Here is a 114,207-nt window from a genome sequence, read left to right on the forward strand (position 1 = left end):
GGGGCTTGCCCTGGGGCGACAAGCATAAGACGAGTCACCCGGAAAGGCGTTCTTTGCCTTTTTGGGTGACTTGGCTTATGACCTCGAGCCCCAAGCCCCTGGAGCTGGACAATGAAAAGAGGAAGGGCTTTGCCCAGAGGCGACAAACATAAGGCAAAGTGCCGAAAAGGGAAATATACTGATTATTCATAATAATGATGTCAATCTTGTGTAGAATCGGGGTCGATATGATAGAATAAATGAAAGTGAAGCACATCTAAATGGTTGGAGGGATTTAGTTGAAGGAAGATCAGAAAGTGTATGATATCACGATCATAGGCGGCGGTCCGACTGGATTGTTCACGGCGTTCTATGGTGGTATGAGAAAAGCATCGGTCAAGATCATCGAAAGCTTACCACAACTCGGGGGCCAGCTGGCTACTCTCTATCCTGAAAAATACATATATGATGTTGCCGGTTTTCCTAAGGTGAAAGCCCAGGATCTGGTCAATAATCTTAAGGAACAAATGGCGAAATTCGAAACGACGATCTGTCTGGAGCAGGCAGTCGAAGGTGTAGAGAAACAGGCTGATGGCATGTTTAAGCTGACAACGGATAAAGAAGTCCACTTCTCTAAGACCATCATTATCACGGCAGGAAACGGTGCCTTCCAGCCCCGACGTCTAGAACTCGAGCATGCTTCGAAGTTCGAAGGGAAAAACCTTCATTACTTTGTTGATAACCTGGAGCATTTCAGGGGCAAGAAAGTGGTCATATGCGGCGGCGGGGACTCTGCAGTGGATTGGGCATTGATGCTCGAGCCGATTGCTGAGAAAGTCTATCTCGTGCACAGACGCGATAAATTCAGGGCACACGAGCATAGTGTGGAGAATCTACACAATTCCACGGTTGAGCTGAAAACACCCTTTGTCCCTTCTGAATTGGTGGTCGATGAGGATAAGATTAATCAGCTCGTATTGGAAGAGACAAAAGGCGACGAGAAGGAAATCATCGACCTTGATGAATTAATCGTCAACTTCGGCTTTGTATCGTCCCTCGGTCCTATCAAAGATTGGGGGCTTGAGATCGAGAAGAATTCCATCGTGGTCAATTCAAGGATGGAAACGAATATTCCGGGTATTTATGCTGCAGGTGATATCAGTACGTATGATGGGAAAGTCAAGCTCATAGCGAGTGGATTTGGTGAAGCCCCGACAGCGGTCAATAATGCGAAAGCGTATATGGATCCAAAGGCAAGAGTGCAGCCAATGCACAGTACGTCCATGTTTACTGATTAAACGACAGGCTCTTATTCAGGAGGCTCAGGAAATTGATTCCTGAGCCCCTTTTTCAATTTAAGGAGGAGACATTCCATGTACATTCCAAAAGAGTTCCTCATTCATGATAAAGAAACCCTTTATTCCATCGTAGAAGAAAATGGTTTCGCCATCGTCTTTTCTGAGAACTGCGGTAAGCCTTTTGCCACCCATTTACCTCTCTATTTAGACAGAGAATCGCAATGTCTTTATGGTCATTTTGCCAAAGCCAATCCACAGTGGCGTGAGAGTGAAGGAAAGGAGATGCTTGTTGTCTTCCATGGTCCTCATGCGTATATCTCCCCATCATGGTATGAATCCGATCAAACCGTACCCACCTGGAATTATGTCGCGGTACATGTGTACGGGAAGCTTGAGGTGTTGGATGATGAAGCTGATACCATCCATTCCCTCTCGACTCTAGTGAGGAAATATGAACCCTCCAATAGCCCATATTCATTGGATCGTGTCGATGAAAAGCTCCAGAGCGGGTTAAGAAAAGGAATTGTCGGATTTAAAATTCCTATCCAATCCATCGAAGGGAAAGCCAAACTTAGTCAGAATCACCCTTTGGAAAGGCAACAACGGGTCATTAAGAACTTGGAACAAATCCAGGATGAAAACAGCCAGAAGGTTGCCTCTCTTATGAAGAAGAACATCCAATTGAAATAATGATGTCCTACATTTCATCCATGCCCACGGTTTTGTTTATTTTCACACCGAATGGGTAGACCAATAATAGGACAAAAAACTCAGGATAAAGGATGATGGATGAAATGAATGTATTAGTTATTGGTGCAAATGGCCACACCGGCCGTCATATAGTGAAAGAACTTGCAGGCAGCAGTCAGCATTTCGTAAGGGCCATGATTCGAAAAACAGAACAGGCAAAGGAAATGGAAGACTTGGGCGCAAGACCGATCATCGCTGATCTTGAGCAGGACTTTTCCTATGCCCTTGAAAATGTGAATGCCGTTATCTTCGCTGCCGGAAGCGGAGGATCGACTGGTGATGATAAGACTCTGGCAATCGACCAGGAAGGTGCCAAAAAAGCTGTGGACTATGCGAAAAAAATGGGGATCGAGCGTTTCGTGATGCTCAGTTCCATGGGAGCCGATCATCCGTCAAGCGGTCCGGACGAATTACAGTTCTACTTAAAAGCAAAAGGAGCAGCGGATGCCCATTTGAAAGAAAGTGGCTTGAACTACACGATCGTCCGACCGGGGGCCCTTTCCTTCGATGATGCAACAGGTAAGATTGAAGCGGCCCTGAACATCACGGACAAAAGCCGCAACATTCCCCGCGCAGATGTTGCGAAAGTGATCGTAGATTCATTGACCACCGAAGAAACGAACCACAAAGTATTCGAAATCTTAAGTGGAGACACACCTATCGCAGATGCGCTGAAAAATATCCATTAACCTAAAAAAAGGGACGGACCTCATAAACCGAGGTCCGTCCCTTTTCCATGTTTAGCAATTTTCAGGTGTTCCCTTATTCGTCGCTGTCACGAACGATGAACCACACCCGCATGACGCGATGGCGTTTGGATTGTCGATTGTGAATCCACCGCCCATCATGGACTGCTTGTAATCTATTTTCGTACCGTTCAGGATGGCAGCATCATTTTTTGCCACGACCAGCTTGATTCCGTGCTGTTCTGTCGTGGCATCTCCATCTTGAAGATCATGTTCAAATCCCATACCATAAGAAAGGCCGCTGCAGCCTCCCCCTTTTACCGCTACACGTAACATGGCATCTGTTTCGTCATGTTCCTTCATCATGTCTTTAATCTGAAGGGCAGCGGCTTCTGTTAGAATGACAACTTCACTCATTCACTACACCCCCAACCTTTTCATTTCTTATTACTTAGTATACTCCTTTCTATTTTACTACTCAACCAAAGGAGCTTTGGTGAATATCTGGAAGAATAATTTTATGAATTTTCTAACTAAACACAACTTTTTACTCATCTATATTAAAAAAACACTAGTCCACTTCCATATTACCACGTTATAATAAGGTATATAGTCCCTATTCCGAGGTGGTATTCATGACGGTGGTGACGCCCTTTTATGATAAAAAGACACAATGTCTTTCGTGTAAACATTCCTACAGTACGACTAAGATACGTTCCCGTTTTGTAAAGCTTACAGGTTACGACAGTGACTTTTGTCCCCTGTATCAATCAGATGAAATAAATCCTATGCTCTATAACGTATCGGTTTGCCCAAGATGCGGATTTTCATATACAGATGACTTCACTGCTTACATACCTCCCGTACTCAAGACTGAACTGGAAGAGAAGATCAGTCTGCACTGGAAACCCCAGGATTATGGGAAGCTCAGGTCATATGAAGATGCGATCAACACTTATAAACTGGCTGCTTACTGCGCTTTGATCAAAAAGGAGAAAAAGTTGACCATTGCAGGGTTATATCTTCGGACTGCCTGGCTCTACCGGAAGACGGATGATCAAGAACAGGAAAGGCGTTTTATTAACCTTGCTACGCATGAGTACATAGATGCCTATATGACAGATGGTACCTCAGGTTTTCTGATGTCCGAAACAAAGCTTTTATACATCATTGCCGAATTACTGAGGAGACAGAATAAAATCGAGGAATCCGTTATTTATCTTTCTAAAGTCATCGGGAAGCAACATCTGTCGACTGAACCGAAGATCATTGATATGGCAAGGGAACGCTGGTACGAGATCCGGGAAGTATATAAAGAATCTAAATCCATGTAAAAAAGAACACTGGTGGACGCTCCACTAGTGTTCTTTCGTATATTCCAGGGCAGTAGGATTCACAAATATTTTCATCCGAAGTGATCTTGATCAAGATTCTCATCCATCCTCTTTCCCCTCCAAAAGACAAAAAAAATAAGCCGGTCAGGCCGGCTTTTCCTTAGAACATCGGGTTGTCTTCAAGGAATTGATAAATCTCATCCACAAGTCCTTCAGGCGTGTCGCCTGTTACGACCTCCCCATTGACGAGAGCATAAAACGATTGGGCGCATTTTCCGCAGTAACCCAGGCATCCGTACTCAATGACATCAAGGTTCGGGTCTCTTTCTAATATCTCAAGCGCTTTTTGCGCACCGCTAGCAAGATTGCTTATACAAAATTCTATAATAGGTTTCAATTCCATCACCTCACTACTCTTTGTTATGCTACCTTTTTTTATCACCTTCGTCAATGAATTGCATTCCATGTAATGGTATAACAGATTGTGAACATTTTCGCTTATTTCTGTTGTGAAAAGACCTTTATTTCGATATACTTTTAATGTTAATAGGTTTATTTATGTAGAATTCACTCGAATTATGCTTCATATTGAAAATGCTTACTTTGTCAGGACTCGTTTTGGCCTGAATGTCCTTTAAATCCTGTCCCTTACCATTATGGGATATAAATCATATACAAACACACTATTTCAACAATAATGTAGAGTGCAAAAGGGGAAATTTCTATGAAACAATTAGTGCTGCTTGGCGGAGGATATGGCAACATGCGCGTCCTTCTTCGCTTATTACCCAACCAACTACCAGAAGACGTATCGATTACCCTGATTGATCGAAATCCTTATCACTGCCTGAAAACAGAATACTATGCCTTAGCTGCCGGAACGATTTCAGATCAACATGTACGTGTATCATTCCCGGAACATAGCCGTTTATCATATGTTTATGGAGATATCACAGGCGTTGATATGGAAAATAAACTCGTCCAAATGAAAGATCAGGATCCCGTTCCTTATGATGACCTTGTCATTGGACTTGGTTGTGAAGATAAGTATCACAATGTTCCCGGTGCAGATGAACATACATTCTCGATTCAAACGATTGAGAGGTCTCGTAAGACGTATCAAACGCTGTGTAATCTTCCTGCAGGTTCCATTGTTGGTATCGTGGGAGCTGGATTAAGCGGAATTGAACTTGCCAGTGAGCTTCGGGAAAGCCGTTCTGATCTGAAGATTAAATTATTCGACCGTGGACCGCGTATCCTCAATGCATTCCCGGAACGTTTAAGCTCTTACGTTCATGGATGGTTTGATGAAAACGGCGTCGAAATCGTAAACAATTCCAATATTACGAAAGTGGAGCCGAACACGCTACATAACCACGAAGAGCAGATTTTCTGTGATGCCATTGTTTGGACTGCAGGAATCCAGCCTAGCAAGGTCGTTCGTGATATGGAAGTCGAGAAAGATGCAAGCGGTCGCGTCACCCTGACAAAGTATCATAATCTGCCCCAGGATGAACATGTATATGTAGTCGGTGACTGCGCAAGTCTTCCTCAAGCTCCAAGTGCCCAGCTTGCTGAAGGACAGGCAGAACAAATCGTGACCATTTTATTGAAACGCTGGAATAACGAAGAGCTCCCTGCAGAATTGCCGAAGATCAAGCTAAAGGGGATTCTGGGATCACTCGGAAAGAAACATGGTTTCGGACTTGTCAACGAGCGCTCTATAACAGGACGGGTCGCACGATTATTGAAATCCGGTGTGTTGTGGATGTATAAATATCATAATGGATGATAATAAAACCCCTACTGTTCAACAGTAGGGGTTTTGTACTGTTCATATCTTAAAAGACCCTTTTCATTCGAAAAACAGCCTTATGTAGATACTCATGCATCCAGTTCCACGTATAAGCCCCTCAGTCCCCTAAGCAGGAACATATCCCTCCAATTGGATTCATCATGATTCCCCACCATTTTCATGGTCGGAAAGGCACTCAGTAGTTTCTCAAAGGCTATTTTTCCCTCAAGTCTCGCAAGGGGCGCTCCCAGACAGAAATGAATTCCATATCCAAAGGCCATATGAGGATTGGGTTTCCGAGTCACATCGAATGTACCTGCATCTTCAAATTTTCTTTCGTCTCGGTTGGCAGATGAAATCGAGGCCAGTACCATGTCTCCTCTCTTGATGCGTTTCCCCTTAAAATCCATATCTTCTGCAGACCAACGTGCAGTAGAGAAATCAACCGGACTATAGAAGCGAAGTGATTCTTCAATGGCTGTCTCAATGAATGAGTGATTCATCCTCAGCTTCTCTAATTGATCTGGATGTTCGAAGAGAGCATACATTCCATTCCCTATCAGGTTGACCGTTGTTTCATGTCCGGCAATGATGAGAAGAATAATCATTGAATACAGTTCATCTTCGGTTAGCTGTTCCCCCTCTTCCTCATGCAACACCAGATTGGAAATCAAATCATCCTTAGGGTTTTCTTTCTTTTCTTTAAGCAGGAGCGTCAAATATTCAATGAATTCCCTCACGTCCCCCTGAAAATCAGTATCCATATTGTCCGAAGCTGACACGATGGTGTTGGACCAGCGCCTGAACTTTTCTCGATCTTCTGTCGGGACACCAAGAAGTTCCGAAATGACGATAATCGGGAGCGGAAAGGCAAAGTCATCAATCAGATCTATAACGCCTTCTTTCACCTTCATCTCATCGATGAGTTGATCGGCGATAGCCTCAATCCTGGGTGAAAGCTCTTGAATTTTTTTAGGATTGAAATAAGGTTGCACAAGCTTTCTCAGTCTTGTATGGTCTGGTGGATCGACGTCGAGCATCATGTGCTGAAACACCCTTGCTTCTAGGGGTAAATCATGATTCCCCTCAGAATTCGGAAACACCTTTGATTGATTTTTGATAAAAGAATAAGTTTTTAATAGCTCTAACACATCTTCATACCCTGATACGATCCACGTCGTATGCTCCCCATCTTCCCATGCTGCAAACACCGGATCTGTTTTTCTTAAGTGGGAATAGAATGGGTATGCTCCCCTTTTAAAGTTGGACTGAAATACTGATTCAAACGAATTCATCATGCCCCTCCTCTAATTAACTGACTAGTCAATCTTCTTCATCAGTATATGATAAGGACGATCAGGCTTCAATTCACAGCCTTAAATCGGCACAAAAAAAACCAATTTCATAAATGAAATTGGTTTTACAGCTTAAACCGCTTTATATCCAAACTTCTCAAGTTCAGAGTAAATCGTCTTCAAACGTGGATTTCCTTCGCCGACAATATTTCCTTCCAATAATACAATCGGATAGAACATATCTTCTTCAATCACCCTCGTGGCGAACTGCTTGACAGATTCTTCTTCGGGCGGATTGTGAATGTCCACATATTTAATCACGAATGGCTGATTCGGATATTTCCTGCTCACTGCAGCCTCTAGCCATTCATACGTTTCTTTCGATGATGGTAAGTTTACACAGCTTGGACAGAGTAGTTCCGCCCCGTAAACGTAAAGTTCAACCGGCTTACGCTCCATATGATTCTCCCCTTTGTTTTCCCTCTTTTGTTTATTTTACAAAAAAAACATTATGGTTGGAACCAAAATAGTCAATTTTCTCTTTGGAAACCCTCTGGGAAACATTTCTTGAAAAAGATATGCCCAATCGTTTGCAGGTTGATAGATTTTTTGCGAATATGTCATTATAATAGATAGTAAGGAAAGGAGTAGATAATAATGGCTGAAAACGAAATGATTGCACCCGTTCAGGAAGTATTAGATAAATTACGTCCGTTCCTACTTCGCGATGGTGGAGACTGTGAACTTGTGGACGTTGAAGATGGAATTGTTAAACTACGCTTACTTGGTGCTTGTGGAAGCTGCCCAAGTTCAACAATCACGTTAAAAGCAGGAATCGAACGCGCATTAGTGGAAGAAGTTCCTGGAATCGTTGAAGTAGAGCAAGTATTCTAATTCGGTTTTGACTTAAAAGCCTGAATCCTTCATTGGATCCAGGCTTTTTTTCTTTGGCTGTTTTCCTAAACATCGTTACTTCGGATGTAGCGAGTAGTGGTTGATTTCCACTCCAGGTGCTCGCTTTCCGCGGGGCTGGCGGTAAGCCTCCTCGGGCTAATGCCCTGTGGGGTCTCAAGATCCAGCTATGGCGGCTAGCCCCTCGAGGTCATAAGTCAAATCAACCAAAAAGGCAAAGAGCGCCTTTCCGGTTGACTCGCCTTATGCTTGTCGGGCCTGACCAAGCCGCCTTCGCTTTTCGTCCTGTCCAGCGTTTCCCGCAGGAGTCGAGCACCTTCCGCTCCAATCAACTATCAAGGTATAAATGTTTCAGTAATACTACTAGGAATGTCATAATAACTTACACCAACTCTTTTTATTGTAGTTGCAGTAACCAATTATAGTTAATAGTACCATTACTCTTACTTACCTGATATTCATGAACCATTTTGTTCTGTCAAAACTTGCTACTTTAGAGGTGAAAGGAACTGCGGAGACTCCTACGGAAAACGGGCGCGCCGAGACCCCGGAAGCGTTTTTTTGCTGAGGAGGCTCGGCCGAACGTCCGTGGAAAGCGGAGCAGTTCCCTTCACCCTCTTCCACACACTAAATGACAGAGCTTTTGCAAATCATTGTCTGTGCAAGAATAACAACAATCTTTGCGAACAGAGCATTTTCTTTTTAATTCACAGCTGTTTTCGGCAGGTCTCCTTTTAGAACGGCTTGGATGTTTTCTACACATAGAGTCATCATGTTATACCGTGTATCCTCTGAAGAGCTTCCGATGTGGGGAAGAGCGACAACTTGATCGAATGCGAGAAGAGGATGATCTTCACTGATCGGTTCCGTTTCAAATACATCCAATCCAGCTCCTGCAATGTCTCCCCTTTTTAACGCTTTTATAAGCTCTTCTTCATTTACGATGGGCCCGCGTGCCGCATTGATGAGTATGGCCGTTTTCTTCATTTTTTTGAACTGGTTTTCCTGGAACATCCCCTCCGTCTCAGGATTCAGAGGCGCAAGGATGACAACGAAATCCGATTGAGAAAGGAGTTCGTCCAATAAGGCATATTGTACCCCGATGCTAGTCTCCGCTTCGTGTTTCCGTGAACGATTATAGTACAGGACATTCATATTGAACCCTTTCGCCCTTTTTGCCACAGCTTCACCGATACTCCCCATACCGACAATACCCATTGTTTTGTGATGAATATCTGCACCAGCCAGGAGAAGGGGTGACCAGCTTTTCCACTTTCCTTCTTTTATGTATCGGTCAGCTTCAACGATCCGTCTTGCAACAGCCAGCAAGAGGGCAAAAGTCAAATCAGCCGTTGTCTCCGTCAGAACATCCGGTGTATTCGTAATAGTGACCCCTTTTTCATTTGCCGCCTTAAGGTCTATGTTGTCATAACCAACAGCAAGATTGGATACGATCCTCAGTGAGTCAGCATTTTGTAAGAGTTCCCGGTCAATTTTGTCAGACAGCATCGTCAATAGGGCAGAAGCTTTTTCCGCTTTCTCCAGGAGGATGTCCCTAGGGACAGGTGCATCTTCCCTGTTCCACATCTCCACCTCGAACTCATCCATTAATGGCTCAATGACGGATTCAGGCAGTTTTCGTGTAATGTAGATGAATGGCTTCATATGTATTCCCCACCTTCACTTCTTTTTTTCAGTTTAGCATAAAAGTGAAGGCTTCACCCGTTACTGGGCTGGGGAGTTACAACCAGGCAATCAGAGGAATACCCCACTTTTTCACAGGGACCTCTGACATATGGTAAAAATCAGAAAGAAATGATTCGTATTGATGAGAGTTCTTCAGATAACGCTCCAATTTCTCTTCGACTGTCTTTTTCTTCTGTTCTGATTGTGAAATATAATACTCCTCAACGCACTCAAAATAATGCAAGGGGAATAAAAGCCGTGAATACAGCAATCTCCATGAAAATGGAGAGAGTGGTGTAATCGATTCATATTCCTTCATAAATTCTTGAAGCTCTGGATGAAACGTCTGGCTCCTCATGAAATAGCGTTCCCTGACCCACTCTGCTATGTCCCGGGTGCAGTGATCGAATACCCATTGAAATGGAAAATGAATGCACACTTCCGATCCCCATGTGGACTTCAGAAACCGTTCATGGCAAATGGTCCCTGCATCCTCCGCCTGAGGATCTTCATCCAGTTCTGTATCCACCAGATATTGTATAGCGTTTTCTGACAATGCACTGTAGTAAGGATAGCTTTCCACAAACAAGCGCTCAAACTCATCAGCCGGCTGATCCTGGATAACCTGATAATACGCTTTCTCCAACTGTGCCAGCCTTTTCTCCCACAGACTTTTCCACTGCCCCATGCGATTGATCTTTTCCACCTTTTCTTCATAGGTCCGTCCCCTGTAATGAAATTTACTAAGCTTTCTGCCAACCTTCTGATCTGGGGGAGAGTGAATGGTTTCATTCCTGAGGACGACATAATCCTTATCCTTCTCCACTACGAGAAATCTTCCTTCGTTACTCTGAACAAAGGTCGATACATAGCGATCTCCTGCACTTTTTAGATGCTCTGCCAATTTATAAAGTTCCACCAGGGTTTCCTGTTCCATATTCGAGACGCCTACAATACTATATACTAATCCCCCAACCATATATCGATCCATCATTCCATCGTAGAATGCCCGCTCAGGATGCAACCCAAAATGGTTAATTAAAATCTCTTGAGACATACTGACCTCTCCTATCTATAATGACCGTTCTTTTTCGCCATTCGTATATAACCTGTACTCTATATAGCTTGAGAACGATTCATGCAAAATGAATATCCAAAACCAGAGATGGGCAAGAATGAAATTAGAAGCTATTATTATGTCTATTTTCCAAAAGGGAATCATATGAGTAAAACAAGGCTTCGTCTAATCGAAATAGGGGTTTTACAATCTTTCAAAGAAAAAGGTGAATAGGATGAAGGATAAAGAATCAATGGATTTATTAGAGAGTACAGCACGTAAATGGCTGCATGAAAGAGGCGTGGAGATAGAAGATATCGCTCAATTAGTCATGTACCTTCAACAAAAGTATCATCCTGATCTTGAATTAAAGGAATGTGTTTACAACGTTGAACGTGTGTTAACAAAGCGCGAAGTACAGAATGCGATTCTGACAGGCATTCAACTTGATATATTAGCTGAGAAAAAGATGCTGATGGAGCCATTGCAGGCCATTGTAGAAGTGGATGAAGGATTATACGGAGTGGATGAAATACTCGCCTTTTCCATCGTGAATGTGTATGGTTCGATTGGTTTTACAAACTACGGATATATTGATAAGCAAAAACCGGGGATCCTGGAGAAATTGAATGATAAGTCTTCGGGTATGTGCCATACCTTCCTGGATGATATTGTCGGTGCCATCGCCGCAGCAGCTTCAAGCCGTTTGGCACACCGGGCAAAAAGCACAGAGTGAAAGTATAAAATGTTTTAAATCAGACGACAAAGTCGTCTGATTTTTAGTGATGGAAGAAGTACATAAGGATAAATTATACGGTTGAACCCGATCGATTACATATTCATCAAAAATAGATCCTTTTAACTAACTTAATGATTGCACATTGTTGAATTGTTTTATATAATTACAATTATAGTTGTAATTATATTCAATATAGTTGTATCGAGGAATATTCTTAAAGCATAGAAACATCAATAATGGCCGTCACTTTCACGACACTGCATTCCCCATATTACATATGTCCAGAAATAATCGAGGTGAATTCTTATCCAGTGCCTAAGTGATCAAGCCCTTATCGATGCCTATAAGAAAGCAAAACAGTTAAAACTCAGTAATGAATTCATCACTCTGATCGAACAAGAAATGAAAAAGAGAAAATTAGTTCATTAGATAATCGTTTGGTTGTAGATCTCTTCGTGTTCTTCACAAGTTGGCATGATGTCTTCCCACTGGACGTCCAGAGCACATACAATGGCATTCAGCTTGTTCAGGGACGGGTTCGCTTCACCCTTTTCAATCAACGAAATATAATTAACCGTCAATCCACATTTGTGACTTAATTCCTGTATGGTGATTTCTTTCGCTCTTCTATGGTGTCTTATTTTCTTTCCGACAAGTCCTGTAACTGTAACTGTAATACTCATTACCTCACTACCCTTTTAAGTATTCTTTAGAAATGATGTGGAATGTTTCCGAAAATCAAGATAAGAAACAGTGACTTTCATTCTTAAAGTTGTTTACATTCGTAAAGAATAGTTAGAAATTGAAAAGGTATCAATGCTAATAGTCCCCTACTACCTTTGTTGTTTACCCTAGTTGGATACCTTTACACTTCATTTCGGAATATTTTTAAAAAAAATCAAAAAATCTTTGCTTTCTCTTTTCACTTTCTGCTTTTAGTCCTTCTGAGTACTCAAATATGTGTAATGGAAAAAATTAAAGTTAGTTAGAGGAAAAACACATAATACAATAGGAGTATAATTCTCGTTCCTGCTATTATACTTTCAACAATATCTATTGAGGCGTACATATTGTTAGCAAATAAGACCGTTACGATGGTCCCTGAAGTATAAATAGTATCCAGATTACTTCTTTTCACACTAGTTCTATTTTACTTATACGAGTGTGGGTTGTCTATTATGAATATGCGACTATTTTTTTACATTTGTACTATTTGAGTATTCAGCAGGACTAATAGGGATATGGAGGCTGACTGTCAGCCTCCATTTTTTGTTATTATATATCCCACTCGTCCAAAGTTTCAATCGTATAAGTAGGCTGAATATGCTTCTTACTCAATGTCTCTTTCGTAGTGACCCCTGTATGAACAAGCAGTGTATCGAGCCCGGCATTGATCCCGGCGAGAATATCTGTATCATAGTTATCCCCCACCATCAGTGTTTCTTCCTTCGGGACTCCTAACACAGACAGCGCCTGTTCCATAATGATGGACTCCGGCTTTCCGATGAAGATCGGGTCGGTCTGGGTCGAGACGGTCACGACAGAGGTCAAAGAACCATTCCCTGGAAGCAGCCCCCGCTCAGTCGGAATCGCGATGTCCCCATTTGTTGAAATGAACGTCGCTCCATTTCTCACTCCTAAGCAAGCAAGGGATAATTTCTCATAATTAATGTCACGGTCAATTCCGACCACTACGAAATCAGGTTTTTCTTCCTGAAGCGTAATGCCGTTCTCTTCCAGTGCTGAACGAATCCCTTCTTCACCGATGACATAGGCAGTCCCGTTCGGCTTTTCCTTCGCCATATATTGGGCAGTCGCCATGGATGTGGTGAATACCTGTTCCTTTTTTGCCGGAATATCGAAGGACCTCAATTTTTCAGCCACCTGCTCAGGTCTTCTAGAAGAATTATTTGTGACGAACAGATAAGGTAAGCCTTTTTCCTGCAATCGTTTCACGAAGTCCCCCGCTTCTTCGATTTTCTCTTTTCCTTTATACATCGTTCCATCCAGATCGATTAAGTACCCTTTATATTCTTTCATTTGTAGTACCTCCATAACGTTGATTTTAGTATGTCCAAGATTTTGTATAACCCTATAAAAAATAAAGCGCTTTCTGAATAGAAAGCGCGATCAATTACTTTAATTTTTAAACGCCGATACGGGACCCAGTTCATTTTCGAGGTAGTTTCGTACCTGGACTGGAAATTGGGTCAGTGTTGAGAACACTTCTCTTATGATTGTATGTAACGCTTCATGATCAACCGAAGTATATTCCTGTACCAACGGTTTACGCTGACCAACGAGGCGTTTAAGGTCTTCACTCATGTTATCAGTGATCACCTTTTCGTCGAGGAGAATGTCTATGATATCCTCGTAGCTGCCCGGATCCCTCATGATAAATCCATCAATCATGCTATTTCCTACATCCAGGATGGACTCAATGATTACGTGGGCAACACGCTCCAACGCCAATTTTTCTAATGTAGCATTCCACTGTTCTTGACGACTGACAATGTTTAGTTGCTCATTCATATAGATCAGTATTTCTTCAATCTTTTCCCTGTCTACAAAATACATGGTGCACACCTCTTCCTAAAACGAAATCCTCACACTCTGTATTTTAACATAATTTCAGCATCATACAGATACATCCTGCAATTCCTGCCTTAGTTTGATATGATGAAATGAGCAGAAAATGAGGAGGACATCGTAATGAATGAACGCTTTTATTTATATGATGATATGGAAACCACTAAAACCCGATTCGTGAGTTTCATGGGGGAAAGTCAACGATATGACCTGGCCATTACTCAAACCGAACGTTATTACGGGAAAGCATTAGTACTGGACCTTCAGGGTAACCGATTTGCCATTATGGGCAGGGATGATCTCGATGAACCCGGATATATAGAAAGTGTATTTAAATTAACGGATGAAGAAGCCGCAGAATTAAGGGACTTTTTAGGGGAAATCATCCTTTAAATGAAGGTGCCGCAAGAATGAACTCCACCTCCATCTCACATACTAGAGGTATGAAAGGTGGGAGATTTGATGAGTAAAGACCGTAAACAGAACGACAAAGAAGAACAAGTATACAGCGACTTCTCAAACGTAGAAACTTATCGTAATTTCATCGTCCCCGAAACGCTTCCTGAAGGTCCTTACGGGGCTCCAAGAGGAAAGCATACCCCTGTTGAAAATAAGAGTACACCATGGGAAGAGGGACAGAGGTATTATAGTGCCTTCAACTACGAGAATAAATCCCTGCATCAGGATATCCCCCGTCAGGAACCCGGTTCACATCCTGTTCATGCAGACCCTGATGTGAATGAAGAACCGCCTTATACTGAAAATAAGTAAAATAAAAAGGAACAAACGGTTGTCGTTTGTTCCTTTCCCCATTATTTGTTTACCTTTTTCACGAGAAAATAAGCACAGCCAAAATTACAGTATTCATACAAGTAATCCTTATGGGTACTTACCTTTGTATCGAATGATGCCTTTTGATTGTGATCTTCAAAGAACCCTTTTAGACGAAGCTGCCCATATCCCCAATCACCAAGGATATAATCGTATTTGCTTAAAATATCGCTATATCTTTCTTTAAAAGCCTCTTCGTTGAATCCGTCTCTAAACTCCTCGACGATTTCGTAGCATGTGTTTTGTACGCAAATCACCTCTGTCCACCCACTTTCGTTTCCTTATCTTAAATTATAACGGATTGTCCATTAATTACTATGAAAAATTACCATTCCAGATGGTCACCCTATCAAATAGGGGGTGTTTAAGTTGAATAAATTAATCTTAGGTACAACGGTACTGAGCATCACGCTCATCGGAACTGCCTGCAGCGGCATCGACAAGGCCAATGAAGAGATGTTCCATGATAATGGAAATACAATTAACGTAACTGACCGGGAAGACCTGTATAACGAAAACGGCTGGACCAAAAAAGGCCCTCACCGCGGGGAAGACTTCGGTTATGTCCGTCAACAGAAGAGTCCAACTGGTGGCCAAAATATCTCCACGAAGGATATGTACAGCATCAATCGTGAGCAGGTAGCAGACTCCATCAGCAAAATGAGTGTTGCCCTTCCAGATGTGAAGGATTGCTCCACTCTGGTGACAGATGAAGAAGTGCTTGTCTCTTATGTAACCGACAAAAAAGATAAAGACGGCCGCTTTGAAGTTGCCGATCAGGTAAAGAAAACAGCCATGTCAGTCATCCCACGCTGGTATCATGTCTATGTGACGGATGATAAAGCTTTGATGCGCAATGTTGAAAACCTTGCAAAAATGGATAGTGACAGCAAAAACGCGAATACAGCCATTGACGACACCATTAACCTGATGCTGAAAGATTCTCCACAAGGAAGAAATGTAGATTCAGGTGAAAATGCCAACGGTGAAATGACATCTGATCAATACGAAATGCGTGATGACGACACCCATAAAATCAATATGGACCGCCAAAAACGCAACGATTATACAGATACAAACAAAATGATGGACTAAAGAAAAGCGCAGGCGGCTCGTTTAGAGGCGACAAGCATAAGGCGAATCAACTGGAAAGGCGTACTTTGCCTTTTTGGTTGATTTGACTTATGACCTCGAGGGGCTAGCCGCCGGAGCTGGACAATCCCCATCTGCTACAAAAAGGACTGACTGTTAGAGAGCTTCTCCTTCAAGTCAGTCCTTTAATATGTTTTAGATTAAGCGTTTTGAACCTCTTGTTCACCCTTGGCTTGTCTTGCTTTAGCTGCTGCGTTCACCTGCTCATCGGCATGATAAGAAGAACGAACGAGCGGGCCAGCTTCACAGTGGCTGAAGCCTTTTTCCATAGCGGCTTCACGAAGTTCGGCAAATTCATCTGGATGGTAATATTTTTGAACTTTCAAATGCTTCTTGGACGGTTGAAGATATTGACCCAACGTCACGATATCCACGTGATTGGCACGTAAATCATCCATGGTCTCCAGAATTTCTTCCTTCGTTTCCCCAAGACCCACCATGATGCTTGATTTCGTTGGGATGTCAGGATTCAATTCTTTCGCTCGACGCAGGAATTCCAATGTGCGGTCGTAAGTCGCGCGTGCACGAACTCTTGGAGTCAGGCGACGGACGGTTTCGACATTGTAGTTCATGATATCAGGCTTAGCATCCATCAATGTCTTGATATTATCGAATACCCCACCCATATCAGAAGGCAATACTTCGATGGATGTGAACGGGCTCTTACGGCGGATGGCACGTACCGTTTCAGCGAAAACTTTTGATCCACCGTCTTTTAAGTCATCACGTGCAACTGCTGTAATGACGACGTGTTTCAAGTTCATTAATTGTACGGAGTCCGCAACGCGTTCCGGTTCTTTCAGGTCCAGTTCAGTCGGCAGGCCTGTTTTCACTGCACAGAAACGGCAGGCACGTGTACAAATATCCCCGAGGATCATGAATGTAGCCGTTCGTCTCGTTCCCCAGCACTCGTGAATATTCGGACAACGCGCCTCTTCACATACTGTATGAAGATTGTTTTCACGCATCATTTTTTTCAAGCCCATATAATTATCGTTCGTATTCAGCTTAATTTTAAGCCAATCCGGTTTACGAATGTGTTCATCTTTCTTGCTCATACCCCTCATCTCCAATCCTAAATAATTCTGACTTAGGCAAAGAGTGAAACGCTATATCGTTCATCCTATGTAAAAAAAGCCATCATCAATATACTTCTTTTGTCACTTTATCATACTAAAAAAGTGAAAACAAGCATGTGATACCCTATTACCATTTATTGATGATTATGATTCCCGGTGAACGATACAAACTAGAAATAAGCCCCTAAAAATGGAGGGATTATTTTGTACAAACGACTGGTTTTGGTCATTGCCCTTTTCTCTTTCGTGGTAAGTCCATGTCAGGGCTTTGCATCAGAAAAGCTCACTGATGAACAGATATACAACAAAAGGATGGAATTATTTCAAAAGAGCGAGACTTTGACACAGATCCCCTGGTACTACTTAGCTGCCATAGATCAATACGAACGCAGTCTTCGCTTTGCACGTAAGGATAGGGAAAAGCCTTCTTCATTTATCTCGATTTATATGGAGCCTGAAAAGTGGATTGGCCCTTTAAATCCACGTGCAGAAGATGATAACCCTGAAACGATCGCCCTATTTAATGGAATTGGCCGAGATGGAGATCATGACGGGAAAGCAAGTATGAAAAGTGATGAAGATATCCTTGCGGCTTTAACGGATTTTATATTGAAGTATGGGATCGATCGTGATAATTTCAAACTGGCCCTCTGGGATTATTACAAACGGGATAAAACCGTCAGCATCATTATGGGCAATGCAAAAATATATAAGCAGTACGGCACGATTCATCTCAATAAAAAAGCCTTTCCTCTTCCCCTCCGGTTTAACTATAGTTACCGAAATACATGGGGAGATGCCAGGGGATGGGGTGGCAGACGGATCCATGAAGGGACGGATCTATTTGCTGATTACGGTGTACCTGTAAGGGCAACATCTTACGGAATTATCGAGATGAAAGGCTGGAACCGGTATGGAGGATGGCGGATCGGGATACGCGACATCAATAATACGTATCACTACTTTGCTCATTTAAGCGGTTTTGCCAAAGACCTTCATGTAGGACAGGTCGTTGAACCCGGAATGGTGATTGGCGGTGTGGGAAGCTCGGGTTATGGACCTCCAGGTACTTCTGGGAAATTCCCCCCTCACTTACATTACGGAATGTATAAGGATAATGGCTTGACGGAATGGTCCTTTGATCCTTATCCTCATCTCAGAATGTGGGAGCGTCAGGATAGAATCAATAACAAGAAGCATTAAAAAAGCAGACAATGGAAATCCATCGTCTGCTTCTTCCTTTATACCTGCTTTTTCGATTTGGAAACAGCGTTCATGATACTAGCTGCTAATCCACCCCAAATGATGACCATTCCTACAACCATCATTGCAATTGCGCTACCAGTCATGTTAGCTTACCTCCTTATAGCTTTCAGCATCTGTTTTGGCATTCCAGCGTTTAAATCCGAAGGCAACACCGACCAGGATGGCAAAGGCTGCTACAAACCAACCACTGTAAAGTACGAAGGCATCAGTATAGCCACCGTAGTTACCAGTTTCAGTTTCAAATTCTTTCAGTAAATTCATTTTGAATAAACCAAACATCATCCAACCAAGAACGATTGGTGTGATAACACCTAAACATACTTTCCACCAAGTACCAAGCTGGATATCCGAAATCCCATTTGCATGGGATTGGAATGCTCCCAATTTGCGAAGGAACCAGGCAATCACGACTACTTCCACTAATCCTACAAACGCAACTCCGAATTGGTTGATGAAGTAATCTGCTACATCAAGGAACAATAATCCGCCCTGTGTGGCAAATAGAATCGAGATGATGGCTGAAAGTCCGCCACCGAATAGTACAGCTTTGTTACGGGAAATTCCGAACTTCTCAGAAACAGCTGCTACATATGTTTCTGAAATGGAAATTAACGATGACAAACCGGCCAGGACAAGTGAAGCAAAGAATAAGAAGCCAAATACTTCGTTGAATGCCGGGAATTCGTTAATGATCTGCGGGAAGACAACAAACGCGAGTCCCACTCCACCACTTACAACATCCTGTACAGCAACACCTTGAGATTGCGCCATGAAACCTAAAGCGGCAAATACACCGATACCGGCCAATAATTCAAACCCTGAGTTACTGAAACCAGTGATAAACGCATTGTTCGTAATATCCGATTTCTTCGGAAGATAACTTGAGTACGTAATCATGATGGCGAAGGCAATGGATAAACTGAAGAAAATCTGTCCATATGCTGCCACCCATACACCAGGATCAGCAATCTTGCTGAAGTCTGGCTTGAAGAATGCATCAAGACCTTCCATCGCTCCTGGTAACGTTAAAGCGCGAACAACAATAATTAAGAATAAAATAACAAGTGCTGGAATAAAGATCTTATTCGCTACTTCGATTCCTTTCTTTACACCTTTGAAAAGAATACCCAGTGTAACGGCCCATACGATTACAAGCGGGATGAAGACCCCAGGAACCACACTTCCTGTCTGACCTGCGTCAACTGATAGTTTTAAATAATCACTGAACAGGAATGACTCTGTATCCTTTCCCCAACCTAAGTTGAAAGAAAATACACTGTACGACATCGCCCAGGCGATAATGACGGCATAATAGGTGGAAATGACGAAGGCAATTAATACTTGCCACCAGCCAAGCCATTCTGTTTTCTTATTTAGACGGAAGTAAGATAACGGTGCCGAACCACGGTACTTATGACCGATTGTAAATTCAAGTACTAATAATGGAATACCTGCTGTAAGAAGAGCGAATAAATATGGAATAAAGAATGCTCCCCCACCATTTTCATACGCTACTGCAGGAAAACGCCAAATGTTTCCCAATCCGATTGCTGACCCGACAGCAGCTAGAATAAATCCTGCTCTTGTACCAAACTGCGCACGATTCTCCATGCTGTTCCCCCCTAGTTCTTTCCAACTACCCTTTGATAGGTATTTGAAATTTTTATATTTTCAGATTATTTATAATCTAAAGTCAGTATAGCTAGTTCCTGGACAATTGTCAAAGCTTTATTTTAGTGATTTCATAAGAATTTCACAAAATCACGGCAGTACTATTTCACTATAAGAATTTTGTCGGATTTTGGTGAATGGGTGGCGATAGAATCAGGAGGTAAGAGGTGGGATCCAAATAAAAACCAGAAGCCAAATTAGCTTCTGGTTCATCCTACATTATTCTGCAGATGCAGGTTTCGCTTTTTCACCGAACAGGAAGGCGATTGCCAAGATCAAAATGATGACAACCACGAGTCCCAGGATTGCGCTTCCGGTGAATCCAAGTACAATATATCCGATGGCGGCTACAACTGCACCAATAGCCGCATATGGAAGCTGTGTGATCACGTGATCGATATGATTACTTCCCGCTCCAGTTGAAGATAGGATCGTTGTATCGGAGATCGGTGAGCAGTGATCACCTAGAACTGATCCGGCCAGCACCGCTGCCATGGCAGGAAGTAAGATACTTACGTCTGTCGCGGCAGCAATTTCTCCGGCGATCGGAAGTAGAATACCAAATGATCCCCAAGATGTGCCCGTTGAGAAAGCCATGATCCCGGCAACAAGGAATAAAATGACCGGCAGTGCCTGCATCGGCAAGCTTGATTGTTCAACCAGGCCGGCAAGGTACGTACCCGTCTGGAGTTGGTCGATGAGTGTAACGATCGTCCATGCAAAGATCAAAATGTAAACAGCCGGCAGCATCGATTTGATCCCTTCCACTACAGCCGTTCCGACAGCACCTGCTTCAATTCCTTTTAAGCTGACTTGACGAAGGAAGAAGATCAGGGCAATCACAAGCCCGAATAATCCACCGTATAATAACGATTTAGTTACATCTGTATTTTCAAAGATCGGCAATAAATCGAAAGAACCCACTGCCTGGTAACCCGTCCAAAGCATCATGGAAACCGTACCAACAACAAGGGCTACGATCGGCCATACTAAATCGCCTACAGAGCCTTTTGAACTGACAGGAAGATCATTTTTCAATTCACCTGGGATCTCTTTACCAGGGTCATATAGATCACCCGTTTCAAGGGCACGAACTTCATGTTCTTTCATTTTGCCAAAATCAAGTCCCTTATAAGCAACCATGACGACAAGTAGGACCGCCGCCCATACATAAAGGTTCATCGGAATCATTTGAATGAATGCTGAAAACGCCGTATATTCCGTAATACTATGTGCTGTAAGGATCGAACCGATGATTCCGATGATATAAGCTCCCCAGCTTGAAATCGGGGATACAACACAAATCGGAGCGGAAGTAGAATCAATGATATACGCTAATTTCGCACGTGAGATTCTGTGTCGGTCCGTAATGGGTCTCGAAACCTGTCCAACTGCAAGGGCATTGAAATAGTCATCAATAAAAATGATAATACCTAATACCGCAGCCAAAAGCTGTGCACCTTGCCTCGTCTTTACACGTTTCATCGCCCATTCCCCGAATGCGCGGCTCCCGCCTGAAATATTTACAAAAGCGGTGATGACACCAAGAATGAGTAAGAAGAAAATGATATAGACATTCCAAGTGTTCAGACCGCCATCTGCGACAAAGATTCCTTTAAAGGCGTCCCAGATAAAGTTGAATGTTTTAGTTATTGAGAAATCCGCCAACAAAAAGGCAGACGCGACAATTCCTACTCCAAGTGAAAGTAGAACCCGTCTCGTGAGTATAACCATAAGGATGGCTAAAAGGGGTGGTAATAAAGAGTAAATCGTGTTTTCCATAGTGTCCTCCTCCTATTTGATAGGGGGGAACCATCGTAGCATGACAGAGGATAATAAAAAAAGGCAACGATAGAGAAACTATCATTACCTTTGTTAGTAACGTAAGTGCTCCATCACGATCTGTAGCTCCCCATTATAGAGATTTCCCTATAATGACAGTGTTATCCTTATTCAAGACAACCCCAGCAAATATACCTTCGACAAGCATATTTACTTCGGCAAAAATTCCCTTTCATCTGTTTTCTTCGTTGTCATCCTCAAACAGATTACTTTTGAATCCTGCGCCTCTACCCCATCGGACTGATGATGTGGTGTGTTATAAAATTTTCTTTATCAATATAACAAACTATCATTCTTTTGACAACTTTTTTTTCATAGCTAATTTGTGGGAAATTCTATGGATGGTCCCGATCCTCCCCCACCATTATTATAAAATTGCGGCACATCCAGGTGTACAGTACCCATCGCGACGAGAATATCCTGCTTGATTGTTTCCGTTTTCGTTGCAAACGGAATGATGATCTGGACGTTCACTTCAAGCTCCACAAATACCTTCACAACGGCATTATTGATTCCAAACTGTTCCACTGTCGTTTTCACATCTGAACGGACATCACCGATGGAATGAAAACGGATTGGGATTTTTGGCCCCAGGTTCCCGAGTAGCACGTTGTTTGTCGCCTGCCCTAAAGGAACGGAATAGGTAATGCCCTTCGATGCCTTTGACTTCCCTTCATCAATTTCCACCTCGGTGAGAAATTCCAGATTTTCAATATTACCCGCCTCTGCCTCCTGCAGGTTCTGTTGGACCAGATTCGTAATTTCAGCCTGAACCCTGTTGATTGTCTGCGTATTGTATTTAAACGAAACGATATCGCCTTCCTGGTTCTTCACTTCTTCCGTTATATCCGAAATATCCAGTACATCGGCAATTTTCTTATTGATCGCTTTGTTAATCACCAGGGTACCAATCCTGCTCGTTTGTGTCTCAGCATAAGCAAGAAGCGTCGGCTTCAACCCTTTATTGATGATCCACAATCCGAATCCCGTGGATATCATAAAGAACAGAAACGTGATGATCATGACATGTCGAAAAGGCAGCGGACCTCCTCTTCGGGGTTTGTAGGTTTTAAACTTAGACAAAAAAATCCCCCCTTACAAGCTATTTGTATGCACTGTAAGAGGGGTTTAACGCAAAAATTTATTTAACTTTAAGAGATTGAGGCTCATAATCCGGGTCAAATCCTGTTATCACCTTGTCTAATGCCTTGCTTAAATCTACAGGATAAGGGGAATGCAACTCCTGTCCATCTTCTTCGATGATCCTGAGCACAGGTCGGTCCGTCACTCCTTTGTTTTGATCCGTGACAATTCCTTTCCGGCCATCATTCAATTCTACAATCATTCCATTTGGATAGATCGCCACCGAAGATCGGAAGGCTTCAATCACTTGTGGATCGAACAGGGACCCTGATCCGGCATACAAGACTTCCAGAGCCTGATGAGGAAGCATCGCTTTCCTATATACCCGATTGGAGGTCATCGCGTCAAACACATCCGCCACAGCGATGATTTTAGCGAATGGATGAATATCTTCACCCTTGATCCCGCGTGGATAACCTGATCCATCGAGCCTTTCGTGATGCTGATAGGCACAATGAGCAATGATCAACGACACAGAATGAAGCTGCCTCAGGATGTCAAAGCCGTGCTCAGAGTGCTTCTTGATTGCACTGAACTCGTCTTCCGTCAATTTCCCCGGCTTCAAGAGGATCTCTTCCGGTACCAGCATCTTACCGATATCATGAAGAATCGCCCCCACTCCGAGCTGCTCAAGCTGCTTCGGTGAAAGCTTGAGTTCGAGACCGATCGAAAGCGTATATAACGTTACATTGAATGAATGATGAAAAATATAGGAGTCGTACGTAAAAACATCCGTCAAAATCGTGAGGAGATCGTGATTCGCCTTTACTTCAGACAAGACGACATCAATGACCTGCTTTAGTTGTTTGGCACTATCTTCAATCATGAGTACACTTGGCGAGCCACCCGTTGCGCTCAATTGATTAAAGGCTCTCTCGATATTATTGACCGCCTGTTGTCTCACTTTACTCGAAACGGTCCCCTTCACATAGATTCCACTGGAGAGGGAGTCTTCAATGTAGACATACTGAATACTGAGCTCCTGCAGCCTGTAAATCATGCGTTCTGTGATGGGAACATTATCATGAATCAGCGCTTGACCTCTCATATTATATACCGTTGTAGCTAGAACCATGCCGGGTTTTAAAGCCCGAGTTGATATAAGCCTCATAGAATTCTCCTATGTAATTCTTTCATTTTTCGACAAAATTTCCTAGTATCTCCATTATAAAGGATAAAATTGATCTTGCAAGGTGTATTTCGTTAATTATTCGTGAAAGAATATAGATGGAAAGAGGGGTGCTGGGAGTAAATGAGTTTTCCTTTTTTTGTTAAATGACGCGATTATGGTTGATTTAGACGCAATAAAAAAAATAATGACGCAATGACGTTTGATTTTGACGCAATAAATCTTAAAATGACGCAATTCCTTATTTTAACGGCATGTAGAGTTAGTAAGGCTACGATTTACAAATCGCGGAACCAGTCCTTAAAGCCTATTTGCCCCATGAATCCTCTCTGCCTCCCAAAAACAAAGACCAGATACTCTATAAAGAGCCCTGGCCGTCATCATTATTTATATCATCTTTAACAGCGCATCCCTGCCTGCCATCCCTGTATGGATACCGAGGTTTGCTGCTTCATACGTAATGGACTCCAAAGGAGCATCGAGAAGCTGATCAATGGTCTTTACACCGACCGCTCTTCCCGCTATGATCCCCCTGTCCTTTAACTTCTCATTCAGCAGCGCGACATCAAGTGCCCCACACATGATATATCCTTTTTCACTCGTCACAACGAGGAGATTTGTTTTCGGAAGTTCAACAGAAATCGCAGTAAAGGTATGTCCCCCAATGGTGATTGGAGATACATGCATCATGTTCATCGCCCCCTTCACTCATATGTATGTCATGAGCGAGAAAACGGTGAGGCTGATTACTGTTTTAATTTCCACTCCAAGACATCCCGTAAAAACTCCGGCATAAAGTACTTCTTCTCAAGCCTTTGAAGGTCAGGAAAAAAGTGTCCGAAAGTGAACATATCCGGAAGGGCAAGTTTGTATTGTTTCGAAGGTTCGATTGGAGAATTCCCAATCCAGATTTCATGGTTTCTGAAATCAATATTCGAATACGTAAACCTCCCCATCACTTTCCCCCTAAATCCAAGACCTTTCACTTCCAGTTGTGGCCAGTCCTCATTAAGCGTCTGTTTAATGATTTCTTTCAGTTCCGCCCCTTTCATCCGGATCATGCAAGGATTGATGGGGTGCGGGAGGATACGATGCAAATCCTGCCTCGTCACCGCCCCTTCATGAAGACCATCTATGAGTAAACCTGCATTCAGGAAGCCGCAATCAGCACCACACCACTCAACAAGAGCATTACACAGCATATCAGGAAGAATAGATGGCTGAAACCAGTCAACAGGTAAAGAGGCTTTCAGCAGGGCTATATCCTGCTTCAATAATTCCTCCCCCTTGCTGATCCATTGACCTATTTCCTCGACCTCTCCTTTAACAGCCGGAAGTTCATGCTGCTCATATAATTCGGCCTTTTTTTCAAGTACTTGCATGGTGACTGTATCCACTTCGATCATCATATGGCCGACATAGTGACCATATTTCCCAGCGGCCCCCAACATGGTGTCCTTCACCTCTTTACCATGTGGTAATACATGGTGGGTATGAGCACCGAGGATGACGTCTATTTCAGGGAATCGTTCCCCTATCATTTCATCATCCCGGATTCCTAAATGGGAAAGAAGAATGATCATATCAACTGCGGGATGAAGTTCGCGAACCAATTTTTCGAGTTCTTCCATGGGGGAAGTGATGTTCCATCCGAGCGCTTGATAAAAAGGCTTGAAATAGGCCGTTAATCCAATGACGCCGACCTTCATCCCACTGCCGGTCTGATAAATCCGGTGAGTTTCCAGCCATTTCGGGCGCTTGGATGATCGATCCAACAGATTTCCTACAATCACATCGAATCCGGCATCTTCATAAAGACGATTCAAATCATCATAATCCAAGGTGATTCCTTCATTGTTTCCTATCGTAACGGCATCGAACCCGGCTTCATTTAATAACTCTACATTCTCTTTTCCTAACGTCGCTTCAGTCAATGGATGCCAGCGGTCCACATGATCACCGATATCAAATAAATACACCGACTCCCCGTCATTTTCATGCTTCTTTTTTCTCTGTTTTAAAAAATCCCTGATTCTCGGCCAGTGTTCAAAGTGACTGTGAAGATCGTTCGTATGATAAATATGAATGGTTTCTCTCATAAATCGTTCACTCCTATAGGAGGTATGTTATCCTGTCATCCCTTGATAAATCAATCGAATTCCAATTAAAATCAATATAATCCTCAATACGCTCACCAATACTTTTGATTCGAGCTTCGTATTGATATAAGCCCCGAGCTTCGCCCCAATCCAGGCCCCTGGAATGAGGGCCATTGCGTATAGCCATTTTACGTTCCCAAGCAGGACATGTGTGCCTGAACTCACCATGGCCGACAGAAAAATCATAAACATGGACGTTGCCACGGCTACATGGGGTGGAAATAAGAAGATCAGAATCATGGCAGGGACCATCAATGAGCCGCCTCCGATTCCGAATAATCCGGATGTAAATCCGACAACAAATGCAATGGCCGCCCCTAATACGGGAGGATACCCGTAACGGAAGGTTTCTCCACTTGGATCAGTGAACTCCCTCTGGAAGGAAGCATTCCTGAATTTTTCAATGGGCTTCAATTTGTTTCGAACCATCAGGATGACGGCGATCAATATCATAAAGAATCCGAAATAAAGGTTGAAGCTTTCCATATTCAGCCCTTTATTCACCCATGCTCCCAAGATGGAGCCGGGACCGCTCCCCGCAAAGAAAATCAAACCGCTTTTATAATCCACTGTTTTGTGCTTCAAATAGGCAAGAGTGGATGATAAACCAGTGAATATCATTATGACTAATGACGTTCCCACTGCCGTTTGAGGGTTCATCCCATCTATCAAGCTTGTATATGTACCGAAATAAAGCAGGGCAGGTACAACGATCACACCTCCGCCGAGTCCGACGAGGGACCCTATTGCTCCTGCCAAAAGTCCAATTGATAGAAGAACCATCCATTCCATCTATCTTTCATCTCCTGTCATTAAAAAAGGTCAAGTTGCTTCGGGGCAAGCCCTTCGTATTCAAGCCCCAATAATTCAATGAGTTCTTTCGCATTATCCGCCGCGTCCCCACCGGAATTATTGTTAAATAGTATATAAAGATCTTTCGTGCTTTCATGCAATTGATGTATATGAGGAATCCATTCTTCAAGCTCGGCACGATTGTAGCGGTATAAATAACGGACCTCCCGCCAATCTTTCCCATTCGGTTTACTCCATCCGTACAGATTCCTGCCGTGGAAACGAATGAGAGTGGCATCTTTATGAGTGGACTCCAGCACCCTAGGGACCGATCCCTCACCGGCCTGAGGTTCATCGCAGATACTGTGGATCCATCCTTCATTTCTCATGAAGGTTAACGTCTTTTCCCGGAACTCCGGCCTAAACCAGCTTTGGTGTCGGAATTCAAGTGCCAAAGAATATCCCTTTAATTGTTCCTTGCAATACCGTATATAGTCGACATGCTCCCTATTACAATCATACCAAGGCGGAAATTGAAGGAGCACCATGGCTAATTTATTTGCATTTACGTACGGTGCAAGGGAATCCTTGAAAGCATCGAACATACCTTCCTTTGTTTCAAATGGGATTTCTCCCCTCTGATGTCCTGTCATCCCCTGATAGGCCTTCACAATAAATTTAAAATTTTCCGGTGTCTCTTTCACCCATTTTTCAGCATTGCGAATCGGCTGAACGGCATAAAAAGTCGTGTCCACTTCAACGATCGGAAAATGGGCTCCATATTCTTTTAACTTATCACGTGGAGAGATATTTTGATAAAGGGTATCATGGTCTCCCCAACCTGTAACTCCTATGTATATCATCCGCATTCACCTTCTTTATTATGAACATGTCCATTTTATCATAAGGGAAATGGAAATTCTTATGTTTGGATTGGTTAGGGAAAATCATGGTTGATTTCCACAGGTTGATCATAGAATTGAAGGGAGTCAAGTCTTAATTGGCGTAGTTCGAAGTAGAGCGTGGTTTCTCTATTAATGGGGTCTTGAAGGCAGTTTTGGCCACTAAGAACACCTTCTCAAATAGAATTGATCCAAAATGGAATATTATTAAATCCGAGTTAAAAATGATTCCCCCGCAAATTTGATTTATTAATCCTGTTTGCAATTTATTGATCCCTTCTTTAAAATAATGAATCCTCCGTGTCGAATTTTCCTTAGATAACCATTCCATGCACCGATGCTCTCTTCTTCAGTGATTTTTCTTAAGAAAAAGAAAAAACTCCCCTGATCAACATCAAGGGAGTTTGATTATATATTATCCGATTGAACCTTCCATCTCGAACTTGATTAGGCGGTTCATTTCAACTGCATATTCCATCGGAAGTTCTTTCGTGAAGGGCTCGATGAAGCCCATTACGATCATTTCTGTTGCTTCTTCCTCGGAAATACCGCGGCTCATCAGATAGAATAATTGTTCTTCCGATACTTTTGATACCTTCGCTTCGTGTTCTAACGAGATATTATCGTTCAGAATTTCATTGTAAGGAATCGTATCAGAAGTCGATTGATTATCCATGATCAGCGTGTCACACTCGATGTTTGAGCGTGCGCCTTCCGCTTTTCGGCCAAAGTGCACAATTCCACGGTACGTTACTTTACCACCATGCTTGGAGATGGATTTCGAAACGATTGTAGAAGAAGTGTTAGGTGCCAGATGAATCATTTTCGCTCCAGCATCCTGGTGCTGACCTTTACCTGCAAGTGCAATGGATAGTGTCATACCACGGGCGCCTTCGCCTTTCAGGATGACAGCCGGATATTTCATCGTTAATTTCGAACCGATGTTTCCATCCACCCATTCCATTGTGGCGTTCGCTTCACATACGGCACGCTTCGTCACCAGGTTGAACACGTTGTTCGCCCAGTTTTGGATCGTTGTATAACGGCAGTAAGCATCCTTCTTGATGATGATTTCAACGACTGCAGAGTGAAGTGAGTTCGTTGTGTAAACCGGTGCTGTACAACCCTCTACATAGTGTACGCTTGCGCCTTCGTCGACGATGATCAACGTACGCTCAAACTGACCCATGTTTTCAGAGTTGATACGGAAGTAAGCCTGAAGTGGTGTATCCACCTTTACTCCTTTAGGAACATAGATGAATGACCCACCAGACCATACTGCTGAGTTTAGGGCAGCGAATTTATTATCCGTTGGAGGGATAACCTTCGCCCAGTGCTCGCGGAATAGGTCTTCATTTTCTTTAAGAGCAGAATCCGTATCTTTAAATACGATCCCCATCTCTTCAAGGTCTTCTTGCATGTTGTGGTATACAACCTCTGATTCATACTGTGCAGAGACTCCTGCAAGATACTTTTGCTCAGCTTCCGGAATCCCTAATTTATCAAACGTTTGCTTGATTTCTTCAGGTACTTCATCCCAGCTGCGCTCTGACTTTTCAGAAGGCTTCACGTAGTAAGTGATTTCATCAAAATTCAATTCCTGCATGTCCCCGCCCCATTGAGGCATTGACATATTATAAAAATGCTCAAGTGATTTCAAACGGAAATCAAGCATCCATTGAGGTTCTTCTTTCATGCGGGAGATTTCTTCTACGATTTCACGCGTCAAGCCACGTTTCGAACGGAAAATCGAGACGTCTTTGTCGCTGAATCCATATTTATAATCCCCGATCTCAGGCGCTTTCTTAGCCATGTTGATTCCTCCATTCTTTGGTAGGGCCGAAGGAGAGCATTATTCCTGCTCTTCCTCTGACACTCCTTTTTCCATCGCTTTCCATGCCAATGTCGCACATTTGATACGGGCAGGAAATTTCGCGACTCCTTGTAATGCTTCAATATCTCCTAAATCCACATCGTCATCATACTCGTTGCCTTGCATCATGTCAGAGAAGATCTTGGAAAGCTTGAGTGCTTCTTCAATCTCTTTCCCTTTGACCGCCTGTGTCATCATCGATGCAGAAGCCATGGAGATCGAACATCCTTCTCCATCAAACTTCGCATCCTGAACAACACCATCTTCAACCTTCAACGTTAGGTGAATACGGTCTCCACACGTCGGGTTATTCATATCGATGGTAAAGCTACCATCTTCTAACGAACCTTTATTGCGTGGATTTTTATAATGATCCATGATGACTTGTCGATATAACTGATCTAAATTATTAAAAGACATCACTGAAAAACTCCTTTGTCTTCACCAGGCCGGCAACCAGTTTATCAATATCTTCTTCTGTATTGTAAAGATAGAAGCTGGCACGTGCTGTTGCGGAAACGTTCAACCACTTCATCAGCGGCTGTGCACAGTGATGCCCTGCACGTACGGCGATCCCCTCAGCATCAAGGACGGTTGCCACATCATGTGGATGAACATCATCAATGTTGAACGTCACAAGTCCCGCACGCTGACCCGGATCATTTGGTCCATAGATCGTCATGCCTTCTACTTCATTCATCTTATTCAAAGCGTAAGCCGCAAGCTTATGCTCATGTTCTTCAATATTGTGAAGGCCGACTTGCTCAAGGAAGTCGATGGCAGCACCAAGTCCGATGGCACCTGCGATGATCGGTGTGCCTCCCTCAAACTTCCAAGGAAGTTCTTTCCATGTGGATTCCTGAAGTCCGACAAAATCGATCATCTCTCCACCAAATTCCACCGGCTCCATTTTATTCAAATGCTTCTTCTTGCCATAAAGTACTCCGATCCCAGTAGGACCTACCATCTTATGACCAGAAAAGGCAAAGAAATCACAGTCAAGATCTTGTACGTCGACTTTCATATGCGGAGCAGCCTGTGCTCCGTCCACAACCATGACGGCTCCATTTTCATGAGCAATCCTGGTGATTTCCTTGATTGGATTCATTGTACCAAGTACGTTTGAAACCATCATGATGGAAACGATTTTCGTTTGAGGTGTAACCGTCTCTTTTACGTCCTCAATGGCAATCGTTCCATCTTCCTGAAGAGGAACATATTTTAACGTCGCTCCGGTTTCTTTCGCCAGCTGCTGCCAGGGAATGATGTTGCTGTGATGTTCCATATGCGTAATCACAATTTCATCACCCTCTGAAAGGTTGGCACGTCCGTAGCTTGCGGCAACCGTATTGATTGCGGTTGTCGTTCCACGAGTGAAGATGACTTCTTGCGTAGAAGACGCATTAATGAAATTGCGTACCTTCTCACGTGCCCCTTCATAACCGTCCGTTGCTCTCGTCCCAAGGGTATGAACACCACGGTGAACGTTCGAGTTGTATCCGCGATAATAATCATTCATCGCTTCAATAACGGAAATCGGTTTTTGAGAAGTTGCGGCACTATCAAGATAAACCAGTGGATGCCCATTTACTTCCTGGTCGAGAATCGGAAATTGTTTACGAATCTCTTTTACATCCATTAGTTTACTTTCCTTTCGATAACCTCAACAAGCTGTTTCTTAACTCCTTCAATTGGTAATTGTTTTACCACTGGAGCCAAGAATCCATGGATGACAAGGCGTTCAGCTTCTTTTTGTGGAATTCCACGGCTCATTAGATAGTAAAGCTGCAATGGATCTACACGACCTACAGAAGCAGCGTGACCAGCCGTTACATCATCTTCATCAATCAGAAGGATTGGGTTGGCATCTCCACGTGCTTTTTCGCTAAGCATCAACACGCGTGACTCCTGCTCGGCATTCGACTTGGACGCACCGTGTTCAATCTTACCGATACCGTTGAAGATAGAAGACGATTCGTCCTTCATGACTCCGTGCTTCAAAATGTATCCTTCAGAGTTTTTACCGAAGTGAACAACCTTCGTTGTGAAGTTTTGTTTTTGTTTTCCACGTCCAACAACGACGGTTTTCGTATCACCATATGAGCCATCGCCCACAAGGTTTGTCACGTTTTCAGAAACCGTGTCACCATCATTCATCAACCCTAGAGCCCACTCAATGCGTGCATCCCTCGCAGCTACTCCACGACGGTTTACGTACGTCGTCAATCCGCTTGACAAGTTATCCACTGCACCGTATGCGACTTTCGCGTTATTATTTGCCAATACTTCCGTAACAATGTTGTAGACACCATCTTCTACATCAGTTGTAGAGATATAGTTTTCAACATATGTGACGGAGCTGTTTTCTTCAGCAACAACCAATACGTGATTGAACATAGCCACTTCTGCATTGTCATGAACATATACGGCTTGAATCGGTTGAGTTAATTCAACGTTTTTCGGAATGTAGAGGAAGGCTCCTCCATTCATAAGCGCAGCATGAAGAGCAGTAAGCTTATGCTCATCCGTTTTCACGCCTTCAGTCATGAAGTACTTCTGTACAAGTTCACTGTGGTCTTTCACAGCTGTTAAAATATCCGTGAAAATAACACCTTTTTCCTTTAATTCATTCGAAAGAGAAAGAAAAGCAGGTGTGTTGTTTCGTTGAATATAAAGACTTTGGTCTGTATTATCTACATCAACTAATGCTTTTGCTTCTTCTGGCAACTCACTCAAAGATGAGAACGTATCACTTTCCACTGTGTGCTTTTGGAATTGTGTAAAATTCCAATTGGTGATTTTCGTTTTATCTGCAACTGGAAGGCTAAGATCCTTTACTTTATTAAAGGCATCTGTACGAAGGTTTGTTAACCATTCCGGCTCTCCAAGTTGTTTTGAGTAGGAGCTGACATAGTCCTGTTCTACTGGTAGTTTCGTTTCTACAGTCATTTTCATCCCCCTAACACTTACGCTTCTTGGCCAACAGTTTCGTCTTTAATTCCTAACTCTTCTTTAATCCAGTCATATCCTTCTGCTTCAAGGCGTTGAGCTAATTCTTCTCCGCCTGATTTCACAATACGTCCTTGCATCATAACGTGGACATGATCAGGAGTGATGTAGTTAAGTAGACGCTGATAGTGAGTGATGATCAGGCAACCGAAATCTTCCCCACGCATTTTGTTGATCCCTTTTGAAACCACTTTAAGGGCATCGATATCAAGACCTGAATCGATTTCATCAAGAATGGCGATCTTTGGTTCGATCATCATTAATTGTAGGATTTCATTACGTTTCTTCTCTCCACCTGAGAATCCTTCGTTCAGGTAACGTTGAGCCATATCCGGGTCCATCTCAAGGTATTCCATTTCAGAATCCATTTTGCGGATGAATTTCATAAGTGAAATTTCTTCGCCTTCTTCACGACGGCTGTTGATTGCTGAACGTAAGAAGTCAGCATTTGTTACACCGCTGATTTCACTTGGGTATTGCATTGCAAGGAATAGACCTACGCGAGCGCGCTCATCGACTTCCATTTCAAGGACATCTTCACCGTCAAACGTGATGCTACCCTTTGTCACTTCATACTTTGGGTGACCCATGATAGCAGAAGATAAAGTTGATTTACCTGTACCGTTCGGTCCCATTACTGCGTGGATTTCTCCACCTTTAATTTCAAGGTTAACCCCTTTAAGGATTTCCTTTCCTTCAATCTCAACATGAAGATCTTTGATTGTTAAAGTAGAACCTGCCATGTGTAATTACCTCCGTGACTTTATAATGAATTTAAGAATACAATTCTTTAATCATTCTCAATTTATTCTCATTACAATCTTATAACAAATAAAAGCTATAATCAACTTTTTCAAGCTGTCAGTTCATGTTAACCGAACAATAGAATCCCTATCTATTGTTGTCCTAAATGAGTGGAAAAATGTAGCGTATCACTTCTGCATTTTTCCACTGGGTTGGTGACCTTTGATCATTCGGCCCAACACATTAGCTCATTGGGAATGCATAAAAAAACCAGTGCATCGTCTACACTGGTTTCCTTTTTTCTTCCTTATTATATGTTAGCGTGCACCTTTCGATCAAGTGCTGCAATCATTCTTCGGCTTTGCTTGTATTCCTGCTCTCTTTTCTGCTCTACTTGCATTCTGACATCATGCTTTCGTTTGTACACCTCATAACCAATCCCATGGGCTCCATGCATTGCTTTCTCCATTTCACTTGTGTACGAGATACTCTCAAGAGAGTCGATAGTGAATCATTCCTTTCGGGTTTTTAATTACTTTACAACTATACTACCCCCTCGTTCACAAGACAAAACCGGTATTCCACCATTTTTTCTGAAATTTTCCCTTCAGCAAGATTCCCGGGGGCTACTCTTAAGTTTTCACAAAATTCCGCCATTATACTGCCAAATAATAGTACACCAATGTGATTTTATTAATATATATGTATATTTATTAATTTATTCTCCATAAAAAAGGAGAAGGATTTCTCCTTCTCGATTGGTTATTGCTTTAACTGATTCAAGTCTTGGATCGACTGCTGCACTAATGTGACAGCCTGACTCATGACCGCTCCGCCGCCGAATGCTGCCGTTACGCCGATGGCCTCGAGGATTTCCTCTTCACTGCATCCTTGATCAAGGCATCCTTTCGTATGGTAGATGATGCAGTATTCATCCTGGGAATACAAGCTGATTCCCAGTGCGATCAGCTGCTTCTCTTTCTTGGAAAGAACCCCTTCTCTGAAGCAATGCTCGGTGAATGTATTATACTGTTCTGCAAGTTCCGGCATTTTTTCAGTGAAAATGCCAAGTCCCATTTTATAATCATGAAGGGCCGCTTCTGTTGTGTTTCTCGGTTCCATCTGCAATTCATCCAACTCCATTTCAAAAATAGATTCATCGAAAATAGTATGAGCCAACAGCGAAACGATTATGTTAATAATTATAGGAAGAGAATATAAAAAACCCGATTCTATTATTCGAATCGGGTTTCTTTCGTTTATTCAGTTACCGGTACAACCGCTCCATCCCATTCTTCCTTGATGAAATCCTGGATTTCTTTCGAGCGTAATGCTTTCACCAGCTCTTTTACTTCCTCTTTCTTTTCATCCCCTTTGTTTACAGCAATCACGTTTACATAAGGGGAGTTACTATCTTCAATGGCGATCGAGTCTTCCAGAGGCTTCAAGCCTGCATCGATGGCATAGTTCGAGTTGATGACAACTGCGTCCCCTTCTTCGTTTTCATACATTTGCGGAAGAAGAGCTGCTTCGTACTCATAATCGAATTTCAGGTTTCTCGGGTTTTCTTTGATGTCTTCCAGTTGAGCCTGTGTATTCTCCACACCATCCTTGAGTGTGATCAGTCCTTTTTTCTCCAATAAAGTAAGGATGCGTCCATGGTCGGACACGGAGTTACTCATTAAGATCGTCGCACCTTCTGGAAGATCCTCAAGTGATTTGTACTTTTTAGAGTACACACCGATAGGCTCAATATGAATTCCACCCGCGTTGACAAAGTCATAGTCATTTTCCTTCATTTGCAAATCCATATACGGGGTGGTTTGGAAATAGTTCGCATCCAGGTCCCCATTATCAAGATCTTTATTTGGCAGGATATAATCCTGATACGTTTCAATTTGCAGATCGATACCCTTTTCCTCCAAGATAGGCTTCACCTGTTCAAGGATTTCTGCATGTGGTACATTTGATGCCCCTACTACTAATTCCTTTTCATCACCGCTTCCGGACCCTGAATCATTCCCGCATGCTGCTAAACCAAAGATACTTGTTGCTGCTATAACTCCTGCTACCCATTTTTTCATGAACTTTCTCTCCTTTATCTTTTATCTAATTTATTTGTAAAGAAATCACCTATTAGTTGAATGGCAAATACGACAAGTAAAATCATGATCGTTGCTGCCAGTGTTACATCTTCCCTGCTTCGCTGGAATCCATCAAGATAAGCAAGGTTCCCTAAACCACCTGCTCCGATGACCCCTGCCATTGCTGTATATCCTACGAGGGCGATGGCCGTTACCGTTATTCCCGATATCAAAGCTGGAAGTGATTCAGGAATCAATACTTTCCAGATAATCGTGCTCGTTTTGGCGCCCATCGCTTTCGCTGCCTCGATAACTCCTTTGTTTACTTCTCTCAAAGCGATCTCGACCATTCGGGCATAGAATGGGGCTGCACCGATGATCAGTGCAGGAAGAGCCGCGTTCGCTCCCCGGATGGTATCCAGTAAAAATTTAGTGAAAGGAATTAACAATACAATCAGGATTATGAACGGGATGGAACGGAATACGTTCACCACTGCGCTGGTAATGGTATAAGTGAGTTTGTTCTCCCACAAATTCTCCTTGGATGTAAGAAACAGCAATATCCCAAGAATCATTCCCAGTACAAATGTAATCAACACCGACATCCCTGTCATATAAAGAGTTTCAAGAGTGGCTTCCCACATCTTCTCCCAATCCACATTCGGAAATAGATTTTCCATCATCCTGGTAACACCTCCACCTTAACCAGCTGCTCTTCAGCAAATAGAACCGCTTCCTGGATGGTCCGTTCTTCTCCATCCAAATGGACGAATAGTGTTCCATAAGCCCCTTTTTGTGTTTGGGAAATTTGTCCTTGGAGGATATTGACTTCAAGATCGAATTTTCTGATCAAGCTGGTGATGAGCGGCTGCTCAGTCGCTTCACCCACGAATGTAAATTTAAGCACTTTCCCATTTGGATACTGGGCTAAAAGGTGTTCCAACGTTTCTCCGGTTTCCTCGACCTGGGACACTTCTTTCACAAATCGCTTTGTCACCTGCTCTTGTGGATTCCGGAACACTTCCAGAACGTCACCAAGCTCTACAACCCTTCCTTGTTCCATGACCGCAACACGATGACAAATCTTTTGAATCACATGCATTTCATGTGTGATCAAGACGATCGTGAGCCCCAAACGCTTGTTGATGTCCACCAGTAAATCAAGGATGGAATCCGTTGTTTGAGGATCTAAAGCAGAAGTTGCTTCATCACACAAAAGAACATTTGGATTATTTGCAAGAGACCTTGCTATCCCAACCCTTTGTTTCTGTCCCCCGCTCAATTGGGCTGGATAGGCGTCCCCTCTTCCTTCCAATCCGACCAATTCCAATAATTCATTGGCTCTTTGGATTCTTTCCTTCTTGGAGACTCCCGCAATTTCCAAAGGGAACATAATATTTTGTAAAACGGTACGTGACCAGAGCAGATTAAAGTGTTGAAAGATCATTCCAATTGACTGCCTTGACTCGCGCAGTTTTTTTCCCTTCACCTTTGAAACAATCTGTCCGTTTACATCGACGATCCCCTCTGTCGGAACCTCAAGTCCATTCAGCATCCGAATCAATGTACTTTTACCTGCCCCACTATAGCCAATCACCCCAAAAATTTCGCCTTGAGCAATTTCGATATTGACGCCATCGACAGCGGCGATCGGTCCATTTTTGGATTGATATACTTTCTTTACATCTGAAATGGTAATCATGTTGTATCCACCTTCTTTCTGAGTAGAACCATCTTTTTAATCAGAATAATATTTGCACTATCCTGAAGGCCATTCCTATCTATTTCATTTATAGAAAATAAAAAATGCCTTCCTGCGATAAGCAGAAAGGCATAATCATATATAGGACTATCCTTTCTCTCATCTTTCAAAGCATATGCTTTGAGTGAATTGGCACCATTTCAATTTTCATTGACGGTTGCCGGGCTTCATAGGGCACGTCCCTCCACCTCTCTTAATAAGAGTAAAGTATCGAATTATTTAATTTATCAAATGGTTAAAGACTCTGAAAATTTGCTACAAGAGAGATTCTATCATCGGATATAGAAAGGTGTCAATTCTTTTTTTTATTATACTCGAACCGGTTCTTTCCCTCTTGACCTTGTAAGCCATAGGACGGACTCTGTAAATAATAATGGCCGGTATCCACCTCTGACTTCCAAAACGCCTTTTTCAATCATTTGGGATAATCGTTCTTCGCCTGAAAGGAGAGAGACCATATCCGCCTCTTCACCTTTGATGATAAAATGTGAATCTGTCAATCCATGATCTAATACATCACAATCACTGTTTGAAATGGAAATTCCGTAGGTGCGCTCTCCACATTGAAACTGAAGAATAAATGGGCTGTCCGGGAACAAGAGACGTAAGTGATACCTGGAGTGACACTGATCTACTAATTTCTCTAAATATATTCGCATGAATACCCTCCCAGTAAAACTTCTATATACTTACAATTCCACTTCAGTAAGAGATTCCCTTTTAAGCATTCTCGACATGTTTTGGGAGGATTCATCTAATTTGTCGAACAGTAAGAATTTGGATGATGGAAGGTCAAAAAATGAGGGGATTCGAACCATTTCCCGAGAAATATGTCTGCGATTGTAGAAAGAAAATCGCATTATACTTGTATTTTATTAAATAAAATGCCCTAAAAAAACAAAAAGACCTCTTCAAATAAAAGGTCTCTAATCCCCTCTAAGCGTTCTTAACGAGGGTTTCATATAAAAACGGAACGGATTGAAAGGCATAGATCCTTTCCTGTTCCACACCATCCTTTAAGAGGAGCAGGCAGGGTACACTCTCAATGGATTGCTTCTCTGCAAATTCGGGTAAATAGTTTAAATTGGCTTTCACAAAATGATAGGATTGAGGAAGTTTCTCCACCACATCCATCATTCTTCCAGCCACCTGGCATGTACCACACATTGGTGTATAAAGGTAAACGGCTTCTAACGTGTGTTCATCGATTGCTTGGTTTAATGCTTCGGTACTGCTTACCTCCATCAAAACTAGATCATCCTTTTTCCTAGATATTCTTTATGCACATCAATGTTTGCTCCGATCAAAACAGAGGCAAGATGATATTCAGGCGCTGCAGCCACTTCTTTATACATCCGGTCAATGTATAGGTGTTCGGCTTCTGGAAATTCACGCTTGAATTGTTTACGTAATTTTTCCCCAGCATCATCAGCATCAACCAGGATATATACATCCCTTTCAAACAACTCGTCGATCAGTTCGTCCATCTTTGTGATGCTGATCGTTCCATTTGTGCAGATAATTTCAATCGGTTCTTTAATAATGTCTTTTACTTTTCGTTTATCGGTTGTCCCTTCAACGATGATTACTTTTTCGTCAAGTTCCATCATGATCATCACCTTATCTTTCAGAAATAAGATTAGGATAGTATATTCAGATAACAAGATATGATGTCCACTTTCTACTTATATTTTCTCATGTTTATAAAAAATAGTGCAAGAGGTTTGCCTGCAGTAACCGATTATGGAAACAGTGCCAGATCCTTAAACGGATCTGGCACTAAATACATTTAACACCATCCACCTTCATCACAATCCGTGTACCTTGCTTCATGCCCTTCTGTGGATGTGTAGCTTTGATAAATTTTATTTTCCCTTGCTTCAAAGTTCGGTTCCATAGTGATCCCATCAAGAGGCAAGGCCATTTTGCCGATTCGCTGATTATCCAGGAATAATTCAACCTCACCATTATTCAGCCTGCCGGTGACTCTGTTTGTTACATCTAATTTCCTTGGTTCAAGCACCATGAGTATTCATCCTTTCTTTATACGCGTACTCCTATGGTGCCCAAAAAGAAAAACAAAACACCTTGAGAAATCCTCAAGGTGCCCTGGCAGATATTATCCTTCATTGATCATTTCATCATACTGTTCAGCCGTCATTAGCTTGTCTACTTCTCCAGCATCTGAAGGTTCAACAACGACCATCCATGCCTTTTCATAAGGTGATTCGTTTACGAACTCAGGGCTGTCCGACAGCTCTTCATTCACTTCTACCACCTTACCTGATACAGGGGCATATAGCTCAGAAACGGTCTTAACCGATTCAACACTGCCGAATGGCTCGTTTGCTTTGATTTCATCGCCAACCTCAGGTAACTCGACGAATACGATATCGCCCAGTTCGGATTGTGCAAATGATGTGATTCCCACGCGTACATTTTCCCCTTCAACCTTGACCCACTCGTGTTCTTCTGAATAACGAAGTTCTTTCGGTGTACTCATTCTCTATCCCTCCAAATGCTAGTTATACAACCTAATATTGACACACTTTTCATTGAAAAAGCAAGAAAACCAAGTATGAATCATGAAACTTTTTCATTATCTATTATTTGGTAGGTACCGGACCCCGATTTACTTCCAGGTATCTTCGAAAGTTTCTTCTTTAAAGCCTACTGTCACCTTGTTTCCATCCGTTGTGATCGGACGCTTGATCAGCATACCGTCTGAGGAAAGAATTTCTAGCAGTTCATCATCAGAGGCTGAATTCACTTTATCTTTCAAGCCCAATTCACGATACTTTTTTCCACTTGTGTTAAAGAATTTTTTGAGAGGGAATCCGCTCTTTTGGAAGAGGCTCTTAAGTTCTTCCTTAGACGGCGGGTTCTCTACAATATGTATTTCATTCATGGCGATTCCTTGATCTTCGAGCCATTTTTTCGCTTTGCGGCATGTACCGCATTTCGGATAAGAATAAAAAGTCAACGACATCATTCCACCACCTTTCCATTTAATCTGAGACGGGGAATATCCCCGTCCAAGTTACGCGAATCTATTTCTTACATTCGACAATATCCGTTCGTATCCTTCTTTTCGGAAACTTTACCCGCATTGTGTTTCTACGGTTTCGACCAATTCTTTGAGGAGCACGGTTGCATTGTCCAATTCAAGAGAATAGAATCGCTGCGTTCCTTTCTGTTCTAATGATACTAATTGCTGGTCCCGCAAGATTTTCAAATGATGAGACACTGCAGGACGGGATAAGGTCAGATTTTCAGTTATCTGATTGACCGTAAGAGGTTCTTGTTCGGCAAGAAGTAATATTATGTCCTGACGATAAGGATCACTCAGTGCTTGAAATAATGGTATACAAGCACGAAATGTATCAATTGCTTTTTGACCCATAGTCTTCTCCCTTCAAACTCATTCACTATCAATTATACCCGTTCTTGTACCTTTCGAACAATATTAGTGACCATTTTACGCGGTAAGAATCGGATGGACTTGGTGAGCATTCGATTTTTCACCCCTGGGACGATCACGGTTTTATTATTGGTCATCATTTGCTTATACCCTTCCTCCACCACATCTTCCACGTTCATTACGCCTGATTGAAAGAGCTTGGAGGACTGAAGTTCTGCTGCATCACTGAATCCCGTCTCAGTGGCACCAGGACATAAAGCCGCCACCCTCACCCCGTGTGGTGCCCACTCGTTGGCGAGTGCTTCTGATAAGGACAGGACATAGGCTTTCGTTGCATAATAAACTGCCATCAGCGGTCCCGGCTGAAAAGCGGCCGTCGATGCAATATTTAGGATTCTTCCCTCTTTCCGGTTCACCATTTCTTTTCCAAAATACTTACATAGCTCTGTTAAAGCTGTTATATTCACTTGAATCATATCCAGTTCTTTCGATAGCTCCGTTTCTTCGAATTCTCCAAACAAACCGAATCCGGCATTATTGATGAGGATATCCACTTGAATCCCCTTCTCCTTAATGGACTCATACAATTCTTTTGAAGCTTCAGGCTTTGAAAGGTCCGCCGTAAACACATACGTCTTCACAGCATATTTCGTCTCGATTTCTTCTGATAATGTCCGGAGTTTCCCTTCACTTCGTGCTACCAAAATCACATCATGACCTGATTGTGCAAACTTATGACTGAAGTTCAGACCGATGCCGCTGGAAGCACCTGTTATTAAAACGGTTTTATTCATCTATGCTAACCACCTTATCTTAATATGTTTAAATGTTTAAACATATAATAATTTAATGCAGCGCCGTTGTCAAATAAAAAAAGGACGGACCTCCGTTTCGAAGGTCCGTCCCTGACTTACTTACAGTGCATATTTTTCTGCGTCGATCAGTTTGACTGATGCTTCACGCTTCACTGCGATCACGTTGATCGGTGTGTGGCGGGTGAATTTACGAAGTGCTGAAAGCATCATGCGTAATGTGTCACCTGTTTCCGTTGCGACAAGTGTTTCTTTGGCATGTTGTTCGATTTCATTGAATGCTTCTTGACAGAAGATTTGAGTGTAAAGAAGCTTTTGCTTCGCTTTCTCCACTCCACCTTTTTCAATGGCTTTTTCGGTTCTCAGGACTACGGATTCCATTGCGTATGCGTTAGAAACGATATCTGCAATGTTCACCAGGATTTCCTGCTCTTTATCAAGGGCTTTACCAAACTTCTGAGCTGCCAATCCAGCCAGCATCAAGCCGATTTTTTTCGCGTTTTTCACAAGGTATTTTTCTTGTGCAAGTGGCTCATCGCCTACTTCTTCAGGCATTAACATCATCAATTCTTCTTGAAGTGCCTGTGCTTTTTGAAGTAATGGAAGCTCACCCTTCATCGCTTTACGAAGGTATGTGCCCGGTACCAGAAGGCGGTTGATTTCATTCGTTCCTTCAAAGATACGGTTGATGCGTGAGTCACGGTACATTCTTTCAATTTCATATTCTTGCATGAAGCCGTATCCACCGTGAAGTTGAACGCCTTCGTCCACTACATAATCCAGTACTTCCGTAGCAAAGAATTTATTTAATGAACACTCGATTGCGTATTCCGCAATGGATTTTGCCACTTCAGTGCCGTTTTTCACTTCTTCATCCGTAAGCTTACTCATACGATCCTCAAACAATCCAACTGTACGGTAAACGGAGCTTTCCGCTGCATATAATTTAGACGCCATCGTTGCAAGCTTTTCTTTCGTTAAGTTGAAGCTTGAAATTGGTGTTTTGAACTGCTGACGTTGATTGGTGTATTGAGCCGTCACTTCTAAAGCACGCTTACTTGCTCCAACAGCCCCCACCCCTAATTTGTAGCGTCCGATGTTTAAGATGTTGAAGGCAATGATATGACCTTTACCGGCGTCACCAAGAAGGTTTTCAACCGGGATTTCCGCATCCTCAAGGATTAGTGTACGAGTCGATGAACTCTTGATTCCCATTTTCTTTTCTTCAGGGCCTGTTGACACACCAGGATACTCTTTTTCAACGATGAAGGCTGAGAAATGCTCTCCATCAATCTTCGCATAAACCACGAATACATCGGCAAATGCAGAGTTTGTGATCCACTGTTTTTCCCCATTTAAAATGTAGTGGGTACCTTCTGCGTTCAGTTTAGCTGTCGTCTTTGCACCAAGGGCATCAGACCCTGAGCCTGGCTCTGTCAATGCGTAAGCCGCTAATTTTTCACCGGTCGCCAATGCAGGAAGATACTTCTGCTTCTGTTCTTCGTTACCGAATAAAACGATTGGAAGAGAGCCGATACCAACATGTGCACCGTGAGAGATCGAGAATCCGCCCGCACGTGACATTTTTTCAGCAATCAAAGCCGAGCTTACTTTATCAAGTCCCAATCCGCCATACTCTTCAGGTACATCCGCTCCAAGAAGGCCAAGATCTCCAGCTTCTTTTAAAAGGCGTACAGAATGATCGAACTCATGATTTTCCAAGTTGTCAATAACAGGCACAACTTCATTCAGAACATAATCTTCCGTCGTTTTCGCGATCATCTTCTGCTCATCGGAATAATCTTCCGGAGTGAACACTTGCTCAAAGCTTACATCTTCAATTAAAAAACTTCCGCCTTTGATTAGCTTTTCTGTTTGATTCGCCATTTCGAATCCCCCTAAAATTGTTTATTTTGAAGGAGTTGGGAAGGCCTCGTAGTGAGAGGTCCGTCCCTCCTCTATTAACCTATTAATTCAAATACGCCGGCTGCTCCCATTCCGCCTCCGATGCACATGGTGACGATACCGAATTGCTGGTTTCTGCGTTTCATTTCATGTACAAGTGAAAGGGTTAGCTTCGCGCCGGTACAGCCTAGAGGATGACCGAGAGCGATGGCGCCACCGTTTACGTTTACTTTTTCTTCATCTAATCCGAGCTGACGGATGACCTGGATGGATTGAGAAGCAAAGGCCTCGTTCAGTTCAAACAACCCGATATCCGATAGTTCAAGTCCAGCCATCTTCAGTGCCCGTGGAATTGCTTCAACCGGGCCGATCCCCATGATTTCCGGTGGTACTCCTGCAACTGCGAAACTTCTAAATTTAGCCATTGGCTGAAGTCCTAATGAACCTGCCTTTTCGCGATCCATCACCATGACCGCTGCCGCACCGTCACTTGTTTGGGATGAGTTACCCGCTGTTACAGAACCTTTTACGTTAAACGCAGGACGTAATTTCGCCAGAACCTCTGAGCTGGTTTCTGCCCGGACACCTTCATCTTTTGAAAATTGGAAAGCTTTTTCTACCAGCTTATTTTCGCCGTTCACTGAACGACGGAGAACATCGACCGGTACGATTTCATCATCGAATTTCCCTTCAGCGATGGCCTTGGCTGCTTTTTGATGACTTCTCACTGCAAAGGCATCCTGGTCTTCACGGGAAACACCGAACTTCGTTGCCACCTGCTCAGCTGTGTGCCCCATGCTCATGTAATATTGAGGAGCATTTTCAGCAAGCTTCGCGTTCGGACGGACCACGTGTCCCATCATAGGAACAAGGCTCATGGATTCTGCTCCACCTGCGATGGCCGTATCTGAGTGACCGAGCATGATTTTCTCTGCGGCATAAGCAATGGATTGTAATCCAGATGAACAGTACCGATTGATGGTGATCGCCGGAACAGAATCAGGCAGACCTGCAAGGCCACCTATATTCCGAGCCATATTCAACCCCTGTTCTGCTTCCGGCATCGCACACCCGATGATCAAATCATCGATGTTGCCTTCATAATTCCCTGCCCGCTTGAGGGTTTCTTTTACTACAAGTGCTCCAAGATCATCTGGTCTTACCTGAGCCAGTGAACCTTTTCGAGATTTTCCGACTGGTGTTCTTGCACCAGCAACAATGACTGCTTCGCGCATGATATTCCCCCGCTTTCTCATATGATATAAACGCTAATTAGTTGCGTAATGGTTTTCCTTTTACAAGCATGTGCTGCATACGCTGCTGAGATTTCGGCTGAGCCACAAGGCTAAGGAACGCTTCTCTTTCAAGATCCAAGAGGTATTGTTCGTCTACTTCCGTGCCGTATGGTACTTTACCACCTGCGATTACGAATGCTAGCTTCTTCGCGATCATCAGATCATGTTCTGAAATGAAGCCTGATTGGAACATGGACTGAGCTCCCAATAGCAGAGTCGCATACCCTGTTTCACCTACAACTGGAACTTTTTTACGGATCGGTGCTGAGTAGCCGGCTTCGTACAGGCTTAAAGCAGCTTGCTTTGCATCAAATAACAGATGATCATTGTTTACGCTAACTCCATCTGCTTTATTTAGGAAGTTATTGTCCCTTGCTTCATCACCAGACGTTGATACCTTTGCCATGGCAATCGTTTCAAATACTTTATTGGCTACCTTCTGAAGATCGAATTCCACTCCATTCGGCAGATTGGCTAAGTGTTTCATATAAAGCTCTTTGTTTCCGCCTCCACCAGGGATCAATCCAACTCCGACTTCGACTAAGCCCATGTACGTTTCCATGGACGCCTGGATGTGGGCAGCCGGTAAGCAGACTTCGCTTCCTCCGCCTAATGTCATCCCGAATGGTGCCGCAACAACCGGTTTAGATGAATATTTGATCTTCATCATCGCCTGCTGGAAGTGACGTACGACCATATCGATTTCAAAGACGTTATCATCTTGTGCTTCCATGAGGATCATTGCAAGATTCGCTCCAACACAGAAGTTCTTGCCCTGATTTCCGATGACGAGTCCTTTATAGTTCTTCTCTACTTCATCAACGGCAAAATTGATCATTTGCGTGATATCCATTCCAATTGCGTTATTTGGAGAATGGAATTCAAGAAGGGCGATTCCGTCCCCGATGTCAATCAGGCTTGCTCCGGAGTTCTTTTTAATCAGCTTTCCGGCGTTCTTCAGTGCCTTTAAGTCAAGTGCCTTCGGATTCCGTTCTACAAGCTGATAGTCTCCATTGTGATAGAAGTAACGCTCACCATTTTCTTCTTTATAGAAAGTGGCGTGACCTTCTGAAAGCATCGTTTCCACCCACTGCGGTACTGTGAGACCTTCTTCCTTCATGCGGGTAACCGATTTTTCAACACCTATCGCATCCCACGTTTCGAATGGTCCCATTTCCCAACCGAAGCCCCACTTCATGGCCTGATCGATGCCTACGATGTCATCAGCGATCTCACCATGGAGCTGTGCTGAATAGAGTAAGACCGGAGACACGATATTCCAAAGGAGGCTACCCGCCTGGTCTTTTGCGTAGACAAGTGATTTCAATTTATTTTTTAAGCCTTTTTCGTTTTTCGCCATTTCAAGTGAAGCGGTTTTCAGCTTTTGACGTGGCTGATAATCCATCGTTTCAGGATTGAGTTCCAGGATTTCTTTTCCTTTTTTCAAGAAGAATCCCTGTCCGCTCTTACTTCCAAGCCAGCCATTTTCAAGCATTTTCTGCATGAAGGCCGGTACTTCGAATACCTTCTGCTCTTCGCCATCGACTTGGTCGTACACATTTTTGGCAACATGAGCGAAAGTATCCAGTCCTACAACATCAAGTGTACGGAACGTGGCACTTTTCGGTCTTCCGATCACCGGTCCTGTAATGGAATCGACTTCTCCGACAGAGTATCCGCCTTTCAACATTTCCTGCACCGTGACCAATAATCCATATGTTCCGATTCGGTTGGCGATGAAGTTTGGCGTATCCTTCGCCATGACAACACCTTTACCGAGGACATCTTCACCGAATGTTTTCATAAAGCTTACGACTTCCGGATCCGTCTTCTTTGTCGGAATCACTTCAAGAAGTTTCAAGTATCTTGGCGGGTTGAAGAAATGTGTTCCTAAGAAATTCTTCTGGAAGTCATCGCTTCTTCCTTCTGACATGGCCTCGATTGAAATCCCTGATGTATTCGAACTGATGATGCTTCCCGGTTTACGGTAACGCTCCACTTGCTCGAACACTTTCTTCTTAATGTCCAGGTTCTCTACGACTACCTCGATCACCCAGTCACAATCACCGATATGCTGAAGATCATCTTCGAAGTTCCCTGCCGTAATAAGAGAAGCATTCTGTTTCGATGTAAGTGGCGCCGGTTTTTGTTTAAAGAGCTTTTTTAAAGCGTTTTCACTAAATTGATTACGAAACGCCCTGCTCTCTTCTGTCAGTCCTTTTGCTTTATGTTCGTCGGTCAATTCTCTAGGTACGATATCTAATAACATTGTCGGGATGCCGATATTTGCAAGATGAGCGGCTATTCCTGAACCCATGACTCCTGATCCTAACACTGCGGCTTTCTGAATTCTACGAACCAATGGTATTTCCCCCTTATACACACTTTGAATGAATACTCATTCATTTTTCACTTAAAAAAAAGACTCGAATGAGTTCCTGTTACATCTAATATATCGGATATTCTAAAATATCGCAATATTTAAACGTTAAATTTACAAAAAATTCACTATAGTCCACCACACCATTGTGGGCATTCGTCTAATCCAGCCTATTCAAACATCCACACCCCCGTGACGAAGACAAGAAAAAACCATTGTCTCCTATAATATATGAGGATATTAGAGGGACGGACCTTAGGTAGAAGACCATTTCCATTACTAAAAAGCCTATTATAGAGGGGTTTTCAAACGATTTACCCATCAATTACGATAAGATTTGGAGGTCCGTCCCTCATATTTCATTGGAGATCCGGGAATGTTAGGGATGGAGGTGTTTGTGATGGCGAAGCAGAAGAAGAATCCTTCTAAGGCTGGGGTTAGTGCAGCGAGTGTGAAGGGGGACGCCGGTCCTACGGTTGAGATGGACGGCGGCGGCAAACGAAACAGTCAAAACAATCAATTTAAGAAGCAACCATAGGATAGTTGGGAAACGGCACCTGATGGGGTATGATCGGGTGCTGTTTGTTATTTGTTATAGGGGCATGGGGCTGGCGGAGTTTATGAACCGTTATTTTGTTTTATCGACCTTTATTGGAATTTATCGACTCTCATTTGGATTTATCAACCGTTCTTTCATTTTATCGACCTTATTTTCAATATATCGACCGTTCGACAAATTTCTCAAACGTCCCTCCCAAAATAAATACAATCATCTCAATAATCATCACCACTAGCCCCTTCACATCCTCCGAACTGAACAACCTCAATACTACCTCCTCCCCATACAAAAATTAACTTTGCCTTCCCGATCGTTTTGAAGTAAACTATTATTATCAATTTGAAGACGTCAGACCTCCTACTTTAAAACACAACTAACAACTAAAGTGGCTCGTCTGTTTTTTTAGTATTTGAATGATAACGTTTACAGATAAGGAGATTATGTGGATGAAGCAAAGATTACTATACTTTACAATTGGGCTTTTCATTTTAACGATGGGGGTTGCCCTTATTATAAAGTCCGGCCTTGGTGCCTCAGCATGGGATGCCCTGGCGGTCGGTGAATCGAATATGTTCGGAATCACAGTGGGGACTGCCGTCTTTATTAACGGGATTGTTTTGATTGGCCTGAACGCCCTTATTATGAAGAAAAAGCCGGATGTATTAGCAGCTGGATCAATACTTCTCATTGGAATGTTAATCGATTTTTGGTTACTGGTTGTCTTTAACAACTATGCCCCAGAAATGTTGATCAATCAAATGTTTGCACTTGTTTCGGGGATTTTAACTATGGGGCTTGGAATTGCTATTTATCTGCAGGCGAAGTTTCCTGCAAGTCCGATGGATACACTGATGGTGGCGATCCATACACGATTCGGGTTAAACCTTCGTAATTCCCGGATCATCAGTGAAGGGTTTGCCCTTTCTCTTGCATTCCTATTTAAAGGGGATATCGGGATCGGTACAATTATTGTGACGCTCACATTGGGATTCGTCGTTCAATACACATTCCCTATATTCGAACAACTCTTTCAAAAAAAATCAATCGGGAAAGCAGCCGTTTCTGCTGACTGATCTAAAAAAGCAATCTACCTCAAAGGAAGATTGCTTTTTTTAATTTATTTAAAAGAATGACTCACACATACGTGATATGATAAACGATATTGATTTCAAATGTAGGAGCGTTTTACAATGCTGCAATCACTTAATTCACAACTTGAAAAGCTGATGCCCTTTATCACTCCATCAGCGGTACTGATTGGTGTGCTGTTTGCCGGCCACTTGTCCCCCTTCACCTACCTAGTGCCTTGGGTGTTTGCCTTTATGACGTTCTCGGGCAGTCTCAGTTCCAATTTCCGTTCCCTGCAAAAAGCATTTATATATCCTCTGCCGCTGTTATCGGCACTTTTCATCCTCCACCTCATCATGCCTCTTTGGGCATTTGGAGTGGGGCATCTTGTCTTCCACGGGGACGGCCTGACCATTACAGGACTGATTCTTGCGATGGTCATTCCAACCGGGATCACAAGCTTTGTGTGGGTAAGTATTTATAAAGGAAATATCGGTTTGGCATTATCGATCATACTAATCGATACGATCCTGTCGCCTTTCATTGTACCTGCCAGTCTCACTTTATTTGTTGGCCAGAAAGTCGAGATGAATATCGGGGACATTATGATCGGCCTATTGTTTATGGTGGTCATTCCTTCTCTCATTGGGATGCTATGTAATCAGATTACCAAAGGAAAGATCAAGGATACCCTTGGCGTAAAGCTTGCACCTTTTGCTAAAATCGCCATCGGTGTGGTTGTGGCCATCAATAGCTCCGCTGTCGCACCCTATTTAAGAATCATCGACAGCAAGCTGCTCCTGATTGCTTGCGCCGTCCTTTTCATCGCCCTATCCGGATTCGCTCTCTCCTGGCTCCTTTCCTCCCTCCTCCAACAAGAGAGAGAAACGAAAGCGAGCCTTTTGTTTACCGGAGGAATGAGAAATATCAGCGCAGGAGCAGTCATTGCAGTACATTACTTTCCTGCCCCTGTTGCCGTGCCCGTGGTGATCGGGATGTTGTTTTAGCAAGTACTTGCTTCATTATTCGGTTTCTTATTTCACCATAAAGAAATGAAAGATCGAGGATAAAAAAATGGACCAAATCATTGGTCCATTTTTTATGTGATACTCACTTTCCGTCTTGCATTAAGCATCTCATTGATGCGTTTTCTCTGACTTTTATCAGCGAGTACATACAGGGTATCTCCTGCCTTGATCACGGTATCCCCCATGGGTGTGATCAGCTCATTGCTGCGAATCACTCCGGAGATCAACGTTTTTTCAGGAAGATTAATCTCCTTGATCGCCTTGTTCGTAATATAGGCGTCCTCGTTAATCAGCACTTCAAGCATCTCATTGTTTGTCTTTCCTATTGATACGAGTTCAATGCTGTGGGCGATCTGAGGCTTTTCTTCACCAGCTAGCTTTAGGTAATTTGCCAGTGGAGAAATTGTCGTCCCTTGGATGAGAGCGGATAAGAGAACGACGAAGAACACGACGTTAAAGAGTACTTCATTGTTTTCAATCCCCGCCACCATGGGGTACGTGGCCAATACGATCGGGACCGCCCCTTTTAATCCGGCCCACGAGATGAAGAATTTTTCCTTTATGGTGAAACTCTTTGCCAGTGCCAGGCTTAAATAGACTCCAAGTGGTCTGGCAACAACAATCAATAAGATGGCAAGTGCGATTCCCTGCCATGCAATCCCTGGAAGGTGCTGGGGAAAGACCAGTAACCCCAGAAGGATGAACATGACGATTTGCATCATCCACGCAAATCCCTCATTGAAACGGACGATTGAGTGACGGTAGGTCAATTCCTTATTCCCCACCACGATGGCCATGATATACACAGCCAACAGTCCGCTTGCCTCCAGTATGCTCGTGAATGCATACGTAAAGATGGCCAAGGAAATGGATAAAACCGGGTACAATCCTGATGAATCGAGATTGATTCGGTTGATGATCCAGACGGAAGCCACTCCAAGCACGAGACCAAGCACCAATCCCATTCCCATCTGCCAAAAGAAGCTTAGGATCAAGCTGGCAGGATTCAACGTGGGAAATTGAATCAGCTGTAAAAATGCTACTGTCAAAAAAATCGCCATGGGGTCATTGCTTCCGGACTCTGCTTCCAGTGTGGATGAGATTTTCGGCTTGATGTTCTTATTTCCCAATACCGAGAACACCGCGGCAGCGTCGGTTGAGCCGACGATGGCCCCGAACAACATTCCTTCAAGCCAGCTCACACCGAGGATGTATTTGGCCGCCACTCCGATGGAAACGGTTGTCACGACTACTCCGATGGTTGCCAGTGAAAGGGCTGGTTTATATACGCTTCGCACATTGTCCCATTTTGTTTGAAGACCGCCTTCGAACAGGATGATGATGAGTGCAAGAGTTCCGATGAATTGAGTGATGGGGGCATTGTCGAAGAAAAAGTATGTATTCAGGACCATTCCCACAACGATAAACAAAATCAGCGAGGGAACGCCTAAGCGTGTGGAGAATTTAGCAGTGATGACACCGACCAATAGTAAAAGGCCAAGCAGCAGGGTCAAGTTATCGATTGTGATTTCCATCATATCTCCTCTTATTTTCATGAAGATTTTTCCCTATTATTATATAACATTGTGAATTACGTAACAATTATTATGCGTCCCTGCTATCGTCCCGTTTTTACTAAATGCTTCCCCATGATGATATATTCGTGGGGTACGTTTGGATAGAAGCCCTCCCGAATGATTTTAAAGCCACTTTTATGATAAAAGGCGATAGCTGTATGATTATCTTTTCGCGTCGTCAGAAGGACCTTTTCCTCTGTTCGATTTTGCAATAATCGTTCAACCAGATGCTTCGCGATTCCCCTGCTCCTATGTTTCGGATCGACACCAAGCTCAACCAGTTCCATGCAATGATTCATCCATTCTGGTTCAGTTCGTAAATGACGGGCGAGTAAATCGTGATAGTACTGACCTTTCAGGGAAGAGTACCCATAAATATATCCTGCCACTTGTTCATTGATAATAGCCAGATATCCTTCAAAAAGGGGGTACGTCGAATGACGTTTGAACTGAACTTCCATCCCTAAGGCATCTACCTCGAACAGATCGCAATACAACCGGATCATTTTCTTAAAGTATTTCCCTTCCACTCTAAAAGGAACAATTCTCATTTTCCAGCCTCCCGAAAAATAAATAAGACCCTATGAACATCCATAGAGTCTACTTTTTACTTACTATTATTTCTTCATGACCCCTTTTAGAACAAAAGCGACGTTGGCTGGTCTTTCCGCCAGTCTTCTCATGAAGTAACCATACCAGTCAGTACCGTAAGGAACATAGACGCGCATCTTGTAGCCTTCTTTGACCAACTCATGCTGACGCTCCACACGGATACCAAAAAGCATTTGGAACTCGAATTGATCACGTGGAATCTTATATTCTTCCACGAGTCTCTTCGTATATTCGATCATCTCATCATCATGAGTGGCGATGGCAGTATAGTTGCCATTCAACAAATGAGTCTTGATGATTTTTTTGAAATTATCGTCTACATCCTTCTTTTCGGGAAACGCAACTTCAGGTGACTCTTTATAAGCCCCTTTCACAAGACGCAGATTGGGGGAATACGCATTCAAATCATCGATATCCTTTTCTGTTCTATATAAATAGGCTTGAATGACCGTGCCGATATTATCATACTCTGACTTCAGACGCGTGAAAATATCAATGGTCTTTCCACAACGGGAGTAGTCTTCCATATCAATGGTAACGAATACGTTCTGTTTGGTTGCTTCTTCAAGGATCATTCTCATGTTCTTCATGACAACCTCTTCAGAAATATCCAGCCCCATCGATGTCATCTTAAGGGATAGTTGAGATTTAAGGTTCTCTCTTCCGATTGCACGAATAGCCTCTACGCATTCAAGGGCCATTTCGTTTGCTTCACGCTCATTGTCCACAAACTCTCCCAAATAGTCGATCGTTACAACAAGATTCTGACTATTCAGCTCGCGAATAACCTCAACTGCCTGCAGGATGGAAGACCCTGCAACGAACCGACCGGCACCAAAACGCAGGCCATATTTCTTAGCAAGTTTCGTCATAGGCTTATTTTTTGAAAGGAATAAAAAGAAATTACGCATTGCTTGCTCCATGTTGCTTACCCCCTGAAAAACATATATAGCATACTATGAAACCGTTTTCTTAATTGATAAAAAAGAAAAAGCTCATACTATTTATTTATCAACATTTTATCACCTTTTAAACGTTTTGAATATACTTTCAATACTTTCTTAGTAGAATATTATCGAAATTTGTCAATCCGTGAATAAGACTGGTGAATCGTAGGAAAAATAAACTTTGCTCTATGATAATACCGCTTTCTCAGCCTGCCGTATACAGGGTATTATTACCTATTCATCAGGCACAAAGAAGGAGGTATTGAAAACATGGAAAAGGAGGAAGAGAACATGCAACAACAACCTCAACAAGGGAGCCAGCAGCAAGCGTATAAACAGCCCCCACACATGCTTACGACGAAGGATTCACTGTATTTAAATGACATGCTTGCCTGGAATCTGACCGCCATGAAGAAGTGTCATTTTGCAGCAGCCCATTGTCAGGATGCCAGCATCAAGGCTGAGCTGGATAAGTGCGGCCAGATGCATCAGCGTCACTATCAGCAACTGCTTGCCCATTTAAACACCACCAATCAAAACATGATGTAGAAAGGAGTCCTCTTACGTGAATCAACCAAATCAGCAAAAAATTCAGAATCCACAATCTCAAGTGCCGGAAACTCCACAAATGAATGACCGGGACTTTATTACGGATATTCTGTCACATGAAAAATATATGACAGCTTCCTATTGTACGGCTTTGAATGAAGCGAGTCATCAAGCCTTATATCAGGATCTCCTGACCATCTTTAATGAAACCCAAAATGCACAGCGTGAATTATACAATGAAATGTTCCGTAAGGGCTGGTACAAGCTTGAGGCTGCCGACAGTCAAAAAATCCAGCAATCCTATCAGCAGCACCAGCAGTATTCCAGTCAATTCCCTTATGGGTATGGTGGACAGGTTCAATAATTGTGGAGGCAGACTTTGGTCTGCCTTTTTTTGATGGGATTAGAGTGTGTGGTGAGTATGAGCTTGCAGCTTCCATGAAGTTTTTTGCGTTTTGAAAATAAAAGTTGAGATTTGAAAATAAATACAGCTAAATTGAAAATAAAAGCCCTGATGCCGATGCTTTCCACTTTGAAATTCATCATATATTAGTAATACGTTTCTAAACTCACTGAAAAGCTCCCTCCTCCTCCCCATATGAATCAAAATCCAATAAAAAAAGCACCCTCTACTCATCAAAAGGGTACTTTTCAAACAAAACCATTACTCTTCATTCTTCCTCCTGCTCATTTCCGCGCGATGAGCTTCATTCAGCTCTTTGATCTCACCGACGATCCGTTTCATTTCATCTTTGCCTTCAGGATAGAGTGAATTCCAATGCTTCACGAGGGCGGGCATGTTTTTGGCGATGAATGAGTAAAGAGCGTATTGTGTCACCATTTCTTTCTTTTCGGGATCGGTCTCACCAACTAAGAGCTCTGTGTACTTTTCAATCAATGCATCGAATTGTTCCTTCATTAGGATAGCCTCCTTGTGAATACAAAAAATCAAGACTTTTTCACTAGACAGGTTTGCGGACATGTTTTACAACGGTACTGTTCCCCGTTCTCCAATTTATAGGAGAAGCAACATGTTTTCCGGACACGAACCTTCTCCGTTACACCCTCTACATTTACTTTCCTACTATAATAACTAGCCAGTGGATTGGTTTGGTACCTGCCGAACCATCCGCTGTTTTCATCTAAAAGAAGACGCTGAAATTGGTCGTCTCGCCAATTCCTCATTCCTTCATTTAGGAGGAAGTCGTCATTCTCGTATATCCAGAATACATATACGGCGATGTTCTCCCATAGAATCAAGTTTGAAAGCTTCGTCGCTTTTTTTAATGACTGTATCACTTGATCAAGGTGGTCCCCGAAGACGGATCGAATGAACTCATCCTTTTCCTCAAGAGATCTGAACTCGGTCACCGACGCATCCTTCAAGTGAAATTGAGGCATCCATAGCCCATTTTTATCACCATCGACCATGATCAGGTTTTCAGGTGTAAGATTCAATTTCTTATTCCAATACGTCATGGCCAGTAATGCCATGGCCGATACAAAAGCATAGCGTTTCATAAATAAGGACGCTGCCACTTTAAGATCTTCGGTGCTAATCAAGGAGCGACGCCGAGACAGATACTCCCCCATCTCATCACTGTCAAGAAAACAATTTGCTTCCACTCCCTCTGTGGCAGGAGGAGACGTATGAACCCGGTATTTCCTCAAGACATCCCTTTGCTCCTCAGTCAGGGAGTTCATCCTGTTTCAACTGCGTCCTTCAGGATGCAACGCCCTTTCCCGAATGGGATACATAATGGCGTGCCGAATAATGGATCCCTTGATACCTGGCAGTCCATATCGAATACATTCTTCACGAGTTCACAGCTGATTACCTCTTCAGGCTTCCCTTGGGCATAAATCTGCTTATCCCGGATTGCCACGATATTATGGGCATATCGGCAGGCGAGATTAAGGTCATGTAGAACCATGACGATGGTACGCTGTTCCTTCTCATTCAACTCGAACAGGAGGTCTAGGATCTCGATCTGATGGGTCATATCAAGATATGTCGTAGGTTCATCCAAAAGAATAATGTCTGTATCCTGGGCAAGCGTCAGGGCAATCCACGCACGCTGACGCTGACCGCCGGAAAGTTCATCCACTTTCCGATGCTGCAGTTCCTCCATCTTCGTCGCTTTCAGTGCATTCTGCACAATCTCTTCATCCTTCTGTGACCACTGCTTCAACCAGGTTTGGTGAGGATAGCGGCCCTGCTTGACAAGCTGAAGGACGGTCAGTCCTTCAGGAGCTGTCGGAGATTGAGGGAGAATGGCCATTTTACGAGCGACTTCTTTCGTTGATAAACGAGAAATTGCCTCCCCATCCAATAAAACCGATCCTTGTTTCGGTTTGAGCAAACGGGCGATGGAACGGAGAAGGGTCGATTTACCGCAGCCGTTTCCACCGATAAAGACCGAAATCTCCCCTTGTGGAATGCTAATATTCAGTTCGTCAATAATCGTCCGTTCCCCGTAAGATAGAGTCAAATCCTTCGTTTGTAATGCGTCACTCATCTATGGCCAACTCCTTTAAGAATTTCTTGTTTTAAATAACAGATAGATAAAATACGGTGCCCCGATCGCTGCCGTAAAGACACCGGCCGGGACTTCCAGTGGCAGGAACAAAGTTCTCCCGATCAGGTCCGCAACCATGACGAGAATCCCGCCGATCAAGGCTGCGGTCGGAAGCAATGCCCCGAATGAAGACCCGACCATCCGTCGTGCCATATGGGGAGCCATCAGTCCTACAAACCCGATCCCCCCTGCAAAGGCAACCGCTCCACCAACGAAAGCCGTTGACATGAGGAGGAGGAAGAAGCGCTGAAGCTGGACATTCCCTCCGACACTTGTTGCAATTTCTTCGCCTAGTTCCTGTATATTCAACTGACGGGTGATAAAGAAGCTTAACAGGATAAAGACCAAGCTCCACGGAAGTAAGATCCATACATCCTGCCAATCCGAGCCGTTCACGGTACCGGTGATCCAGATATTTGCCTGACTCGCCCGGTAAATCGGTCCGAGGATCATAAGCAATGTAGTCAAGGCTTGGGTTAAAGCTGATATCCCGATCCCGATCAACACGAGCCTGACGGGAGATACCCCCCTTCTCCAAGCTAAAAAGTATACGAGAAAGGCAATGACTGTCGCACCGATAAAGGCAGCGACAGGCAGCCATTTCACACTGACCATCAATGTATTGTCGTCGTTACTGAAGAGGGTCAGAAAGGCGACGACTGCAGCTCCTGCCCCCCCGGTGATCCCTATGATATCAGGTGAAGCAAGAGGGTTTCGGATCATTCCCTGAAGAATCCCCCCTGCAACCGCCAGTGCCATTCCTGCAAGGAGTGCAATGATGATCCGTGGAAGACGGAATGACGTCACCACGAGATGTTCCAAGCTTGTCCCACCTCCAAAGAAGACACTTACCACCTTCCATGGAGCGATTTTCATATCCCCTATCCCTGTACTTATAATAAGAACAACCAATGTAATCAAGCCGAGGATGATCACTTTCTTAAGGGCAGATAGATCCACGAGCATGGATACCCGGTCTTTAAGCCAACGTTTACCTATAAATCGATTCATCTGCTAAAACCCCTTCCTTGCCACATACACGAAGAACGGTGCGCCGATGATGGCAGTCATGACACCAACGGGCACCTCCTGGGGCATGATGACGTAACGGGCTCCAACGTCAGCGGCCAATAGCAACACCGCACCAAGAAGTCCCGAGAAGGGGATGAGCCAACGATGATCCACCCCGATGATTTTCCTGGCTAGATGGGGAATGACAATCCCAATAAACCCGATGGGACCGGCAACGGCGACAGAACCGCCTGCCAGCAGGACGACGACCGCCAATGCAAGGAATTTAATCAAGGTCGTTTTCAGGCCGAGCCCTTTTGCCACATCTTCCCCCATGGCCAAGATGTTCATCTTGCCTGCAATCAGCAGAGCAAGAATCCAGCCTGCGACGATATAAGGAAAGACTCCATTCAATATTTCCAGACTTCTACCCTGAACAGACCCTGCCAGCCAGAATAATACCTGCTCAAGCGCTGCCTCATTCAGTACCAGCAATCCTTGTGTAAAGGAAGAAAACATCGCCGTTATGGCCGCTCCTGCCAGCGTCAACTTCATTGGTGTCAGGCCTTTATCTCCCGCGGAACTAACGATGAAAACCCCGACAGCTGCAATAGCTGCTCCAAGAAAGGCGAGCCACGTAAAGGACTGAAGATTGGTTACTCCAAAGAGTGTGACCGCCACGACCACCATAAAGGCCCCTCCGGCATTGATGCCGAATATCCCTGGAGAAGCGAGGGGATTCTTTGTCAGTGTTTGCATCAGGACTCCTGAAATCGCAAGGGATGCCCCCACTGTCGCGGCAATCAAGGCCCTTGGTAACCGAATTGTCTGGAGAACGATATGCTCAGTCGATCCCGTTGGATGGGTAAAAGCCTCTACAGCTGTTTTCCATGACGTATCGGTGTATCCGTATACAATACTGATGCCGATACACAGGATTAGGAAAAGGAATGTACCTATAAATAGTAAGAGTTGTTTTTGAATTTTCATTATGTGCTAACCTTTCTATTCCTAGTGACTACATAAGGAATATCACGCTCAGTTCTTCTCTTACCATTTTAAAGAAGATTAATAGTAGCGTCAATGATTTTGAAAATCATTATCAATTAGGTATTGACAATGAAAACCTTCTCAACTACTATAATGAGTGTAAATGATAATCATTATCATTGATAAAATCATATCAGGAGGATTTACATATGAAAATAAGAAGTTTACTATCTTTCCTGCTCATCTCTACCCTTCTATTTCTTGCGGCTTGCGGGAATAAAGAAGAAACAGAGCCAGCAGAAAATGATAAAAAAGAAGAATCATATACAGTTGAACATGCAATGGGTACGACAGAAATCAAAGGTACACCTAAGAAAGTCGTCATCCTTACAAATGAAGGTACAGAAGCCCTTCTCTCAATGGGCGTCACACCGGTCGGTGCCGTTCAATCTTGGACAGGTGATCCTTGGTACGATCATATCGCCGACGACATGAAAGATGTTGAGGTAGTCGGAACAGAGAGCGAACTAAACATGGAAGCCATCGCGAAGCTTCAGCCCGACCTGATCATCGGGAACAAAATGCGTCAGGAAGAACAATACAATCAGCTGAAGGAGATCGCTCCTACGGTAATGGCTGAAACTCTTCGTGGAGACTGGAAAGAAAACTTCGAATTGTATGCGAAAGCATTAAATAAAGAAGAAAAAGGGAAAGAAGTACTCGGTGAATATGATCAGCGTATCGAAGACATTAAAGGAAAGCTTGGAGATAAACTGAATCAACAAGTTTCCATGGTCCGTTTCCTGGCAGGCGATGTTCGTATTTACCATAAAGATTCGTTCTCAGGTGTCATTCTGGATCAATTAGGATTTGCCCGTCCTGAAGGTCAAGATGTAGACGACTTCGCTGAAAAGGGTGTAACGAAAGAGCGCATCCCTGCAATGGATGGAGATGTCTTATTCTACTTCACCTATGAAACAGGCGATGGTGAAGCGAATAAACTGGCGGACGAGTGGATCAACGACCCTCTATTCCAAAACCTTGAAGTAGCGAAACAAGACCGCGTCATTGAGGTGGACGATGCCATCTGGAATACAGCAGGCGGTGTCATCGCAGCGAATCAAATGCTGGATGATATTGAGAAGTATTTCTTAGATCAGGAATAAACATAGGAAAGCTGGAAAGGGATTACCCTTCCAGCTTTTTTTTCTTTCACAGCCTCGGCACACGACTCCACATTCGCATCCATCTCCAATTATTTTCCTCATCCTCCTCCTTTTTTCATATTTCTCCTTTTTTCGGAAACACTACAGGATAGACCATACATCGGACATGAGGGATTAGTATGTTTCCATTCTTTAAAAACAAGAAGAACAACGATCAGAGTAAGAAAAAACAATCATATGAGAGTCTGAGAAAGGAAGCGAAAAAATCCGCTGACTACAAACAGGCCTTTTACCAAAACCCCCACACCGGGGTCAAGTTCAGCCTGCACTTTGTCACGACGCTGATAGATGGAAAAATCCTGCAGGAGGACGTCCTCCCCTCATTACTATCCAAGGAATTTCATTCCCTGGATGATTTAAAAACGTTGGTTCCGGTATTGGATATTCAACTTTCTACAGATGAAACACTAATCGAACAGAAGCTCTATAACGGTTATACTCTCTTAACAATGGATGCTTCCAATCGAAAATTCGCTTTCATCGCAACGAAAAATGAAATGGGGCGGAAAGTTTCCCAACCGGAAGTAGAGTTCAGCGTCGTCGGACCTAAAGAGGCTTTCGTCGAATCACTCAGCGATAACTTAAACTTGCTTAGAAAAAGGCTCCCCATCAAGGAAATGCTGGTGGAGGAGTTCAACCTAGGAAAGCTTACCCACACCCGTGTCGTACTGCTTTATATAGATGGATTGGCAGATGAAGCCAACGTCAATACAGTGCGGCAGCGGTTAAGGGATGTGGACTTCGATCAAATCATGGACAGTTCCTTTATTGAACAGTTGATTGCCGATAATAGCAAATCCCCCTTCCCTCAGCTATTGGACTCTGAACGACCTGACCGGGTCGCTTCTGTATTAGTGGAAGGGAAAATTGCCATCTTAGTGGACGGTTCTCCCCATGCGTTGATAGGGCCAACCACTCTTGTAGAATTTTTTAACGCATATGAGGATTATTTCTTGAATTTCTTCATTTCCTCATTCCTGCGTCTCGTTCGTGTATTTGCCGTGGCCTTTTCCATTTTGATTACACCGATCTATGTGGCGGCACTGACGTATCATTATGAACTTATTCCAAAGGACCTAATGGCAACCCTCATTACATCGAGACAGGAAATTCCCCTTCCTCCGATCCTTGAGGCGTTGTTTCTTGAATTGACGATCGAACTGCTGCGGGAAGCAGGGGCGCGACTGCCGACCAAGGTCGGCCAGACGATCGGTATCGTTGGGGGTATCGTAATCGGGACGGCATCCGTTGAAGCGGGGATCACGAGTAATGTACTGCTCATATTGGTGGCACTTGCTGCCCTGGCTTCCTTCACTACACCCGTTTATCGCATGAGTAATACCATTCGTCTACTGCGTTTTCCCTTCCTCTTATTCGCACAACTTTGGGGATTGTTGGGGATCGTTTTCTGTTTCTGCCTTCTTATGGGACATCTCTTACAGTTATCGTCTTTAGGCAGACCTTTTTTAGAGCCTCTATACCCGCCCAGGGTAAAGGACCTTAAAGATGCACTCATTCGACTTCCTTTCAGCAAACAAAGAGGGCGTCCGGAGTATTTACGGACAAAGAAGCCATTTAGATTCCGCCAGGCAGAAGGGAAGAAAAAGCTTGATATTGATGAATAATGGTAGGAGGTGATCAATGTGAAGCCGGTTCCGGATCGAAGAAAAATATCGCCGTTCCTTGTCTTCTTTCTCGTTCATTCCATCCAAGTAGGGGTGGGAGTTCTCGGATTCCAGCGTATCATTTCAGTAAATGCAGGGTATGATGGATGGATTTCTGTCATTCTGGCAGGGATATCCACTCACATTATTATGATCATGATGTACCTTATTTTAAATAAGGTGGATGGAGATCTTGTGTCTGCTCATACTCTTGTCTTTGGAAAATGGATCGGGAATGTATTCAATTTCTTTTTTGTCGTATATTTCAGTTTGCTCGTGATCACCATTTTGAGGACGTATATCGAGGTGTTGCAGGTGTGGATGTACCCAAGATTAAGTACGTTTTTCTTCTCCTTATTCTTTCTCATGCTTGTCTATTACATTGTGAACGGCGGTGTCCGAACAATTACCGGAACGGCTTTTTTCGGAATCATCCTTCCGAGTTATCTTATTTTAACTTTCGCTTTCACCTTTAGATATTCAGACTTTAGAAATGTGTTACCAGTCTTTGATCATACTGTAAAAGATTTATTGATTTCTACAAAGAACATGTCCCTGACTTATTTAGGTTATGAATCGATTCTGATCATTTACCCTTTTGTAAAAGACGCAAAAAAATCTCAAAAGTACGCCCATTGGGGTTTGTTTTTCACAACCTTTCTCTACACTTTATTAGCTGTCATTTCATTTGCATTCTTTAGCCAGAAACAATTGGAAAAGACCGTCTGGGCTACCCTATCCATGTGGAAAATCGTCGAAATGCCATTTGTGGAACGATTTGAATATATCGGAATCGCCAATTGGTGCTTGATCATTCTACCAAACGTGTGCATTGCCATCTGGTGTGCAAGCAGGATATTAAAACGAATGACACCGTTAAAACATAGGACTACGCTATTAATCATAAGCATCCTATGCCTATCTACTCTTACGTTTTTTGCAGATCGAAAACAAGTGAACTTCCTGAATAACATTTCAGGGCAAATTGGCTTTTATATAAACTATCTTTACATCCCTGTACTCCTTTTACTTGTGATCATCATGATGAAAGTGAGGCGTAAACAATGAAATTACGTTTCTTATTTATTTCAATCCTGATCTCTTCTATGCTCCTGACAGGATGTGTGGAAAGAGAAATCCTGGATGACTTATATATTGAAACAGCGAAAGCTTTCGATTACGAAGGAGAGGATAAGATAAGGGGCACTTCCCTTTTCCCAATCTATTTAGCCGATAAGTCTATTCAGAATGGGACCCTTTCTGCAGAGGCCTCCTCTACCCGTGAAGTATTGGAAAAACTGGAAAGAAGATCACAACAGCCCTTGGTACGCGGCGGCCTGGACATCGTGTTGATTGGGGAAGAGTTAGCAAGGAAAGGGATCATCGATATCGGGGATTCCCTTCAAAGAGACGCCAGTGTCGGAGCTCGTCTCTATTTAACCGTCACAGAGGGAGAAGCAGGGGAACTCATCAAAGGGAATTATGGATTAAGGGGGAACGGTACATACCTCTACAATCTGATTAACCATAACATTAACCGGAGAGAATTACCCGCGACCAACCTTCATATGTTCGTATTTGATTATTTTCAAGAAGGACAGACACCGTATCTCCCAGTTTTAAAGCAAATCTCCAAAGAAAGTGTCACTATTACAGGGGTTGCTTTATTTGATAAAGATAAAATGGTAAAGAAGATCCCTGCTAAAGATATGTTTTACTTTAAACTGCTGGTGGATAAGTACGCAGAAGGCAGTCACGTCATTAAAATGGGGAAAGAAAGAAACAGCGGCCATATTGAAAAGTCCGTTGAGGCTTCTGTCACGAGTCTTAAATCCAAGAGTAAAATTATCGTCAAACATAATACCGACCCTGTCGAAGTGTCTATCCAAATAAAATTAAAGGGAATTATCCGGGAATATACAGGTAAAAAATTGACTCCCGACAAAGTGAGTGAAGTAGAAAAACAAATGAAAAAAGATATTGAAAAAAACTGCCTGAAGATGCTGAAGCAATTCCAGGAGTTAGGGATTGATCCTGTAGGCATCGGACAAAACCAAAAGCATGGTATACGTGGTTTCGATTTTAAAGAATGGGAAGACAGTATCTATCCGCAAGTGAAATTCAACGTGAATGCAAAGGTTCAGATTTTAGAAGCAGGTACGGTGGAATAATGTAACTTAAAAAGGCTCCCTTCTCACGAAGGGAGCCTTCCGCTATTACGCCATGGTGATGACTCGTCCATTTTCTGCACTTTCTTTACATGCTTCAATTAATTTTATGACTTGTAAAGCGTCTTCAGGGCCTACGGGAAGAGGTTTATCTTCTCTTAGAGCTCCATATACACCCAGATAATATTGAGTGTAATCCCCTTTTTCAGATGGAATGACTTCAGATGTCACATCGTCACCCGAAATGGTTGTCAGGACGCCCCAGTTTTCTTCGTCTTCCATTCCCCACTCTTCAGATAGAGGATTTTTCCCGGCCTTCAAATCATCTTCCTGACGATCCATTCCATGCTTCACGTAGCTTCCCTTTCGTCCATGAACCTGATAACGCGGTCCTGGATCGAGGACGATCGAGCGTGAGTACAGCTGTACTCTCAATACGTCATATCCAAGAGTGATAAGGAAGTAATCTTCCGCTTTATCAGGATTTCGTTGAGGAAAGACATCCGCCTGTACCCAATGTGGTTTCCCAAACAACGTAAGGGCCTGATCCAGGAGATGGGATCCCAAATCATACAACACACCAGCCCCCTCGATCTTATTCTCTTTCCAACGGTCCTTAATGGCAGGTCGAAAACGGTCAAAATGAGCTTCGTATGTATAGATTTGCCCCAGTGCTTCCTCTTTGAGCAACTGCTGGATCGTTAAGAAATCAGCATCCCAGCGACGATTATGGAAGACGGAGAGATGCAGGCCTTTCTCCTTGGCCAAAGCCAAAAGCTCTTCCCCTTCCTTGCTGTTCGTTACAAACGGTTTCTCAACAATGACGTGCTTACCCGATAATAACGATTGTTTAATCATGCTATAGTGAATGTGATTAGGAGTCGTAATGACCACTAATTCTATATCTTTCTGAAGCAACTCCTCAAGTGATGACACGACAGTCGTTCCTTCGATGTCATTCAACACTTTTTCTTCATTGGAAGACAGTACCGCTTCGATTTGGAATTCCTTTAAATGGGATAGTAAAGGACGATGAAAACTTTGTCCTGAAAAACCGTACCCGGCTAAACCAACTTTTATGGGCTGCATATTGTCACCTTTTTCTATCAAAATGTATTCTCATATTATCATGTACAAAGTCAGACGAAAAATGATTCGTTTTACAATCCGGCAATGTTTTGTATAAAATAAATGGGAAAGGGAGGTTATCAACATGCAATCAATCAAAAATAAAGAAACCTTTGACGACCTGATCTCATCAACAGAACCTGTCATCGTAAAATTCCATGCAGACTGGTGCCCTGACTGCCGCCGCATGGACATGTTCATTGATGAAATCATGGAAGAATTCAATCAATATAAATGGTATGACATCAACAAGGACGAATTCCCGGAAATCGCCGAAAAATATGATGTCATGGGCATCCCAAGCCTGCTCGTTTACAAAAACGGCGAAAAAATCGCCCACCTGCACAGCGCCCACGCCAAATCACCAGAACAAGTGACAGAGTTCCTGAACACACTTTAATCCAAAGGTCCGTCCCCGTTTATACAGAGGGACGGACCTTTGTTTCTGACTTAATAGATATTTCCCTTCCCGTCCACATACACCGTTTGAATCACCGTTCGTTGGTACTCGTTTCCATCCACCGTTTTCCCTTCCAGGTCAAGGGTGATGTTATGGATTCCTTCCCCAAAGTCCGCCAGCGGCAATGAAGACAGATCTTCAGACGTTATGAGTGTTGAAGGCTTTGTCACACTCTTCATAGGAATATGATGTATTGTATAAGTCTTTCTTGATATTTGATCATTCTTACCCAATGAAACCACTGCTGGTTTCTTATGAAAGAGAATGCTTAGCATATAATGTTCTTTCCGGCACGTGTGAGCCTTCACTTCCCACCTTCCAGGAATGGGATCTGAAAGAAAGTGGGTGTGGTGAAAAGCTCCGGGGAAAAATCCTGTAGCATCTTCTGCCATCCCCCACTGCTTGTACACCTGACCGTCCGGACCCACCAGCTCATACAGCGTATCCCGCTGATTACTGACCCAGTTAATGGTGAGTCTCTCTACTCCTTCTTCCACAGCGAAGGATTCCACCCCCATCCCGTCCACTGCCCCGCCCCTGTGAAGGAACGACGTTTCCTCTTCCGTCAGGTGATTGATTGCTTCAGCACTATTCACATCTTTCACTTCATCCAAAAACAGACCCTTCATATATGGAAAAATCTCGCTTCCCTCTTTGATCGTCTTATGTGTCCAGTCCCTCACTTCCACTTCTTTGCCATAAGGAAGCCGGGAGCTCTTTACCAGGACGGCACCATCACTTTGACCAAATCGGCTCAAATATAGACCGCCCCAAAAGAGTTCAGTTTGGGCCCCTCCCCAGCCTGTACCGCCAAATGTATAAAAGGGGATGCTTCTGGCAAGATCATGTTCGTCCATTTCCGATCTGAATCCCCTCATATAACCCGTTTGCAGTGAAAAGACGGCAGGAGTCTTACTTTTAAGAGCATCCGTCAGCCATCCCGCCCATTTACTAAAAGCAAGATCTGCAAGCTCCGATCCATGGTGAGGGGTTGAGAGTGTGATGACACGTTCCACATAGGGTGAAGCACCATAATGGATCAATGCGGCTTGGGCATCGATTCCTCCCTTACTGTGACCAACAATAACGAGCTTCTCCTTTAAAGAATCGTACATTTCACGTATCTTATCTGCTAGAATCTCCCCATTCGTCCACATATCTTCGTCTCGGTGCAAGTCAATGAATAGAGATTGATAACCTGCTCCCCGAATAATCCGGAGCATATCGTTATCTGATAGCCACGTTTCTGATGATGTATTGATGCCATGGACAAACAGGATTGGAAACCCATCCGTATTCGCTGCTTCTTCATCTTTGAACCAGCTGCCTGGTTTTCCTGTATCCCCTTGTATTCCCTTCACACTTTCTTTCATTCTTATTGCCCTCCCTTAAGAAAGACGTTCTTTCCTTCATTATCGTTGAGCATTGATAAAAATTCACCCTCATTGTTAAATTCAGGAATAAAGACATATATTCTCCCAAAATTGAATAGTACCCATGTCCTTATCGAAAACTAATATCGATCTTACTTACTAAAATGGAGGGATTCCTTTGACAAAGAAAAATAATCAAGGCAGCGAAAACCAAAATTCACCGAAACGCGGAACGACAGAGTTTGCTAGTGAAATCACCAGCGGGGACAATAGTAAGGGGAATAAGCATAATAAAGATCAGAAAAATAAAACGAAATAATCAAAAAACCTGCCTGAAGTTCAGGCAGGTTTCAGTATGATGAAAGAAGGACTATTCGTCTTCATCCTGGATATTCACAGGGATCATGTTTGATTCAACGTGAATGTGCCCGGGGTCAACTTCCTTATCCCCGCCTCCATACAATCGTTCATTCAATTCAATATTGGCTTCAGTTGCTGACTGTTCCTGCTTTTTCATATTATCACCCTTTCACATTTAGAATATGGGATTTCATATAAAATATACGGTCATGGTTCTTCCTTAATGGGACACACTATCATTGAAAGTGACTTGAGGAGGTAATGGACATGGATCAAAATCGAGTAAAGCAGATACTGTCTTCTTCAGCCGACATTGAAGTGAAGTATAGAGATGTATCCGTTTGGATCGACTCTGTATCTGAAGATGGAAAAACAGCCGTTGTGCATCTTCGCGGACCATTGGAAGAGCGTTCTGAAGTAAGTATTAATGATTTAGAAGAGGCATAAGAAAAAAGACCACGTTGTAGGCTGTTACCCCAACGTGGTCTTTTTTATAAACATCTTACTCTTTGTCTTTGATTTTCCCTTTGTTCTTTAATAGTTCAAAGATTTGGTTCGCTTGATCTGTATTATCGATTAAGCCGGCAAATTTCTCTTTTTGAGGGCCGAACGCGTATACAGGAACGTCGTCACCAGTGTGTCCATCCGATGTCCAGCCTGTACCTGAACGTTTATCAAAAATCTTTTCGATCGCATTATCGATTTCCGTTTGATCGCCTTTTTCAGCAGCTGTTTTCACAGAAGCGATTTCTTCCTTCGTCAATTCAAGGTCGATATTGTTCGCTAAGGTTTCTTCAACCGATGCACCGTTCACAATTTGTTCTGCCATATAGTCAGGTGTATGCTTTGCTGCTTGGATTGGAGCCGGATCCCAGTTGTATTCACCGTCAGAACCAATTGTGATACCACCTGTTGAATGGTCAGCTGTAACAATGACTAATGTTTCACCATTCTCTTTAGCAAAGTCTCTTACTTTTTCAAATGCTTGTTCAAAGTCTCTCATTTCACTCATAGCACCGACAACATCATTATCATGACCTGCCCAGTCGACTTGACTACCTTCCACCATCAGGAAGAATCCATCTTTATTGCCTTTTAAGCGGTCAAGGGCAGCAGTCGTCATATCTGCTAAGCTTGGTTGCTTCTCATCACGGTCGATCATCTTGTCCATTCCTGATTCAGCGAAAAGTCCAAGGATTTGTTTATTATCATCTTTCTTTAGTTCATCAGCCGATTTAACATAGCTATATCCGTCTTTCTTGAACTGTTCTGCCACATTACGGTCATCACGCTCAAAGAAATCCGTTCCTCCACCAAGCATAACGTCAATTTTATGCTTGCCGTTGATCATTTCATCATAATAATCATTTGCAATCGCATCTTCACTCTTACGAGATTCTTCATGTGCTCCGTAAGATGCCGGTGTCGCATGCGTGATTTCTGACGTAGCTACAATTCCTGTAGACATGCCATTTTCTTTCGCCTGCTCGAGAACTGTTTTCACATTTGATTTATCATTATCTACTGCAATCGCGTTATTGTATGTTTTTACACCAGCACTCATTGCTGTTGCGGCAGCTGCAGAGTCTGTTACATTTTCTTTTTCATCTTCCGGATACGTCGTTTGTAGTCCGACAAGGTAAGGATCAAATGCCGTCTTCTCCATTTCCATCGTATCAGGATTATCATTCATGTAACGAAGGGCGGTTGTATATGGTACACCCATTCCATCACCAATCATAAAGATGACGTTCTTGGCTTTGCCGTTCTTGGATTCCTTCGCACTTGCTTCTGTGTCGTCCTGATTCATTCCTATAACACTTCCAAGAGCTAATGTGGAAACTACCGCTAACGGAAGGATCTTCTTCATTGATTTCTTCATTTTCCCTACCTCCTATAATTCGTGGTACATGTAGAAGAATAAAGGGGAAATATGAAGAAGCATTTGCAATTCAAATACAGGAGTGTAAAGAATGTGTAAAATTGAAAAAAACAGGCGTAAAGTTACCTGTTTTTTCAAACGTCATTCTCTTATGAGGGGAAGCGTACAGCAGCGGAATGAGCCACCCGACTTAATAATTTCCGATAAATCCAGTTCGATCACCTGGAACCCCGTTGCTTCGATCCGCTCGTTTAAAGCTTTGTTCTGGATGAGACTGATGATTTTCCCATCACCGATCGCTAACACATTCGGTCCCATTTGAAATTGTTCACTATCTGTCACCGTGATGGTATGATAATGCTCCTTGATGGTCTTTAGATCCTCTTTTGAAAATGCCGGTGGATAGATGAGTGCCCAGTCACTCGAAATAATGGTAAAGACACAATCCAAATGGAGGATATCTTCCCTTAACGGCACTTCATGAACGGTGTATTGCGGGAGTTGATTTCGCAGAGATTGGATAGCCAGTTGATTCGTCCGTCCGCTCACTCCGATCCAGATATTCTCTTCATCAACGAGTACGTCTCCTCCTTCAATGGAATGGAGGAGTTCGTGATAAGGTATGTCATTTGCGTTCAGCCATTTCTTTAGCGTATCCACTTCTCCGCGCCTTACATCGGTGTTCATCGATGAGACGAAAAATTGATCATGAATCGTGAAACCAATGTCTCTCGTGAAGACTTGTTCATTGAATTCTGGCGATGGCTGAAGATGAATGACCTCCGAACCATTTTTCTCTAGCGTGTCTACAAATGTCTCATGTTGTTGAACTGCTTTATCTATATTAATATTGTCTTTTAAAAAATGCTTCTGAGTCTCATTGATGATTTCATTGATTTGCATATTCTCAGGTGAGACCACCACCACTTTTTTCAATTTTCCATACTCATTGGCACAATACGTTTTGGAATTTGGAACCAACGGGGAATTTAAACTCATCTTTACGCCCTCCATTTGTCTACTCTTAAACACTGCTTTTCCCTGTTATTATGATGATAAAACAATCTTTTTATAAGTTATGCTCCAGAAGCCTAAACAGAGACGACGAGCATACAGGTTTGGTGAAATAAGGGCGTTTGTCTACCCCAATAGAAAAAGGCATGCTGCTGCACGCCTTTTTTCATTAATGCACCATCCGGTCATGATCCTTCCAGAATTCTTTTCTGATCACGACCTTTTGAATTTTCCCGGATGCGGTTTTAGGTAACTCTTTTACAAAAGTAATATCCTTCGGTGCCTTGAAGTGGGCCAATTTTTCTCTGGAAAACTCGATGAGATCTTGTACCGTCACATTGTGCCCTTCCCGGAGGACGACCACCGCATGGGGAACTTCCCCCCACCGTTCATGAGGAATAGCCACGACGGCTGCTTCCAGAACACTGTCATGCTCGTAAAGGGCTCCTTCTACTTCAATCGATGAAATATTTTCTCCTCCGCTGATGATCACATCTTTCATCCGGTCGACAATTTCAATATAACCATCTTCGTCAACCGTCGCCATATCCCCGGTATGAAGCCACCCTTCACGGATCGTTCGGTTTGTGGCTTCAGGATTTTTGTAGTACCCTTCCATCACCGTATTCGTCCTGGTCACGATTTCTCCAATCTCTTTGCCGTTATGAGCCACTTCTTCTCCCAGTTCGTTTACCACCTTCACCTTGCTTCCGATCATGCTGTATCCTGCTTTCGCCTTCAATCGGTATCTTTCTTCCTTAGGAAGGTCTTTTTCAGATGACCTTAGGATTGAAGTCGTGATAAGGGGTGAAATTTCTGTCATCCCGTATACCTGGATGAATTCCCACTGCAGATCTTCTTCCACTTTTCGTACAAATGCCGGCGGAGGTGCAGAACCGGCAATGACCACCCTCACATCCTGTCCGATGGAACGCTCCCTGTCAGGATACGTTTCCAGAAGCATATTGAGAACGGTCGGCGCCATGTGCATGACGGTAACGCCATGTTTCTCCACTTTGTCCAGAATCACTGCCGGATCCACTTTTCGAAGCATCACCTGGGTCGCTCCATTCGCCGTATAATAGAAAGGTGATCCCCACCCATTCACATGGAACATGGGCAGGACGTGAAGAAGCGTATCCTGATCCGATACCCGTAAATGGTGCATGGAGGAAAGAGCATGCACGTAATTGGACCTGTGGGTGAGAAGAACTCCCTTCGGATCTCCCGTCGTCCCGCTCGTATAGAGGAGGGACGCAATATCCGTTTCTTCCAATTCAACACGAGAAAAAGCATCACGGCTGAATGAGCCCCGCCATTCTTCATAGCCTGGATGTCCGTCCCTCGCTTTACCGTGAATCACGACATGCTTCAAATGAGGCACCTCTGATAGAATCGGCTGAACCAATGGATAGAGTTCTTCATCGACAAACAAAGCCTTACTCTCACTATGGGTCAGAATAAATAGATAATCGGAAGGCTTTAACCTGGTGTTCAATGGTGTCATGATTCCACCTACCGAATAAACCCCATAGAATCCTTCCAGCATCTCTGTCGTATTAGGAGCCAGGTACGCGACTTTGTCTCCTTTCTCTACTCCTAATTGTTTCAATCCCCTTGCAAGCTGATTGACCCGGTCATTCAGCTGCTGATAGGTCAAATGTTTTTCATCATCGATGATTGCAACCTTGTTCCCGTATAACTCCACTGCCCGATCGAGAAAATCCGTCAATACTAATGGTACATGCATATGTACATCCATCCCTTCTGATTGATAAAGACGGGGAGATAAACCTGTATAGGATTTATTCTAGCAGATTCTTGTTTATTTTTGGGAATATTCTGATTTTTAAGCGTACAAGCCATTTATCTCAAGGCAACAAAACAAGCATGATGACGAAATCGTCATCATGCTTATACATTAACGTCCTCTTCGACTGGAAGTGGATCTGCCTCCGCTATTTCTCTTATTCCCGGAGTTACTTCTTTCAGAGGAACCTCTGCGGCTTCCGCGGGAAGAGCTCGTTGATTCATCATTCCGACGTGAGCCGGATCTCCTGGAACGTGATGAACCGTTCGTCTCATCCGTCCGTGCTCTGCCACCCCTGGAGGTTCTTGCTTTACGGTCTTTATTCGCTTGAATCTTCTTTTCACGGCGATCTTTGGCACTCTCGTTGGACCCCTTTGGGGCATGAGAAGTCACGTTAGTCGGAGCAACTTCTACCTCCCGACGAGGCAATGAACGGCCGATGCCCTTTTCAATAGTGTCCAGATCCTGTTTATCCTTTAATGCGACAAAGGTAATGGCAAGCCCGTCTTTCCCAGCTCGGCCCGTGCGTCCAATTCTGTGGATGTAGCTCTCCACATCCTGGGGGATATCATAGTTAAACACATGCGTGACCCCCTCGACGTCAAGTCCCCGGGCAGCCACGTCCGTTGCAATAAGAAGCTGCAGCTTCGCGTCCCTGAATTTCTTCATCACGTTTTCCCGTTTTGCCTGGGACAGGTCACCGTGGAGCTCATCGACAAGAAAACCTCTTGCTTTCAGATCTCCAAGGAGCTTACTGACCCTTCTCTTCGTACGGCAGAAAATGATACCGAGGAACGGCTGGACGTCGTGAATTGTCTGACTAAGGGCATCCAGTTTCTGACGATCCGTCGTTTCAACGACTTCCTGCTGAATTTCCTGTACGATCTTTTCTTTTTCGCGAATTTGTACATTATGAGGCTGATTCATGTATCGCTTACCGATCTTGCGGATATCCTTGGACATCGTCGCTGAAAACAGAGCGGTCTGACGTGTAAACGGCGTCTCGCGGATAATCGACTCAACTTCATCGAAGAATCCGATATGAAGCATCTGATCCGCTTCGTCTAGTACAAGAAACGATACATTTGAAAAGTCGACCGTTTCACGGCGAATATGATCAAGGAGTCGGCCTGGTGTACCGATTACGATATGAATCGCTTTATTCTTCAGCCGCTTAATCTGTTTCTCAACATCCTGGCCACCGTACACAGCTAATACGTTTATATCCTCTTCCGTTGCAGCAAGAATTTGATTCAACTCGGCGGTTACTTGAATCGCAAGCTCCCGCGTAGGGGTCACGATAAGAGACTGAATCTGATCTTTTTCCTGATCTATTTTGGCCAGCATGGGAAGGAGAAACGCCATCGTTTTTCCCGTTCCCGTTTGTGCCTGTCCGATCACGTCTTCACCATTTAATAAGACAGGGATGGTTTCACTCTGGATCGGCGTTGGTTCTATAATGGATTGTTCTTTCAATGCATTGACATACTTAGGTTGAATTCCTAAGGAAGTAAAATCATTCAATGGGGTCACCTCTTTGATACCCATTATACATTTAAATCCCCTTTAGAAAACAGGGCACTATGTTATAATGGGAAAATCGTAAAATGAAATGAGGAATAACAGTGCTGACATTTGAAGATAAATTAGCTGTCATTGAAGAATTTCCTGAGCTTACACGGAAGGATGTTTCTTTGAACAGGCTGAACTTCCACTTTGAAGACAGTTTATATGAAAAAACGACTGTCGTGTATCACCTGCATCCAAACGGAAATGGGTTTGTTTATACAGGTAGTCATCCCGGATTTGAAGCGAATCCGAAAGGACTTGTGAACATCAGGGAATTCACTCGTGATGAACTTCGGGAGATCGTTCGCGCTTCCATCGACCTTCTGGCAACAGAAGAAGATATTGTTCCACCGGTAGAAGAGTTATGGAAGGATGCTGAAGGGCACTCTCTTCAATTGATCGAAGAGGATGACCGATGGAATATATATGCCGGCGACAACTTGGAAGACAGCTTCGGCGGCTATGATGAAGCAGCCTTGTATTTGCGTGAAGAAGGGTTTCGGAGACGCTGATCATGTAAAAAGGACGAATCGTTTTGGCGATTCGTCCTTTTTTGTGTGGGGTTGGTTTTGAAATAGAGCCGTTTTGAGTTGGAATCCGGCCGATATGATGAATAATCCAGCCGAATACCTTTTATTTCGAATCACTTACAACGAGCGATTCAATATATCTCTCACACTATCATGATCCATTTCTTTATACGTCCCGACACCTGGTTTAATGAATGTCTTCTCTACAATGGCATCAAACTGACTATCGTCAATGTCATAATCAGCGAGTGTATTCGGCGCACCCAGTGAGTTCCAGAAGTCGCGAAGTGCTTTCGCTCCCTCTCTAGCCACTTCGATATCTTCCTTGCCTTCAGGCGAAATACCGAACACATTGATCGCAAGCTGTTTCACTCTAGATGGATCCTCTTCAAGGACATGCTCCAGCCAGTTAGGGAAAAGAATGGCAAGTCCGCCTCCATGGGGAATGTCATAAACAGCCGAGATTGCATGCTCGATTCTGTGTGTGGCCCAATCTCCCCCATCCGTTCCGTTTGAAAGCGTTCCGTTGAAGGCGGTTGTACTGATATACATCATGGTTTCTCTATGCTTGAAGGAATTCAAGTCCTCAAGCAGACGGGGTCCTGTTACGATTGCCGTCCTTAGAAGCGATTCAATGAACCCGTCAATCATCGGTGTGTTTTCAGTTCGATGGAAATAGTGCTCAAGGGCATGTGACATGCTGTCAACAATCCCATAAATCGTCTGATCACGTGGTACTGAAAAGGTGTAAGCAGGATCTAAGATTGAGAACCTCGGGAACACATGAGGGGAACCCCAGCCTAATTTGTCTTTTGTCTCCCAATTGGTGATGACGGACACAGAGTTCATCTCAGAACCCGTTGCCGCAAGTGTCAGAACCGTTCCAAAAGGAAGTGCCTCATTGATTGGAGCTTTAGCCGTAATCAGTTCCCATGCATCTCCTTCATATTTGGCACCTGCTGAGATCGCTTTTGTACAATCGATCACGCTTCCGCCACCTACTGCCAGAATGAAATCAATGCCTTCTTTTTTGCAAATATCTACACCTTTACGTACGGTGGTCAGGCGCGGATTAGGTTCCACTCCACTTAATTCAAATACCTTTGCACCCATTTTTTCTAACTCGGCCGTTACATCATCGTAAACTCCATTTCGCTTGATGCTTCCACCTCCATAGACAAGAAGTACGTTTAGATCCTTGTCGAGAATGGAAGACAATTGCTTCACTTCATCTTTTCCAAAATAGAGTTTTGTCGGATTGTATTGTAAAAATGTATTCATATTTAACACCTCATAGTAAGATTGTGAATCCATTTTAGCATTCCTTTACCTCATGGAGATATTGATAGTTTTTCATATTAATCATCAAAAATATTGATACTCATGGCGTTAGGGATGATATGAACTGTGTAATGGGTGGAGTCAGCCATTTCTTCTTTTGATAAACAATTTGTGTATAAACCGGAATTTTTTTATGATCAAAAGGGATTTGGACAACCTTTCCAGATTCAATGTCTTTCCTCACAGCAATTTCTGGCATGATCGCAATGCCCAAATCATCTGCTACACATTGCTTGATGGCCTCCAGGCTACTGAAAGAAATGACCGATTTCGCCTGTATATTCTCCTCTTTTAACAACTGCTCAAGTAAGACCCGGTACGAACAGCCTTCCTCCGTCAGAATGAGGGTTTCGGATTCAAGCTCTTTCAAGTTCATTTCCTTCAGGGAATGCAGACGATGGCTTGGCGGAGCGATCATCACCAACTTTTCCTGTCGGATGGGGATCGTCGTAAAATCCGGATGTTCTGTATACCGGTCAAGCAGGATGGCCATATCGAACTTCCCCTCAAGGATCCCTTCTTTTAAGTTCGGGCAAAGTCCCGACTCGAGCAAAATTTTTAATTCCGGATGCTTTTCTTTTAAATCCTTGATATATGGCGTGATGAAATAAGCAGCAAGTGATTCCACTGTACCGATGCGCAAGGTTCCCCTCAGATTACTTTCATTCGAAATCCGTTCTTCCGCCTCGTCTAATAAGGATAGGATTTTCTCTACATAATAGTAGAGCTCCTCCCCTGACTGTGTAAGTCTCATTTTTCTACCTATCCGTTCGAATAATTTGACCTGATAATGCTCTTCCAATTTCTTGATTTGTGTTGTTACACTGGACTGGGCATAGCCGAGTTCCTCTCCGGTCTTGGTATAGCTCCCCCACTTGGCTACTTCTTTAAAGGTATAAAAATAGTTCAGATCCATTTGTCTCTCCCATCATTAATTACAATAGTTTGTATCGATAATTATAGATAACTCCAATACTTACAGCAATGGTATACTCCAATCTGAATGAAAATCGTTGGAGGGGTATCATGAGTCAGCTTCAAAAATCACTACGTTTGCCACAAATCATATCTTTATATATAGGAGCCGTTCTCGGTTCAGGGGTATTATTTTTACCCGGGGTGGCCGCAAGTATGAGCGGTCCTTTATCCATCGTCTCGTGGATCGTCATCTCCCTCGCCGCCGTCCCCCTGGCCCTTACGATGGGACTGCTTTCTGCTTTTTATCCAAGTTCGGGGGGAGTGTCCCATTTTGTATCAGAAGCATTCGGCAAGTCCTTCGGTACCGTCATCGGGTGGATGTTCCTCCTCTCCGTCCCAACCGGGGTACCCATCATCGCTTTGACAGGTAGCTCTTACTTAGGGCAGCTTTTCGGCTGGGGACACTCTGGGATGGTTCTCGGAGCTGCAGCCATATTGGCCACCGTTTTAATGATCAATTTCTTCGGCGTGAAAACAATGGGATTCATTCAGACACTGGTCATTTCCCTCATTTTATTTGTCTTATTGTTTGCAATCTTTTCAAGTTTGCCCCATGTGAAGACCGAGCATTTCACACCCTTTGCACCAAACGGGATATGGGCAGCGGTCCCGACGATCGGAATCCTGTTCTGGTGCTTCATTGGATGGGAAAGCGTCACCCATATGTCTGGGGAATTCAATGATCCCGGTAAGGATGCTCTGAAAGGCGTGTTTTGGAGTGCTGGTATTGTGTCTGTCCTATACATCATGCTGGGTGTGATGGTAGTTGGTACTGGTAGCTACACAGGAGGAATGGCTGAGACTGCACTCAGTCACATGGTGCAGCTTTCTTTCGGAAAACCAGGGGCGATTGGAGTCAGCATTACGGCACTATTTATATCCATCGCAAGCGCCAACGCTTATGTAAGTGCCGGTTCACGGATCGCTTATACATTATCCCAGCAAAGGGTGGCACCCCGATGGTTCGGTACGGTACACTCTAACTATAAAACACCAATCGGCGGACTATTATTCATCGGAATCATCTTTGCCGTCTTGTTAACGGCGGTTCACTTACGATGGCTGTCCTTTGAAACGCTGCTGCCATTTCCGAATGCCACCTATTTCGCTACGTATATCGGTGGTGCTGCAGCAGGCGTGAAATTATTGAAGAATCATAAGATCGGACGAATCGCCTCCATGGCCTCCCTCGTTCTAACACTGGGATTCTTCCCGTTTCTCGGCTGGGTCGCGCTTTACCCTGTAAGTGTAGTATTGATTGTCTTCATATGGAATGCTAAGAAGAAAACGACGCAAACGGTACCATTGAATTCATAGAGGAGTGTTGAAAAATGAAAGTATTAGCCCTATTAGGAAGCACGCGAAAAAACGGAAACTCTGAATATCTTGCAAAAAAAATTGTGGAAGGCACCGATCACACCATTGTTTCTCTTGCCGATATGCATATCGAGCCGATTGAAGACCTTCGCCATTCTGAAGGAGGTTTTCTCCCCGTCGAGGATGACTACGAACAACTTGTCCGATTAATGGAGGAGCATGACATTCTATTATTTGCCACTCCCCTTTACTGGTATGGGATGAGCGGCCCGATGAAGAATTTCTTCGACCGCTGGAGCCAGTATTTACGAGATGAGCGCTTCAACTTAAAAGAAGAGCTTACAAGGAAAAAAGCATATGTCGTCATCACAGGTGGTAGCTCGGCCAAAATAAAAGGACTTCCTCTTGTACAGCAATTTGATTATATTTTCCAATTCGTGAACATGGAATTCGTGGACTATTTGATTGGGTCAGGAGTCAAACCAGGTGAAATTGTTAACGATCAAGCGGCATTAGAGAAGGCTGAACGGTGGAATGAACGATTTAAAGGATGATCCCTCATGAGGGGTCATCTTTTTTTTGTTAAATTACCGTGATAAGGAAATAGTATGAATAAAACCTTTTATTGGAGGCTGCTTATGGAATTCCCAACCATTCACACAAACTTTTGGGATGCCGTCATTGCTATTCCCGTAATCATTTTGCTGACGCAACTCATTAAAACCTTCTTTAAACCACCTGCTTTTTTAGTACCCAATATCGCTGTCATTCTCGGACTTTTCATTTCTGTCTTCATTAGCCATAGAGGGCATCTCATCTCAGGTATTTTCATGGGCTTCTTTTACGGATATGCGGCGATCGGGAATTTTGCTTCCTTGAAGACTACGGTGCTGGCTTATCGTGGGGAGAAGGAAGAGACTTGATGAGGATGTTTTTCTGACATCATTAGAGCTTTTAGCAAGAAAAAAAGCCGGAATTCAAATGAATCCGGCTGCCATGATGGAATCAGATACAACCAAAAGAACAAGCATGAATGAGCATTGTACAATCAGTTTGTCATTTTCATTAACCTATCCCTGTAATCTGTCCAATATCGTCGTCAACGTCTTGTCCAGCTGTATCACCTCATCGACGTCCATATCAAGACGCTCCAATAACCGTGATGGGACACATTCCGCTTTTTCCTTCAACGCTTCCCCTTTATCAGTAAGAGTAATGACAACGCTGCGTTCATCTTCTATTGAACGCTTACGCTCCACAAGACCATGCGCTTCCATCCTCTTCAACATAGGAGTCAAGGTACCAGAATCCAGGAATAACTTCCTCCCCAGTTCCTTTACGGAAATCATTTTTTCTTCCCATAACACAAGCAGTGCCAAGTATTGAGGATAAGTGACTCCGATTTCCTCCAGTAGGCTCCGGTAGAGCTTCGTTATTTCCCTCTCTGCTGTATAAATTTTAAAGCAGATTTGATTTTCTAATAAAAGTGGATCTTTCATACATGTCGTTTCCTTTCTTGAACATACTAATTGTGATTATCATACAAAAAAGAATAACAGTTATCAAATTTAATTTTACACAACTTAATTGTTGACAATTAAAACCTGATCCTTTAACATTAGTTTTGTAATATTAAATTGTGCACAATCAAAAAAACAAGAGGAGTGAACGAAATGGAAGCATTATATACAGCAAAAGCAACAGCAACAGGTGGACGTGCCGGTAAAGTAACAAGCAGCGACGGAGTCTTGGATGTAGGACTTGCAATGCCAAAATCACTTGGTGGCAACGGGGCTGAAGGCTCCACGAATCCAGAGCAGCTTTTCGCAGCAGGGTATGCCGCATGTTTCGATAGCGCCCTTAATTTAGTCGCACGTCAGGAAAGGAAAAAAATCGAATCCAAAGTAACCGCAGAGGTGTCCATCGGTAAAGATACGGACGGCGGATTCAAGTTAGGCGTTGCTTTAGTCGTAGGTGTCAGCGGTGTTGAGCTTGACGAAGCGAAGCAATTAGTGGAGAAAGCCCATGGAGTTTGCCCATATTCAAAAGCAACAAATGGGAATATCGATGTTGAATTACAAACTGAATTAATCTGATCATCATGGATGGGTCTTTCAAGGCTCATCCTTTTTTTTTGAAATATATCGAACATTTGTTCTTGTCTTTAATCACTCTCTTGTTCTATAATAAAAGAGTACTAAAATTCATGGGTATTGGAGTGGAAAATGATGAAACATCAGGCTACACCTTATTTTAGTTTTGATGGGCAGGCAAGAGACGCATTGGAATACTACAAAGAAGTATTCGAAGGGGAAGTGCTGGGGATCCAGACATTCGGCGAGGCGGATTTTCCGAGTCCTCCTGAAATTTCAGATCACATCATGCACGCTCAATTTAAAAAAGGAGAGCTTTTCTTTATGATGTCTGACAGCTTTCCTGGCCAAGCCCCGACTGCGGGCAATCATATTTCACTTGTCCTCGAACTGGAGAGTGAAGAGGAAATCAATACTTATTACAAACGATTAACGGAAAAAGGAAACGCCGTAATGGAGCTTCAAGATACCTTCTGGGGTGCAATCTATGCCAAGGTAAAAGATCCTTTTGGCATCACCTGGGACCTTAACTACACAAAAAAATAAGATGAATAGGCTACTGCGTTACCATCTTCCGCAGTAGCCTTCTTAAAATCCCAGTACCTCTTATCATACACCGAAGGCAAGATCCGTCCCTTTCATAATATGATAATACTTATCGATTTTAAGGATGGTACCTTCTGTTATGAGTTCTTTCGTCAGGCTTGTAACGGTTTCCCTTGTTGAACCAATGAAACTTGCGATATCCTGATGGGTCAGATGCACATTGATTTTCATATAATTTCCTTTCATTTCTCCAAAACGAGGCATTAGGAAGGTCATGAGATGAAGAATTCTTTCTTTGACGGGGGCAAACATAATGCGTTCAAGGAATACACTCCTCTGTTTCATATGCTGATTGAGGGCAGAATACAATTCAGTCAAGGTCGGGTGATGAGTGACCCCTATGCGCTCCACCTGTTTTTGAGTGAGCACCCGGAGCACTGTCGTATCGATCGCTTCAGCATATACACCCTCATCGTCTAAACTGAAGCGGGGTATATTACTGAAGAATTCACCTTCTCCAAGAACAATGAGAATGGTTTTTCGCCCATCCTCACTGTTCTTATAGAGCTTTACTTTTCCCGATTGAATCATATAAAGATTTTTACTCAATGAAAAAGGCTGATAGATTACTTCTTTTTTTGAGTAGTTTACGAGCCTCCCTGGCAAATCTTCCATAAAGGAAGTCGACCTCAATGGTGCTGAATTCATGACGCCCCCTCCTCATTACTTTCAAATTCGGACACAAACTCACCGTATCCCTGCTCTTCCAATTCATCTTTCGGGACGAACCTGAGGGCTGCTGAATTCATACAATACCTCAATCCTGTAGGCTTGGGTCCATCTTCGAATACATGACCCAAGTGGGAGTCGGCGTGTTTACTTCTGACCTCCGTACGGACCATGAACAATGTCCGGTCCTCTACTTCAATAATATTGTCTTCAACTAAGGGTTTTGTGAAACTTGGCCATCCTGTTCCACTCTTGAATTTATCCTTCGAACTGAAAAGAGGTTCACCTGAGACGACGTCAACATAGATCCCCTCTTCCTTGTTATCCCAATATTTATTCTTGAAGGCTTCTTCAGTCCCCTCTTCCTGAGTGACTTTGTATTGAAGTTCCGTAAGCATTTCTTTTAATTCATCATCTGTATAGGAAGGATAAAGAGAGCTGGTTTCGAGTTTGATATGCCGATCTTTTCCCCAAGCCTCATCCAGAAAATCATCCCTTCCTGAATTAGCTCTGTAGAATTTATAGCTTAATTTATTTTTCTTATAGTAATCCTGATGGTACTCTTCCGCTTTGTAAAAAGTTTTAGCAGGTTTGATTTCTGTTACGATCTCTTCTTTAAATCGACCTGAGTCTGCCAATTCCTTCTTAGACTGCTGTGCCGCTTTCATTTGGTCTTCGTTATGATAATAAATCCCGCTCACATATTGAGGTCCCCGGTCGACGAATTGCCCGCCGGCATCCGTTGGATCGACCTGTCTCCAGAAGATCATTAATAATTGCTCATACGTAATCACATCGGGATCATATTCAACTTGAACAGCTTCCACGTGGCCCGTCTGTTTAGAGGACACTTCATCATATGTCGGATTTTCTTCTTCGCCTCCCGTGTATCCTGAAATGACTGAGTAAACGCCATCCAGTTTTTCAAAGGGCGGCTCCATACACCAGAAGCATCCCCCTGCGAAAGTGGCGAGTTCATGGTCTTCATCGATCATGTTGGTTTTCACCGGCTCACTTCCAAGGGATTTCTGTGTCATGCTGGCATACAGTTTCGGTCCGAAGAATGCCCCTAGACCGACTAGGATTACTAATCCAATTCCGATCACTATTTTTTTCATCGTCTCTCCTCCTTGCTATTTTACTAAAGGTAGTCGAAACCAGAAGGTGCTGCCCGATCGTCCATCACTTTCCACACCTATTTCTCCATCGTGAAGCTCGATGATTTCCTTGCTGATGGAAAGCCCAAGACCTGATCCTCCTCCCGCTTTGTTACGGGATTTCTCTACCCTGTAGAACCGTTCAAAGATAGAAGCTTGCTCTTCAATGGCCACTCCCCTTCCTTCGTCCTTCACAGAAAACTCTACCTGTTCCCCTTTTTTCACAGCATGAATTTCAAGGGTTGTATGGTCAGGTGAGAAGGAAAGAGCATTTTGGATAAGGTTCGTCATGACTCTTTTAATTTGAACAGGCATTAATGGAACGAGGGGCAAGCCCTCATCGTATTCAACTTTCACTTCTATATTCTTTTCCTCAATTTTGCGTTCAAACTGCTGAATGGTATCAATCAATAGCTGATCGATAGGAGTAGGGGACGGTTTCCAAGACAGCTTTCTGTTTTCCAGCTGTGAAAACTCCAATACCTCTTCAATCAACAGACTTAATTTTTCCGTTTCCGAAAGAATCGTTTCATAATAGCGTCGCCTTGTCTCCGGATCTTCAATGATGTCATCATTCAAAGCTGCAACGAAGGAGTGGATCGAAGACAGGGGTGTCCTGAGATCATGGGATACATTCGCAATGAGCTCACTCTTGAACTTCTCTGATTCCTTTAATTCACCAAACATCCCTTCGATCCTTGAAGACATATGATTAAAGTTAGCAGCGAGTTCCTTGATTTCCTGCGGTCCCGCTTCAGTCACCTTCACATCAAAGTCGCCGTTCGCCATCTTCCCCGCTTCTCTGCTCATCTGCTTTACAGACTTTAACAAAGGGGATGTAATCATCAAATTCACAGCAAATGATAGCAGCCCTGCGCCCAATGTAATGAGCGAAAGAAGAATGATGATATCTGTTGAGATAAACATTTGGACATATGAAATGGTGAGAAAAACCAGAATCACTACGAGAGAAATCGTGTTGGCCAAAATAAGGAGCGTTCTAATCTTCATGATGATGCTCCCCCTCGAATTTATATCCGATTCCCCACACGGTTTTGATCCATTTCGGCTCGGATGGATCATCCTCGATCTTTTCCCTCAGTCTCCGAATATGCACATTGATCGTATTGGCATCCCCTAGATATTCATATCCCCATAATGTCTCGATCAGCTGTGATTTTGAGAATACCTGCGCAGGATGCTGCGCCAGTAAAGATAATAGTTCAAACTCTTTCACTGTCATTTCGACTTCATTTCCTCTAGAAATCACCTTACGTTTATTACGGTCAATTTGAAGTCCTTTCCACCTAAGAACATTCTGTTGTTCTTCGGTTGGCGCAGAATAAGTCCTTCTCAATACGTTTTTAACCCGAAGTAAAAGCTCACGGGGACTGAACGGTTTCGTGACATAGTCGTCCGCCCCTATCGTGAGTCCATATATACGATCTTTTTCTTGACCAAGTGCTGTCAGCATGATGATCGGTGTATCATGGTCCTCCCTTATTTTTTCTGCTGCCTGCCAGCCATCCATTTCGGGCATCATGATGTCGAGGACGACAATGTCCGGATGGAACGATCGATACTTTTCGAGCGCCTCTCTCCCGTTAAAGGCGGTACTCACCTCAAAGCCCTCCCGGACAAGATAACGTGAACATACATCCACAATATTTTCTTCATCGTCTACCAACAGCACTTTTTTGACCACTTTGAACGCTCCTTTACATCCCTGTACCTAATTCGGCACTTCCAAAATCAACATTGAATTGCTTACACCAAATCACGATTTTCATTCCTTCAGCCGCCGTTACACCACTTGGGATTTCATAGTTTTGATTGCCCATGTTTCCTTTTAACTCTCCAAGAGAAACTCCCTCTTTTGTTTCTTGATCTGCTTCTACTAAGTAAACGTAAAGATCCGGTCCGTTGGTCACATCAATATTTTCCAATCTGACATTTTCTCCCGAAACCATCACGCTCCCTTTTGCATGGTGATTGGAGTCTGCCCCTTTAAACATTCCCGTGAGTTCACTTTCTTTCATTGTATCGCTTGTCATAGCGTCTTGCGAAGATGAATCGGCTTCTTTCATAGTATCCTCTTCGTTTTCTTTCATATGAGAAGCTGTTGAAGTTTCGGGTGCTTCATTTACGACCTTGTCAAAGAACAAGGGGGAAACAAGCCACCAGCCGACTCCCAACATTCCTGCTACAACAATTCCTATTAACCATTTTTTCAATACGATCATCCTTTCTTTTTCAGATTAACTGTAGTATAAAAAACAAACCTTATGGAATCTTAACGGAATCCTTAATTATTTCTTAAATGTACGTCGGACTTCATTTTGGACAGGTTCCAATGAATCTGAGATAGTAAAAGATATTGAACTAAAGGAGACTAATTCATGCTAATTACTCTGATATTCATCTTCATCATCTTTTTGACCGGTTTCCTGGTTGTACGTTACTATCCCGCTTTTGGAAAGAAACCGGCCCAGGAGAGAGTTAACTCATCTCCTCAATATTCGGAAGGTTCATTCCAAAATTCGATGCCCACTTCCATGGATTCAAGCTTCTCTTCATCCGTTTCAATGGTTCGGGACCTGGTAAAAAGGAATGCCAATCGTAAACCAGCTGACGATATGCCAAGAGTCGCGTTCCCAACTCTTGATCACCCCTATCCTGTTACCAATGTAACGTGGTTTGGACACTCTGCTTCGATGATTGAAATCGATGGAAAGAGGTTGTTACTTGATCCCATGTTTGGAAAAGCCCCCTCTCCATTTCCGTGGATCGGTGGAAAAAGGTATAGCAAGGAGCTGCCATTTCAAATCGATGAACTTCCTTCCATTGATGCCGTGATATTCTCCCATGACCATTACGATCATCTTGATTACGGGACGATTCGAAAGCTTCAAAATAAAGTGAAGCAATTCTTTGTGCCGATCGGGGTAGGAAGTCATTTGGAGCGCTGGGGAATCAATCCTGAGTGCATTAGAGAACTTGATTGGTGGGACAAAGTAGAGTGGAATGGTCTTACACTGGCCTGTACCCCTGCAAGGCATTTTTCAGGACGGAGCCTGAATGATCGTAACGCTTCTTTATGGTGTTCGTGGTGTATCATCGGGATCTCTTCTAAAATCTTTTTTAGCGGGGATAGTGGTTACGGGCCACACTTCAAGGAGATTGGGGAGCAATATGGTCCATTCGATTTGACCTTAATGGAATGCGGTCAATACGACCCAAGATGGGCACCGATTCATATGCTTCCTGAAGAAACGGTCCAAGCCCATATTGATGTGAAAGGAAAATCGCTCATGCCTGTTCATTGGGGGGCGTTTACCTTATCCTTTCATGAATGGACAGACCCGATAAACCGTGTGACCAAGAGAGGGAAAGAACTAAATGTTACTGTTGCTACCCCTAAAATCGGGGAAACATTTCTTGTAAAAGGAGATTCCCTGCCGTCTTCACGGTGGTGGGAATGAACAAACAATCGCCTAGTTGTATACACTATCTAAGGAACTTTAAAGTAGGCGATTAGACTATGAGTAATGAGCAAAAAGCCACGTTCGGAGCCTGGGTTGCAGCCATCGGGACTGTTCTAGCCGCAATAGGCAGTACCCCGATTAAGAGCATTCCAGAGAATACCCTGAGGTCGTTCAATCTCGTAGGAAATGAAATGCAGGCTACCGGGAATGCCCTTGAAGCAGATGCCATAGAGGAATTCTTGCTGACAAAAGCCGGGAATGAAATTCAAGCCATTGGGAACGTCACCGTCATTGCCGGAATTGTCATTGATTTTAATGACATTATCAAGCAGGAGCTTAATATCAAAGGGAACCTCCTTCAGGCATTAGGCGGATCTGCCGCTCTCTACGATTCATTCAATGAAGAACATTCAATGGAAGTACTTTATTCCATTTACGGGAATCTTCTTCAGATCATCGGTAACTCCCTTCAAGCCATCTCCGGCATCCTCGAAATAAATGATAGAGACAGCGGAAATATTAATGTGGTGGGGAGTTGGATTCAGGCGATCGGCTCCATTATTTCAGCCCTCGTCCAAACAAAAGAATCTTCCGACTGATGTTGCTTTACATAGTTTTTCAAATGTAGAGCAACAGAATCAGATGCTCTGCATGAAAGGCTGTTTTTTTTAAAAAGCAGCCTTTTTATTGTTCACCTTCTCATATAGGCCCTTTTACATAATATCTTTTGATCTGGGTTATCGCCCATACCAATTCACCCAAGAACGAATATTCATAACCTAGATAGAGAGGAGGCTTTTGCTATGAATGATTTTCAACCTGTAAATAATGAAATGTTTGTGGATTATCATGATATACGTCGTCCAATCGGACGGCCGGGCTTCGGAAGACGTCCGTTTGGGTTTGGATTCGGCTTCAGTCCGTTTGTTGGCGGGCTTGCAGGAGGATTACTGGGTGCGGCATTATTGAGTCCTGGCTATGGCTATGGATACGGATATGGTTATCCGCCACCTTATTATGGTTACCCATATCCTTACCCTTATTATTATTAATATCATACAGAACGAAGAGGAACCCGTTGTCCCATGTTGGGAAAACGGGTTCCTTTTTTATTTTCTAAGTTGACTCCTTTACAGACATAGATGGATATTGTTTCCTGAAGGATCTTGAGTGAGATATCTTCCGTTTTGTTCTTCGATGGGAGCCCCTATGGACCGTAGATGTTGAAGAGTCGCCCTTAGCTTTTCTTGAGTTGAGAAGTGCAGCGTGAACCAGTTTAGACCCGCACTGTTTTCAGTCGGCCTTGGTGCGCCCACACCATTCCAGGTGTTCAATCCGATGTGATGATGATATCCACCTGTTGAAATGAAAAGTGCCTGATTTCCAAACCGGCTGACTACGTCGAATCCAAGTCCTTTTCGATAGAATTCTTCCGTTGACTTCAAATCTGACAAGTGCAAATGAATGTGCCCCATCACCGTGCCGGCAGGAAGTCCATGCCACGATTCTCCCTCTGCCTCGGCTAAAAGTCCTTGGGCATCGATGGGATCCACCGCCATCTCTACCTGATCTCCATTCCATGTCCAATCCGTCGATGGACGGTCCCTGTATATCTCGATTCCATTTCCATCGGGATCTTGTAAATAAAGCGCCTCACTGACAAGGTGATCAGATGAACCCAGTCTAATATTCAACCGGACCATGTGAGCCAATATTTTGGCAAGCTCTTTTCGATTAGGCAGCAACAAGGCGAAATGATAGAGCCCCGTCGTCCTATGCTCTTTAGGCATGATATGTTCAGGCTGCTCCAAGCTTAACAAAGGTTGAATGCCGTCCGAGGTTAAAGTTGCCTTCTTCTCTGTTTGATTCAATATTTTAAACCCGATTACTTCCTGATAAAAGGATAGAGATCGACTTACATCCTGTACCTTTAAGTTTACTTCACCAACAAAAGTATGGGGTCCTTTATGAAAGTTCATCTTTATTTTCCTCCAATTTAAAGTGGATTGTTTATACTATTTGTTATTAGGTTACTTTATGTAACTTATATTATTTTAATAACTAATTTCCGTCAAGTAATTTAATTACTATCTTAAAAAAATATGGTATACTTCTAATTAGATTTTTTTCGATTAAAGGAGGCATTGAAAGTGAATCAATCTGAAATATGCCCACGATTTGAAAAAGCAATCGGCATTTTAAGTCAGCGTTGGACAGCCCTTATCATATATCAACTGCTTTCCGGGCCACAGCGGAACTGCACCATTAAAGAGGCTATCGGCATCAGCGGCAGACTCCTTTCAGAACGGCTAAAGGACCTTGAAAAAGAAGGGATCCTTAAGCGTGATGTCTACCCTGAAACGCCCGTGCGCATTGAATATTCGTTAACGGAGAAAGGTTACTCTTTAGAACCTTTAATGAAAGATATAGAGAAGTGGTCCCAGGAGTGGATTGAGAAGGATTGACTTAACCCGTCAGGTTATTGGCGGGTTTTTTTGTTTGATTGAATGAGAGGGTGTATGTGGTTCCTTTTTTTGATCCTGTTGTGGGGAGGTTGAGGGATTGGAGGAGGCGTTTGGCTGCGTAAGGTGATTCAATTTCCAAAAACCATCTTAGATCAGCATTTTTTATTGTTGGACCAATAAGCAATTCATAATCTTTGAGAGCCTGTATATGAGCGGAACGATCTGTTTTTTTACACCCTGAACAAATCCAGGCACCATGTTTTCTTCTTAATGGGTGACTGTCGCAATCACTACACCTAACCCCTTTTATTATATCTTCTACTGCAATATAATATCTTTCCATTACATTTGGATGAAACTCATGATGCTGCTTTTTCAATGTTCGAATGCATTTTTTCTTTTGTTTTTGGGATATCGATTCGTCCTGAATATATTTCTCTATAAGCGAAACTTTCTCCAATAAAGAATGGCGATGAATGACGAATTTGTTAATCGATTTGTTTTCGGGGGCTGTTTTAATGATTGTGCGGTCATTGCTCATGACCACGCAAGCGAAAATCGGGATTGTCGGGAATCCATTATTACTTAACCATTCCGCAAGCTGTAATTTCTGTCGCTTAACCTGAAGCGTCGGATCTGGCAACGCTACTTCGACACCGTCTTTCGTTTGTATTAATTGATTAAATATGGGGTCAAAATATGCAGTGCCCGCGAGATACTTCACTTCAATAATGAGAATGAATGCTGTTGTGAGGAGGAGTGTGTCAATCTGGAAGAAGTTGTTCTTATGTGGAAGTCTTAAATCGTTGAGAATAGAGTATTTCTTCAAATCTAACGAGGTTAAGGTGTAATCTAAAGCCTCTTCTCCTTTATAGCCCGCCATTCTTTTACCAAGCTCTTCAATAATGACAGTTCGTTTTGGGTGCTGAGGAGGTAGTCTGCGGAGTAAAGCTTGCAATGAGAGGATAATTCGGGGAATACTTCTTTCTTTTTCAATCATTTGATCACTCCAATCTACTTTGTACTACTTTCTATTCTCTATAACCTGGTAAAAGTCCTGCCTGAACCTATCTGGATATGATTTATCGGCGAAATATTAATTTTAACGGCGAAATTGAGAATATAACGGCGAAATTCTCATTTTATCGGCGAAAACTCAAATATAACGGCGAAATCCCCATTTTATCAGCGAAACGCCCAAACCTCTGACCTCGCCAGCCATCAACACCCCCTCCACAAAAAACCATTCCCTTCCCACCCCACCCATAGTATATTTAGAGTAACGAAATAAATAGACTGCGAGGGACGGACCTACTATGTGGAACAATAAAAATGTGTGGATATTATTAATCGGAGAATTCATTGCCGGGCTTGGATTATGGCTTGGGATCATCGGCAATCTGGAATTTATGCAAGAGAAGGTGCCATCGGATTTCCTGAAGTCGGTCTTACTAGCTTCCGGGCTATTAGCGGGGCTTGCTGTTGGTCCGTTGGCAGGAAGGATCACGGATCAGGCGAATAAGAAAAGCGTGATGCTCGTATCAGGGTTCACACGTGCGCTGAGTGTCGTTTTCATGCTCATCGCCATTTATACGGGCTCGGTATTATGGATGGTCGTCTTCTTAGTGAGTATTCAAATCTCTGCCGCTTTTTATTTTCCTGCTCTTCAGGCTGCTATTCCGATGGTGGTCAAAGAAAAGGAACTGCTGCAGATGAACGGGGTCCATATGAACGTGGCCACTCTCTCAAGGATCCTTGGTACGGCTTTAGCGGGGGTTCTACTGGTCATCATTTCTTTATCGATGCTTTATGTTCTTTCACTGGTTGCTTATCTTGCCTTGTTCATCATGACGTGGTTCCTGACAATTGACGAAACATCTCAGGCAAAGTCAGAAGGGACAAAACCGAAAACAGCAGGCTTCAAAGAAGTATTCCCGGTTATAAAAGCCCTTCCCATTGTCTTTATGACACTTGTGATGACACTGATCCCGCTTTTGTTTATCGGCGGTTTCAATTTAATGGTCATCAACATCAGTGAGCTTCAGGATAGTTCCGCCATTAAGGGCTGGATCTATACAGCTGAAGGGATTGCGTTTATGACGGGTGCGTTTGCCGTAAAGAAAATCGGGGAGAAAGTGTCGCCATATAAAATTTTGTTCACCTTTAGTTTTGTGATCGGGATTGCGCAAATGCTCCTTTACTTTGCTACAAGTCCCGTGATGTCAGTATTAGCGTTCACTGTGTTTGGCTTCTCTGTAGGGTGCTTCTTTCCGACAGCGGCCACCATTTTTCAAACACGCATCCCGAAGGAATTTCACGGCCGTTTCTTTTCGTTCAGAAATATGCTCGACCGGCTCATCTTCCAAGTTGTCCTGCTTTTAACCGGCCTCCTATTGGATCTTGTCGGTCTGCAGATCATGACGGTTCTATTCGGATGCCTTTCTATTGTGATGACGGGGCTCTTCTTTTCGAAATTCAGGCAGCTCCGGACGACGACCCTCTCAGAACAAACAGGCCAGGCTCACATCTGATTGTGAGCTTTTTTGTATAATAATGAGAATTATTATCAATACTATGTCAAAAGAAGACAACCACGGCTATGGTTGCCTTCTTTGTCTTACATACCTGGTTCGAATGTTTTGCAATCCGTTTCTTCGCTGTTATGTGCCTTGTTCCCTTTATGACTGACAACGAAAATCTGGTCTGCAGAGCATTTCTTTCCTTCACTGTTGTATCTGCAGTTGCTTACTTCACACATTACGTCTTGTGCCATGATTATACACCTCCCCTATACCAATAGAGTGTACGTTTCGTTTCAGGTTCATACCTTCACATCATTAAAAAGGGGCTCCCCCCCATAAAGGTAAGCCCCTGTTTCTCCTATAATTCCAATACGTCTTCCTGATTCACTGCTACCCCTCTTCGTTTCGTCACGATTTTATATGCTGCCACGGTCACCAATACGACTCCACTGCACAACATATATAAAACCGGGAAGCCGAGCTCTGAGGAAACGAGCCCCAGCACAAACGAACCAACGGCAATCCCCAAGTCGTAAAAAATAAAGAAAGTAGCGGTCGCATGTCCCGTTCTCCTCTTTGGTGCCGCCTGTATGGACATGGTCTGGAAACTCGGAAGCAGTGCACCATACCCAAGACCGATCAGGGTTCCCGCCATTAACAGAAAAACAACGGAATGAGTGATGCTCAAAAGAAGTAATCCGATGGCAAAAATAAATAAGGATGGATAAATCACCGCATTCGGTCCAGATTGGTCGAATAATCGTCCAGTAAATGGCCGCGACAATAACATGGCCGCTGCAAAGACGACAAAGAATAAGCTGACCGATTCAAACAGACCGATTGATTTGGCATAAACGGATATGAACGACATGATTCCTGAATAGGCAAAAGACGTCAAGAAGCCCACTAATGCAATCGGGATCGCCTTTACTTCCATCAAATCCTTGAGGGTCAATCGTTTCGATACCTCCGCTTTTATTGCATCCTCTGTCACCTCAATACCGAACGTGCAGAGGAACCCAATGACGATGATCCATGAGAGTCCCATGAACAATGATGCATATGGAATCCATCGAATGAGAGCCAAAGAAAGAAACGGTCCTACCACTACCGCTACATTCATCGACATAGCAAAATAACCAAGCCCCTCCCCTTTCCTGCTTGCAGGTATCATATCAGCGGCAATTGCCACTAAGACCGTTGAGCCGATACTGAACCAGATTCCATGAAAGAAGCGCACCCCCATCAATAGATAGAAATCATGTACCCAAAAGTAAATAAATGAGGAGACGCCAAACAGCATCACACTGATGATGAGCGTCTTTTTCTTGCCAAGTATTTCAATGATTTTCCCCGAGAACGGCCGTATAAGAATGGCTGATAGTAAGAAAACCGTCGTAGCAAGTCCCGCCTGTCCTTCTGTTCCATGCAGCTCATCGATCACATAAAGTGGCAGGATCGTTAACAATGAGTAAAAAACTAAAAATAGAAAAAAATTATTCAGTAGCGCCATGAAAAAGGGACGCGTCCAGATGTTTTGTTCTGCTGATTGATTCACTACCATTCTCCTTTTTAAAAATAGTTGTTATGCTAATTATATCTACAACATGTATATTTGTAAATATAGTTGCTGTGACAATTAATTTGCAGTATTTTTATGAAAACCTCTAAACATATCCTCATTTCATGTATGATATAGATAAGAAAATGAATGTAGAAGGTGAAAAACAGTGACCATGACCCGAGATGAAACCATCGGCTTGTATACGAGCCACACAGTAAAAAATATCATTCGATTCCTCACCCTCCACCTGAAAGATTTCGATGTGACGCCTGAGCAGTGGACGGTGATGAAAAGACTTGCTGAACAGGATGGAATCAGTCAAAAACAGTTGGCCATCAGATCGGAAAAAGATCAGCCCACCGTGACCAGAATATTAGACATCCTGGAAAGGAAAGAACTGATCTACAAACAGAAAAACGCTGAAGATAGAAGATCTTTTTTAATTTTTATAACGGAGAAAGGAAGAACCGCGAAGGACGAGCTGTCCCCTTTTATTGAAAAATTATATGAGGATACGATTCTGAAAGGAATTTCAGAGGAGGATTTAGAAGTATATAAAAGCGTTCTTTCTCAAATCAACGCAAACATGACCAAAGGATAGGAGTGTCTGAATGAAACAAATTCCTGTTGCCCTCCAGATGTATACATTGCGGAACGAGGCGGAAAAGGATTTCAGAGGTACACTGCAAAAGGTGGCTGAATTGGGCTATGACGGCGTGGAGCTTGCAGGCTATGGAGGATTGACTTCCAAGGAGCTGAAGAACACACTCGATGATTTGGGGCTTCAAGCAGTATCCAGCCACATTCCACTTTCTGAACTAAGGAGTTCTGTGGATGATGTGATCAACGATCAGCTTGAGCTTGGCAGTCGCTACATCGTATGTCCCTATTTGTCTCCCGAAGAACGATCAGAGGAAGAGTATTTTCGATTGATTGATGATTTGAACTCCATTGGTGCGAAATGCTTTCAAGCGGGGATCACCCTCTGCTATCACCATCATGAATTCGAATTGGCGACTTTATCCAACGGAAAAACGGCTCTTGAAACGATTCTTTCGGAAACGAACCCCCATTGGGTCAAAGCCGAGTTTGATATTTATTGGCTGACGTATGCCGGAGAACAACCGGTGGAGTGGTTGAAGCGTTACCAAGGTCGGACGCCTCTTGTCCATTTAAAGGATATGACAACCGACGGAGAACGATTTTTCGCGGAATTGGGATCCGGTGGTGTGGACCTCGGTTCTGTCCTTGACTTTGGTGCCCACAGCGATGTGGACTGGTGGATCGTCGAGCAGGACGATTCAAAGATCCCTCCCATCGACAGTGTTCGGAAAAGTCTAGAGTATCTACGGCAAATCAAAGTGTAATGAAAAAGGAGAGCCACCATTTCGCAGGCTCTCCTTTTTCCATCATTATTTTAATTTCGCTACAATCTTCCCTTTCACATGGCGTTCTGATAAACGAATCAGAGCATCCGGCACTTCTTCAAGTGTGACTGTCTCTTTCAGCATGGCATCCAATTTCCCTTGTTCCAATAGGGAAAGCATCTCATTCCCTATTACCGCAAAATCCTTCTGGGCTTTCATATCATCCGTTTGATGCGCTGCAGCAAGAGCGATTTCATGGTACGAAACGACTTTCGTGAATGATTTGATTTTGTTGAAATCCGGCGCACCGGCGATATATACCATATGCCCCATATAGGCCAAAGCATCAAGGGAATCCGTCGCACTTTGTCTGCTGACCGCATCCACGACGGCGTCTACTCCACGGCCATCCGTGATTTCCATCACCCTCCGAATGACGTCTTCTTCCCGGTAGTCGATGACATGATCGGCCCCAAGAGATTTCACATAATCGTGATTGTGACGGGAAGCAGTGGAAATGACGGTCTTTCCTGCGAGCTTCGCAAGCTGAACGCCAAACCCGCCTACTCCTCCGGCCCCTCCATGGATCAGTAGCGTATCGACCTGGTCCAATGGCAATTTGCGGTGAATGGCCTGGTGCGCCGTATAGCCTGCAGTCGGCAGGGCTGCCGCATCTTCAAAGGAAACGCTGTCCGGAATGTGAGACGCAGTATGGGCTGTGATGATCGCATATTCTGCATAGCCGCCTTTTTTCGTAAAATCGCCGTGGTAGACGACACGATCTCCTACTTGAAAGTCTGTTACTCCCTCACCTACTTGTGCGACCACTCCAGCTACATCCAAGCCAAGGATATGCGGATAGGACCAGACCGGCATCCCGTTGGTTGCTGTCTTATAATCAACCGGATTCAACCCTACAGCATAGACCTCCACGAGAAGTTCTCCGCTTTCTGCTATTGGGGTTTCCATTTCCTCCACCTGCATGTCTTTCCATAACCCTTTATCCTTTAATAATAATGCCTTCATTCTATTCATCTCCTAATAGAGTTTTATGATTCATTTCCTTATATGGTATATAATATATACTGTACATTCATTACACAAGTAGGCACTATTTAGTATCCTGGTTACCGTTTGGAAACCTGGAAGAAGCCTTTATTAGTTGGATGATGGAGTTCAGCTGCTGATTCAACAAATAATCACCGAACATAAACCTGAAGGTACTCATATGAAACAACTGAACACAGAATATCAATGTGCCATCGACCTAGTGATCGATGTCATCGGAGGGAAATGGAAGGTTCTTATTCTATGGAATTTAAACGAAGGGGGCAAAAGATTTAATGAGTTGAAGCGCTCTATGCCGAATATCACCCAGAAAATGCTTACCCAGCAGCTCCGGGAATTGGAGGAGCATGGACTGGTCTCGCGGACCGTCTACCAGGAAGTTCCCCCGAAAGTGGAGTATTCAACGACCGAGATGGGGAAGAAACTCCAAACCACACTCTTTGAGATGTGCAAATGGGGAGATGAATATGCCGAGCAGAAGGGGATCGGTATGAACCGGTGCTGGACGACTTATGATTTTATGGAGGATGATCATTAGTATGATAAAAGGACTCGCCGCAGTGGCAAGTCCTTTTATCATTTATTTAACCAGTATCTGTCCAAATGCCTTTTCCAACGTATCGTATTGAAAGACGAATCCCGCTTTTTCCAACCTCTCCGGTATGACCCACCTGCTCTTCAGGACCAGCTCGGTTTCCGTTTTAATGATCACGGCACCTGCTTCAAGCATCCATTTCGGAGTCGGTAGACCTATTTTTCTGTTCATGACATCCCTTAACTGCGCCATGAATTCCCGATTGGTGACAGGATTAGGAGCTGAACAGTTGAACACGCCGCGTAACTCCTTTTCTTCATTTAGAAAAAGAATGACACGAAATAGGTCTTCGACATGAATCCAGCTGAATCTTTGATTACCCGGCCCCTGGACACCTCCAAGGCCAAATCTGACCAGATTTTTGTATGGGGTCATCACGCCGCCATCCGGTCCCAAGACGATGGCTATTCTTAACGCAGCCTGCCTGGTTGCCGGTAATGAGAAAGAGAAGAATGCTTTCTCCCACTCTTTTGCCACTTCTACTGAAAATCCTGTACCGATATCGCCTTCTGACTCGGTCATGGGACGGTCCTCTGCATGGCGATAAATCGTTGCCGTGCTGGAATTGATCCATAGTGGAGGGGGATCCTGACACTGTAATAGGGCATTTCCCAGGATTTCCGTTGTTTCGGTCCTGGAACGGAAGATTTCCGCTTTATTTTTTTCATTGTAACGGCAGTCGACTGACTTCCCTGCAAGATTAATGAGCATATCTGCACCTTCTAATGATTGGACAATGTCATTGTGGCGATCCCACGAAACATGTGGGGATTGCCTGGAAATAATGGTTACTTTATAGCCTCTCTCCAGAAATTTTTTCTGAAGGTAACGACCGATAAAACCCGTTCCCCCAGCTATGACAACATTCTTTCTCACAGTATCAACTCATTTCTACATAAAAAAGTTTGTGAATCATTTCACATTTTATTATACCAAATTCTGTAACCAATTAAAACCGAATTTCCTATGTTTCTCTCATGCACAAAAAATAGTGGAATATTCCTAGAAAAATATTTTTCCACGATTTGAATAGATAACGGCAGAAATTCCCCTCTATTTTGTTTTATATCGACATTTTAGAACACTAAATATTTCAAATTTACTGAAAATTACCATTTTTTTCATTGTCAATCTTCCCATTTTTTACTAGACTACTAATTAGCCGCCGGGGCCAAAAGGAATAGCTATTTCCAAATTCTATGATCAAAAGGGGAAATTGTAATTATGTCGAAAAAGAAATTAGTCAGTTTAGCACTAGGTACTTCTCTTGTATTCAGCGCATCCTTTACAGGTGCGTCCGCATTCGCCCAGTCTTCAGATTCTATTACTTCGAAAATGGAAATTCATCAAAAGGTCATGAACATAGATAAAAAAGGACCTAGCTTCTTATCTGGGAAACTATCAAAAGGTATTGTAAAGAACGATAAAGACGTGAAAAAGTTCATGAAAGATAATAAAGAGCTTTTCGCCGTCGATCCACATTCTGAACTGACATTGCTTGAAAAAACAACAGATGATCTTGGAATGTCTCACTATAAATTCACTCAATCAGTGAATGGTGTACCAGTTGACGGAGCCATCTTCATTGTCCATACAAATAAAAAGAATGAAGTGACGGCTACAACGGGTCAACTTTATAAAGAAGCTTCTAAAAAAGTAACTAAGACTAAAACTAAAATCAATCAAAAATCAGCTACGGATCTTGCTTGGAAGCATATCGGGCTATCTAAAGCAGACACAATGACAGGAACTCAAAACGAGTTCGCCATTGATGCGAAGAAAGACAGTCATGTTGATAGTACAACCGAAAAGAATGATCTCGTCATTCATGAGAAAGACGGAAAGTTTACTCTTGCGTATAAAGTGCAGCTTCAATTCATCGAGCCTTACGGGGCAAACTGGCAGATCTTTGTTGATGCGAAAGACGGATCCATTGTCGAAGCGTATAATGCTGTAGCAGATGGAGCTACGACAGGAAGCGGCTACGGAGTTTTAGATGATTATAAAACTCTTAATACTTATTCTGCAAATGGAACGTATTACTTATACGATGTGACGAAACCAATGAACGGTGTCATTGAGACGTTTACGGCTCAAAATGGGTCAAGCCTTCCAGGGTACTATTCAACTGACAGCAATAACTCTTGGACTGCTTATTCCCAAGCGGCTGATGTAGATGCCCACGCTTATGCCGGTAAAGTCTATGACTATTATAAAAACACACATAACCGCAATAGTTTCGACAATAACGGAGCGACCATCCGCTCTACAGTCCATTACGGATCCAACTACAATAATGCGTTCTGGAATGGTTCACAAATGGTGTATGGTGACGGGGACGGATCTACTTTCACATCCCTATCAGGCGCACTGGATGTCGTTGCACATGAGCTGACTCATGCCGTGACGGAACGTACTGCTGGATTACAGTATCAATATCAATCAGGTGCATTGAACGAATCGTTCTCTGATGTATTCGGCTATTTCTTAGATCCAAGTGATTACTTAATGGGTGAAGATGTCTACACTCCAGGTATTTCAGGAGATGCCCTGCGCAGTCTTTCAAACCCTTCTAAATACGGTCAACCGGAACATATGAATAACTATGTGAACACATCTTCCGATAACGGTGGGGTTCATACTAACTCCGGTATCCCGAATAAAGCGGCTTACAACACGATCTCAAGCATCGGTAAAACAAAAGCAGAGAAGATCTACTACCGTGCGCTGACTGTTTACTTAACACCAACAAGTAATTTCAGTTATGCTCGTGCGGCTCTTCTTCAATCAGCTGCTGACCTTTACGGCAGCGGAAGCTCTACTTACAATTCCGTTAAAGCAGCATGGGATGCTGTAGGAGTTTATTAATTCATACGAAAGATATGACAAAAGCCGTCCTTCTGGGCGGCTTTTTGTCATGCTTACTCATTTTGCTAATATCTTAAAAATACTTAAGGTTCAACTTCAGAGAACCGATATAATGAATATAGGTATATTTTCTCATTTCTATTTGTTGATCAAGGAGGGATGTTCATGTTCGAACACCTATTTATTAATCTGTGTGTCTTTATCTCATTTCTATATTTTGCCGGGATTGTGATGAGAAACCCGCGTAAATCCCCCATTCCCTCTCCTTTATTGATGGGCATATTCTTTGGGATCCTAGGGCTCGCTCTCATGAACTTTACTATCCCCCTGAATCATAATAGCATAATGGATTTGAGACATTTGGCAATCGTCACCGCTGCCGTTTATATCGGTTGGATTCCTGCGCTTCTGTCAGCATTCATCATTACGACAGGCAGGATCCTAATGTTCGGGATAAGTACCCAGGCGGTCATAGCCGCAATCGGGATGCTCTCTATCGGCACCATCTGCGGCTTCATGTCCCGTCTGCGGATCGGTAACCTGAATAAGCTTCAATCGATGAACACCGTAAGCTTGATTATCATATTTGTAGCTTTAGTCAAAAACATCGGGATTTCAGAAACCTTAAAGGTCTATCCGTATCATTTTTTCACTTCCCTTGTGGTCGGTTTCATTGCATACTTTATCGCCGAGCAGATTAAGCGTTCAAATGAGCAATATCATCTGCTGGAACAGAGCGCGACGAAAGATTTTCTCACTAGCCTTAATAACGTCAGACAGTTTGATGTTAGTTATAATGAGGCCCTGAAACATGCAGTGGAAAGAAATGAAAAACTTTCGTTACTGCTCATTGATATCGATCATTTCAAGAACGTAAACGATACATTCGGTCATCATGCAGGTGATGAGGTTCTGAAAGAACTTGGTAAAGTATTGAAGCACCAATCCAGGAGCTTTGATATAGTCTCAAGGAATGGTGGAGAAGAATTTAGCATCCTCCTTCTGGATTGCCCCCATAGTCATGGGATGGTGATTGCGGAAAGGATCAGAGGAGCTGTTGAAAAACATCCATTTTTCATTTCGGAAGAAAAAATGATCCGTATTACGATTTCAATTGGAGTGTCCACGTTTCCCGATACCCTTTCCCAGGATGGTGAGGAAATCTTTGAACAGGCTGATAAGGCTCTTTATCTCGCGAAGCGTACAGGCCGAAATAAAGTATGCGATTTTCAAATGGTTCAAGCCATACATTGATAAACCGCAACAGCATTCAACACCTTTTCCCAGGAAATGATGTTGAACACTGTCCTAAATAAACGAAAAGGAGAAAAGAATCGACTCTTTTCTCCTTTTCTTATGATTACTGTTACCGCCTGATTTTCACATAGACGCCATTATCTTGTTTTTATAATCTAATCCAAGTCCCGTATGTAAGCACTCTACAGCCGACTGTACGTCTCTTTTCTCCATCACTGCGGTCACACTAATGGAAGATTCGCCGATCAATTTCACTTTCACAGCGTTTTCCAATAACATCCTGCATACCCTTATCTTAATCTCAGGCCTTCCTTTCAAATTCCTGCCGATCACCGAAACTTTTGAAAGGTTGCTTCGTTCTTCGATACGCGAGAACTTCCATCTGCCTTTCCCTTTCTCTAAGATGAATAATACCTCTTGAAGGTCTTCCTCCTTAATTAATACGGACAAAGTGTTTCGGCAACTCTGTGTATAGACATCCCCCTGAATATGACGGGATGCAAGCTCACACATGAATGATTCCCGGAACTCTTCAACGTCATCACAATCGAATATATCAACTCTATGAATCGCTTTTTCAAATGTGATGCCGGTCACAGGGCTTGCTTCATTCTGCTTTACCTTTCCATGGATGAGAGTTCCGGTGACATTTTCAAAACTTGATTTTATATACAGTGGAATTCCGAATCTCTTTGCATGTTTCACTGCTCTTGGATGAAGCACGCCCGCTCCCATGACAGCTAAATTCTGCATGTCTTCATACGAAAGGGAAGTGATTTTCGATGCTTTTGGAACAAACCTGGGATCAGAGGTATAAACTCCGTCGACGTCTGTAAAGATATCACACCGATCTGCCTTTAGAGCAGCTGCAAGAGCAGCTGCCGTTATATCGGATCCTCCTCTTCCCAAAGTGGAGATGTCCCCATCCACCGTTACGCCTTGGAAACCTGCCACCACAACCACTTTCCCATGATCTAATTCACTCCTGATACGCTTTGTATCAATCGATTCTATATGAGCATTCCCAAGAACGGAATCCGTTTGAATACCAGCCTGCCATCCGGTGAAAGAAATCGCCTCCACCCCTCGTTGTTGAAGAGCCATGGCAAAAAGGGATATGGCGACTTGTTCTCCTGTTGAAAGGAGCATATCCCTTTCTCTCTTACTTGGTTTCGTGGTGATATCACTCACGAACTTTACAAGAGTATCAGTGGTTTTGCCCATCGCAGAAACGACCACCACCACATCATGACCTTTTTTCTTTTCCTGTATGACTTTCTCTGCCATTCGTTTTATTCTCTCGGTAGAACCGACAGAGGTACCACCGAATTTCTGAACAATTGTACTCAATTGACGATCCTTCTTTCTATAAGGGAATGAATGAGGGTGATTGGCATCAATTTGACCCAACAGTCCGATTTAATCGAAATGCAGCCAGGGCGTTTGTGACTTTCCCGAATTCGGAAGCGTGGGGGCGGTCATCGTCATCAGAATAACCGTAATCCACCATGCGATTTCGGTTCAGGCATAGTTTGGTAAGTTCCGGTTTAAAGAAGTCAAAGAGCTTAAATCGTTCTTCCAATTGCGGGAATCGAGACTGATAGTTGAGTATCGCATCGGCAAGAAGACTCCAGAATGTTTCTTCTTCCATCAGCCCATTATTCTTTAGCAGATTGCTCAAATATCTCAGGTGACAAATAAAGAGACCCGTGAAGATGAACTGAGTCAACCCTTCTGGCGGCTCTGATCGAAGGACCGCCTTAAATTCAGACGACAATCCTTGCAGCTCTGGAAAATCCTGATCTGAAATATTGACGTCATCGACAAAATCTTTAATCGCTAAACGGTGAGGTTTCGCATCCTTTAACACGACAATCGTATTTTGTCCATGTGGAGAGAATACCGTTCCGTATTGATAAAGATAATGAAGGAGAGGCTCCATGACGACTTTGAAAAATTGCTCCATCCATTCTTCCGTGCTGAGCCCTGACTGGTCTATCAAACTCTCAACATATGGTTTATGGTGATGATCTTCATACAATAAGGCAGCCAGGGTAATCGCTTGTTCCCCTTCTTCTAAGTACGTATAAATGCTTTCTCTCCAAATGGCTCCGAGCATCTCCAAGTACTGGTACGGCGCCTCCTTTAATTGGGTATAATATGGGTGGTTTATGTTCATACTGGCATTTTCCCCCGGTAGGATGACCCGACATTCTTCTTTTAAGAAGTGATCCTTTTCTGCCATTCCTTTAATGAACTCGGTCACCTTAGGAGCGATTACGGTTCGTTCCGATGGCAGTCCCCGATACACTAGTGTGTTCAAGATACTCATCGGAAGCTTTACATGATGCTTATCTTTGTTTGTTATGTTCACAAATGTTCGGATCGATTGTTGAGGAAGATAGCGGTCTTCTCCCTTCCCTAGCGGAATGATTCGACCCATGGCCAGTTCCTCAGGAAAATTCTGAACCAATGTGTTTTTCCACTGCCATTCGTGTACCGGCATGTAATAGTATTGCGATGGTTCGCTTCCATGTTGTTTGACCATCACATCAAAACGTATTCGTTCTTCTTCACTCAGTTCACTCGCAATCAACGCTTCATAATCCAACCCTTCCACAGATTGAAACGATGCCAGATCTTTATGGACGGCAATCCAGGATAGCTGGATCTCCTTTTGCTGTTCAGGAGCGAAGGCAAGGTAATCATCATATCCGAACCCGATTCTTCCTTTGTTGTATGTAATCCACGGGTGGCCGGTCATATAGCCTTCAAGGCTTGCGTAATCTTCATGAATCAATTCGTCCGATGATTTCGCTTCTTTTTCAAGAAGATGGGCATCTGCTATCAACGTGCTGTTCATTTCCTTGATTAAATGGCCCGCCGTTTCAGATGACATTCCGATCACATCCTGAAGATCGACCAATAATTCTATGGCACTGTCTGCTTCCTTTCTCCCATCATTCTCAACGATATAGATCGTCGTCCATTTCACATCGAAACTATCAAACAATCGTTTTTGTGCGATATAGTGATAGTGCTTTGACTCCGAAACCTGAAGGGAGTATTCGATATTCTCTCCTTCTTCTGAAAGGATGTTAGGCTGGATCATCTTTTCATACATATACTCTGACAGCATTTTGCCTATCAGTTTTTTGTTTACTTTCTTCCAGCTATCACTCTTAAATACACGTTGTATTTCTTCATTAAATAACATACTTATCCCTTCTTTCTTTTAGTCTATGTTCTATTGTGGTATCAGAAAGGAACGGGAACGGAAGCCGTTTTCGTTCCAAAGGTTTGAAACACATTTTTCATCTGAACCGGATATACGTCTCTTCCTGTAATCGTATTGATAATGATGGCGTTTCGGTGGGCACCGAGCCCCAAATCAGGTGCTCCGACACCATGAGTATGCATCTCACCATTTTGAATAAAGATGTCACCCTCACCCTCTACATAAGTCTCCAGTCGATAGTCTTCTTTCACTTTGTATCTGCCATTTTCATCCCAGACAATCGACTTTTTCATTTCCGATAGGAACCCTGGAAATGCAGGCTTGTAACCAGTGCCAAGGATGATCACCTCTGCTTGATCTACGAAATGTTCTTCCTTGATCCGATGATAACCATGCAGTTCAAACCCTTTTCCGTTTCTTTCGATTCCGACGATTTCTGTCATGGCTTGCAGTTCAATATTCGGCACATCGCAACCTACAGTTCGTTCATATAAAAGATCGTAAATTTCGGCGATCGTATCTGAACTGATGCCTTTATAAAGAAGATCCTGTTCCTTTAGGAGCCGATCCTTTTTCTCCTGGGGAAGCTGGTAAAAGAAGCGGGTATAATCGGGTGAGAAATATTCAAGGCCCAGTTTTGAGTATTCCATCGGGAAAAAACCTTTTGAACGGGTATACCATTGAAGCGAGAATTCATGTTTCTCCTGCTCTTTTGCCACATCCAGAAATACTTCGGCGGCGCTTTGACCTGATCCGATCACGGCAACGGATTCCGCTTCTGCACATACTCCTCTCTTGGATACATAATCTGCACTGTGAAAGACGTTTTTCCCGAGGATACTTTGAAATGCTTCAGGTACGGATGGAACCGAACCGATACCAAGGACGAGATGCTTCGTAAACAAGGTCTCCGTTTGTTGAAGCTCATCATTCCATACGGTGACTTCATACACATTGTCCCCACTCCCCAAGGAGACTGGGACAACCTTTTGGACATCCATCCCGAATCGGCATGTGTGTAACTGTTCGCTCACCCATTGACAGTAATGGTTATATTCTTTTCGCGGGATATGAAATTTTTCCAGAAAATAAAAGTGATATAAGCGGTTATGTGCCTCCAGATAACGTAGAAAGCTGTAATCACTTCGCACGTCGACCATGCTGACTAAATCCGCAAAGAACGGCACTTGTAAGGTCGTTCCTTCAATCAACATGCCAGGATGCCAATTGAAGGCTTTCTTCTTTTCTAAAAACACGCTTTTCACTTCAGCTACAGGGTCCAGTAAGGCTGCTAATCCAAGGTTAAACGGTCCCAAGCCGATGCCTATGACGTCATACAACTCATTGGTTGTCATTGTAGAATCCTTCATTCTGCCACCTCTTTTCAAATTCGCTTCTCTCACAAAACATAAGCAGTCCGGTTTTGTCAGGAAGATCAATGTGCTTCACAGCTTGAAACCCGCACTTCTGAAACACATGGATCATTTTGTCATTACGAATATCCGGTTCAGCCACAACTTTTGTCGTCTCCCTTTCTTGAAACTGAAACGAAACCATGGCCCTTAGCAATGGAAGGGAAAGTCCTTTACCGAGATACTCCTTTTCCCCAATTAACAGGTGGACACCTTGATCATAAGGGGCAGACGAATACGTTTCCTCGATCACATCGCCTTTTACCAAGTAGGCTTCCCAGTAACTCATCGGCACTCCATCGAGATACCCTGTATAGAGGGTTTGATGGGAATCTGATAAAGCTTTTTTCAAATGGGATTGAAATTGGTCTAATGGAATATTCAGGTTCCAGAATGGATGGACGTGATCCTCCATCATCCATTTGTGAATAAGCACCGCATCCCGGTCAAAATCAACTTTCTTAAATGCAATCGTCTTTTGAATTTCTTGATCATACACTTTGAAGTCATAGGACATGATGGATTTCCACCTCTTTGGCAAGGGGGTTTTTCACCATCGTATAGACTGATTGAGCCTCCATCGGACCGACTAGTTCGTCCATATCATAGAATCGGGTCAATAAGTTCGCCTTACACGGAAGGACCGGTTGATATAATAAGCTGCTGAGAAGATTGGAATCCTCCCCCCACTGCTGTTCATGAATCTCGAGTCTTTCTTTGACGAGATTCATCAGCCTTTCTTCTTCAATAAGGTCATTTGCCCCGAAACCATTGATCAGCCCGAATAAATGGTTAAAGAAAAAGTAATAGCGTAATCGTTCTTCTGCGACTTCATCAGCACAAACCGTGTCACTCTCTTGATTCAAGTCAGGGAGCAGTTTTTTAAGCTTTTCCACTTTCGATTCACTGAAGTAATATCCCTGATTATCTCGATAATAGAAGGTTTCAGGGTAGCCATTCTTTAGTTGAATCACCGAGTTCTGCTGATGAGCTTCAAGGGCGATCCCGTATGTGTGGAACAACCAGATCATCGGATCCAGAGTCAGGGATAAGTATCGATCGAACCAATCCAGACTTACTTCCTCAAGACTCCTACTTTCTCTTTGCGCTATCCCTTCCATGATGGACTGTATCCTCGGTTTCCCTCCATAGGCATGGTCTTGGCATAGGGCTGCAATCAAGCTGGTCCCTCTACTCTTTTCATAGAAAGGGTTTTCCCTGATGACCAGTTCAAAACCTGAAATGTCCTCTTTTAGGTCCACGTTTATGTATGCAGGATCCTTGATGACGATAAAGTCTGGGAACTCGCTGTTAAGGCTCTTTCCTATTTCCGTTTCTAGTAATCTTGAAACCTCAACTCCCCTGGCTAGCTCTTTCTTTTGATTGACACGGAGAGAGTTTGTGATTTTGACAGGTACTGAGAATTTATACATATAGCGCGAATCGCTGCTATAGACGGTTCTGAACGACGACGTCGCCGTGAAGTGCTTCCCTAGGGGACCGATATATTCCATACGTCTTTCTTCCATCAGGCCTTGTACTTTTTCTTTTTTAAGTAGTGTATTTACTTGAAGGGGATGGACAGGAAGCAATACGCGTCCATTCTCTTCAATCATCTCCTGCAGCCAATTCGGATCAACCCCTGGGGCATCCTTTAGTTCCTCAAAAATAATGGAAGATGCAGATTGGGTCGTACTTGAATCCTGCTCTACCAATGAAAGATCTACACTAAAATAATGAAGCTGAAATTCCCCTTTATTTTCAGGTGAATACGCAAGATCTTCTTGGTCGGTCAAGCCCTGCTTACTCTTCGGTGTTGGATGTAGCATATGTCCGAAAAGAAGGGATTGCTCTGCATCAATATAATCAAACTCTTCATCCGAGAGTGCCTCACCATCACCAACGCGACTTTCAACATAGTTTTTTATACTTCGACAGCTCAGAATCACTCTTAAGAGAAGTTCATCTTCTGACCCTTGATTGCCCTTATCCAGTAAGAATTCTTTTACAACAAGGGCTGTAAGGGTCACATAGTCAAGTGGTTTCATTTCGCTTTCCCCTACTCGATAATAAAGGGGAAATCCGAAGAGATGGCGATCGGTAAGTGACCAGTATGCTACCGGGATAATCAGTTCAATCTGTTGCAGGGCTAATCGAGAGACGATGACTTTCTCGAATTGCCCAAGTGATGAATGATGTTCATAGCTGCTCTCTTCAGAATAGTTCCCTGTTTCCCTCAAGTAACAATTAAGAAAGCTTTGCATCGTTGCGTGTTCCGCAATTTCATTAGAATGTATCAAAGTATGCTCCTCCGTTTACTAATTCATCTCCGATTTCTTCAATCTCTAGTAGAAGAGAATGAATATCTCCCGGCTTCGTTCGTGGATTTAATAAGGTCAATTTCAAGTAGGTATGACCCTCAATCACCGTTTTCGCAATTACTCCTTTTCCTCTATAGAGGAGTTTCTGCTGGATCAGCCGGTTTAAGTGATGGATATCCATCCCCATTTCCAGCCTTCTAGGCTGATAGCGAAAGATGACTGTGTTGATTTCCGGAATCGGGTTCTGAATAACGATGTTCTCCTGTTCTTCCATATAAGCAGCTGTGTACCTGGCAAGCTTGATCGTTTCATCAATCATCTCTCCAAAAAGCTGGGTTCCCACTGTCTTAAGTGATAGGAACAGTTTTAACGCATCAAATCTCCTCGTCGTTTGAACCGACTTATTCACCAGATTTAAGATGCCCTCTCTATCGTCTTTCACAGGATTCAAGTAGTCAGCATGATACGAAAGATGACGGAAATGCTTCTGATCCTTGACGAGGAATGCTCCGCAGCTGATTGGCTGATAGAACAACTTATGGAAGTCCACTGTAATGGAATCGGCCTCTTCCAGTCCTTTTAACTTGCCGGCATGGGCGTGGCTCATCATCAGACCGCCGCCATATGCTGCATCGATATGAAGCCACAAACCGTGGTGACGGGCAATCTCTGCCAGGTCCACCATCGGATCGATGCTTCCAAAATCGGTCGTTCCACAAGTAGCAACAAGGGCAAAGGGTAATAGTTGATTCTGTTCAAGATTCCTGAGTGCTTCTTTCACTTCCTCAACGCTCATCCGATGATGTTCATCGGTCTTGACCGTCACTATCGCGTTTTCCCCTAAACCCAGTTGGGAAGCCGCTTTCTTGACTGTAAAATGAGCATCTTCTGAACAAAGGATCCTTAATCGGTTAAAGCGTTGGGGTAAACCATCCCTTTGGACGTTATGATTCCATTTCGCATGACAGAAGGCATCGCGTGCCAACAGGAGCCCCATATAATTAGATTGTGTTCCGCCACTTGTAAACACACCGCCGGATGTTGCCGGAAGATTTAGTTTTTCTGTCAACCACTTCACCATTTCCTCTTCCACATAAGTGGCTGCTGTACTCTGGTCCCAAGAATCCATTGATTGATTGAGTGCAGCGATCATCAATTCCGCTGCCACTCCCGGAAGAAGCGGAGGACAATGTAAATGAGCCATGCTCTTCTGATGGGAAATATGAAGACTATTCTTCAGAATCGGATCACCGATTTCATGAAGGACGTCCTCAAATGATTTTCCTTCCCGTGTAAATGTCATGATCGGTTTGATCTCATCTTTTATCACATCGGGCATTTTCCCGATAAAAGGCTGCCCGGTAGAAGCATATAAGTGTTGGAGCTGCCGGCTGACTCCATCGACCATCTCATGAAAAGCCCGGAGTCCTTTTTCTCCTTGATGCAGGAAAAAGGAGTCCATGTTCTGATTGATTTCTTTATCCATTGTTTTCATTTTCATGATTTCACTCCGTAAGAGAAGCTGTTATGGCTTCTTTGAAAATAGTCACCACTTCATCTACTTGCTCTCTTGTGATGATCAATGGCGGAAGAAAACGGACCACGGCACCATGTCTTCCTCCCACTTCAAGGATCAATCCCCGTTTGAAGCATTCACGTTGGATGGCACTCGCTATTTCTGGATTAGCCGGTTGACTTCCGCTCGCTGATCGGGGTTTAGAAGGATCAATGATCTCCACTCCTATCATCAGTCCTCTACCTCTTACATCCCCTATCTCAGGGAACTCCTGTTGAAGATCTTTCAAGGAAGAAAGAAGTCTTTCTCCCATTTCCCCTGCATGAGCAGCCAAATTCTGCTCTTTAATGAACTTTAAAGTGGCTGTCCCTGCTGCCATAGCCATTTGATTTCCCCTGAAGGTGCCGATATGTGCGCCCGGTTCCCACGCATCAAGATCACGATCATATATCACGACGGAAAGCGGCAGGCTCCCCCCAATTGCTTTTGAAAGGACAAATACATCCGGTACGATTCCAGCATGTTCAAACGAGAAGAGTTCCCCAGTACGTCCGATTCCCGTCTGCACCTCATCGATGATAAGTGGAATCCCCCGCTCTTTCGTGATTCGTCTCATTTCCTGGATCCATTCGATCGGCGCAGGAACGGAGCCTCCCTCACCCTGTACCGTTTCAAAAATCATAGCGGCAGGTGGCAAAATGCCACTCTCGGGATCGTCAAGGAGATTCTCGATGTACTGGCTGCTAATGCGGTGACTGTCCTCTCCACCTATTCCGAATGGACAGCGGTATGTATAGGGATAAGGCATGAAATGTGTGTCCGGCATTAATCCTTGAACCTTCTTCTTCGGACTGAGATTTCCACTGATGGACATCGTCCCATGTGTGGCGCCGTGGTACCCGCCTTGGAAGGTAAGGATGCTTTGCCTTCCGGTTGCCGTCTTCACTAATTTCAACGCAGCCTCGATGGCATCACCGCCTGTCGGCCCGCAAAATTGGATTTTCGCGCGATTACGAAATCCTTCCGGTAACGATGAGAATAGTTCATTCACAAACTCTTCTTTCACAGGAGTGGTAATATCTAACGTATGTAAGGGCCGTTTATCACGAATCACTTGCTCCATCGCCTCAATAACCGTCGGATGATTGTGTCCAAGGGCCAATGTTCCCGCTCCCGCTAAGCAATCCAAGTATTTGTTCCCTTCCATATCCGTTACATAAATGCCCTCCGCTTCTCTGATGGCAAGAGGTATTCTTCTTGGATAAGATCTTGCATTCGACTCCCGTCTCTCTTGTTGTTCCAGTAATTCTTTATTTGAAATGGCATGTTGTATCGTCATCATTACATCTTCCTTTCCTGGTAGAATGGCTTTTGCTTTCAACGACATCTTAATTGATAATGATTATCATTGTCAATAGTAGTTGATAACTATTCTCAATTATTTTCAATCTCTACCAGGTCATTTGTATGGATATCCGTTTTTTTCTAAGAATTTCCTGATGGTTGTGGTGAAAGGGAGGTTTTTTCCAAAACCGCCCTCCATTTACACTATTACGTAAACGATAGGAATCAGGTATATTTACACAGTGTCAAAAATAGGATAAAAGTCGGTATGAACAGCTTTTCTGTGATCATAATTGAATGCACAAAAATACACCGGAACTAAAAATCTCCGGTGTATTTCGTACGTTATTTACTTTCGCTCCAACGGCAATGTCATGCACCTGATTCCGCCTCCACCTTTCTCCAATTCATTCACATCAACTTGTATAATCTTCTTCCCTCTTACTTTCGGATGCTCTTTAAATATGCTCTTATTCGCTTTCGTACTCACTAATAGGGTTTCCGGATCCAGATTCAGAAAATTGATATCCGCCACTGTGTGTGTCACATTATCCGTCCACAGAACTTCGAATCCTTGCCGCTTTATAAAGTCTTCCATCATCACGTACTTTGCGCCGTTTTCGCTGACGACTTGTACAGGGAAAAGGCTCATATAACTTTTGGCAATCAGAAGGTCTTCCCCTGCAACATTACAATTCATATCCAAGTGCATCGTTTCACCGGTCCGCGGTAAGTCGATGATCCCTATTTCCGAAAACCCAGCCAGAAAGATTTTACTCTTCAGTGCTTCAATGCTCTCAATACTGGATCTCATTCCGGTATTTATAAAGACGGCGTCCCTGTTCAACACAAATACATCCCCATTTTCCAATGCTTTCAATGAGTTATTGTCCTTGATCGAAAATGTCTTCTCATCAAACCATGATTGAAACAACTCATGACTATGGAAATACTCGGGTGCTCTCATCGTAATGCCGGCATCACCAGGAATGACTGTGTTCCCATAAACGCAAGCCAGATCTCTTACAAATACACGATTGATAAGCTTATGATTCAACTCCCCAACCTCATCTGGAAGGTGTTTGGAGTAATCGATGACTCGCACACCCGTATCCTCCATCGCACGAATCATCTCTTCATGGTTTGCCTTCGCTTTCACCTGGTTAACCGGTTTCTCCCATCCGACGTAATCTGCCGTTCGTTGGTCGGGGACATCCACGGACGAAGGCGAGCAGACCATCACCGTTTTTAATTCTCCATGTTCATTCCAGCAATTCGCATTGATCTTTATCATCAGCCAGCCTCCTTGAAAATCAGTCTTCCTTACTTTCTCCTTTCCCATGGAAATCATTCCGGCCCCATTCACATAATTCATGGGGGGGAATGTCACACTATGGAGGATAAAGGGCAGGTGATGAGAGTTGAGTAAATGTACGGATCAACGTAATCTTTCGTGGTGGCAGCTTTCGTTCATAGGGGTAGGCTGCATCATTGGAACAGGATATTTCCTTGGCTCGGCTATTCCGATTCAACGTGCGGGATTTTCTGTGCTTATTGCCTATTTAATCGCAGGTATCGGTACATGGATGGTATTCCAGGCACTTGCAAAACTGACGGCTGAGCACCCAGAAAAAGGCTCATTCCGTACCTATGCCAAAAAAGCATTCGGTCCATGGGCAGGATTCAGTAATGGCTGGGTGTATTGGTCAGCTGAAATGTTGATTATGGGAAGTCAATTAACGGCCCTTGCCCTTTTTGCCCAGTTTTGGTTTCCGAGGATACCCCTTTGGATTTTCACTGCGGGATTTGCGGGACTTGGTTTAGTGATCATCTTATTGGGAGTAAAGAAAGTAGAGCAGATGGAGAATCTATTCGGGTTGATGAAGGCGGCTGCCATCGTTATGTTCATCCTTGTTGGGGGTGCCGCCTTGTTTGGATGGCTTGGTGGCGGAGAATCGAGTCGTGAGCTGTACTCTCCCATTCAAGGTATGCTTCCCCTTGAAGGAAAGGGATTATGGCTTGCCCTTCTATTTGCTTTTTATGGCTTCGGCGGGATTGAAGTGATGGGTCTGATGGCGAAGGAGTTGAAGGACCCAAAGGATGCCCCTAAGTCAGGAAACATCATGCTCGTGACATTGACCTTTCTTTACGTTGTTTCTTTCTATCTTGTTTTAAAGCTGGTTCCGATAGAAGTCATCAACCCAAATGAAAGCCCGTTTCTGACAGCCCTTAAACAATATGACCTCCCTTGGGTGCCACATGTATTCAACTCCATCTTGATCATTGCCGGTTTCTCAACCATGGTCGCATCTCTATATGCCGTCACGACGATGCTTGTCACTCTGGCCGAGGAAGGGGACGCACCACATATTTTCGCCAAAAAAGGGAGATGGAGCATCCCACTGCCTGCGTTCGGATTAACCATTTTTGTCGTTTTCGTCTCCATCATAGTGGCAATGATCCTCCCGGAAAGGCTATTCGAGTATGTGACAACGGCTGCAGGTCTGATGCTCCTTTATACATGGATTTTCATCCTGGCGTCCTTTCTCAAACTCATGAGCAAGACCGCCTGGAATCTGATTCAATCGATCATCGCCCTCTTCCTTATCGTATTCGCCATCAGTGGTACTCTTTTTGATCATGTAAGCCGAATAGGATTCTATGTAAGTATCGGATTCATCCTATTGATTGCAGCTGCTGCGTTTTTCAAAAGAAAAAAGAGTTAAAGGCAGTCCTTAACTCTTGATTTTCTTATGCATATGTGAAAATGGGCATTTACTCATGGCAGAATCATCATCACGAAGATAATATTGTTCCCACTCATAATTGTCTTGCTGCCCATACCATTTCAGACTTGGATGTGGAGGTGCTTCGTCATATTCCACAAGCCGCTTTCGGATGACCTTCTTCAATTTCTGGCCGAAAACCGTGGAGGAATTGATTTCATCAAAAACCCATCTCGGCTGGAACGCTATTAAGAAGTAAGGGAAATGACGGCTTTTTCGAACGGTGTGAGCAGGAGTTGCACAGAAGGAAAAATACGGTTCACCATTAAAACAAAACTCCCATGTGTGGTCGTGGGGATCCTTTCCAATATGATCCGGCCACGGCTTGTCGTCCAATTGATGGACCCGGTTCAACAGGTCCCAAAAAATCTGCTCATACGTTTCAACCGGCTGCCGGCCTCCCGCCATATCATCTGAATGGCAGAACACTACGAGAGATGCGTAATTTCCCGTTTCCCTTGAAATCTCCCCGTATTGTTTTAAGTAAGATGCCAATTTTTCTGAGGCTTCTCCTTTTCTAGGGTCTTCCGTAAAGCCGAATCGCAGTGTATCTGTCTGAAATCCTTGTTTTCCTGGTACGCAAGGATAAGGATGCTCTTCATCACACAACATCGCAGCGAATTGGCGGTATGCGGATTGCTGCCATGGGCTAAGTTCTTCCAAATGTTGATCAATCCAACTCTTTGAACATAACATAGTCGATTCCTCCTAAGGATTACTCATGTATCCTATTAGGAGGGTTCAAAGTGGGTGTCTGTCTAGCCGAATAATAACCTGCAGGCCTCCACTCCGAAATATATGCCGAAACCCATTAATATGAGCCCGGAAACAATCGAGATGACTCGTAGGAATCGGGGGCTTATCAACTTCCTCGCGCCCGTTGCAACACCGGCCATCGTCACATCCCAAATGGTGATCCCAAGGAAAATACCCAAGCTGTATAACAGCATCTGTCCCGATTCATAGGAGCTTGATGTCTTTGCAAGGATCGAACCATAGATTCCAAGCCAGAATAAAATACTCAGTGGATTGGAGATGGCCATAAAAAACCCTGTACGAAACGATTTTCCTTTCGTTTCACTTTGACTTTTTCCAGAGTCATTCGTAAGGTCTCCTGAATTCTGAAGGCTTTCTATCCCCGTGTAGGTCAAAATAAAGAACCCAAAAATCCATAAGAACAGTTTGATGATCGGAATATCTATGAATTGAGCGATTCCGAAATAAATCAGGAGCATAAAAATCCCGTCCGCCACCATTCCTCCAACCCCGACAAGCCAGGCATGGAAGAAGCCGAAGCGGATCCCCTTGTCCAATTGTGCTGCATTGATCGGACCCATTGGAGCTGAAAGGGATAAACCCAAGACAATATAGCTAATAAAGATACTCATGTTCGACCACCTTCACATTGACTTCCCTCCATTGTATTCGGACAAGTCGGTAAGTATTAAACCCTTTTCAGAATAAATGTCCAAAATGCGGATAATCTAAACAGCGATACCATTTCCAAAAGGAGGAGAACAACTATGCAGAATCAACAGCAACCAAATGGGATGACCCAAGGATCGGGTATGCCGCCGAATATGATGAACGCCCAAAGTAAAAACCACGGTGGACATGAATTATTCGATGCCCATGAAATCATCGCCGGCATCATCAGCATGCTCGATCAGTATCAAATGTATGATCAACACATACAGGATCCTGAATTAAAAGATATCGTAAAGCGGCAGAGCGCTTTTGTGACGACGATGTATAATACGATTGTAGGAAGCTTTTCAACGGGACACGATCCACAAGTCCCAACCCAGCAATACAAAATGTCCCAATCTCATACCACAACATACGGCATAAAACCGGGAGCTCCAAAAAAACCGAATCAGTCCGTTCAAGACCTATCAGACAAGGGCTTGTCTGCTTATATGCTGGGACAGACCAAATCATTGGCCTCACTCCTTGCCATGACGGCTCTCGAAATGACCAATCCCGTGTTGAGACGTGTTGTTGCCGACAGTGTACCGAATTTTATTGAAATGAGTTATGAAATTTTCCTATATCAGAATAAGCATGGGTACTATCAGGTTCCACAGCTGAACGATCAGGATATGACCCTGATGCTTAAAAGCTATACGGAGGTTCCACAGCAGAATCTCCCTCAATAACCTCTCATTACGCCTGCGCCAGGACGCAGGTGTTTTTTATTTTACCCGCCTCACTGAATGCTTCTCATACACATAGAATGAAGTGAAAATGAAACAGGAGGTGACCCAGGTTGATTCATACGGTAAAAACAGGAGAAACACTCGGACAGATTTCGAGGGACTACAGGACTCCACTTTCTGCCATCCTTACGTCTAATCCAGGGATCAATCCAGATCAAATTTATCCTGGACAATTGATCACCATTCCCGGGATTCCCGATGCTACCGGCAATCCTTATAGAATTCAAGTGTCAGTTAACAACCGCACTCTTCGTCTATTCAAGGATGGGGTTCAAGTGAAACAGTATCCTATCGCTGTGGGAAGGGTCCTATTCGAAACTCCTATTGGGGATTTCATCATCATCAATAAAGCACCGAACCCCGGGGGTCCATTTGGAACGATGTGGATGAGCTTATCCAAAGAGAGTTATGGGATTCATGGAACAAATAACCCCGCTTCCATTGGAAATGCCGTATCAAAGGGATGTATACGGATGTACAACAAAGACGTGGAAGAGCTTGCAGGAATTGTACCGATCGGGACACCTGTATCCATCATTCCATA

The 114,207-nt window shown here is 43.5% G+C and carries 123 protein-coding genes and 2 riboswitches (1 of these 125 only partly in view); of the genes, 43 read left to right on the forward strand and 80 right to left on the reverse strand.

Annotation, left to right across the window (positions count from 1 at the left end; genetic code table 11):
• Positions 1 to 278 precede the first annotated feature (278 nt).
• From LCL96_RS19645 to LCL96_RS19655, 3 genes are all read left to right on the forward strand, one after another.
• A complete protein-coding gene (locus LCL96_RS19645; protein ID WP_224944539.1) occupies positions 279 to 1,277 on the forward strand; it encodes an NAD(P)/FAD-dependent oxidoreductase in 999 nt (332 codons plus the stop codon).
• Between the two features lie 75 nt (positions 1,278 to 1,352).
• The gene (locus LCL96_RS19650) at positions 1,353 to 1,967 is read left to right on the forward strand and encodes an FMN-binding negative transcriptional regulator (protein ID WP_224944541.1); all 615 of its coding nucleotides are present in this window, start codon (positions 1,353 to 1,355) and stop codon (positions 1,965 to 1,967) included.
• 104 nt (positions 1,968 to 2,071) lie between these two features.
• The gene (locus tag LCL96_RS19655) at positions 2,072 to 2,716 is read left to right on the forward strand and encodes an SDR family oxidoreductase (protein ID WP_224944543.1); all 645 of its coding nucleotides are present in this window, start codon (positions 2,072 to 2,074) and stop codon (positions 2,714 to 2,716) included.
• A 51-nt stretch (positions 2,717 to 2,767) separates the two neighbouring features.
• Here the strand turns inward: LCL96_RS19655 and LCL96_RS19660 are convergent, their stop codons facing one another.
• Positions 2,768 to 3,130 (reverse strand): HesB/IscA family protein, encoded by a 363-nt coding sequence (locus LCL96_RS19660; RefSeq protein WP_224944544.1) that lies wholly within the window; start codon positions 3,128 to 3,130, stop codon positions 2,768 to 2,770.
• Positions 3,131 to 3,348: 218 nt separating this feature from the next.
• On the opposite strand from LCL96_RS19660, the gene LCL96_RS19665 reads away from it, so the two are divergent.
• Complete coding sequence (locus LCL96_RS19665; RefSeq protein ID WP_224944545.1) at positions 3,349 to 4,047, forward strand: DUF2225 domain-containing protein; 699 nt, start codon at positions 3,349 to 3,351, stop codon at positions 4,045 to 4,047.
• Positions 4,048 to 4,207: 160 nt separating this feature from the next.
• On the opposite strand, the gene LCL96_RS19670 is transcribed toward LCL96_RS19665, so the two are convergent.
• Positions 4,208 to 4,444, reverse strand: a complete 237-nt coding sequence (locus tag LCL96_RS19670; protein WP_263628263.1) for a YuzB family protein — start codon at positions 4,442 to 4,444, stop codon at positions 4,208 to 4,210.
• 327 nt (positions 4,445 to 4,771) lie between these two features.
• Here LCL96_RS19670 and LCL96_RS19675 point away from each other — a divergent pair, with 327 nt between their 5' ends.
• Positions 4,772 to 5,839: an NAD(P)/FAD-dependent oxidoreductase gene (locus LCL96_RS19675; RefSeq protein WP_224944547.1), complete on the forward strand. Its 1,068-nt coding sequence runs from the start codon at positions 4,772 to 4,774 to the stop codon at positions 5,837 to 5,839.
• Positions 5,840 to 5,931: 92 nt separating this feature from the next.
• On the opposite strand, the gene LCL96_RS19680 is transcribed toward LCL96_RS19675, so the two are convergent.
• Positions 5,932 to 7,140 carry a cytochrome P450 family protein gene (locus LCL96_RS19680; RefSeq protein ID WP_224944548.1) on the reverse strand — a complete coding sequence of 403 codons (1,209 nt, stop codon included), beginning with the start codon at positions 7,138 to 7,140 and terminating at the stop codon, positions 5,932 to 5,934.
• 129 nt (positions 7,141 to 7,269) lie between these two features.
• Positions 7,270 to 7,596, reverse strand: a complete 327-nt coding sequence (locus tag LCL96_RS19685) for a YuzD family protein (RefSeq protein WP_224944549.1) — start codon at positions 7,594 to 7,596, stop codon at positions 7,270 to 7,272.
• A gap of 198 nt (positions 7,597 to 7,794) precedes the next feature.
• Here LCL96_RS19685 and LCL96_RS19690 point away from each other — a divergent pair, with 198 nt between their 5' ends.
• Positions 7,795 to 8,031: a NifU family protein gene (locus LCL96_RS19690; RefSeq protein ID WP_034763763.1), complete on the forward strand. Its 237-nt coding sequence runs from the start codon at positions 7,795 to 7,797 to the stop codon at positions 8,029 to 8,031.
• Between the two features lie 720 nt (positions 8,032 to 8,751).
• Here LCL96_RS19690 and LCL96_RS19695 read toward each other — a convergent pair.
• Together LCL96_RS19695 and yutH are read right to left on the reverse strand one after the other, a co-directional pair.
• The gene (locus tag LCL96_RS19695) at positions 8,752 to 9,714 is read right to left on the reverse strand and encodes a 2-hydroxyacid dehydrogenase (RefSeq protein ID WP_224944550.1); all 963 of its coding nucleotides are present in this window, start codon (positions 9,712 to 9,714) and stop codon (positions 8,752 to 8,754) included.
• A 76-nt stretch (positions 9,715 to 9,790) separates the two neighbouring features.
• Positions 9,791 to 10,792, reverse strand: a complete 1,002-nt coding sequence (gene yutH / locus LCL96_RS19700) for a spore coat putative kinase YutH (RefSeq protein ID WP_224944553.1) — start codon at positions 10,790 to 10,792, stop codon at positions 9,791 to 9,793.
• A 235-nt stretch (positions 10,793 to 11,027) separates the two neighbouring features.
• Here yutH and LCL96_RS19705 point away from each other — a divergent pair, with 235 nt between their 5' ends.
• Both LCL96_RS19705 and LCL96_RS19710 read left to right on the forward strand, forming a co-directional pair.
• A complete protein-coding gene (locus tag LCL96_RS19705; RefSeq protein WP_224944556.1) occupies positions 11,028 to 11,528 on the forward strand; it encodes a phosphatidylglycerophosphatase A in 501 nt (166 codons plus the stop codon).
• A gap of 309 nt (positions 11,529 to 11,837) precedes the next feature.
• Positions 11,838 to 11,960, forward strand: a complete 123-nt coding sequence (locus LCL96_RS19710; RefSeq protein ID WP_224945060.1) for a sporulation histidine kinase inhibitor Sda — start codon at positions 11,838 to 11,840, stop codon at positions 11,958 to 11,960.
• Here the strand turns inward: LCL96_RS19710 and LCL96_RS19715 are convergent.
• From LCL96_RS19715 to LCL96_RS19725, 3 genes are all read right to left on the reverse strand, one after another.
• Positions 11,957 to 12,214: a helix-turn-helix domain-containing protein gene (locus LCL96_RS19715; RefSeq protein ID WP_224944559.1), complete on the reverse strand. Its 258-nt coding sequence runs from the start codon at positions 12,212 to 12,214 to the stop codon at positions 11,957 to 11,959. The genes LCL96_RS19710 and LCL96_RS19715 overlap by 4 nt on opposite strands.
• Positions 12,215 to 12,806: 592 nt before the next feature.
• Complete coding sequence (locus tag LCL96_RS19720) at positions 12,807 to 13,571, reverse strand: TIGR01457 family HAD-type hydrolase (RefSeq protein ID WP_224944562.1); 765 nt, start codon at positions 13,569 to 13,571, stop codon at positions 12,807 to 12,809.
• 99 nt (positions 13,572 to 13,670) lie between these two features.
• Positions 13,671 to 14,108 carry a DUF86 domain-containing protein gene (locus LCL96_RS19725; RefSeq protein WP_224944566.1) on the reverse strand — a complete coding sequence of 146 codons (438 nt, stop codon included), beginning with the start codon at positions 14,106 to 14,108 and terminating at the stop codon, positions 13,671 to 13,673.
• Between the two features lie 135 nt (positions 14,109 to 14,243).
• Between LCL96_RS19725 and LCL96_RS19730 the strand changes: the two genes are divergently transcribed.
• Positions 14,244 to 14,513 (forward strand): DUF3055 domain-containing protein, encoded by a 270-nt coding sequence (locus LCL96_RS19730; protein WP_224944569.1) that lies wholly within the window; start codon positions 14,244 to 14,246, stop codon positions 14,511 to 14,513.
• A 69-nt stretch (positions 14,514 to 14,582) separates the two neighbouring features.
• A complete protein-coding gene (locus tag LCL96_RS19735) occupies positions 14,583 to 14,891 on the forward strand; it encodes a cytosolic protein (RefSeq protein ID WP_224944572.1) in 309 nt (102 codons plus the stop codon).
• 41 nt (positions 14,892 to 14,932) lie between these two features.
• Here LCL96_RS19735 and LCL96_RS19740 read toward each other — a convergent pair whose 3' ends face one another.
• The gene (locus LCL96_RS19740) at positions 14,933 to 15,208 is read right to left on the reverse strand and encodes a YutD family protein (RefSeq protein ID WP_224944575.1); all 276 of its coding nucleotides are present in this window, start codon (positions 15,206 to 15,208) and stop codon (positions 14,933 to 14,935) included.
• Positions 15,209 to 15,311: 103 nt separating this feature from the next.
• Here LCL96_RS19740 and LCL96_RS19745 point away from each other — a divergent pair, with 103 nt between their 5' ends.
• Positions 15,312 to 16,046 carry a YhcN/YlaJ family sporulation lipoprotein gene (locus LCL96_RS19745; protein WP_224944578.1) on the forward strand — a complete coding sequence of 245 codons (735 nt, stop codon included), beginning with the start codon at positions 15,312 to 15,314 and terminating at the stop codon, positions 16,044 to 16,046.
• Between the two features lie 197 nt (positions 16,047 to 16,243).
• Here LCL96_RS19745 and lipA read toward each other — a convergent pair whose 3' ends face one another.
• Entirely contained in the window at positions 16,244 to 17,161 is a 918-nt protein-coding gene (gene lipA / locus LCL96_RS19750; protein ID WP_224944580.1) for a lipoyl synthase, read from the reverse strand.
• A gap of 222 nt (positions 17,162 to 17,383) precedes the next feature.
• Between lipA and LCL96_RS19755 the strand changes: the two genes are divergently transcribed.
• Entirely contained in the window at positions 17,384 to 18,385 is a 1,002-nt protein-coding gene (locus tag LCL96_RS19755) for a M23 family metallopeptidase (RefSeq protein WP_397550926.1), read from the forward strand.
• Between the two features lie 38 nt (positions 18,386 to 18,423).
• On the opposite strand, the gene LCL96_RS19760 is transcribed toward LCL96_RS19755, so the two are convergent.
• From LCL96_RS19760 to LCL96_RS19905, 30 genes are all read right to left on the reverse strand, one after another.
• Entirely contained in the window at positions 18,424 to 18,531 is a 108-nt protein-coding gene (locus tag LCL96_RS19760; RefSeq protein ID WP_201714229.1) for a methionine/alanine import family NSS transporter small subunit, read from the reverse strand.
• A gap of 1 nt (position 18,532) precedes the next feature.
• Positions 18,533 to 20,059 carry a sodium-dependent transporter gene (locus LCL96_RS19765; RefSeq protein WP_224944583.1) on the reverse strand — a complete coding sequence of 509 codons (1,527 nt, stop codon included), beginning with the start codon at positions 20,057 to 20,059 and terminating at the stop codon, positions 18,533 to 18,535.
• A gap of 279 nt (positions 20,060 to 20,338) precedes the next feature.
• The gene (locus LCL96_RS19770; RefSeq protein WP_224944586.1) at positions 20,339 to 21,901 is read right to left on the reverse strand and encodes a Na+/H+ antiporter NhaC family protein; all 1,563 of its coding nucleotides are present in this window, start codon (positions 21,899 to 21,901) and stop codon (positions 20,339 to 20,341) included.
• Between the two features lie 115 nt (positions 21,902 to 22,016).
• Positions 22,017 to 22,199, reverse strand: a riboswitch (Lysine riboswitch).
• Positions 22,200 to 22,279: 80 nt separating this feature from the next.
• The gene (gene yunB / locus LCL96_RS19775; protein WP_224944589.1) at positions 22,280 to 23,044 is read right to left on the reverse strand and encodes a sporulation protein YunB; all 765 of its coding nucleotides are present in this window, start codon (positions 23,042 to 23,044) and stop codon (positions 22,280 to 22,282) included.
• A gap of 58 nt (positions 23,045 to 23,102) precedes the next feature.
• Entirely contained in the window at positions 23,103 to 24,215 is a 1,113-nt protein-coding gene (locus LCL96_RS19780; RefSeq protein ID WP_224944591.1) for an HD-GYP domain-containing protein, read from the reverse strand.
• A 405-nt stretch (positions 24,216 to 24,620) separates the two neighbouring features.
• A complete protein-coding gene (locus tag LCL96_RS19785) occupies positions 24,621 to 24,923 on the reverse strand; it encodes a YunC family protein (RefSeq protein ID WP_224944593.1) in 303 nt (100 codons plus the stop codon).
• Between the two features lie 56 nt (positions 24,924 to 24,979).
• Positions 24,980 to 26,332, reverse strand: a complete 1,353-nt coding sequence (locus LCL96_RS19790; RefSeq protein WP_224944595.1) for a bifunctional metallophosphatase/5'-nucleotidase — start codon at positions 26,330 to 26,332, stop codon at positions 24,980 to 24,982.
• Positions 26,333 to 26,359: 27 nt separating this feature from the next.
• Positions 26,360 to 27,184 carry a sulfite exporter TauE/SafE family protein gene (locus LCL96_RS19795; RefSeq protein WP_224944599.1) on the reverse strand — a complete coding sequence of 275 codons (825 nt, stop codon included), beginning with the start codon at positions 27,182 to 27,184 and terminating at the stop codon, positions 26,360 to 26,362.
• Between the two features lie 20 nt (positions 27,185 to 27,204).
• Complete coding sequence (locus tag LCL96_RS19800) at positions 27,205 to 28,047, reverse strand: DUF72 domain-containing protein (protein WP_224944603.1); 843 nt, start codon at positions 28,045 to 28,047, stop codon at positions 27,205 to 27,207.
• A gap of 454 nt (positions 28,048 to 28,501) precedes the next feature.
• Entirely contained in the window at positions 28,502 to 29,899 is a 1,398-nt protein-coding gene (gene sufB / locus LCL96_RS19805; protein WP_224944605.1) for a Fe-S cluster assembly protein SufB, read from the reverse strand.
• A gap of 39 nt (positions 29,900 to 29,938) precedes the next feature.
• Positions 29,939 to 30,379, reverse strand: a complete 441-nt coding sequence (gene sufU, locus LCL96_RS19810; RefSeq protein WP_224944608.1) for a Fe-S cluster assembly sulfur transfer protein SufU — start codon at positions 30,377 to 30,379, stop codon at positions 29,939 to 29,941.
• Positions 30,369 to 31,598, reverse strand: a complete 1,230-nt coding sequence (locus tag LCL96_RS19815) for a cysteine desulfurase (RefSeq protein WP_224944610.1) — start codon at positions 31,596 to 31,598, stop codon at positions 30,369 to 30,371. The genes sufU and LCL96_RS19815 overlap by 11 nt, the downstream gene beginning before the upstream one ends.
• Entirely contained in the window at positions 31,598 to 32,908 is a 1,311-nt protein-coding gene (gene sufD, locus LCL96_RS19820; RefSeq protein WP_224944613.1) for a Fe-S cluster assembly protein SufD, read from the reverse strand. Before sufD ends, LCL96_RS19815 begins: the two co-directional genes overlap by 1 nt.
• Positions 32,909 to 32,925: 17 nt before the next feature.
• Complete coding sequence (sufC, locus tag LCL96_RS19825; protein WP_034763664.1) at positions 32,926 to 33,711, reverse strand: Fe-S cluster assembly ATPase SufC; 786 nt, start codon at positions 33,709 to 33,711, stop codon at positions 32,926 to 32,928.
• 311 nt (positions 33,712 to 34,022) lie between these two features.
• Positions 34,023 to 34,169, reverse strand: a complete 147-nt coding sequence (locus LCL96_RS19830; protein ID WP_224944615.1) for a hypothetical protein — start codon at positions 34,167 to 34,169, stop codon at positions 34,023 to 34,025.
• A gap of 305 nt (positions 34,170 to 34,474) precedes the next feature.
• On the reverse strand, positions 34,475 to 34,840 hold the full coding sequence (locus LCL96_RS19835) for a carboxymuconolactone decarboxylase family protein (protein ID WP_079532028.1): 366 nt from the start codon (positions 34,838 to 34,840) through the stop codon (positions 34,475 to 34,477).
• 131 nt (positions 34,841 to 34,971) lie between these two features.
• Entirely contained in the window at positions 34,972 to 35,796 is an 825-nt protein-coding gene (locus LCL96_RS19840; RefSeq protein ID WP_224944619.1) for a MetQ/NlpA family ABC transporter substrate-binding protein, read from the reverse strand.
• Between the two features lie 14 nt (positions 35,797 to 35,810).
• Positions 35,811 to 36,479 (reverse strand): methionine ABC transporter permease, encoded by a 669-nt coding sequence (locus tag LCL96_RS19845; protein WP_224944621.1) that lies wholly within the window; start codon positions 36,477 to 36,479, stop codon positions 35,811 to 35,813.
• Positions 36,476 to 37,498, reverse strand: a complete 1,023-nt coding sequence (locus LCL96_RS19850; protein WP_224944624.1) for a methionine ABC transporter ATP-binding protein — start codon at positions 37,496 to 37,498, stop codon at positions 36,476 to 36,478. The genes LCL96_RS19845 and LCL96_RS19850 overlap by 4 nt, the downstream gene beginning before the upstream one ends.
• A gap of 156 nt (positions 37,499 to 37,654) precedes the next feature.
• Positions 37,655 to 37,761, reverse strand: a riboswitch (SAM riboswitch).
• A gap of 105 nt (positions 37,762 to 37,866) precedes the next feature.
• Positions 37,867 to 38,217 carry an SCP2 sterol-binding domain-containing protein gene (locus tag LCL96_RS19855; RefSeq protein WP_224944628.1) on the reverse strand — a complete coding sequence of 117 codons (351 nt, stop codon included), beginning with the start codon at positions 38,215 to 38,217 and terminating at the stop codon, positions 37,867 to 37,869.
• Positions 38,218 to 38,494: 277 nt separating this feature from the next.
• The gene (locus LCL96_RS19860; protein WP_224945062.1) at positions 38,495 to 38,803 is read right to left on the reverse strand and encodes a thioredoxin family protein; all 309 of its coding nucleotides are present in this window, start codon (positions 38,801 to 38,803) and stop codon (positions 38,495 to 38,497) included.
• 5 nt (positions 38,804 to 38,808) lie between these two features.
• Complete coding sequence (locus tag LCL96_RS19865) at positions 38,809 to 39,165, reverse strand: toprim domain-containing protein (RefSeq protein WP_224945063.1); 357 nt, start codon at positions 39,163 to 39,165, stop codon at positions 38,809 to 38,811.
• A gap of 182 nt (positions 39,166 to 39,347) precedes the next feature.
• The gene (locus LCL96_RS19870; RefSeq protein ID WP_224944630.1) at positions 39,348 to 39,584 is read right to left on the reverse strand and encodes a YusG family protein; all 237 of its coding nucleotides are present in this window, start codon (positions 39,582 to 39,584) and stop codon (positions 39,348 to 39,350) included.
• 93 nt (positions 39,585 to 39,677) lie between these two features.
• Positions 39,678 to 40,061, reverse strand: a complete 384-nt coding sequence (gene gcvH / locus LCL96_RS19875; protein WP_201714209.1) for a glycine cleavage system protein GcvH — start codon at positions 40,059 to 40,061, stop codon at positions 39,678 to 39,680.
• Between the two features lie 129 nt (positions 40,062 to 40,190).
• Positions 40,191 to 40,547, reverse strand: coding sequence for an arsenate reductase family protein (locus LCL96_RS19880; protein WP_224945064.1), 357 nt, complete (start codon positions 40,545 to 40,547; stop codon positions 40,191 to 40,193).
• A 111-nt stretch (positions 40,548 to 40,658) separates the two neighbouring features.
• Positions 40,659 to 40,961, reverse strand: a complete 303-nt coding sequence (locus tag LCL96_RS19885; RefSeq protein WP_224944632.1) for an ArsR/SmtB family transcription factor — start codon at positions 40,959 to 40,961, stop codon at positions 40,659 to 40,661.
• A gap of 32 nt (positions 40,962 to 40,993) precedes the next feature.
• Positions 40,994 to 41,773 (reverse strand): SDR family NAD(P)-dependent oxidoreductase, encoded by a 780-nt coding sequence (locus tag LCL96_RS19890; RefSeq protein ID WP_224944634.1) that lies wholly within the window; start codon positions 41,771 to 41,773, stop codon positions 40,994 to 40,996.
• A gap of 120 nt (positions 41,774 to 41,893) precedes the next feature.
• Positions 41,894 to 43,678: an acyl-CoA dehydrogenase family protein gene (locus LCL96_RS19895; protein WP_224944636.1), complete on the reverse strand. Its 1,785-nt coding sequence runs from the start codon at positions 43,676 to 43,678 to the stop codon at positions 41,894 to 41,896.
• Between the two features lie 74 nt (positions 43,679 to 43,752).
• The gene (locus LCL96_RS19900; protein WP_224944643.1) at positions 43,753 to 44,931 is read right to left on the reverse strand and encodes an acetyl-CoA C-acetyltransferase; all 1,179 of its coding nucleotides are present in this window, start codon (positions 44,929 to 44,931) and stop codon (positions 43,753 to 43,755) included.
• Positions 44,932 to 44,968: 37 nt separating this feature from the next.
• A complete protein-coding gene (locus LCL96_RS19905) occupies positions 44,969 to 47,353 on the reverse strand; it encodes a 3-hydroxyacyl-CoA dehydrogenase/enoyl-CoA hydratase family protein (RefSeq protein WP_224944645.1) in 2,385 nt (794 codons plus the stop codon).
• 418 nt (positions 47,354 to 47,771) lie between these two features.
• Between LCL96_RS19905 and LCL96_RS19910 the strand changes: the two genes are divergently transcribed.
• The 3 genes from LCL96_RS19910 to LCL96_RS19920 all read left to right on the forward strand — a co-directional run bounded on the left by LCL96_RS19910 (position 47,772) and on the right by LCL96_RS19920 (position 50,005).
• Positions 47,772 to 47,909 carry a YuzL family protein gene (locus LCL96_RS19910; RefSeq protein ID WP_079532050.1) on the forward strand — a complete coding sequence of 46 codons (138 nt, stop codon included), beginning with the start codon at positions 47,772 to 47,774 and terminating at the stop codon, positions 47,907 to 47,909.
• Between the two features lie 467 nt (positions 47,910 to 48,376).
• Positions 48,377 to 49,003 (forward strand): YczE/YyaS/YitT family protein, encoded by a 627-nt coding sequence (locus LCL96_RS19915; protein WP_224944648.1) that lies wholly within the window; start codon positions 48,377 to 48,379, stop codon positions 49,001 to 49,003.
• Between the two features lie 117 nt (positions 49,004 to 49,120).
• On the forward strand, positions 49,121 to 50,005 hold the full coding sequence (locus tag LCL96_RS19920; protein ID WP_224944650.1) for a bile acid:sodium symporter family protein: 885 nt from the start codon (positions 49,121 to 49,123) through the stop codon (positions 50,003 to 50,005).
• Between the two features lie 92 nt (positions 50,006 to 50,097).
• Here the strand turns inward: LCL96_RS19920 and LCL96_RS19925 are convergent, their stop codons facing one another.
• From LCL96_RS19925 to LCL96_RS19935, 3 genes are all read right to left on the reverse strand, one after another.
• The gene (locus tag LCL96_RS19925; protein ID WP_224945065.1) at positions 50,098 to 51,561 is read right to left on the reverse strand and encodes a potassium/proton antiporter; all 1,464 of its coding nucleotides are present in this window, start codon (positions 51,559 to 51,561) and stop codon (positions 50,098 to 50,100) included.
• 83 nt (positions 51,562 to 51,644) lie between these two features.
• Positions 51,645 to 52,154: a GNAT family N-acetyltransferase gene (locus tag LCL96_RS19930; RefSeq protein WP_224944651.1), complete on the reverse strand. Its 510-nt coding sequence runs from the start codon at positions 52,152 to 52,154 to the stop codon at positions 51,645 to 51,647.
• Between the two features lie 66 nt (positions 52,155 to 52,220).
• Positions 52,221 to 53,138, reverse strand: coding sequence for a proline dehydrogenase family protein (locus tag LCL96_RS19935; RefSeq protein ID WP_224944652.1), 918 nt, complete (start codon positions 53,136 to 53,138; stop codon positions 52,221 to 52,223).
• 315 nt (positions 53,139 to 53,453) lie between these two features.
• Between LCL96_RS19935 and LCL96_RS19940 the strand changes: the two genes are divergently transcribed.
• Both LCL96_RS19940 and LCL96_RS19945 read left to right on the forward strand, forming a co-directional pair.
• Positions 53,454 to 53,711: a hypothetical protein gene (locus LCL96_RS19940; RefSeq protein WP_224944653.1), complete on the forward strand. Its 258-nt coding sequence runs from the start codon at positions 53,454 to 53,456 to the stop codon at positions 53,709 to 53,711.
• A gap of 79 nt (positions 53,712 to 53,790) precedes the next feature.
• Positions 53,791 to 54,075, forward strand: coding sequence for a spore coat protein (locus LCL96_RS19945; protein WP_224945066.1), 285 nt, complete (start codon positions 53,791 to 53,793; stop codon positions 54,073 to 54,075).
• 300 nt (positions 54,076 to 54,375) lie between these two features.
• Here LCL96_RS19945 and LCL96_RS19950 read toward each other — a convergent pair whose 3' ends face one another.
• From LCL96_RS19950 to LCL96_RS19970, 5 genes are read right to left on the reverse strand one after another with little or no spacing between them, the layout of a single operon-like run.
• Positions 54,376 to 54,630, reverse strand: a complete 255-nt coding sequence (locus LCL96_RS19950; protein WP_224944654.1) for a DUF2573 family protein — start codon at positions 54,628 to 54,630, stop codon at positions 54,376 to 54,378.
• A 29-nt stretch (positions 54,631 to 54,659) separates the two neighbouring features.
• Positions 54,660 to 55,382, reverse strand: coding sequence for an IucA/IucC family C-terminal-domain containing protein (locus LCL96_RS19955; protein WP_224944655.1), 723 nt, complete (start codon positions 55,380 to 55,382; stop codon positions 54,660 to 54,662).
• 29 nt (positions 55,383 to 55,411) lie between these two features.
• A complete protein-coding gene (locus LCL96_RS19960; RefSeq protein WP_224944656.1) occupies positions 55,412 to 56,230 on the reverse strand; it encodes an ABC transporter ATP-binding protein in 819 nt (272 codons plus the stop codon).
• A gap of 15 nt (positions 56,231 to 56,245) precedes the next feature.
• Positions 56,246 to 57,301, reverse strand: coding sequence for a FecCD family ABC transporter permease (locus LCL96_RS19965; RefSeq protein ID WP_224944658.1), 1,056 nt, complete (start codon positions 57,299 to 57,301; stop codon positions 56,246 to 56,248).
• Between the two features lie 3 nt (positions 57,302 to 57,304).
• Complete coding sequence (locus LCL96_RS19970) at positions 57,305 to 58,291, reverse strand: FecCD family ABC transporter permease (protein ID WP_224944660.1); 987 nt, start codon at positions 58,289 to 58,291, stop codon at positions 57,305 to 57,307.
• Positions 58,292 to 58,500: 209 nt separating this feature from the next.
• Between LCL96_RS19970 and LCL96_RS19975 the strand changes: the two genes are divergently transcribed.
• From LCL96_RS19975 to LCL96_RS19990, 4 genes are all read left to right on the forward strand, one after another.
• A complete protein-coding gene (locus LCL96_RS19975) occupies positions 58,501 to 59,457 on the forward strand; it encodes an ABC transporter substrate-binding protein (RefSeq protein ID WP_224944663.1) in 957 nt (318 codons plus the stop codon).
• Positions 59,458 to 59,636: 179 nt separating this feature from the next.
• On the forward strand, positions 59,637 to 61,142 hold the full coding sequence (locus LCL96_RS19980; RefSeq protein ID WP_224944666.1) for a spore germination protein: 1,506 nt from the start codon (positions 59,637 to 59,639) through the stop codon (positions 61,140 to 61,142).
• A gap of 18 nt (positions 61,143 to 61,160) precedes the next feature.
• The gene (locus tag LCL96_RS19985; RefSeq protein WP_224944668.1) at positions 61,161 to 62,249 is read left to right on the forward strand and encodes a GerAB/ArcD/ProY family transporter; all 1,089 of its coding nucleotides are present in this window, start codon (positions 61,161 to 61,163) and stop codon (positions 62,247 to 62,249) included.
• Complete coding sequence (locus LCL96_RS19990; RefSeq protein WP_224944670.1) at positions 62,246 to 63,352, forward strand: Ger(x)C family spore germination protein; 1,107 nt, start codon at positions 62,246 to 62,248, stop codon at positions 63,350 to 63,352. Before LCL96_RS19985 ends, LCL96_RS19990 begins: the two co-directional genes overlap by 4 nt.
• A 45-nt stretch (positions 63,353 to 63,397) precedes the next feature.
• Here LCL96_RS19990 and LCL96_RS19995 read toward each other — a convergent pair whose 3' ends face one another.
• Entirely contained in the window at positions 63,398 to 64,438 is a 1,041-nt protein-coding gene (locus tag LCL96_RS19995) for an oxidoreductase (RefSeq protein WP_224945067.1), read from the reverse strand.
• 124 nt (positions 64,439 to 64,562) lie between these two features.
• Between LCL96_RS19995 and LCL96_RS20000 the strand changes: the two genes are divergently transcribed.
• Positions 64,563 to 64,877 carry a thioredoxin family protein gene (locus LCL96_RS20000; RefSeq protein ID WP_224944672.1) on the forward strand — a complete coding sequence of 105 codons (315 nt, stop codon included), beginning with the start codon at positions 64,563 to 64,565 and terminating at the stop codon, positions 64,875 to 64,877.
• Between the two features lie 50 nt (positions 64,878 to 64,927).
• Here LCL96_RS20000 and LCL96_RS20005 read toward each other — a convergent pair whose 3' ends face one another.
• On the reverse strand, positions 64,928 to 66,310 hold the full coding sequence (locus LCL96_RS20005) for an esterase/lipase family protein (RefSeq protein ID WP_224944674.1): 1,383 nt from the start codon (positions 66,308 to 66,310) through the stop codon (positions 64,928 to 64,930).
• Positions 66,311 to 66,488: 178 nt separating this feature from the next.
• On the opposite strand from LCL96_RS20005, the gene LCL96_RS20010 reads away from it, so the two are divergent.
• A complete protein-coding gene (locus tag LCL96_RS20010) occupies positions 66,489 to 66,629 on the forward strand; it encodes a hypothetical protein (protein ID WP_224944680.1) in 141 nt (46 codons plus the stop codon).
• A gap of 51 nt (positions 66,630 to 66,680) precedes the next feature.
• Here the strand turns inward: LCL96_RS20010 and LCL96_RS20015 are convergent, their stop codons facing one another.
• The gene (locus LCL96_RS20015; RefSeq protein ID WP_224944682.1) at positions 66,681 to 66,827 is read right to left on the reverse strand and encodes a hypothetical protein; all 147 of its coding nucleotides are present in this window, start codon (positions 66,825 to 66,827) and stop codon (positions 66,681 to 66,683) included.
• A gap of 110 nt (positions 66,828 to 66,937) precedes the next feature.
• Here LCL96_RS20015 and LCL96_RS20020 point away from each other — a divergent pair, with 110 nt between their 5' ends.
• Positions 66,938 to 67,117 carry an H-type small acid-soluble spore protein gene (locus LCL96_RS20020; protein WP_224944683.1) on the forward strand — a complete coding sequence of 60 codons (180 nt, stop codon included), beginning with the start codon at positions 66,938 to 66,940 and terminating at the stop codon, positions 67,115 to 67,117.
• 55 nt (positions 67,118 to 67,172) lie between these two features.
• On the opposite strand, the gene LCL96_RS20025 is transcribed toward LCL96_RS20020, so the two are convergent.
• The 4 genes from LCL96_RS20025 to LCL96_RS20040 all read right to left on the reverse strand — a co-directional run bounded on the left by LCL96_RS20025 (position 67,173) and on the right by LCL96_RS20040 (position 72,909).
• The gene (locus LCL96_RS20025) at positions 67,173 to 68,552 is read right to left on the reverse strand and encodes an alkaline phosphatase (protein WP_224944684.1); all 1,380 of its coding nucleotides are present in this window, start codon (positions 68,550 to 68,552) and stop codon (positions 67,173 to 67,175) included.
• Between the two features lie 141 nt (positions 68,553 to 68,693).
• Positions 68,694 to 69,551 carry a dimethylarginine dimethylaminohydrolase family protein gene (locus LCL96_RS20030; protein WP_224944686.1) on the reverse strand — a complete coding sequence of 286 codons (858 nt, stop codon included), beginning with the start codon at positions 69,549 to 69,551 and terminating at the stop codon, positions 68,694 to 68,696.
• A gap of 184 nt (positions 69,552 to 69,735) precedes the next feature.
• Positions 69,736 to 71,316, reverse strand: a complete 1,581-nt coding sequence (locus tag LCL96_RS20035) for a long-chain-fatty-acid--CoA ligase (protein WP_224944688.1) — start codon at positions 71,314 to 71,316, stop codon at positions 69,736 to 69,738.
• 171 nt (positions 71,317 to 71,487) lie between these two features.
• Positions 71,488 to 72,909, reverse strand: coding sequence for a DEAD/DEAH box helicase (locus LCL96_RS20040; protein WP_412103625.1), 1,422 nt, complete (start codon positions 72,907 to 72,909; stop codon positions 71,488 to 71,490).
• A 92-nt stretch (positions 72,910 to 73,001) separates the two neighbouring features.
• Between LCL96_RS20040 and LCL96_RS20045 the strand changes: the two genes are divergently transcribed.
• The gene (locus LCL96_RS20045) at positions 73,002 to 73,457 is read left to right on the forward strand and encodes a hypothetical protein (protein WP_224944692.1); all 456 of its coding nucleotides are present in this window, start codon (positions 73,002 to 73,004) and stop codon (positions 73,455 to 73,457) included.
• Between the two features lie 135 nt (positions 73,458 to 73,592).
• Here the strand turns inward: LCL96_RS20045 and LCL96_RS20050 are convergent, their stop codons facing one another.
• Both LCL96_RS20050 and LCL96_RS20055 read right to left on the reverse strand, forming a co-directional pair.
• Positions 73,593 to 74,756, reverse strand: a complete 1,164-nt coding sequence (locus LCL96_RS20050) for an iron-containing alcohol dehydrogenase (protein WP_224944693.1) — start codon at positions 74,754 to 74,756, stop codon at positions 73,593 to 73,595.
• Between the two features lie 100 nt (positions 74,757 to 74,856).
• A complete protein-coding gene (locus tag LCL96_RS20055; protein ID WP_224944694.1) occupies positions 74,857 to 75,732 on the reverse strand; it encodes a LysR family transcriptional regulator in 876 nt (291 codons plus the stop codon).
• Positions 75,733 to 75,842: 110 nt separating this feature from the next.
• Here LCL96_RS20055 and LCL96_RS20060 point away from each other — a divergent pair, with 110 nt between their 5' ends.
• The 3 genes from LCL96_RS20060 to LCL96_RS20070 all read left to right on the forward strand — a co-directional run bounded on the left by LCL96_RS20060 (position 75,843) and on the right by LCL96_RS20070 (position 78,034).
• Complete coding sequence (locus tag LCL96_RS20060) at positions 75,843 to 77,111, forward strand: APC family permease (protein WP_224944695.1); 1,269 nt, start codon at positions 75,843 to 75,845, stop codon at positions 77,109 to 77,111.
• Positions 77,112 to 77,125: 14 nt separating this feature from the next.
• Positions 77,126 to 77,665 (forward strand): flavodoxin family protein, encoded by a 540-nt coding sequence (locus tag LCL96_RS20065; RefSeq protein ID WP_224944696.1) that lies wholly within the window; start codon positions 77,126 to 77,128, stop codon positions 77,663 to 77,665.
• Between the two features lie 84 nt (positions 77,666 to 77,749).
• A complete protein-coding gene (locus tag LCL96_RS20070; protein WP_224944697.1) occupies positions 77,750 to 78,034 on the forward strand; it encodes a hypothetical protein in 285 nt (94 codons plus the stop codon).
• Positions 78,035 to 78,181: 147 nt separating this feature from the next.
• On the opposite strand, the gene LCL96_RS20075 is transcribed toward LCL96_RS20070, so the two are convergent.
• Entirely contained in the window at positions 78,182 to 78,610 is a 429-nt protein-coding gene (locus LCL96_RS20075) for a MarR family winged helix-turn-helix transcriptional regulator (protein WP_224944698.1), read from the reverse strand.
• Positions 78,611 to 78,784: 174 nt separating this feature from the next.
• Here LCL96_RS20075 and LCL96_RS20080 point away from each other — a divergent pair, with 174 nt between their 5' ends.
• The gene (locus LCL96_RS20080; protein WP_224944699.1) at positions 78,785 to 79,207 is read left to right on the forward strand and encodes an organic hydroperoxide resistance protein; all 423 of its coding nucleotides are present in this window, start codon (positions 78,785 to 78,787) and stop codon (positions 79,205 to 79,207) included.
• A gap of 132 nt (positions 79,208 to 79,339) precedes the next feature.
• Entirely contained in the window at positions 79,340 to 79,750 is a 411-nt protein-coding gene (locus tag LCL96_RS20085; RefSeq protein WP_224945068.1) for a VOC family protein, read from the forward strand.
• 63 nt (positions 79,751 to 79,813) lie between these two features.
• On the opposite strand, the gene LCL96_RS20090 is transcribed toward LCL96_RS20085, so the two are convergent.
• From LCL96_RS20090 to LCL96_RS20110, 5 genes are read right to left on the reverse strand one after another with little or no spacing between them, the layout of a single operon-like run.
• Positions 79,814 to 80,458 (reverse strand): Crp/Fnr family transcriptional regulator, encoded by a 645-nt coding sequence (locus LCL96_RS20090; protein WP_224944701.1) that lies wholly within the window; start codon positions 80,456 to 80,458, stop codon positions 79,814 to 79,816.
• Positions 80,455 to 81,597 carry a peptide-methionine (R)-S-oxide reductase MsrB gene (gene msrB, locus LCL96_RS20095; RefSeq protein ID WP_397550873.1) on the reverse strand — a complete coding sequence of 381 codons (1,143 nt, stop codon included), beginning with the start codon at positions 81,595 to 81,597 and terminating at the stop codon, positions 80,455 to 80,457. The genes LCL96_RS20090 and msrB overlap by 4 nt, the downstream gene beginning before the upstream one ends.
• Positions 81,598 to 81,612: 15 nt before the next feature.
• Positions 81,613 to 82,647, reverse strand: coding sequence for a sensor histidine kinase (locus tag LCL96_RS20100; RefSeq protein ID WP_224944703.1), 1,035 nt, complete (start codon positions 82,645 to 82,647; stop codon positions 81,613 to 81,615).
• A complete protein-coding gene (locus LCL96_RS20105) occupies positions 82,637 to 83,341 on the reverse strand; it encodes a response regulator transcription factor (protein ID WP_224944704.1) in 705 nt (234 codons plus the stop codon). Before LCL96_RS20105 ends, LCL96_RS20100 begins: the two co-directional genes overlap by 11 nt.
• Positions 83,342 to 83,354: 13 nt before the next feature.
• Positions 83,355 to 83,870: a DM13 domain-containing protein gene (locus LCL96_RS20110; protein WP_224944706.1), complete on the reverse strand. Its 516-nt coding sequence runs from the start codon at positions 83,868 to 83,870 to the stop codon at positions 83,355 to 83,357.
• Between the two features lie 165 nt (positions 83,871 to 84,035).
• On the opposite strand from LCL96_RS20110, the gene LCL96_RS20115 reads away from it, so the two are divergent.
• The 3 genes from LCL96_RS20115 to LCL96_RS20125 all read left to right on the forward strand — a co-directional run bounded on the left by LCL96_RS20115 (position 84,036) and on the right by LCL96_RS20125 (position 86,173).
• On the forward strand, positions 84,036 to 85,118 hold the full coding sequence (locus tag LCL96_RS20115) for an MBL fold metallo-hydrolase (RefSeq protein ID WP_224944708.1): 1,083 nt from the start codon (positions 84,036 to 84,038) through the stop codon (positions 85,116 to 85,118).
• Between the two features lie 59 nt (positions 85,119 to 85,177).
• The gene (locus tag LCL96_RS20120; protein ID WP_224944709.1) at positions 85,178 to 85,720 is read left to right on the forward strand and encodes a DUF6944 family repetitive protein; all 543 of its coding nucleotides are present in this window, start codon (positions 85,178 to 85,180) and stop codon (positions 85,718 to 85,720) included.
• Positions 85,721 to 85,954: 234 nt separating this feature from the next.
• Positions 85,955 to 86,173, forward strand: a complete 219-nt coding sequence (locus LCL96_RS20125) for a spore coat protein (RefSeq protein ID WP_224945072.1) — start codon at positions 85,955 to 85,957, stop codon at positions 86,171 to 86,173.
• Positions 86,174 to 86,251: 78 nt separating this feature from the next.
• Here the strand turns inward: LCL96_RS20125 and LCL96_RS20130 are convergent, their stop codons facing one another.
• Positions 86,252 to 87,100: a VOC family protein gene (locus LCL96_RS20130; RefSeq protein ID WP_224944711.1), complete on the reverse strand. Its 849-nt coding sequence runs from the start codon at positions 87,098 to 87,100 to the stop codon at positions 86,252 to 86,254.
• Positions 87,101 to 87,271: 171 nt separating this feature from the next.
• On the opposite strand from LCL96_RS20130, the gene LCL96_RS20135 reads away from it, so the two are divergent.
• Positions 87,272 to 87,586 carry a winged helix-turn-helix transcriptional regulator gene (locus tag LCL96_RS20135; RefSeq protein WP_224944713.1) on the forward strand — a complete coding sequence of 105 codons (315 nt, stop codon included), beginning with the start codon at positions 87,272 to 87,274 and terminating at the stop codon, positions 87,584 to 87,586.
• Between the two features lies 1 nt (position 87,587).
• On the opposite strand, the gene LCL96_RS20140 is transcribed toward LCL96_RS20135, so the two are convergent.
• Entirely contained in the window at positions 87,588 to 88,586 is a 999-nt protein-coding gene (locus tag LCL96_RS20140) for a nuclease-related domain-containing protein (protein ID WP_224944714.1), read from the reverse strand.
• Positions 88,587 to 88,902: 316 nt separating this feature from the next.
• Here LCL96_RS20140 and LCL96_RS20145 point away from each other — a divergent pair, with 316 nt between their 5' ends.
• Complete coding sequence (locus tag LCL96_RS20145) at positions 88,903 to 90,117, forward strand: MFS transporter (protein ID WP_224944716.1); 1,215 nt, start codon at positions 88,903 to 88,905, stop codon at positions 90,115 to 90,117.
• Between the two features lie 86 nt (positions 90,118 to 90,203).
• Here the strand turns inward: LCL96_RS20145 and LCL96_RS20150 are convergent, their stop codons facing one another.
• Positions 90,204 to 90,359: a DUF1540 domain-containing protein gene (locus tag LCL96_RS20150; RefSeq protein ID WP_224944718.1), complete on the reverse strand. Its 156-nt coding sequence runs from the start codon at positions 90,357 to 90,359 to the stop codon at positions 90,204 to 90,206.
• 107 nt (positions 90,360 to 90,466) lie between these two features.
• Positions 90,467 to 91,666, reverse strand: coding sequence for an MFS transporter (locus LCL96_RS20155; RefSeq protein ID WP_412103616.1), 1,200 nt, complete (start codon positions 91,664 to 91,666; stop codon positions 90,467 to 90,469).
• 178 nt (positions 91,667 to 91,844) lie between these two features.
• Here LCL96_RS20155 and LCL96_RS20160 point away from each other — a divergent pair, with 178 nt between their 5' ends.
• Positions 91,845 to 92,273 carry a MarR family winged helix-turn-helix transcriptional regulator gene (locus LCL96_RS20160; protein WP_224945074.1) on the forward strand — a complete coding sequence of 143 codons (429 nt, stop codon included), beginning with the start codon at positions 91,845 to 91,847 and terminating at the stop codon, positions 92,271 to 92,273.
• 10 nt (positions 92,274 to 92,283) lie between these two features.
• On the forward strand, positions 92,284 to 93,039 hold the full coding sequence (locus tag LCL96_RS20165) for a sugar phosphate isomerase/epimerase family protein (protein ID WP_224944722.1): 756 nt from the start codon (positions 92,284 to 92,286) through the stop codon (positions 93,037 to 93,039).
• A gap of 45 nt (positions 93,040 to 93,084) precedes the next feature.
• On the opposite strand, the gene LCL96_RS20170 is transcribed toward LCL96_RS20165, so the two are convergent.
• Positions 93,085 to 94,065, reverse strand: coding sequence for a zinc-binding dehydrogenase (locus LCL96_RS20170; protein ID WP_224944724.1), 981 nt, complete (start codon positions 94,063 to 94,065; stop codon positions 93,085 to 93,087).
• Between the two features lie 202 nt (positions 94,066 to 94,267).
• Between LCL96_RS20170 and LCL96_RS20175 the strand changes: the two genes are divergently transcribed.
• Positions 94,268 to 94,645 (forward strand): winged helix-turn-helix transcriptional regulator, encoded by a 378-nt coding sequence (locus tag LCL96_RS20175; protein WP_224944725.1) that lies wholly within the window; start codon positions 94,268 to 94,270, stop codon positions 94,643 to 94,645.
• 42 nt (positions 94,646 to 94,687) lie between these two features.
• On the opposite strand, the gene LCL96_RS20180 is transcribed toward LCL96_RS20175, so the two are convergent.
• Positions 94,688 to 95,578 (reverse strand): TIGR01777 family oxidoreductase, encoded by an 891-nt coding sequence (locus tag LCL96_RS20180; RefSeq protein ID WP_224944727.1) that lies wholly within the window; start codon positions 95,576 to 95,578, stop codon positions 94,688 to 94,690.
• 348 nt (positions 95,579 to 95,926) lie between these two features.
• Between LCL96_RS20180 and LCL96_RS20185 the strand changes: the two genes are divergently transcribed.
• Positions 95,927 to 97,570: a M4 family metallopeptidase gene (locus tag LCL96_RS20185; RefSeq protein ID WP_224944729.1), complete on the forward strand. Its 1,644-nt coding sequence runs from the start codon at positions 95,927 to 95,929 to the stop codon at positions 97,568 to 97,570.
• 165 nt (positions 97,571 to 97,735) lie between these two features.
• Entirely contained in the window at positions 97,736 to 98,824 is a 1,089-nt protein-coding gene (locus LCL96_RS20190) for a GGDEF domain-containing protein (RefSeq protein WP_224944731.1), read from the forward strand.
• Positions 98,825 to 98,950: 126 nt separating this feature from the next.
• On the opposite strand, the gene LCL96_RS20195 is transcribed toward LCL96_RS20190, so the two are convergent.
• The 8 genes from LCL96_RS20195 to LCL96_RS20230 all read right to left on the reverse strand — a co-directional run bounded on the left by LCL96_RS20195 (position 98,951) and on the right by LCL96_RS20230 (position 109,952).
• Complete coding sequence (locus LCL96_RS20195; RefSeq protein WP_224944733.1) at positions 98,951 to 100,177, reverse strand: aspartate kinase; 1,227 nt, start codon at positions 100,175 to 100,177, stop codon at positions 98,951 to 98,953.
• A 46-nt stretch (positions 100,178 to 100,223) separates the two neighbouring features.
• The gene (locus tag LCL96_RS20200) at positions 100,224 to 102,044 is read right to left on the reverse strand and encodes an IucA/IucC family protein (protein ID WP_224944734.1); all 1,821 of its coding nucleotides are present in this window, start codon (positions 102,042 to 102,044) and stop codon (positions 100,224 to 100,226) included.
• A gap of 41 nt (positions 102,045 to 102,085) precedes the next feature.
• Positions 102,086 to 103,435, reverse strand: a complete 1,350-nt coding sequence (locus tag LCL96_RS20205) for a lysine N(6)-hydroxylase/L-ornithine N(5)-oxygenase family protein (RefSeq protein ID WP_224944735.1) — start codon at positions 103,433 to 103,435, stop codon at positions 102,086 to 102,088.
• Positions 103,407 to 103,994, reverse strand: coding sequence for a GNAT family N-acetyltransferase (locus tag LCL96_RS20210; protein WP_263628266.1), 588 nt, complete (start codon positions 103,992 to 103,994; stop codon positions 103,407 to 103,409). The genes LCL96_RS20205 and LCL96_RS20210 overlap by 29 nt, the downstream gene beginning before the upstream one ends.
• The gene (locus LCL96_RS20215) at positions 103,984 to 105,777 is read right to left on the reverse strand and encodes an IucA/IucC family protein (protein WP_412103618.1); all 1,794 of its coding nucleotides are present in this window, start codon (positions 105,775 to 105,777) and stop codon (positions 103,984 to 103,986) included. The genes LCL96_RS20210 and LCL96_RS20215 overlap by 11 nt, the downstream gene beginning before the upstream one ends.
• Positions 105,764 to 107,299: a pyridoxal phosphate-dependent decarboxylase family protein gene (locus LCL96_RS20220; protein ID WP_224944736.1), complete on the reverse strand. Its 1,536-nt coding sequence runs from the start codon at positions 107,297 to 107,299 to the stop codon at positions 105,764 to 105,766. The genes LCL96_RS20215 and LCL96_RS20220 overlap by 14 nt, the downstream gene beginning before the upstream one ends.
• A 4-nt stretch (positions 107,300 to 107,303) precedes the next feature.
• On the reverse strand, positions 107,304 to 108,653 hold the full coding sequence (locus LCL96_RS20225; protein WP_224945080.1) for an aspartate aminotransferase family protein: 1,350 nt from the start codon (positions 108,651 to 108,653) through the stop codon (positions 107,304 to 107,306).
• A 354-nt stretch (positions 108,654 to 109,007) separates the two neighbouring features.
• Entirely contained in the window at positions 109,008 to 109,952 is a 945-nt protein-coding gene (locus LCL96_RS20230; RefSeq protein ID WP_224944737.1) for an arginine deiminase family protein, read from the reverse strand.
• A 127-nt stretch (positions 109,953 to 110,079) separates the two neighbouring features.
• Between LCL96_RS20230 and LCL96_RS20235 the strand changes: the two genes are divergently transcribed.
• Positions 110,080 to 111,384, forward strand: coding sequence for an amino acid permease (locus tag LCL96_RS20235; RefSeq protein ID WP_224944738.1), 1,305 nt, complete (start codon positions 110,080 to 110,082; stop codon positions 111,382 to 111,384).
• 9 nt (positions 111,385 to 111,393) lie between these two features.
• Here the strand turns inward: LCL96_RS20235 and LCL96_RS20240 are convergent, their stop codons facing one another.
• Both LCL96_RS20240 and LCL96_RS20245 read right to left on the reverse strand, forming a co-directional pair.
• Positions 111,394 to 112,140, reverse strand: a complete 747-nt coding sequence (locus LCL96_RS20240; RefSeq protein WP_224944740.1) for a YqcI/YcgG family protein — start codon at positions 112,138 to 112,140, stop codon at positions 111,394 to 111,396.
• A gap of 62 nt (positions 112,141 to 112,202) precedes the next feature.
• Positions 112,203 to 112,832, reverse strand: a complete 630-nt coding sequence (locus LCL96_RS20245; RefSeq protein WP_224944742.1) for a LysE family transporter — start codon at positions 112,830 to 112,832, stop codon at positions 112,203 to 112,205.
• 135 nt (positions 112,833 to 112,967) lie between these two features.
• Between LCL96_RS20245 and LCL96_RS20250 the strand changes: the two genes are divergently transcribed.
• Positions 112,968 to 113,603 (forward strand): spore coat protein, encoded by a 636-nt coding sequence (locus LCL96_RS20250; RefSeq protein WP_412103620.1) that lies wholly within the window; start codon positions 112,968 to 112,970, stop codon positions 113,601 to 113,603.
• Positions 113,604 to 113,713: 110 nt separating this feature from the next.
• A protein-coding gene (locus LCL96_RS20255) for a L,D-transpeptidase family protein (protein ID WP_224944744.1) crosses the window boundary here: on the forward strand, positions 113,714 to 114,207 show its 5' portion. 1 nt of this gene lie beyond the right edge of the window; the window shows 494 of its 495 coding nt (coding positions 1-494); its start codon is at positions 113,714 to 113,716; only part of the stop codon is in view: it crosses the right edge, with 2 bases visible at positions 114,206 to 114,207.

Origin of the sequence: Rossellomorea aquimaris (assembly GCF_020172085.1) — a bacterium.
Lineage (GTDB): Bacteria > Bacillota > Bacilli > Bacillales > Bacillaceae_B > Rossellomorea > Rossellomorea aquimaris_E.

Excerpts from the sequence above, each read along its gene's own strand:
- LCL96_RS19735 (WP_224944572.1), top strand. The coding sequence starts at position 14,583 with ATGAGTAAAGACCGTAAACAGAACGACAAAGAAGAACAAGTATACAGC.
- LCL96_RS19720 (WP_224944562.1), bottom strand. The coding sequence starts at position 13,571 with ATGAAAGAATATAAAGGGTACTTAATCGATCTGGATGGAACGATGTAT.
- LCL96_RS19650 (WP_224944541.1), top strand. The coding sequence starts at position 1,353 with ATGTACATTCCAAAAGAGTTCCTCATTCATGATAAAGAAACCCTTTAT.
- LCL96_RS20170 (WP_224944724.1), bottom strand. The coding sequence starts at position 94,065 with ATGAAGGCATTATTATTAAAGGATAAAGGGTTATGGAAAGACATGCAG.
- LCL96_RS20005 (WP_224944674.1), bottom strand. The coding sequence starts at position 66,310 with ATGAAAGAAAGTGTGAAGGGAATACAAGGGGATACAGGAAAACCAGGC.
- sufB (WP_224944605.1), bottom strand. The coding sequence starts at position 29,899 with ATGGCTAAGAAAGCGCCTGAGATCGGGGATTATAAATATGGATTCAGC.
- LCL96_RS19660 (WP_224944544.1), bottom strand. The coding sequence starts at position 3,130 with ATGAGTGAAGTTGTCATTCTAACAGAAGCCGCTGCCCTTCAGATTAAA.
- LCL96_RS19990 (WP_224944670.1), top strand. The coding sequence starts at position 62,246 with ATGAAATTACGTTTCTTATTTATTTCAATCCTGATCTCTTCTATGCTC.
- LCL96_RS19950 (WP_224944654.1), bottom strand. The coding sequence starts at position 54,630 with ATGAAGGAACAATTCGATGCATTGATTGAAAAGTACACAGAGCTCTTA.
- LCL96_RS20065 (WP_224944696.1), top strand. The coding sequence starts at position 77,126 with ATGAAAGTATTAGCCCTATTAGGAAGCACGCGAAAAAACGGAAACTCT.
- LCL96_RS19855 (WP_224944628.1), bottom strand. The coding sequence starts at position 38,217 with ATGCGAATATATTTAGAGAAATTAGTAGATCAGTGTCACTCCAGGTAT.
- LCL96_RS19715 (WP_224944559.1), bottom strand. The coding sequence starts at position 12,214 with ATGAGTATTACAGTTACAGTTACAGGACTTGTCGGAAAGAAAATAAGA.
- LCL96_RS20205 (WP_224944735.1), bottom strand. The coding sequence starts at position 103,435 with ATGAAGGATTCTACAATGACAACCAATGAGTTGTATGACGTCATAGGC.
- LCL96_RS19665 (WP_224944545.1), top strand. The coding sequence starts at position 3,349 with ATGACGGTGGTGACGCCCTTTTATGATAAAAAGACACAATGTCTTTCG.
- LCL96_RS19830 (WP_224944615.1), bottom strand. The coding sequence starts at position 34,169 with ATGCATGGAGCCCATGGGATTGGTTATGAGGTGTACAAACGAAAGCAT.
- sufC (WP_034763664.1), bottom strand. The coding sequence starts at position 33,711 with ATGGCAGGTTCTACTTTAACAATCAAAGATCTTCATGTTGAGATTGAA.
- LCL96_RS20085 (WP_224945068.1), top strand. The coding sequence starts at position 79,340 with ATGAAACATCAGGCTACACCTTATTTTAGTTTTGATGGGCAGGCAAGA.
- LCL96_RS19795 (WP_224944599.1), bottom strand. The coding sequence starts at position 27,184 with ATGGAATGGATGGTTCTTCTATCAATTGGACTTTTGGCAGGAGCAATA.
- LCL96_RS20225 (WP_224945080.1), bottom strand. The coding sequence starts at position 108,653 with ATGACGATACAACATGCCATTTCAAATAAAGAATTACTGGAACAACAA.
- LCL96_RS20050 (WP_224944693.1), bottom strand. The coding sequence starts at position 74,756 with ATGAATACATTTTTACAATACAATCCGACAAAACTCTATTTTGGAAAA.
- LCL96_RS20165 (WP_224944722.1), top strand. The coding sequence starts at position 92,284 with ATGAAACAAATTCCTGTTGCCCTCCAGATGTATACATTGCGGAACGAG.
- LCL96_RS19975 (WP_224944663.1), top strand. The coding sequence starts at position 58,501 with ATGAAAATAAGAAGTTTACTATCTTTCCTGCTCATCTCTACCCTTCTA.
- LCL96_RS19690 (WP_034763763.1), top strand. The coding sequence starts at position 7,795 with ATGGCTGAAAACGAAATGATTGCACCCGTTCAGGAAGTATTAGATAAA.
- LCL96_RS19935 (WP_224944652.1), bottom strand. The coding sequence starts at position 53,138 with ATGGAGCAAGCAATGCGTAATTTCTTTTTATTCCTTTCAAAAAATAAG.
- LCL96_RS19920 (WP_224944650.1), top strand. The coding sequence starts at position 49,121 with ATGCTGCAATCACTTAATTCACAACTTGAAAAGCTGATGCCCTTTATC.
- LCL96_RS19815 (WP_224944610.1), bottom strand. The coding sequence starts at position 31,598 with ATGGATGTAAAAGAGATTCGTAAACAATTTCCGATTCTCGACCAGGAA.
- LCL96_RS20020 (WP_224944683.1), top strand. The coding sequence starts at position 66,938 with ATGGATCAAAATCGAGTAAAGCAGATACTGTCTTCTTCAGCCGACATT.
- LCL96_RS20070 (WP_224944697.1), top strand. The coding sequence starts at position 77,750 with ATGGAATTCCCAACCATTCACACAAACTTTTGGGATGCCGTCATTGCT.
- LCL96_RS20210 (WP_263628266.1), bottom strand. The coding sequence starts at position 103,994 with ATGTCCTATGACTTCAAAGTGTATGATCAAGAAATTCAAAAGACGATT.
- LCL96_RS19865 (WP_224945063.1), bottom strand. The coding sequence starts at position 39,165 with ATGGAACTTGACGAAAAAGTAATCATCGTTGAAGGGACAACCGATAAA.
- LCL96_RS20160 (WP_224945074.1), top strand. The coding sequence starts at position 91,845 with ATGACCCGAGATGAAACCATCGGCTTGTATACGAGCCACACAGTAAAA.
- LCL96_RS20140 (WP_224944714.1), bottom strand. The coding sequence starts at position 88,586 with ATGATTGAAAAAGAAAGAAGTATTCCCCGAATTATCCTCTCATTGCAA.
- msrB (WP_397550873.1), bottom strand. The coding sequence starts at position 81,597 with ATGAAAAAAATAGTGATCGGAATTGGATTAGTAATCCTAGTCGGTCTA.
- LCL96_RS20230 (WP_224944737.1), bottom strand. The coding sequence starts at position 109,952 with ATGATAAAGATCAATGCGAATTGCTGGAATGAACATGGAGAATTAAAA.
- LCL96_RS19925 (WP_224945065.1), bottom strand. The coding sequence starts at position 51,561 with ATGGAAATCACAATCGATAACTTGACCCTGCTGCTTGGCCTTTTACTA.
- LCL96_RS19880 (WP_224945064.1), bottom strand. The coding sequence starts at position 40,547 with ATGTCGTTGACTTTTTATTCTTATCCGAAATGCGGTACATGCCGCAAA.
- LCL96_RS19885 (WP_224944632.1), bottom strand. The coding sequence starts at position 40,961 with ATGGGTCAAAAAGCAATTGATACATTTCGTGCTTGTATACCATTATTT.
- LCL96_RS19910 (WP_079532050.1), top strand. The coding sequence starts at position 47,772 with ATGGCGAAGCAGAAGAAGAATCCTTCTAAGGCTGGGGTTAGTGCAGCG.
- LCL96_RS20150 (WP_224944718.1), bottom strand. The coding sequence starts at position 90,359 with ATGGCACAAGACGTAATGTGTGAAGTAAGCAACTGCAGATACAACAGT.
- LCL96_RS19945 (WP_224945066.1), top strand. The coding sequence starts at position 53,791 with ATGAATGACCGGGACTTTATTACGGATATTCTGTCACATGAAAAATAT.
- LCL96_RS20190 (WP_224944731.1), top strand. The coding sequence starts at position 97,736 with ATGTTCGAACACCTATTTATTAATCTGTGTGTCTTTATCTCATTTCTA.
- LCL96_RS20060 (WP_224944695.1), top strand. The coding sequence starts at position 75,843 with ATGAGTCAGCTTCAAAAATCACTACGTTTGCCACAAATCATATCTTTA.
- LCL96_RS19980 (WP_224944666.1), top strand. The coding sequence starts at position 59,637 with ATGTTTCCATTCTTTAAAAACAAGAAGAACAACGATCAGAGTAAGAAA.
- gcvH (WP_201714209.1), bottom strand. The coding sequence starts at position 40,061 with ATGAGTACACCGAAAGAACTTCGTTATTCAGAAGAACACGAGTGGGTC.
- LCL96_RS20185 (WP_224944729.1), top strand. The coding sequence starts at position 95,927 with ATGTCGAAAAAGAAATTAGTCAGTTTAGCACTAGGTACTTCTCTTGTA.
- LCL96_RS20130 (WP_224944711.1), bottom strand. The coding sequence starts at position 87,100 with ATGAACTTTCATAAAGGACCCCATACTTTTGTTGGTGAAGTAAACTTA.
- yutH (WP_224944553.1), bottom strand. The coding sequence starts at position 10,792 with ATGTCTCAAGAGATTTTAATTAACCATTTTGGGTTGCATCCTGAGCGG.
- LCL96_RS20080 (WP_224944699.1), top strand. The coding sequence starts at position 78,785 with ATGGAAGCATTATATACAGCAAAAGCAACAGCAACAGGTGGACGTGCC.
- LCL96_RS20015 (WP_224944682.1), bottom strand. The coding sequence starts at position 66,827 with ATGAAAAAGCAGGAACAGTCAGCAACTGAAGCCAATATTGAATTGAAT.
- LCL96_RS19680 (WP_224944548.1), bottom strand. The coding sequence starts at position 7,140 with ATGATGAATTCGTTTGAATCAGTATTTCAGTCCAACTTTAAAAGGGGA.
- LCL96_RS20090 (WP_224944701.1), bottom strand. The coding sequence starts at position 80,458 with ATGAATTCAGCACCATTGAGGTCGACTTCCTTTATGGAAGATTTGCCA.
- sufD (WP_224944613.1), bottom strand. The coding sequence starts at position 32,908 with ATGACTGTAGAAACGAAACTACCAGTAGAACAGGACTATGTCAGCTCC.
- LCL96_RS19995 (WP_224945067.1), bottom strand. The coding sequence starts at position 64,438 with ATGCAGCCCATAAAAGTTGGTTTAGCCGGGTACGGTTTTTCAGGACAA.
- lipA (WP_224944580.1), bottom strand. The coding sequence starts at position 17,161 with ATGAGCAAGAAAGATGAACACATTCGTAAACCGGATTGGCTTAAAATT.
- LCL96_RS20035 (WP_224944688.1), bottom strand. The coding sequence starts at position 71,316 with ATGCATGTACCATTAGTATTGACGGATTTTCTCGATCGGGCAGTGGAG.
- LCL96_RS19930 (WP_224944651.1), bottom strand. The coding sequence starts at position 52,154 with ATGAGAATTGTTCCTTTTAGAGTGGAAGGGAAATACTTTAAGAAAATG.
- LCL96_RS20175 (WP_224944725.1), top strand. The coding sequence starts at position 94,268 with ATGAAACAACTGAACACAGAATATCAATGTGCCATCGACCTAGTGATC.
- LCL96_RS20200 (WP_224944734.1), bottom strand. The coding sequence starts at position 102,044 with ATGTTATTTAATGAAGAAATACAACGTGTATTTAAGAGTGATAGCTGG.
- LCL96_RS19765 (WP_224944583.1), bottom strand. The coding sequence starts at position 20,059 with ATGGAGAATCGTGCGCAGTTTGGTACAAGAGCAGGATTTATTCTAGCT.
- LCL96_RS19890 (WP_224944634.1), bottom strand. The coding sequence starts at position 41,773 with ATGAATAAAACCGTTTTAATAACAGGTGCTTCCAGCGGCATCGGTCTG.
- LCL96_RS20125 (WP_224945072.1), top strand. The coding sequence starts at position 85,955 with ATGTTTGTGGATTATCATGATATACGTCGTCCAATCGGACGGCCGGGC.
- LCL96_RS19940 (WP_224944653.1), top strand. The coding sequence starts at position 53,454 with ATGCAACAACAACCTCAACAAGGGAGCCAGCAGCAAGCGTATAAACAG.
- LCL96_RS19800 (WP_224944603.1), bottom strand. The coding sequence starts at position 28,047 with ATGATATACATAGGAGTTACAGGTTGGGGAGACCATGATACCCTTTAT.
- LCL96_RS20030 (WP_224944686.1), bottom strand. The coding sequence starts at position 69,551 with ATGAGTTTAAATTCCCCGTTGGTTCCAAATTCCAAAACGTATTGTGCC.
- LCL96_RS19965 (WP_224944658.1), bottom strand. The coding sequence starts at position 57,301 with ATGAATCGATTTATAGGTAAACGTTGGCTTAAAGACCGGGTATCCATG.
- LCL96_RS20115 (WP_224944708.1), top strand. The coding sequence starts at position 84,036 with ATGCTAATTACTCTGATATTCATCTTCATCATCTTTTTGACCGGTTTC.
- LCL96_RS19675 (WP_224944547.1), top strand. The coding sequence starts at position 4,772 with ATGAAACAATTAGTGCTGCTTGGCGGAGGATATGGCAACATGCGCGTC.
- LCL96_RS19790 (WP_224944595.1), bottom strand. The coding sequence starts at position 26,332 with ATGAGAGAAACCATTCATATTTATCATACGAACGATCTTCACAGTCAC.
- LCL96_RS19785 (WP_224944593.1), bottom strand. The coding sequence starts at position 24,923 with ATGATGCATGTATCTCCAATCACCATTGGGGGACATACCTTTACTGCG.
- LCL96_RS19960 (WP_224944656.1), bottom strand. The coding sequence starts at position 56,230 with ATGAGTGACGCATTACAAACGAAGGATTTGACTCTATCTTACGGGGAA.
- LCL96_RS19845 (WP_224944621.1), bottom strand. The coding sequence starts at position 36,479 with ATGATGGAAAATCTATTTCCGAATGTGGATTGGGAGAAGATGTGGGAA.
- LCL96_RS20245 (WP_224944742.1), bottom strand. The coding sequence starts at position 112,832 with ATGAGTATCTTTATTAGCTATATTGTCTTGGGTTTATCCCTTTCAGCT.
- LCL96_RS19970 (WP_224944660.1), bottom strand. The coding sequence starts at position 58,291 with ATGAAAATTCAAAAACAACTCTTACTATTTATAGGTACATTCCTTTTC.
- LCL96_RS19870 (WP_224944630.1), bottom strand. The coding sequence starts at position 39,584 with ATGGTGCTTGAACCAAGGAAATTAGATGTAACAAACAGAGTCACCGGC.
- LCL96_RS20055 (WP_224944694.1), bottom strand. The coding sequence starts at position 75,732 with ATGGATCTGAACTATTTTTATACCTTTAAAGAAGTAGCCAAGTGGGGG.
- LCL96_RS20145 (WP_224944716.1), top strand. The coding sequence starts at position 88,903 with ATGTGGAACAATAAAAATGTGTGGATATTATTAATCGGAGAATTCATT.
- LCL96_RS19915 (WP_224944648.1), top strand. The coding sequence starts at position 48,377 with ATGAAGCAAAGATTACTATACTTTACAATTGGGCTTTTCATTTTAACG.
- LCL96_RS19695 (WP_224944550.1), bottom strand. The coding sequence starts at position 9,714 with ATGAAGCCATTCATCTACATTACACGAAAACTGCCTGAATCCGTCATT.
- LCL96_RS20220 (WP_224944736.1), bottom strand. The coding sequence starts at position 107,299 with ATGAAAATGAAAACAATGGATAAAGAAATCAATCAGAACATGGACTCC.
- LCL96_RS20120 (WP_224944709.1), top strand. The coding sequence starts at position 85,178 with ATGAGTAATGAGCAAAAAGCCACGTTCGGAGCCTGGGTTGCAGCCATC.
- LCL96_RS19760 (WP_201714229.1), bottom strand. The coding sequence starts at position 18,531 with ATGACTGGTAGCGCAATTGCAATGATGGTTGTAGGAATGGTCATCATT.
- LCL96_RS19705 (WP_224944556.1), top strand. The coding sequence starts at position 11,028 with ATGAAGGATAAAGAATCAATGGATTTATTAGAGAGTACAGCACGTAAA.
- LCL96_RS19770 (WP_224944586.1), bottom strand. The coding sequence starts at position 21,901 with ATGGAAAACACGATTTACTCTTTATTACCACCCCTTTTAGCCATCCTT.
- LCL96_RS19655 (WP_224944543.1), top strand. The coding sequence starts at position 2,072 with ATGAATGTATTAGTTATTGGTGCAAATGGCCACACCGGCCGTCATATA.
- LCL96_RS19850 (WP_224944624.1), bottom strand. The coding sequence starts at position 37,498 with ATGATTACCATTTCAGATGTAAAGAAAGTATATCAATCCAAAAATGGA.
- LCL96_RS19685 (WP_224944549.1), bottom strand. The coding sequence starts at position 7,596 with ATGGAGCGTAAGCCGGTTGAACTTTACGTTTACGGGGCGGAACTACTC.
- LCL96_RS19780 (WP_224944591.1), bottom strand. The coding sequence starts at position 24,215 with ATGAGGCTTATATCAACTCGGGCTTTAAAACCCGGCATGGTTCTAGCT.
- LCL96_RS20240 (WP_224944740.1), bottom strand. The coding sequence starts at position 112,140 with ATGTTATGTTCAAAGAGTTGGATTGATCAACATTTGGAAGAACTTAGC.
- sufU (WP_224944608.1), bottom strand. The coding sequence starts at position 30,379 with ATGTCTTTTAATAATTTAGATCAGTTATATCGACAAGTCATCATGGAT.
- LCL96_RS19900 (WP_224944643.1), bottom strand. The coding sequence starts at position 44,931 with ATGCGCGAAGCAGTCATTGTTGCTGGTGCAAGAACACCAGTCGGAAAA.
- LCL96_RS20075 (WP_224944698.1), bottom strand. The coding sequence starts at position 78,610 with ATGAAAGATCCACTTTTATTAGAAAATCAAATCTGCTTTAAAATTTAT.
- LCL96_RS20025 (WP_224944684.1), bottom strand. The coding sequence starts at position 68,552 with ATGAAGAAATCAATGAAGAAGATCCTTCCGTTAGCGGTAGTTTCCACA.
- LCL96_RS19840 (WP_224944619.1), bottom strand. The coding sequence starts at position 35,796 with ATGAAAAAATGGGTAGCAGGAGTTATAGCAGCAACAAGTATCTTTGGT.
- LCL96_RS19730 (WP_224944569.1), top strand. The coding sequence starts at position 14,244 with ATGAATGAACGCTTTTATTTATATGATGATATGGAAACCACTAAAACC.
- LCL96_RS20100 (WP_224944703.1), bottom strand. The coding sequence starts at position 82,647 with ATGAAGATTAGAACGCTCCTTATTTTGGCCAACACGATTTCTCTCGTA.
- LCL96_RS19895 (WP_224944636.1), bottom strand. The coding sequence starts at position 43,678 with ATGGCGAATCAAACAGAAAAGCTAATCAAAGGCGGAAGTTTTTTAATT.
- LCL96_RS20250 (WP_412103620.1), top strand. The coding sequence starts at position 112,968 with ATGCAGAATCAACAGCAACCAAATGGGATGACCCAAGGATCGGGTATG.
- LCL96_RS19725 (WP_224944566.1), bottom strand. The coding sequence starts at position 14,108 with ATGTATTTTGTAGACAGGGAAAAGATTGAAGAAATACTGATCTATATG.
- LCL96_RS20000 (WP_224944672.1), top strand. The coding sequence starts at position 64,563 with ATGCAATCAATCAAAAATAAAGAAACCTTTGACGACCTGATCTCATCA.
- LCL96_RS19860 (WP_224945062.1), bottom strand. The coding sequence starts at position 38,803 with ATGGAGGTAAGCAGTACCGAAGCATTAAACCAAGCAATCGATGAACAC.